Here is a 91,799-nt window from a genome sequence, read left to right on the forward strand (position 1 = left end):
AGAATATCCACACCGCGCAGCATGCGGTCGCGCGCATCCGACGAAAACTTAACTTCTTTGGCAGCCATTTTAAGCTCTCTCTTGTTCTGTGTTGGCCTATCGCGCTTTGCGCTACTTGAGGCCTTTGTGGCCTATCGCGCAGTGGCGTTGCTTGAGGCCTTGTTAGGCGGCGATGATGCCGAGGATGTCGCTTTCCTTCATGATGATGACGTCCTGGCCGTCGATCTTCACTTCGGTGCCGGACCACTTGCCGAACAGCACGCGGTCTCCGGTCTTCACTTCCAGAGCCTGAAGCTGACCCTTCTCATCGCGGGCACCCGGGCCGACGGCGAGAATTTCGCCCTGCTGCGGCTTTTCCTGTGCAGTGTCGGGGATGATGATCCCGCTGGCGGTCTTGGTTTCGCTTTCGACGCGGCGAACCACGACGCGGTCATGCAGGGGACGGAACTTCATTTGAGGATTTCCTCCTTCGAGATGCGAACGGAACGGACGGGACGAAGCCTTGGCTTAGCACTCCATCCCGGTGAGTGCCAATGCATGTAGTCCAAGGCGCGTAAGCTTTCAAGAGGCTTATCAGCACTCGGCGTAATCGGCTGCCAATCTCTTGGAATAATTTAGTTTTCTGATGAAAACGTGACGGTATTACGTCAGCCTGAATTTAAGGGAAAAGTCACCGGTGAGCATCCCGCCTACTCCAAGACTAAGGAGCTTCGGCCATGAGTGACCTTGCCCGCCAGATGAATGACTACCGCCTGACCACGGCGGAGATCCTCTACCACATGCCCGATCATCCCGGCCTGCTGCAGACATTCGTCTGGCAGCATCTGGATCTGGTGCCGAAATTCCCGGAGCTGCGGAAGTTTTTGGATTTCTGGGCCCACAACCTCGATGGCAGGCTCCATTCGGTGCGGGTTGCCCATGTGGGGGTGATTCAGCCGGCGGCCTGGGCCAACCGTGCGGAATTCACTTTGAACTAGCGCTCGTCCCGCGCGCGTTGCGCGCTTAGCTTTTACGATAGGCGGCAATGCCGCCGGGTGGCGATCTGCTGCGTTGTTTCCGGTGCTCGGATCCTCACGTACAAAAGTACGCTCCGGTCCTGCGCGGCTAGGCGCCTAGCAGCTCATCCACCGGCCTTCACGCTCGACAGGGCTGACGACGCGGTTTGGCTACACGAGATCCCGGATCAGGTCCGGGATGACGAATGTTTTTCTAAGTGTAGAAGCGAAGGCGGGAGGGGTCAGATGCTAGGCGCTTGCCAGCACAGGCGCGGAGCGTACGACTGTACGTGAGCACCGAGCATTTCAGATAACGACGCAGATGGCCCCTCCCGCCGAGCATTATCCCAAAGCTTTGACTTCGCCGGAGAAGACTCGGACATCCTGCTCCAGCACGCCGGAGCGGTCGAGCAGGACGGAGATGCTGGTGATCAGATCCTCGGCGACCTGAGCCCCGGCTTGGGCGGAGTTGGAGACGCCTGCCACTTCCGCCTCCACATTGCGGGTGCCGTCGGCGGCCTGCTGGACCGAACGGGCAATCTCGCCTGTCGCTGCCTTCTGCTGATCGATCGAGGCGGCAATCGCGGTGGTGATGGCCGACAGGCGGTTTACGAAATCGACCATGCCGTCGATGGCTTTCACCGTCTGATCGACATTGGCCGTGATGCCTTCGACCTGTTCATGGATGTCGCGGGTCGCCTGTTCCGTCTGGTGGGCCAGGGCCTTCACTTCCGAGGCGACAACAGCAAAACCTTTGCCCGCATCGCCAGCCCGGGCCGCTTCGATGGTGGCGTTGAGAGCCAGCAGATTGGTCTGGGAGGCGAGGGTATTGATGAGCCCCAGGATGTCGCGGATGCGGTTGGTTGATTGATTGAGATTGCCGACGGTGCTGACCATCTGCTGCGTTTCGGATTCTGCCCCTTCGCAGACCGACTTGGCGCGGTCGGCCTGGCTGGAGATCTCGAAGATCGCGCTCGACAGTTCCTCGGCGGTCGAGGCGACGGAGTTCACATAGTCTGCGACCTCCGAACAGTTCTGGGAGGCGCGTTCGGAAATACCGCCCAGGGTCGCGACCAGATGGGAGAGATCGTTCGCCCGGCCGTCGATCTGATTGCCGTTCTGCTGGAAGCTTGCCACCAGGTGCGACATCTGTTCGACGAAGCTGGTGACGAGGTGGTCGCGGGCCAAAATCCGGCTTTCGCGGGCGCTTTGGGCGGCCTGGGTGTCTTCGGTCAGGCGCCGGGTTTCGATCAGATTGGCGCGGAAACCTTCAAGAGCCTGAGCGATCTCGCCCACCTCGTCGCTGCGATCCTGAAAGGCAATTTCCGTCGAGGTGTTCCCCTGAACAATTTCCCGCGTTGTCCTGGCGAGGCCACCCAGATAGCGCTGCACCTGACGGGTCAGGAGTAGCGATGCCAACGTGGCGGCGATCAGGGCGGCGATGCAGATGCCAATGGCAGTATAAAGGCTGGTGCCAAGGCGTGCCTTGGCCTCATTGGCCGTCGAAAGAATGATCTTGGCGAATCGGTCCTCGACGTCTTTCAGGGCATTGATGCGCACGGTGGAGGTCGCGAACCATTCCGGTCCGACCATGCCGGTGAAGTCATTGGCGGGGCTACGCTTATAGACCTCGTTGCGATAGGCCTGGACCTTCTTGGCAATGTCCGCTTCCGGACCCTCAAGGAAGGCTTGCCGGATATCGGTCGGCGCCGTGTCCTTGAAGGTGATGAAGAAGGCATTCTGCTCGGCTGCCAGCTCCAGATACCGCTTCAGGACCTCTGGCTCAGCCTTGCCTGCGGTCATGATGCCGCTGCCCAGCGCGCGTTCCTGGCCAGCGCGCTCCTTGCCTTTCACCAGAGAGAGGTAGGCCACCACCAGATGGGACGTGTCACTGTCGAGCAGCAGGGCGGGCAGCATGTCGGCCGGGGCCAGCTGATTGGCGATACAGCCAGTATAAGTGGCGGCGGATTGCGGAGCTGCCACGGCAAGCCGGTCGACCTGGGTACGGAAATTCGGCAGCGCGCTCAGGCATTCCTGCCCCTTGGTGGCAAGCGTGCTGAAAGGCGCGAAATCGTCGCCCGCCGGAATCTTGGCCAGATGCGAGGCCCATTCCGCGATCCGCCCATCGGTCAATTTGCGCTGGGAGATCAGCTCGGCGCCGTTGTTCTTGCCCTGGCTGCCCAGGAACAGAGCCGATAAGCCGCGCTCCTTCTGCATTTCATGGACGACGGCACTGATCTTCTCCACGGCTTCGGCCAGCACCACGCCCCGCTCGATGGCGGCATAGCTGCGCGCATATTGCAGAATAGAACTCGCCGAAACGGCCACTACGATCAGGGACAAAAAGGCCGCAGCCAGACGTACTTGGTTGCGAAGCGAAATCCGACCCATAAATAGCCCCACTAAAAAATAGTATCGATGCCGAATTACTATGAATTCGACTGTTTGAACTTAAATATGCATATGCGGTGCATCTGGAGTAGTCCGAAAAATTGGTTAAAGCCGCCAAACGGCTATGACCTGTAGATATTCCCAGGCGATTAACCTTCTTTGAATAACAAAACGTTATGGATTGGTGATTAATTGGGCGGTTTTTGACTTTATAATGAGCGTTGATTGGCGCTCATCCTCAAGATGAGGGGCTGCTCAGGTGCTTATAGATATTTAAGCGCCACGAAACCGCTGACGATCAGGACCACGGCGGCCATGGTTACCAGGGTCAGGCGCTTTTCGATGAAATCGCGGATCGGCTGGCCGAAATAATAGAGCAGTCCGGCGACGAGATAAAATCGCAGAGCGCGTGAGATTATTGATGCCCAGATGAAGGTGAAGAGATCGAGATGTGCCACCCCGCTGGCGATGGTGACAATCTTAAAGGGAAAGGGCGTCCAACCTTTCCCAATGATCGCCCAAGGCCCCCATTCCGCAAAATCGGCCTGGAATTTTGCGATGCCAGCTATCCAACTGGTTGGCACATAGTTCATCGCGAGTTCCCACGCGAAATAGCCGATGGCGTAACCGACGAGGCCCCCTGCGACTGAGCTGAGGGTACAGACCGTAGCGTAAAACCACGCTTTGGCGCGCTTTGCGATACACATCGGAATGAGCATTAGATCTGGCGGGATCGGAAAGACTGAACTTTCCAGGAAAGAAATGGTGCTCATGGCTGGAACAGCGCGCGGGCTGGCCGAAAGCGACAGGATCCAATCGTAAAGACGGCGCAGCATCAGCTTCTTCCTAAGGTCGGCGCCGGTTTGACGCGGGAGGGGCATGCCATGACGGCCGGACTGCGTCAAGCAGTCCCACAGGTTCCCCCTTGACCTGCCGGGCAAAAGCGGCAAATCCAGGGCCATGATTAAGAATCCTCCTGCCTCCTCCCCGTCCGCGACTAACCGACCTGTTGCGATCTGGCTCTTTATCTGCTGCGCGATGATTTTCGCGATGGTGGTCATCGGCGGCATCACGCGCCTGACCGAAAGCGGCCTTTCCATCACAGAATGGAAGCCGCTGGGCGGCGCGATCCCGCCGCTCAATGCCGCTGACTGGGAGGAGCAGTTCCGCCTGTATCGGGAAAGCCCGCAGTATATCCACGTCAACGCGGGCATGAGCCTCGAAGAGTTCAAGGGCATCTTCTGGTGGGAATGGATCCATCGTTTCTGGGGCCGCCTGATCGGTTTTGTGTTCCTGATTCCGCTCCTCGCCTTCTGGATCCGGGGCAAGCTGTCGCGCGGTCTGGCCGCGCCTCTGTTCGGCCTGTTTGTCCTGGGCGGCCTGCAGGGCGCGCTGGGCTGGTACATGGTGGTCAGCGGCCTGAACGATGTGCCGTGGGTCAGCCCCTATCGGCTGGCGGCGCATCTCGGGCTGGCGCTGGTGCTCTATGTGGCTTGCTTCTGGCTGGGCGTGCGTCTGTGGGGGACGCAGAGGGTCACGGTCCAGCTGAAACTGAAGATCGGATCACACAGCGTGCTGGCCCTGATCTTCGTAACCATCCTGGCGGGTGCGTTCGTCGCGGGCCTGGATGCGGGCATGATTTACAACGAGTTTCCGAAGATGGGCGATGGGCTGGTGCCGCCGGATTATCGTAATCCGGCGCTCTCCTGGTTCTCCAATATCTTCGAGAATCATGCGGCCGTGCAGTTCCATCACCGGGTGCTGGCGACCCTGACCGTGCTGGGCGTCGTGGCTTTTGCCCTCCGTATCTGGCGGGTTCCGGCCCTGCGTGGCGGGGCCATCTGCCTGCTGGCGGCCGTCGCCCTGCAATATTGCCTGGGCATCATGACGCTGCTGGCCCAGGTGCCGGTGTCCCTGGGCGCGACCCACCAGGGCGGAGCGGTCGTGTTACTGACCGCCGCGCTCTGGGTTGCGACACGGCTGAAGCGTTAGGGTCAGAGTCTTCAGCTGTCATCCCGGGCTCGACCCGGGATCCGGCCGATGGTGGTTGCCACACGGCGCCTTGTCAGCTCGGCCATGATGGCGGCCGGATCCCGGCTCGGGGGCCGGGATGACAATCTTGTTTAACTGACCCGATTCAAAAAACGCTGACCGCGTCGCCGTAGCCGCTTCCGGCCTTGGTGAAGCTCGCGACGACCTCGATATGGCCGGACCAGGTGAACTGGTCCACCGGCTGCACCCAGTTCATGTCATAGCCGCCGTCCACCAGGATGGCGGCATCGCGGGCAAATGTGTCAGGATCGCAGGAGACGGCGACCACATGTTTGACGCCGCTCATGGCGATATCCTCGGCCTGACGCTTGGCTCCGGCGCGGGGCGGATCGAAGACGATGGCGTCGAAATCCTTCAGGAACGCCGCCGGAATAGGGTCCTTGTCGAGGTCGCGCACCTCGGTCGTTACCCGCATCTGCGAATGGCGGGCGGCACGGTCCAAAGCTGCCAGGGGCTCACGCAAACCTTCGACCGCATGGACGGCGGCGCCGCGCTTGGCCAGGGCCCCGGCAAAGGTGCCGCAACCGGCATAGAGATCGGCGATCTTGCGGGCATTGGCCGGGATGGCTTCCAGGATCGCCGCAATCAGGGCGGCCTGCCCATCGACGGTGGCCTGCAGGAAGGCGCCGGGCGGCGGCTCCACGATCAGGCCGCCCAGATCGACGGTGGCGGGGCGACGGCGAGACAGCGGCTCGTCGAAAGCCTGTCCTGCCTCACGCCAGGTGATACGGGCAATGTCGAGACTATCGGCAAAGGCGGCGAGCTGTTCGCGGGCGGCCAGGGTCAAGCGCGGCCCGCCGGTCAGCAGCAGGTCGATGCCGTCGCGGGTCAGGGTCGCAACCGCATCGCAGGTCTCTCCCGTTCCCAGCACGGTCGCCATGGAGGCGCGCAGGGGCGGGATCATCGCGGTCAGTTCTGGCACCAGGACCGGGCATTCCTTGAGGTCGATCAACTGCGAGGACGCGGCTTCGTTGAAGCCGACGACGATCCCCTTGCCAACCCCGCGCAACCCGAAGGAGGCACGGCGGCGCGAACCGGGGGCGCTGCTGATGATCGGGCGGACGGGTGTGTCGTCCAGTTCTACGCGGGCCAAAGCCAGCTTTACGCGCTCGGTCTTCAGACGGGCCTGGGCCGCGAGGTCCAGGTGCTGAAGCGAACAGCCGCCGCAGCGGTCGGCGTGACGGCAGACAGGAGTGACGCGCTCGGCATGTTTGCCGGAAATCAGCTTTTCCGTCCTGCCGAACCAGCCCTCGCCGCGTTTGGCGATCAGGCGAACGGAGACGGTTTCACCGGCCAGGGCGCCGCGGATATAGAGCGGCTTGCCCTGCAGCTTGGCGATGCCTTCGCCCTGGAGGCCCAGGCGATCGATCGTGACCTCGGCCACTTCGACCGGGGGCTTGGCGGCGGGACGATGCCCGGCGCGGCTTGGGGGACGACGGCTTCTCATCGGGCAACCTCCGCCCACAGGATGTCTTCCAGGCGCGCGGCCCCAACGGCCAGCATCACCAGCCGGTCGACGCCCAGCGCAATCCCGGCGCTGGCGGGCAGGCCCAGGTCGAGCGCGGCCAGAAAGCCGGGATCGATGGGGTAACGGTCGCCGTAGAGTTTCTCTTTCAAATCCATATCCGCCTCGAACCGCGCGCGTTGAATCGCGGGGTCGGTCAATTCGCCAAAAGCATTTGCCAGCTCGATACCACAGACATAGAGCTCGAAGCGCTCGGCAAATCTCTCATCTTCCGGTTTTGGACGCGAGAGGGCGGCCATCGCAACCGGATAATCATAGAGGAACGTCGGCCGACCCATACCAAGATGCGGCTCGATCCGCTCCATGGCGATGCGATGGAAGATATCGTCCCACAGGTCGTCCGGCGCGGTACGGATTCCCAGGCGCTGGGCGGCGGCATGCATGCCCGGCGTATTGTCGAGCAACGCCACGAGATCGATCTCGCAATGGCGGGCAAAGGCTTCGGTTACCGATAGGCGTTCGAACGGACCGTCGACCTCGCAGGCGAGATTGTCCCGCACATAGGGGCCGCTGTCGGTGACGGCGCGCAGCAGCGCCTCGCAATCATCCATCAGATCGAAATAGGTGGCGCCTGCCCGGTACCATTCCAGCATGGTGAATTCGGGATGGTGGCGCTCCGACCGCTCGCCGTTGCGCCAGACGCGGGCCAGCTGATAGAGGCGTTCCTCGCCCGCCGTCAGCAGCTTCTTCATCGCAAATTCGGGCGAGGTATGGAGATAGAGCGGGCGCTTCGTGCCGTCCGGTCGCTTCAGTTCGGTGCCGAAAGCCTGGAGATGCGGCTCCAAACCCGGCGAGACTTGAAGGTAGGGGGTTTCGACCTCAACGAAGTCACGGCTATCGAAAAACTCGCGGATACGGCGCAGAATACCGGCCCGGCGCAAGAGGTTGGGGCGCTTCTTGGCATAGATGTCGGGGCGCCACCATGTCTCGGGCATAGCTGATACTCGCTTGAGGTGTTGAGCGCGCGTTGCGTCGCATCGCGCTTTCGGTTAGGGTCCGGCCGCCTTATCAAATTGCAGACCTGTTTCTGCCTTCTGCCTAACGGACCGACCGATGAAGATCAACGCCAACGAACTGCGCAAGGGTAACGTGATCGAGCAGGAGGGTAACCTCTTCGCCATTCTCGATGCCAACCACGTTTCTCCCGGCAAGGGCTCGGCCTTTGTGCAGGTTGTCATGCGCAACCTCAAGACCGGCCTGAAGAAGGACGACAAGTTCCGTTCGGGCGAAAGCGTTGAGCGCGTGCGCATCGACGAAGAAGATCTGCAGTATCTCTTCGGCGACGACACCACGCTGACCTTCATGAACCCGGAAACCTACGACCAGATCATCGTTCCGGCTGAACTGCTGGGCGAAAAGGTCGCCTTCCTGCAGGACGGCATGATCTGCCGCGTCGCCCTCTACGAAGGTACGGGCATCTCGGTTCAGCTGCCGCAGCAGGTTGTTCTTGAACTGGTCGAAGCCGATCCGGTCGTCAAGGGCCAGACCGCGTCGTCGTCCTACAAGCCGGGCAAGCTGGAGAACGGCCTGCGCATCCTGGTTCCGCCCCATGTCGAAGCGGGCGTGAAGCTGGTTGTGGCGACGGAAGATTGCTCCTACGTCGAACGCTTCAAGGGCTAACGCTCTTCGTCTGACGGCGATCTGCGTCGTTGCTGTGCTGCTCGGATGCTCACGTACTAGACGTACGCTCCGCTCCTGTGCTGCTCGCGCCTAGCATATCACCGTCAGCCTTCAGAGCGGGTTGGCTCTGACGAAATTCAAACCGGATCGGCGTCGCGTCGGTCCGGTTCTCTCTTTGATAGCTCGTGAATAAGGAAGTTCCGGTCATGGCCGTTCGCTCAGCAAATATTACCGTCATGATCAAGGCCGCCGAAAAGGCAGCCATGGGTCTCGTCCGCGATTTCGGCGAGGTCGAAAAGCTTCAGGTGTCGAAGAAGGGTCCGGGCGATTTCGTCTCGACCGCCGACCAGAAGGCTGAAAAGACCATCCGTGCGGAACTGGAGAAGGCCCGCCCCGACTATGGTTTCATCATGGAAGAAAGCGGCACCTCCGAAGGCGCCGACCCCGAACACCGCTGGATCATCGATCCGCTCGACGGCACCACGAACTTCCTGCACGGCATTCCCCATTTCGCCATCTCCATCGCCCTGCAGAAGGGCAAGGACATCATCGCCGGTGTGGTGATGGATCCGGTCAAACATGAGATTTTCTGGGCCGAGAAGGGCGCGGGCGCCTACGTCAACGACTTCCGCCTGCGTGTGTCCGGCCGTAAGGACATGACCCAGTGCGTGGTCGCGACCGGCATTCCCCATATCGGTAAGAGTGGCAAGGACCGCTTTGTGCGTCAGCTGGCCGCTGTCATGACCAACACCGCCGGTGTCCGCCGCTTCGGTGCCGCCGCCCTCGACCTCGCCTATGTGGCCGCCGGTCGGTATGACGGTTATTTCGAAGAAGGCCTCAACAGCTGGGATATCGCCGCCGGTCTGCTGATCGTGCGCGAAGCCGGTGGCTTCGTGACCGATCTTGCCGGCAGCCATACCGGCCCGTTGCAGTCGGGTGAACTGGTCGCCGCCAACGACGGCATCCAGGAGCGCCTGCGCATGCTGCTGAAGACCGCAACCGAAAAGGGCGTCAAGGCCGCCGCAGCCAAGTCCGCCATCCGCGGCTGAACGATGCAGATCCGGCGCGCCGCCGTCGCCGACCTGCCCGCCCTCAATGGGTTGGTGCAGGCGGCAAAAGCCTACGAGGGTCGATATCGTTCGATCCTCGACGGTTACGCCATCACGGCGGTTCAGGTGGCGCGCGATCTGATGTTTCTGGCGGAAACGCCCGGGGGACAGTTGCTGGGCTTCTATAGTCTGGTAACGGGCCCGGAGCCGGAATTGGATCTGTTGTTTGTCGCCGATGCCGCCCAGGGAACAGGCCTGGGTCGGGCCTTGTTCGAGCATCTGAAGGCGACCGCGCAGGCCGCCGATATCACGCGGGTGAAGATCGTCTCGCACCCGCCGTCGGAAGGCTTTTACCGCAAGATGGGTGCGATGCCGGTGGGGATTAAAGCCCCGACGGCTAAAGCTACCTGGACCCGTCCGATCCTGGAATTGCCGGTGCCGGGTAAATATTCCCGCGCTTGAAATTGACGCCAGACCCCCTTTTGCGCAATTAAGTGGGCAGAAATTGCCTCAAACCCCCTTCGTCTGCCTGGATTTTACCATGGTGGCTGGTTAAGGTTCGGAGCGATGCGGTGTCGATAGCGACTCCGCAAGGTTTGGTGCGTTGCCTATCGGAGGAAAGCGTCCGCGATGAGAGCGCCTCGGCAGACTTGCCGTTTGATGCTGGGTTTAGTGCTCGGTGCTGCTTTGCCGTCGGTCGAAGCCGCCGCGCAGCTCTATGGCGCAGGCCGTAATTCCGCCGTTACGGTGGACCAAAGCGTCCTGGATAGCCTCGGCTACCCCCCGAATGTCCCGGGTAACCTCGGGTCGTCCCGTCTTCAATCGCCTGCGCGGGCTGTTCCCGCCGTGCCGCGCGAGCCGGTCGTGCTGCAGCTGACGCCGCCGCCCCTGCGCATGCCGACCAGCCGTCTTGAGCAGACGCCCCCCGCCCGTCAGGCCGCCCAGGCCCGCCAGGCTCCGGCCCGGCCTGCTGCCAGCAGCGGCCGGACCAATCAGGTCATGAGCGCTGCCGCCACGGCAGCCCCCAGCCAGTCGCCCGATCCCTATGCCGCGGTGGCCCTGCAGCCCAAGCCCAGCGATCCGCTGGTGGCGGCTCACACCCCGGCTCCCGCTCCAGCGCCCGCCGCTGCGCCTGTCGATCCCAGTGCTTCGGTCGGCGATCAGCTGCGCCAGTCGACGCCTGCCGCTGCGCCCGCAGCCCAGCAGGTGGCCGCCGTTGCACCGCCTGCCGCCCCCGCTGCGCCGGCTGCCGCAACCCCGGCGCCAGCCGTTGCGGTTCCGGCCCCGGCTGAACCGGCCCCCGCTCCGGCTCCTGCAATCGCTGAAAAGGTCGATTTCAGCGTGCTGTTCGAAGCCAATTCCAGCCAGTTGACCGACGCCGGTAAGCAGTCGTTGCAGCAATTCGCTGCGGGCGCGCTGGGCGGCAATGGCCGGATCGAGCTTCGGGCCTATGCCGCTGGCAGCGACGAGCAGGCGACACAGGCGCGCCGTCTGTCGCTGGCCCGTGCCTTGGCGGTCCGCAGTTTCCTGACGCAGCAAGGGTTCGCCACGACGCGTGTCGATGTCCGTGCCTTGGGCAACCAGGGTGGGGCGGCCAATGCCGACCGTGTCGATCTGCAAGTCATCAATTCCTAATGTCGCAATCCGGCCCGTCGCAACCGGGCTGGTAACGAGGCGAGTGTCATGACCCTGACCGGGACCGGCCGATATCTGATCCGCATGGGCCTTTTCCTGGCCGGTGTGGCCGTTGCAGCCGTGCTGATGGGCCGGGTGCTGCTGGATGCCTTCCAGCATAACCCGGCCTTGAACGGCGTCATCTTCGCGACCCTCATCCTTGGCATCGTGTTCGTGGTGCGCCAGACCCTGATGCTGCGCCCGGAAATCGCCTGGCTTGACAGCTATCAGCGGAACCAGAGCGTTCAGTCGCTGGAAGTGAAGCTGCTGGCGCCGATGGCGGCGATGCTGGGCGAGCGTAAGGCCCGTCTCTCGATCTCTCCGGCCGCGGCCCGCACTCTGCTGGACAGCATCGGTGCCCGCCTGGACGAAGGGCGCGATATCGCCCGCTATATGATCGGCCTGCTGATCCTTCTAGGTCTGCTCGGCACCTTCTGGGGTCTGATCAAGACCGTTGGTTCGGTTGGCGATGTGGTGGGCAAACTCTCGTTTGGCGCCGGTGATCCGGTCGCGGCTTTCGAGGATTTGAAGCGGGGCCTGTCGACGCCGCTGGGTGCCATGGGGACGGCCTTCAGCTCGTCCCTCTTCGGTCTGGCAGGGTCGCTGATCCTCGGCTTCATCGACCTGCAGTCGGGCGCGGCGCAGAACCGCTTCTATAATGAACTGGAAGAGTGGCTGGCCGGGATCACCCGCGTCGGTTCGGGTCCGATCGGCGATGGCGATCAGACGGTGCCCGCCTATATCCAGGCGCTGCTGGAACAGACGGCCGATAGCCTTGAAAGTCTGCAGCGCACGATGGCCAAGGGCGAGGAGTCGCGCATTGCCGCCAATCAGGCGCTAACAGCCCTATCCGAAAGGTTGGGCGCCTTCACCGATCAAGGCAAGGCTGAGCAGCATCTGCTGGTGAAGTTGGCCGAAGGCCAGATGGCGCTGAAGCCGGTGCTGGAACGCCTGTCCGAACGCTTGGCTTCGGGGGACCAGGGTGGTCTCGATGCCGCCAGCAAGGCACATCTGCGCAATCTCGACGGCACCATGGCGCGCCTGCTCGAAGATATCCGCAACGGGCGCGGTGAGACGATCCAGGAAATCCGGGCCGAGATCCGCCTGCTGGCCCGCACCATCGCGGCGCTTTCCGAAGAACAGGGGCGCTAGCCAACCATGGCAGGCGGACGTCGCATTCGGCGCGGGAGCCAGACGGTCGATTATTGGCCGGGGTTTGTCGATGCGCTGTCGACCCTGCTGATCGCGATCATCTTCCTGATTCTGCTGTTCACACTGGCGCAATATTTCATGAATCAGGCCCTGTCGGGGCGTGACGATGCGCTGGAAAAGCTTAATCAGCAGGTGGCGCAACTCGCCGATCTGCTGGCGTTGGAAAAAGCCAACAACGCCGATCTTCAGCTGCAGATCGGCCGTCTGACTTCCGACCTTCAGACCGCGACCCAGGCGCGGGACGACGCCGTCAATCGTCTGGCGGGCGTGATGAACGAGCGCGATGGCCTCGCGACCCGCGTGACCGAAATGACCGGGCGACTGGGCGAGCTTCAGACGCTGACCCAGAAGCAGGCCGCCGATCTGGAAGCCGCCAACAAGGTGGTGGCTGCCGACCGCGAGAAGATCGAGGCGCAGCTAAAGGAACTCGCCAGCCTGAAGGCCGATATCGAGGCGCTGCGCCAGGTGCGGGCGGATCTTGAGAAGCAGGTCACGGGTCTGGCGGCGACGGTCAAGGATCGTGAAAACGAACTGACATCGGTGCGTGACCGCTCCAAAGAGCTTGAAGCACGGCTGTCGACCTCCGAGGAACGCACGGCACTGGCCCAGCGCGATATTGCTCAGCGCGATATCCGTCTGGCTGAGCTGTTGGCGCGTGGCGAACAGGCCGCCTCGCAGATCGGGCGCGAAAAAGCCATGACTGCCGACGCGCAGAAGCAGGTGGATCTGCTCAACCAGCAGATCCTGGCCTTGCGCGAACAGCTTGCCCGGATTGAGGCCGCGCTTGAGACCAGCGAGACGAAGGCCAAGGAACAGGAAACCCAGATCGTCGATTTGGGACGCCGACTGAATCTGGCACTGGCCTCGAAGGTCGAGGAACTGGCCCGTTATCGCTCGGAGTTCTTCGGGCGTCTGCGCGAAGCTCTGGGCGACCGTCAGGATGTGCGCATCGTCGGCGACCGCTTCGTCTTCCAGTCCGAGGTGCTATTCGATGCCGGTTCGGCGGAGCTGGGCGAAGCCGGTCGTCAGCAGATCGGCCGTCTGGCCGCTACCCTGAAGGAACTGTCGGCCCGCATTCCCAATGATCTGAATTGGGTGCTGCGCGTCGACGGCCATACGGATCGGGTGCCCATCCGCAATGTGCAGTTCCCGTCGAACTGGGAACTGTCCACGGCCCGCGCTATCGCCGTCGTCAAATTCATGATGGAGCAGGGCATCCCTGCCGAACGGCTTGCGGCCACTGGCTTTGCCGAGTTCCAGCCGCTCGACCCGCGCGAGGATGATCAGGCCAAGCGGCGCAATCGCCGTATCGAGCTGAAGCTGACCGAGCGCTGAGCTTACCCAAAGCCGTTTCCTAAAATCCCGCAGTTTGCCTTGGTGCACAAAGCGCTATAAACCTTAACGGCGCAAGTTTGCGTCGCGGTAAGAGGGGCATTCTATGGAGCGTTTGAAGAAGGGCGAGGTTATCGCGGCGCTCCTGCTGCTGGCTGTGCTGTTGGTCGGCGGCAATACCTATGTTCAGACCGAGATGCGGCAGAAAGCTGTTGAGCGGGAAGTGCTCGACCTTCGCTCGCTCACCGATAGTTTTGCTGATCAGCTGGAACAGCGCCTGCGCAATGTCGAGACGACACTGCGGCTCATCGCGTCGAAATATGCCGATAAAAATCTAAGCGATCGCGAATATGCCCTGGTCATGCAGCAGGCCATCGAGTCGCTGGGCGTGATAAGCAATGTCGGCATCAGCGATATCAATGGCGATCTGGTCCTGACGTCCAGGGGGCCGTCGACGACCAAGCTGAATTTCTCCAATCGCGACTATTTCCAGTATTTCAAGGGCGGCGGTACCAACCAGTCCTATCTGACGACACCCTTGCAGGGGGTCACGTCGGGTAACTGGCTGGTGGTGATGGCGGTTCCGATCCGACCCGAGGGCGGCGACTTCATGGGGATCGTCAGCGCGGCGATCGACCCCAAACTGACGATGGTTGCCTTCGACGACCTCAACCATAGCAGCGATCACGTCTCGATCATCGCCCACGACATGCGGCTGATCGCCAGCCGTCCGTGGGAAAACGAGCAGATTGGCAAGCCGTTCAACACACCCTTTGCGGGGGAAGTGTCGGCGGGCGTCTTCACGGATCAATATGGCGAAGCGCGTCTTGGCGCGACTTCGGCGCTGTTCTATAATTCCATGCGCTTCCTGATGTCCCGTCCCTATGCCGAGGTGATGAGCTTTTGGCGGGCGTTCGAATGGATCGCGATGCTGGCTTCGGCGGGTATCTTCGGCTTCGTGGCGTTGCTGGCCTTTCTGCTGAACCGCCGCATCAATATGGAGCGGGATTATTCCCGCAATCTCGTGCTGCTGAATGAGAGGCTGGTTGCAGAAGGCGAAAAAGTGCAGCGCCTCGCCCAGGCCAAGAGCGCGTTCCTGGCGAATATGAGCCACGAGATCCGCACGCCTATGAATGCGATCATCGGTCTGGCACAGATCCTCAACCGCTCCCCCCTCGACAAACAGCAGAGCGATTATGTGTCGAAGATCCTGACGGCGGGGCGGTCTCTGCTGGGGATTCTCAACGACATCCTCGATTTCTCCAAGGCTGATGCGGGCCGGATGACGCTGTCGAAAACCGACTATGATCTGAACGAGCTGCTGTCGTCGCTCGCCACCATCATGTCGGTGAATGCGTCCTCCAAGGATATCGAACTGCTGATCGAGGTGGATCCGACGGTGCCGCGTCTGCTGAACGGCGACCCGCTGCGTCTGGAGCAGGTGCTGATTAATCTGACCGGCAATGCCATCAAGTTCACCGAACATGGACACGTCCGGCTTGTCATTGCCCATGAGATGCTGGGCGAGCGCGAGTTGCTGCTGAAGGTGTCGGTCGAGGATACCGGCATTGGTATCGCCGTGGACAAGCGCAATCAGCTGTTCGCCCCCTTCGAGCAGGGCGATACCTCTAATACCCGTCAGTATGGCGGTACCGGCCTTGGACTGGCGATCTGCAAGGGGCTGGTCGAGCTGATGGGCGGCGAGATGGGGGTACGGAGCGAGCTCGGACGCGGCTCGGAATTCTGGTTCACCATCCGTACCGAGAAGTCCGATGTCGGCAAGCAGCCTAAGCGCGGATTGATGGATATCCGCGTTCTGGTGGTCGATGACAACGAGATCGCGCGCAGCGTACTGGCCAAGACGGCCCATGGGCTCGGATGGCGCAGCATCGCGGTCGAATCCGGCTCCCAGGCGTTGGATCGGTTGCGGGCGGGCGAGCGGTTCGATGTGGTGCTGATGGATTGGCTGATGCCCGATCTCGACGGGGTCGCCACCACCCGCATCATCCGTGAACTGCAAAGCCAGGGCGAAATGCCGCTGGTCATCATGGTCACGGCCCAGAGCCGCGAGATCGCCCTGACCGCCTCGACCGACGGTCTTTTCGACGCGATCCTGAACAAGCCGGTTACCAGCTCGCAGCTCTATAATGCCGTCCAGACGGCTATGCAGCGTTTCGACGGGCGCGACGAGGTGGTCGTCGTCCCCCAGGCGGAGATGCGGCTAGCCGGCATGCGCTGTCTGGTGGTTGAAGATAATGCCATCAATCAGCTGGTGGCCCAGCAGGTCCTGGCCCTGGAAGGCGCTAGCGTCGAACTGGTCGATAATGGTGCCCAGGCTGTCGAATTCCTACGCGGGATCGAGACCGACAGCATCGATGTGGTGCTGATGGATATCCAGATGCCCGTGATGGATGGTCTGGAAGCGACGACCTACATCCGGCGTGAACTGAAGCTCGACCGCTTGCCGATCATCGCCTTGACGGCGGGGGCCCTGGCCGAGGAGCGCCAGCGCTGTCTGGATGTCGGCATGAACGGCTTCATTCCCAAGCCGCTCGATATCGAGAAGCTGGTCATTCTGATCCGCGAAGTGATGGCAGGGCGGACCGTGCCGGTTGACGAGCCACTGATCCCGGCGCCACCCAAGCCAGTCTCTGCGGCCATGGCCGAAGCCATGACCATTCTCCTCGACACCAATGGGGCGGCTGCACGTCTGGGCGGTGATCGTGCCGCGCTTGGCCGCTTGATGATGGTTTTCCAGAACCAACTCGCCCAGGGTGACGCCCCGTTGCAGGCGGCGATTGCTGAAGGCGACCATGAAACGGCGGCGCGGATGGTCCATACCGTAAAGGGCTCGGCCGCCAATCTGGGCGCGGGGGAACTGGAGACGATTGCCAGCCAGTTCGAGGCGGGGCTGCGCAAGGGCGATGCCGGATCGTTGGCGACATATCGTGCCACCGTGCGGGCGACCTTGAAGGCCATCGGCGAATTCCTGACCGAGCTGACGGTGCCGACATTGGCTCCTGCCAAGGCTGCCGCCGCCCCTGTCTCTGGTGGTTTGGCCCCGGAGACTCTGGCGGCCTTCAAGGCATCGCTGGAGCGGCAGGACTTTAAGGCGCTCGATGAGTTCGACATTCTGCGTCCCCACTTTGAGGCGTCTCTATCGGCTCAGCAGGCGGCTGATCTGGCGTCGGCGCTGGAAGTCCTGGACTATCGCCGCGCCCTGCAGGTTTTGAGTGAAGGAAGCATGATATGACCGAACTGGGCATGGTCCCGGCGACCATTCTGCTGGTCGATGACGATCCCATCAGCATTCGTCTCCTGCGGTCGATCCTGAAGGACGACGGCGAGGTGATCTTTGCCACCAACGGCGAGGAAGCGATCCGTCTGGCACAGACGCAGCAGCCCGATGTCATTCTGCTGGATGCGGAGATGCCGGGGCTCGACGGGTTCGCGGTCTGCGAGCGCCTGAAGCAGGACGAGGTCACTGCGCGGTCGGCGGTCATCTTCGTCACCGCCCATAATGATACGGAACGGGAAACCCGCGCGCTCGATATCGGGGCCGTGGATTTCATCACCAAGCCGGTCAGCCCGCCCATCGTGAAAGCGCGGGTTCGCGCACATATCAAGCTGAAGCAGCAGGGCGATCATCTGCGGCGCCTTGCAGCCGTCGACGGCCTGACGGGCATCGCCAATCGCCGGGTCTTCGATGAGACCTTGGCGCGCGAGCTGAAGCGGGCTGGTCGCAGCCGTCATCCGCTGGGGCTGGTGCTGCTCGATGTCGATTTCTTCAAGCTCTATAATGACCGCTATGGTCACCTGGAGGGCGATGCCTGCCTGCGGGCGGTGGCCCAGGCGCTGCACAAACTGTCGCGCCGCCCTGCCGATACGGTGGCCCGTTATGGCGGCGAGGAATTCGCGTTGATCCTACCGGATATCGACCGGCCGGGTGTCGAGCAGTTTGGCGGGATCATCTGCGACACGATCCGGAACCTCAAGCTGCCCCACGAAGCCAGCAAGGTGCATGAGTTTGTCACGGTCAGTGTCGGACTGGCGCTGCTGCCGGGTGGGGCAGAGGTTACGTCGGAGGCGATGATCCGAAAGGCGGATGAACTGCTCTATCAGGCCAAGCTGGGCGGTCGTGACCGCTTCATCGTCGGCGATATCGCTTAAACAAAAAGAAAGCCCCGCAGGGTTATGCGGGGCTTTCAACCGTCAAGGCATGACGGCGCATTTATCATGACGATGTAGACTATTCACTAGTTCTCGACAGGCCAAAACGCGGCCTGGGCTATGGACTCGGTGGACCCATGATTGTACCCACCCTCCCTGGCTAGTGGAGACAGACATCCGTCTAGCTGCCGCAGACTTATCGCGGCAGACTTTGACAAAGGAGTAATCGTCGCTCTCCTTGTTGTGTGCTGTCCGATTATTGTCTGCCTATTTATCGGGAATGGCAAGCAACATTGCAAACCCATTGCAGAACAATGGATTTTGGATGACGGGTTGCTTTAAGAAAAGCTGTCACTGCGGCAGCTGCCTTCGGCCGACTCTACGGCTACCGATCAAACAAGAACCGTCATCCCGCACTTGATGCGGGATCTTATGTAGCCGAACTCCGTTCGGCTTTTCTACGCGGTCTGTCTACACGAGACCCCGCATCAAGTGCGGGGTGACGAGTTTCTATGGGACAGGCGCCCGGAGGAGATCCCGTGGTCAAGCCACGGGATGACGAGTGCCGATTGTTTCGTCCAAATCAGCTGTGCGGATTGGGGCTGAAGTATTTTTTGAACTTATCCGCTTCGCCCTTGAAGCTGTCGGCATCGGGCGGGGCATCGATCTTGCGGGTCATGTTCGGCCACTGCTCGGAATAGTCACGATTGAGGGCCAGCCATTCTTCGGCGCGCGGATCGGCATCGGGCAGGATCGCTTCGGCCGGGCATTCGGCTTCGCAGACGCCGCAATCGATGCATTCGTCCGGATTGATGACGAGCATATTTTCGCCCGCATAGAAGCAGTCGACCGGGCAGACTTCCACACAGTCGGTATATTTGCAGCGAATGCAGCCGTCGGTGACGACGTAAGTCATCTCAACATAACTCCCCTTCCGAGGTCGCCGCCTTATCTGGAGGCTGATCCACGGTCTTTCCTTCGGCGCCCATCATACTGATGGTGCGCCGCCACACAACCCGACGCGCAGTGGGGTTTCTGCATGGCGTCCAGGCGTCCTGTGCAAATAGCGTGGATCCGGTGTCAAACAAAGACCGCGCATCCGCGGCCAGCGCCGCGAATTCCGGCAGGTTCGACCTGATCCGTCCCTAGGCGTGCAGGGCGTCGAGGTCTTCGTAAAGCCCCTGGGCAACCGGTGCGCCCCGGCGTTCATCGCTCAAAGCGACGACGCGTACCACGCGGATGGTATTGCCTTGGGGGAAGGTCAGGACATCCCCGATACGCACCGTCGCATGGGCCTTATCGATGACCTTGCGGTTGAGGCGTAATCGTCCGTCCTTGCAGAGGGTAGCGGCCAACGTTCGACTTTTGAAGAAGCGCGCTGCCCAAAGGAACTTGTCCAGACGCATGCCGCTGTTCAGGGAAGCGGCCCCCATGTCGAAGAAAGCTTGGCTCATCGGATGACCATCATCTCCTTCAGTTTGGCAAAGGGCGAGTCGGTACGCTCCGTCGGGACCCGGTTGGGCGGGGGCGGCGGAGTCTTTTTACGGCGGCGGGCGCAGAACACGACACCCGCCTCCGAAGCTTTAGCCTTATAGCCGAGCGCGGCGAGTACAGCTGCGATCTCCCCGGGGCGACACCCGGCAAGGCGGACCAGCTCGTCATCGGCGGCGAAAGGCCCGTTCTTGGCGCGTTTGCGGGCTGCCATCGACAGGCGCTCCAGCAGATCGACCCGCATAAAGCGTGGACCCAGCAACACCATCGCCGCTGCCCGATACCAGAGATCCGGCAGGCTGTCATCGCGGGTGCCGAGCGGGCCGCCCGGCGGCTGCGGGATCGGCGACAGTCCCGAGGCAATCGCCTGCAACAGGCACTTCAGCGCCATCGGCTGGGGCTTCAGAAGGGGTTCGAGATAGATGGTCTCAATCCCAAAGCGCACGCCTAAGCGCCCCAGGGCCTTGGCATCGGCAGGCGGCAGGGAGGAGAGCTGCAGGCCAACAGCACTGCGCGGCAGGACGCCAAACGCCTCGTGCAGTTGGAACGCCAACCCGCGCGCCAGCCCGCCCAGGGCCACATCGCGCAAGGCCATCAGCGGCTGGAGTTCCCGCTCGATCAGGGTCTGGAGCCATTTGGCGAGGCGCTGCTGCACGCGCATGCGGCCCTCGCCCTCCAGAATATCCCCGACGAGCAGATCGAGCCCCGGCGCCAGCGGGCGGGGGCCGGGCACCAGCCGGGCCACTTCCGCATCCTTCCAGCGCACCTTGCCGTCCAGCATCAGCGAGAAACTATCGTCCTCGGCTTTGGTGAACTGGGTGACCCGGCGGGCAATCTCCGGCCCCAGCGCCCGGCGAGCGGCGGTCAGCAGGCGCTTGGCCTCAAGCCCGACGGCATCTTCGTCCGGGTGGAAGGTGAAGCCGTCCAGGCGGCCAACCGGATGGCCTTCCACGACCACTTCTCCTTCGGCCGTAATGCCTGCCAGCAACTCGCCTGCCCCGTCCATGCGACGGATCAGATGGGCGCCGCGCCTATCAACAAAGCGCTGGGTCAGCTTTTCGTGCAGCGCATCCGACAGCTTATCCTCGATGGCACGGGCATTGGCCTGCCACTCACCCGCATCGCGCACCCATTCGGGCCGATGCGAGACATAGGTCCAGGTGCGGATATGGGCGAGGCGCTGGGACAGCTGGTCGATATCCCCCTCGACCATATCCAGGCGCGCGATCTGGGCGGCGACCCAATCACTTGGCAGCCGCCCGCCAGGGGCCGACAGGAAGCTGTAGATTTGATGCAGCAGACGGGTATGGGCATCCGTCATCGTCTTGCGGAAATCTGGGATCTGGCAGACGTCCCACAGAATGCGCAGGCGCTGCGGCTTCTTGGCGTCGTCGGCGATCTCGGGAATGCGCGACAGGGCCATCAGGGTCAGATGATCGTCCGCCTCGCGCTTCTTCTTCAGAACGGGCGAGGGCGGGCCACGGTCCAGGCTGGCCAACAGGCCGGGCAGCGAGCGGAAATCGAGGTTGGGATTGCGCCAGGACAGCGCCTCTATCGGGTCGAAGCGATGGGTTTCGATCTGTTCGATCAGATCGGCATCCAACTCGCCCACTTCCGTCGTGGTGCCGAAGGTGCCGTCGTTCTGGTGACGACCGGCACGCCCAGCGATCTGCGCCATCTCCGGCGCGGTCAGGCGGCGTGGGCTGCGGCCGTCGAACTTGGAGAGACGCGCGAAACATACATGGTCGAGGTCCATGTTGAGACCCATGCCGATGGCATCGGTCGCGACCATGTAATCGACCTCGCCAGACTGATAGAGCTCGACCTGGGCATTGCGGGCGCGCGGGCTGAGGGCGCCCAGCACGACGGCGCAGCCGCCACGCGACCGGCGCATGAGTTCGGCGGTCTCATACACATCGGCGGCAGAGAAGGCGACGATGGCGCTGCGGCGCGGCAGGCGCGTCAGCTTCTTCATGCCTGCATAGGACAGGGTCGAGAGGCGCGGGCGGGTGATGATCTCCACCTCCGGCACCAGGCGCTTGATCATCGCCTTCATGGTCTCGGCGCCCAGGAACATCGTCTCGTCATGGCCGCGCGCATGCAGCAGCCGGTCGGTGAAGATATGCCCGCGCTCCTGATCGGCGCAGAGCTGGATCTCGTCAACGGCAAGGAAGGCGACGGGCTTGTCGACCGGCATCGATTCGACGGTGCAGACGAACCAGCGGGCCGTGGAGGGAACAATCCTCTCCTCGCCCGTAATCAGGGCGACGCTGGCCTCGCCTTTCAGGCGAACGATACGATCGTAGTTCTCGCGGGCCAAAAGACGCAGCGGAAATCCGATCATGCCCGACCGATGGCCGAGCATTCGCTCGATAGCGAGGTGGGTCTTGCCGGTATTGGTTGGACCCAACACCGCGACGACCCGAGTGGCGGATCGATGGACCTGCATACTGCTACATAGTGTGGTGTCTATATGTTACAGACGCAAGTCTAGCTTCGCGGTTGCAGCAAAAGGACAGAAAATTATTCTGGGCTTGTTGCCGACAGGACTCAGGTCTGCGGGGCTTAGACCCGCTCAGACAGCCAGATGGCGGTCTTGGTGCTGGCGCGGACGACGGCCGACAGCAGCGGGTAGGCCGGGGCTTCGCGACCCTGGTGATCGACGCCGGTATCGCGATGTTCCAGCTCTTCGGCGCGGAACTGTTCGATCTTGGCTTTGAGTTCGGCTTCTTCCGGGCCGAGCTGGGCAACCTGGGCGGCATAATGGCCGTCGATGGTTTCTTCCACAGCGATGGTGCAGGCCATGGCAGCCTTGTCGCCCAGGAGCGCGGTCGCGGCGCCAAGCGCGAAGGCGCCCACATGCCAGATCGGGGTCAGCAGCGTCGGGCGGGCCCGGCGTTCGGCAATGGCATTGGCGAAATAATCGAGATGCGCCTGTTCCTGCTCGGCCATATGTTCGACCGTGGCCACGTGGGGCGATTTTCGCTTGCGCATGACCGCAAGCTGCCCCTCATAGATCCGCTTTGCCCCATATTCACCGGCGTGGTCGACGCGCACGATCCGGTCGATCAGGTCCTTGCCGGTCAGCTCGCCAGGCAGAGGTGCAGAAGCAGTGGTATCGGTCATCGGCGGCTCCGATCAGCGTCGGCTTGGGTGGCGCCGAAGAGGCAGATAATCGCCAGCCCGACGGCATAGAGCACATTGTATCCGGCAATCGAAATGCCCAGCAATGTCCATTGCGCCTGATCGCAGCGCACGACGGGGGCATTGTTGATGGCAGCGCGCAGATCTTCGATGCTGCCTGCCTGGATCATGTTTCCGCATTCGGCGGTGCCGGTCCACCAGCCATGCTCCACACCCACATGGAACACGCCGATCCCGGCGGTGGTCAGCAGGGCAAGGCCTGCCAGCATCAGGAACAGCCGCGCGATCTTGCCATTGCCGCTGGGGCCGAAGATCCCGGCGATCAAGGCAAAGGCGATGGCGATGACGTAGGGCCACCTCTGATACAGGCAGAGGATACAGGGTTGGAGCCCACCCACGATCTGCGACAGGAAGGCAACGAGCAGCGCGGTCAACGAACCGCCAGCTAGGGTGAAGGCGCGGGCGCGCAAACCAAAGGACGTCATGCTTTCTGGTTAGGTCGAACTTGCGGCAGAAGAAAGGCAAAAGTTAAGGAGCGCGGAAAGTACATATTAACCTTAAGCCCGTGTGCTCGGATTTTTGACGGTTTTGCTTGACCCAGGACGCGACATCGCTAGGATCGCCGCCGTGTGCCCCAGTGGCGGAATGGTAGACGCGGCAGACTCAAAATCTGTTGCCCGCGAGGGCGTGTTGGTTCGAGTCCGACCTGGGGTACCATCCGATTTAAAACCCGTCGCAGTGATGCGGCGGGTTTTCGTTTTTCAATCCGGCAGAATGTCGATTATCTATAATTCATGACCGAGGCAAAGCGCGACACTCTGGCGGTGCAAATCAGCCGCATCCTGGCCGACCGAATCATTGCGGGCCAGATGGCTCCGGGCTCGCGCCTGCGCCAGGACCATATCGCCGAGGAATTCCAGGCAAGCCATGTGCCGGTGCGGGAGGCTTTCCAGCGCCTTGAGGCCCAGGGTCTCGTCGTCAGCGAACCGCGTCGCGGGGTGCGGGTGGCGGGTTTCAGCGAGCGCGATGTTCGCGAAGTTGCCGAGATGCGGGCCTCCCTGGAGGTGCTGGCGCTGCGTCATGCGGCTCCGCACCTCACCCTCGCGATTCTGGATGCCGCAGAGGAAGCGACGCGGGCCGGGGACAAGGCCGCCGATGCCCGGGCGTGGGAGGAGGCCAATCAGCGCTTCCACCGTCTGATCCTCGATCCCTGCGGTATGCCGCGTCTGCTGGCGACCATCGAGGATCTGCATGCCGCCAGCGCCCGCTTCTTCTTCGCCGGTTGGCGGGCAGAATGGGAGGCCCCGACCGATCGCGATCATCGGGCGATCCTGCGGGCGCTGCGGGCGGGGCAGATCGAGGCCGCCGCCACAACTCTCGGGCGTCACGTGCTGGCGGGCGGTCAGGCGGCGTCCAAGATCCGCTAGCGGCTATCGGCTATTCATATCGCGCAAAGGGTCGGTTTTCCGGCCCTTTTTTATTCTCTGTTGCTTAATTATAGATTTTCTGGAATCGATTTATCGATCTTGCGATCAAATTATCTATAATTGGAGATTGAAATGTATAATTCGATAGCGGGCACTCTGTCCCCAATGCTGCTGATGCGACGGGCTGCTCTGGTTATCCTGGGGGTCGCCGTTCTGACTTTGAGCGCCAAGATCAGCATTCCCTTCTGGCCGGTGCCGATGACCTTGCAGACCCTGGCCATCATGGGATTCGCCGTCACCCTGGGCGCGCGCGGAGCGGTTGCCGTCCTGATGGCCTATCTGGCGGCGGGGGCGATGGGATTGCCCGTCTTCACCGGCACGCCGGCACGCGGCATAGGCCTTGCCTATATGGTCGGACCGACCGGCGGTTATCTGCTGGGTTATGTGGTCGCCGCTGCGGTGGTCGGTCGTCTGGCGGCGGGACGCGGGGTATGGGGGCGTTTTGCCGCGATGCTGATCGGCATGGTGCCGGTCTATGCCTTCGGGGCGGCGTGGCTTGCCAACTTCGTCCCGGTCGAGCGGATCTGGGCTGCCGGTGTCGCCCCCTTCCTGCTGGGCGATTTTCTCAAGATCGCCCTGGTGGCCTTGGGCGTCTCGGCGGCAGCGCGCCTGCGGACGTTTGGCCGGTGAGCGGCATTCGCCACGATTGGTCGGTAGAGGAGCTTCTGGCCCTCTACCGCCTCCCCCTGCTCGATCTTGTCGGGCGGGCGAATGCCGTGCATCGCCAGCATCATCCCGATGGCGAGATCCAGAAGGCAAGTCTGCTGAGCATCAAGACCGGCGCCTGCCCGGAGGATTGCGCCTATTGCCCGCAGTCGGCCCATCACCGCGAGGTGGATCTGGAGCGTGACGGGCTGATGGATCCGGAGCGGGTTCTGGCGATGGCCGCCCGCGCCAAACAGGCCGGTGCCGATCGTTTCTGCATGGGGGCAGCCTGGCGGGAGGTGCGGGATGGTAAGGCGTTCGACGCAGTGCTGACCATGGTCTCCGGCGTCAGGGCGCTGGGCATGGAGGCCTGCGTCACTCTTGGTATGCTGAAGCCCCATCAGGCCCGTCGCCTCGCCGAGGCAGGCCTCACCGCCTATAACCATAACCTCGACACCGGCCCGGAGTTCTACGGGCAGATCATCACCACCCGGACCTATCAGGACCGTCTGGAAACGCTGGCCCATGTGCGGGCGTCCGGGATCGAGCTCTGTTGTGGCGGTATCCTCGGCATGGGGGAAAGCGACCGGGATCGGATGGCGATGGTGCAGGTACTGGCGGGGTTCGATCCGCATCCCGAAAGCGTGCCGATCAACGCCCTGGTCCCGGTGCCAGGCACACCGCTTGGCGGGCGCGAGCGGATCGATCCGCTGGAGATCGTGCGAATGGTGGCCGTCACGCGCCTCGTCCTGCCGCAGACCACCGTGCGGCTGTCGGCCGGGCGCTCGCACCTGGGACGGGAGGCGCAGATCCTCTGCCTGCTGGCGGGAGCGAACTCGATCTTCTACGGCGACCGCCTGCTGACCACTCCCAATGCGGAGGCCGATGACGACGATCTGCTGCTGGCCGCCATTGGCCCGCGGGAGGCGGTGGCTCACGCGGGGCGGTAGGTCGTTTCCATCCGGTAGCCCTTCTTCGGCCCCCGCACCTGATGCACCACCGTGAAGCTACCGTCGGGCAGGAAGCGGTAGTCGCTTTCATACAGATCGGCGGAGCATTGGTGCGGGGCGCTGCCTGTGAGGTCCGGAGTGAGGGCGATCTCGTGGAAAAGCCGTGGCGGTGCTTCATCGAAATAGACCGCAAAGCCGTTCGGGCGTTGGGCATAGAGATAGCTGCGGTAGGAGGCGAATGTCTGGCCGTCCGGCAGGCGCAGGGTGCCTTCCTCGCGATAATGCAGCCAGCCGTCCGGGCGCGGAGTGAAGACAGCGGTTCCCTCCATGCGGGCGCCATTGTCGATGCGACGCTCGAAGGTCCAGCTTCCGGGAAGACCTTCGAAGCATGTTGCGGGCTTTTGCCAGAGCATTGGTAAGAAAACCTTTATTCCTGCTCCCTATCTTTACCCTGCATAGTGGGGGTCGGGAGAAGTGAATTTGCTGGAGAGGGTGCCGGTTCTGATGAATGCGCGTTTGCGTCTCGACAGGTTTTCCGAGGCGGATGTCCCGGCATTGGCGGCGATCCTCGGCGATCCCGATGTTACAAAGAACCTGACGGCCGACGGCGCTGGCCCTGATCGCTGTGTCGAAAGCGCCATTGCGCGCATGGACGGCTATAACAAGGCCTGGGACGAGCGGGGCTATGGCGTCTGGGCCGTCCGACTGATCGAAAGCGAGACTCTGCTGGGATGGTGCGGGTTCGCACCGCCCGATATCGGCGAGGATCCGGAGCTGCAATATGGCTATAGCTCGCGCTTCTGGGGCCGGGGCTATGGCTATGAGGCCGCGACGATGGCGCTCGACTGGTATTTTGACAATTTGGCGTACGCGGGAGTGTCGGCGGTCATCTTCGGGCAGTTGAACATGGGGTCGGCGGCGTTGCTCCGGAAGCTCGGTTTCCGGATTCGCGGCGGAATGCCGATGGAGAATTTCCTGCCCGATGTCGCGCTTGCCCGCGATGTGATGAATTACGAGATCTGGCGTCTGGCCAATGCCCAGACGTCGGATGTGGAGGCGCTGCTGTTCCATTGCGCCTTCAAGGGCGGCCAGATCGCCAGTCTAGGTTTCGATGTGCTGGCTGAAGTCGAACAGCGCTTCTGTGACGCCGTGCTGTCCCGTCCCGGCTGCGCGCAAAGGATCGACCTGGAAAGCAAGGTACGTGCGGCTTTCCGCGAAGGGGCTGCGGCCCCGGATCTGGAATGGTCGCATCTCAAACGCGTGGACTGGCGCTCTTAAGAAGGGGGCCAATAGGGCGCCGGGCGGGCCATCGCCTGATCGCAGGTCAGAGTGAAGGTTCCCGCGCCGATCTGTTTGATTTCCCCCCAGCTTAGGAACAGCGGGTCGATATCGAACAGCGGATTGTGTTTGCAGGTGAAGAAATAGCTCATCAGGCCTGGCTGCAGCTTGTCGATGCTGTAGGACGGCTGGGCTTCCTGCCGTACGTCCTGGAACAGATGCCGCGCCATCAGCTGAATCGGATATTCGAAAAGATAATAGTCCGTTTCATCCATCGTCAGACGGCCGCCGTGGAACATGAAATAGGCATTGTCGTCGATCCGGGCGCGGCGCATATCGGCCAGGCTTAGAATATCGAGGCAGGCGGAATAGCAGCGGCCGACCGATGACTGGCTGATGATGACATCATGGTCGCGCAGAATCAGGCCGATCTCCCGCGCGACGCCGATACTGCCGCCCCCCGACATGAATTCCGCCTCCTTCAACTCTCCCTTTGCCGTCAGATCCCGCACGAGGTCGAGCATGGTGGCGCCGATCAGCCCTTTGAAGGTGTGGCGCTCGCCGATTTTCACCACCGACGCCGGGGCATCGGGGACCGAGGGATCGGTTAGCCGGGCGAAGATGAAAAACAGGCTGAAGATCATGTAGAGGATGAAAACGACCGGCAGCAGGATCAGCAGCCGTATGCCGGTGGTTTTCCAGGTCGGTCGCTCTTCGCGGACAATGAATTCGACGCTCATGGTCGGAGCATGACCGGCTGTTCTGCATTCCTCAAGACCCCTTGAGGCCCGCTCAATAGTTGAGCGTAAGTCGGCCCTGCCCTGTGGAGACGCCGATTGGCGCGCACGGCTTAAGGGCTTAAGGTGGCAGGCTGCGAGATAAGAGTAACTGCCCCGCTTATAAGAGGGCAGCGATAAGCCCGAGAGGAAGTTCGAGATGCCCGCCTATCGTTCACGCACGACGACCCATGGCCGTAACATGGCCGGTGCCCGCGGCCTCTGGCGCGCGACCGGCATGAAGGACAGTGATTTCGGCAAGCCGATCATCGCCGTCGTCAATAGCTTCACCCAGTTCGTGCCGGGCCATGTGCACCTTAAGGATCTGGGCCAGCTGGTGGCGGGCGAGATCGAAAAGGTCGGCGGCGTCGCCAAGGAATTCAATACGATTGCTGTCGATGACGGCATCGCCATGGGCCATGACGGCATGCTCTATTCGCTGCCGTCGCGCGAGCTCATCGCCGACTCGGTCGAATATATGGTGAATGCCCATTGCGCCGACGCGATGGTCTGTATCTCCAACTGCGACAAGATCACGCCGGGCATGCTGATGGCGGCGCTGCGCCTCAATATCCCGGTGGTCTTCGTGTCCGGTGGCCCGATGGAAGCGGGCAAGGTCATCATGAATGGCGCCACCAAGAAGCTCGATCTGATCGACGCCATGGTCGCTGCTGCCGATGACAAGATCTCCGACGAAGACGTGAAGGTCATTGAGCGCTCGGCCTGCCCGACCTGCGGGTCCTGCTCCGGCATGTTTACCGCCAACTCGATGAACTGCCTGACCGAAGCCCTGGGCCTGTCGCTGCCGGGTAACGGCTCGACGCTGGCGACCCACGCCGACCGCAAGCGCCTGTTCATCGAAGCAGGCCACTTGGTGGTCGATCTGGCCAAGCGGTACTACGAACAGGACGACGAAAGCGTGCTGCCGCGCTCGATTGCCAGCTTCAAGGCGTTCGAGAATGCGATGACCCTCGACATCGCCATGGGCGGTTCGACCAATACCGTGCTGCATTTGCTGGCCGCTGCCCAGGAAGCCGAGGTGAATTTCACCATGGCCGATATCGACCGGCTGTCGCGCAAGGTGCCGGTGCTCTGCAAGGTCGCGCCCTCGAACAACACCGTCCATATAGAAGACGTGCATCGCGCGGGCGGCATCATGGGCATCCTGGGCGAACTGGATCGCGGCGGGCTGATCCACAGCGACGTCGGTTCGGTCCATGCCGAGAACCTGAAGGCTGCCCTCGACCGCTGGGATATCAAGCGGACCAAGAGCGCCTCGGTCTATGAGTTCTTCAAGGCGGCACCGGGCGGCGTACCGACCCAGGTGGCGTTCAGCCAGTCGGCGCGCTGGGACGATGTGGATGCCGACCGCGAGGGTGGCGTCATCCGCAGCGTCGAACATGCTTTCTCGAAGGACGGTGGCCTGGCCGTGCTGTTCGGCAACCTCGCCATCGACGGCTGCATCGTGAAGACCGCCGGTGTCGATGCCTCGATCCTCAGCTTCACCGGCCCGGCCAAGATCTTCGAAAGCCAGGACGATGCGGTCAGCGGCATTCTGGGCGGCGATGTGAAGGCAGGCGACGTGGTGCTGGTGCGCTACGAAGGGCCGCGCGGTGGGCCGGGCATGCAGGAAATGCTCTATCCGACCAGCTACATCAAATCCAAGGGCCTCGGCAAAGCTTGCGCCCTGGTGACGGACGGTCGTTTCTCCGGCGGTTCCTCGGGCCTCTCCATCGGCCATGTCTCGCCGGAAGCGGCCGAAGGCGGGTTGATCGGTCTGGTGAAGGATGGCGATCTGATCGAGATCGATATCCCGACCCGCAAGATCCATCTGGCGGTGGATGATGCCGAACTGGAGCGTCGCCGCGCCGAACAGGATCGCCTGGGCTGGAAGCCTGCCAAGCCCCGCAAGCGCAAGGTTTCTACAGCCTTGAAGGCCTATGCGGCTTTTGCGACCTCGGCAGCGCTGGGCGCGATCCGCAAGCTGCCGGAATAATAGAAAGAGTCATCCTCGGATCAAAATCCGAGGATGACTCTTCGAACAGAGACAGAAGATACAGCTAAAGGCCGTAATGACTGTTTGGTAGGCGGTCCCTACCGATAGAGCTGCTCGCCCTGGATATCCTTGTAGAGATGGGCGACCTGCTCGCCATAGCCATTGAACAGCAGGGTGGCGCGGGTATCGCCTGCCAGGGTGCGCTCGGTCTTCTGGCTCCAGCGCGGGTGGGCGACCTCGGGGTTCACATTGGCCCAGAAGCCATATTCCTGGGCCTGCATCAGTTCCCAGAAGCTGGTCGGGCGCTTGTCGGTAAAGCTCATCTTCACGATGGATTTGATCGACTTGAAGCCGTATTTCCACGGCAGGACAAGGCGGATCGGCGCGCCCATCTGTTTAGGCAGCGGCTTGCCATAGACGCCGGTGGCCAGGAACGGCAGTTCGTTCATCGCCTCGGCCATGGTGACGCCTTCGACATAGGGCCATGTGTACCAGAACTGCTTCTGGCCGGGCGCCATGTCGGTGTCCATGAAGGTTTCGAAGCGGACGTATTTTGCCTCGTTTTTCGGCGCGGCGAGCTTGACCAGTTCGGCCAGCGGAATGCCGGACCAGGGCACGGACATCGACCAGGCTTCGACGCAGCGATGACGGTAAAGCCGCTCTTCGCCGGGGATCTTGGCCAGGATATCGTCGACCGAGAGCTTCAGTTCCTTTTCGACCATCCCGTCGATGGTCAGCGTCCAGGGGTCGGTTTTCAGCGCCTGGGCCGCGCGGACGACATTTTTGGACGAGCCGAATTCGTAGAAGTTGTTATAGCTGGTCGCGATGCCCTCTTCGCTTAGGGGCCGGTCCAGCGTGTATTTCTCCTGCCGGGGCATCGGATAGGTTCCGGCTGCCTTGGCGATAGACGGAAGCAAGCTGGAGGCGCCCAAGGCTGCGCCCGCCTTCAGGAGCTTGCGGCGGCCGAAGAACAGGGATTCGGGGGTCGCCTCGCGTTCGGGCATCTCCCAACTCCGTTTGATCCTGAGCAGCATCGGTGGGCTCCAATCTTAAGAGAATTCACATTCAGTATACGAGGCGCCCGACGATTCGGACGCAAAGAAAAAGGGGCGCCGAAGCACCCCTTTTCCAATCGCATCAGCGACGCCACCAACCCTTTTTGGGCGGGGCGGGCGGTTCGCTCGAAACCGGCTCGGGTTCAGGAGCCGGGGCAATCGGCTCGGCAACCACGACGACAGGTTCGGGGGCGGGCGCCAGCGGCGCTGCTTCCTCGACGACCAGCACGTCCGGGGCGGTCGCAGCCGGAACCGGAACCTCGGAAGCCACAGGCGTCTCGGCTTCGGCCACGGCCACAGGGGCCTCGTCCTTCTTGGTGCTACGGCGGCGCGACGGCTTCTTGGCGGCAGCCTCGGGCGCGTCGGCGACGGGAGCTTCCTCGGCCTGGGTAGCTTCCACCGGGGCGGCCTCTTCCGACTTACCACGACGACGGGTCGGGCGGCGGCGGGAGGGGGCAACTTCCTCAGAAGCGGCTTCCGGCACAGCCTCCGTCACGATCACGTCAGCGGCTTCTGCGGCTGCAGCCGCGGCTTCGACAACCGGGACTTCGGCAGGACCGGTGACGGTCACGGCATTGAGGTCGGCGATCTCGATGACGATGGGGGCCGAGGAGCCATCGGGGCTCTCAACGGTCGGCTGATCGCCCTCGCGCTTGCCGCGACGACGGCCACCACGCTTGCCGCGGCGGCGGCGGCGGCGGTCGTTCTCGTCTTCGCTGCCATCGGCAGAGGCTTCGGCGCCATTGGCGTCTTCGCCCTCTTCGTCGCCTTCGGCGTCATCGCCGGTCGAGCCATCGGCGCTGGCGCCTTCCTCGTCACGGCGACCACCACGACGACGGCGGCGGCGGCGGCGGCGCGAACCATCGCCATTGTCGCGGCCTTCACCGTTTTCACCGCCTTCGGCTTCACCAGCCTCGGCAGTTTCGATCAGTTCTTCTTCCTCGACGATATCGTCGTCATCTTCCTCGATGATCGGCGTCGGGGCGGGCAGGGAGGCCAGCGGCGAAGGCTCATCGGCACCGCGCATGCGGGTGCGGTCCAGGCGGAAGGCCGGCGGGATCAGCGTATCGTCGGCCTCGATCGTCACCGACAGGCCGTAACGGGCTTCGATATCGATCAGCGTCTTGCGCTTGTGATTGAAGATATAGAGCGCGATGGCCGTCGGCACGAAAAGCGCGATCTCTGCCGCCTTACCGCGGATGCCTTCTTCTTCGAGCGAGCGCAACACATGCAGGGCTGTCGATTCGACCGAGCGGATCAGGCCGGTACCATGGCAATGCGGGCACTTCGCGGTCGAAGCCTCCAGCAGCGACGGGCGCAGGCGCTGACGCGACAGTTCCAGCAGGCCGAAAGCGGAGATGCGGCCGATCTGGATGCGGGCGCGATCCGACTTCATCGCTTCCTTGAGGCGCCGCTCAACAGCCGTGTTGTTGCGGTTCTCCTCCATATCGATGAAGTCGATGACGATCAGACCGGCCAGATCGCGCAGGCGCAGCTGGCGGGCGATCTCGTCCGCCGCTTCCATGTTCGTCTTGTAGGCTGTCTCTTCGATATGGCGTTCTTTGGTCGCCCGGCCCGAGTTGACGTCGATGGAGACGAGCGCTTCGGTCGGGTTGATGACGATATAGCCGCCCGACTTCAGCTGCACGGTCGTCGCATGGATGGCGTCGAGCTGGCTTTCCACCTGATAGCGATGCATCAGGGGGATCGGATCGCGGTAAGGCTGCACCCGGCGCGAATGGCTGGGCATCAGCATCTTCATGAAGGCCTTGGCGGTCTTGTAACCTTCCTCGCCCTCGACCATCACGTCTTCGATATCGCGCGAATAGAGATCGCGGATCGCGCGCTTGATCAGATTGCCTTCTTCATGGATGAGGGCCGGAGCAATCGACGCGTAAGTGGTCTCGCGGATGTCTTCCCAGGCACGCATCAGATAGTCGAAATCGCGCTTGATCTCGGTCTTGGACCGCTCCATGCCCGCGGTGCGGACGATGACGGCCATGCCCTGCGGCACGCCGAATTCGTCTAGCATGCCCTTGAGGCGCTTACGGTCAGGAGCGCTGGTGATCTTGCGCGACACACCGCCGCCGCGCGGGGTGTTGGGCATCAGCACGCAATAGCGCCCGGCGAGTGACAGGAAGGTCGTCAGGGCCGCGCCTTTGTTGCCGCGCTCTTCCTTCACCACCTGGATCAGCATGATCTGGCGGCGCTGGATGACGTCCTGGATCTTATAGTTACGAAGGCTGCGCGAGCGGCGCGGGGCCATTTCCTCGGCGTCTTCGCCGCCCAGGCTTTCGATCTGCTCGCCTTCTTCGCCGTCTTCGCGCGCTTCATCGGCCCGCGCTTCCAGCTGCTCGGCGATCAGGGCTTCACGGTCGGCGGCCGGAATGCGGTAGTAGTCTGGATGAATTTCGGAGAAGGCCAGGAAGCCATGGCGGTTGCCGCCATATTCGACGAACGCGGCCTGGAGAGACGGCTCTACCCGCGTAACCTTGGCGAGGTAGACGTTACCCTTGATCTGCTTCTTCGTACTGGTCTCGAAATCAAATTCTTCGAGGCGATTACCATCCAGGACGACGACGCGGGTTTCTTCCGCGTGCGTCGCGTCGATTAACATACGCTTTGCCATTGATGAAAAACTCCGGCGAAGCCAGCGCGCCGTCGCGCACCGATGTAACCATCGGGCGAGCGAGCAAGGGGCCAGTCCGCAATTGTGAAATCGGGAGCGCCGACATCGCCGACTCAGGCAGGCCAAAGGCGCGCCGATCAGCGGTTTGTGTGCTCAGTTCGTTCGGGACGAGGCAGGCTCGTGGCACCGGACGGCGACTCCCAAAGTAGGGTTCAGTTTCTTGTCCGGACACCGACACCGCCGAGCATCACGCACGATCCCGCCAGCTGAACTCGACCCGTTGCGGCAACCGCCGCCAGCGGGGCGCTGGCTTAAATCGTCCGGGCGCGGCCTTGAGGCCGATGCGTGCAGACAGCCACACCATAGAGAGGCCGCAGCGCGGCGACAATGATAAATGCAGGGTGACTGCACCGCTTGCGTTGCAAAGATGCGCTCGCTCGCTATGCTGCACGTCATGCGAGGGTTATTCCAGAAGCTCAAGGGCTTGTCGGCAAGGCTTGCTATTTTGCTTGCGGTGCTGCCGGTTGTCCTGGTTGCGAGTGTGTCGCAGGCCGAGCCTGCCGCGACCGGCTGGCGTGTAGGCGAACGCGACAAGGGCGCGCGTTTTGTGCTGGATCTGGCTGACCCGGTTCCTTTCAACATCAATCAGCGCGGCCCGCAGCTGATCTCCATTGAAATGCCGGCGCTCGACTGGCGTATCAAGGGCAGAGGGCCGAGCGGTGGCCTCATCCGCGGTGTCGAGCATCGCCTCTCCGAGGGGGGGCGCCATGCCATCGATATCCGCCTGTCGCGGGCGGGGCATGTCTCCAGTCAGCTGCTGCTGCCCCCCTCTGAAGGTCTGCGCTATCGCCTTGTGATCGATATTGCACCCGGCGCGGATGATTCGCCCGGCACTACCCCCTCTGGCCTGTCAGCGCTGATCTTGCCGCCCGTTTCGGGACCGACAGCACAGCCGCTGCCGCCGCCTGCTCCACCGCCGACAAGCGGCCGGACGGCCCAGCGGCCCGGGCCGCAACCCCAGGTGCCGCCCAGCAGCCCCTTCCCGAGTGTTTCCTCGCCCTATGTGCAGCCCGAATCCGGCCCAGGCGCCCCTCTGCCTGAACCGCCCGCGCCGCGCCCGCCGCCCGCCGTGCCGCGCGCCCGGGTCCAGACCGAGGTTTTGGCGCCGCCCGCGCCGCCGCCTGCGCCGATTCCCCTGCCGCCACCGATAACGGAACCTGTTGCCAAAGCCGAAGCGCCGCCGCCTGCGCCCGTCACGGTATATGAGCGAGTGCCCGGTTATCCCTTGCGTGTGCTGATGACTTTGCCTGCCGCCAAGGAAGCGGCTGCTGTGCCGCCCGCGCCGTTCAATGCGCCCGCCGAACCGCCCAAGCAGGACCAGAGCGGGGCGCCGCCAGAGTCCCCGGCCAGCCAATCCTCCGGCTTCGTCGAGCCGCCGCCGGTCGCGCCAGTCGAGCAGGGCGATATTCGCCCGCTGATCGTTCTCGACCCCGGCCATGGCGGCAAGGATCCAGGCGCCACCAGCCTGTCGGGCGCCTTCGAGAAGAACCTGACCCTGGCGGTCGCGGTGGAGATGAAAAAGAAGCTCGAAGCGACGGGACGCTATCGCGTCGCCCTGACCCGCGACGGCGATGTGGCGGTACGCCTGCGCGACCGTGTGCAGCTGGCGCGGTCGGCGGGGGCGGGGCTGTTTGTCTCCCTGCATGCCGATGCGCTGTCGGACCGCAGCGTGCGCGGCATGTCGGTCTATACCCTGTCCGACAAGGCCTCGGATAAGGAAGCCGAAGCGCTGGCGGCCAAGGAAAACAAGGCCGATCTGATCGGCGGCATGGACCTCAGCGAAGCGGATCCCGGCGTGACCAATATCCTGCTGGATCTTGCCCGGCGCGAAACCCGCTCGACCTCTCTGGTCTTCGCGCGTCTGCTGATCCGAGAGCTGAAGCGTGATACGCCGACCGTGAACAACACGCTGCGCTCGGCCGGTTTTGCGGTTCTGACCGCCCCTGATATGCCGGCTGTGCTAATGGAGATGGGCTATCTCTCGAACGCCGAGGATGAAAAGCTCATCATGTCGCCCGATCATCAGTCCAAGGTCGCGGATGGGCTCGTTCGGGCCGCCGATATTCATTTCGCAAAACGTAACTGACGGTCGTTGGCTATGGCCTTTACTTGAGGCCATTTCTGTTTGCCGTCATCCTGGGGCTTACCCGGAGATCTCCTCTGGGGGCTGGCCCATTCGAGCTGAAGAAATCTAGAAGCGCACTTGGAGTCGGGCCAGGACAAGCCTTGGCATGACGGTGGTTTTTTAGGCCGCCCCTCAGCCCTGATACTGCAGGTGAAGCAGCGGATAAGCCCGCCCTTGTCCGTCCAGATCCGACCGGCCGGTGCGCCTGAACCCCAGGCGCTCATAAAAACCGACAGCCTGCGCATTCTGCTCGTTCACATCGGTGGTCATCGCTGGATGGAGCGTCAAAGCATGCTCCACAAGGCAACGCCCGACGCCCGAACCCCGGCAGTCGGGATCGATGAACAGCGCCTCCATATGGCCCTCGCTCAGCAGCATGAAGCCGACTGGTACCCCGTCCTTTATGGCCAGCAGCACAGGAGCCGTGGGCAGGAACCCCACCACATCGCGCTCGATGGCCTCCCTGTCTTCGGAGGTGAGAAAATCATGAGTCGCATCGACGGCGCGGCGCCAGATGTCGAGAACGCGCTGCGCATCGGCAAGCGTTGAAACACGGATGGTAATCATGGCTGTGTTATCTACTCACCCAACAACCAGAAGGCTAGCGAGGGCACGATGAGTTTTCCGCCGACAGTTATCCTGCAACTGCCGCTTTCGACACCTGATCGCTTTGAAGCCCTTCAAGCGTTTGTCAAAAGAAGCCTTGAGGACAAAGTCGAGTTGATCGCAGTTGTGGGAGAAGGCTGCGGCGTAATAGAAGACCGGATCGATTCATATATTGTCATGAGCGGTCCAGATTGTTTCATCACCACAACGTCTCACCCGAAGGAAACGCTTGAAGACGTTCTGGATTTTGCTCGCGTATGGCATAGGGATGGCCGAAGTGAGCCGGAAGTCGTGAAGCTTTAAAAAATATTGTCATCCGAGAATGACAGGCTTTTGTCTGCTACTCGCCCCTGAGTCTCGGGTCCAGCAGATCGCGCAGGGCGTCGCCCACAAGGTTGAAACCCAGGGACGCCATCAGGATCGCCATGCCGGAGAAGAGCGAGGCGAAGGGAGAGAGCAGCAGGAAGCTGCGCCCCTCGGCCAGCATGCGCCCCAGGGAGGGTGATGGCGGCTGGGTGCCGAGGCCCAGGAAGGAGAGCGAGGCTTCCACCAGGATCGCCGTCGAGAGCGAGATGGAGGCCTGCACCAGGATCACGCTGGCAAGATTAGGCAGGATATGGCGGAACAGCACGCGGGAATGGCTGGCGCCGAGCACCCTGGCCCCCGCCACAAAGTCGCTGCTGGCCAGCACCAGGGCCGGGCCGCGCAGGAGGCGGGCGAAGATCGGCATATAGACGATGCCGATGGCTAAGGCCGTCGTGCTGTCGCGCGGCCCCAGCACCGCGATGATGCCGATGGCCAGCAGGATGATCGGGAAGGCGAACAGGATATCCATGCAGCGCATGACCACCCGGTCCATCCAGCCGCCCATGTAGGCGGCCAGCACCCCCAGCGTTCCGCCGGTCACCAGGGCCAGCGCGACCGATCCGGCCGACACCAGCATCGAATGACCATAGCCATGGAGAATGCGGGACAGGAGGTCGCGTCCGAACTGGTCGGTCCCCAGCCAATGCTCAGCCGACGGCCCTTTGAGGCGGGCCATGATATCCTGGGCAACCGGATCATAGGGCGCGATCCAGGGCGCGAGGATCGCGCCGCCGACCTGAAGAATGACCAGCAGCAGACCGAAGGCCAGCAGCGGTTGTCGACGTACCCAGCTCATCTGCCCCATCATTTCAGAGATACCCGGGGATCGATGGCGACATAGAGCAGATCGATCAGGAAATTGATCACCACAAAGGCGCTGGTCACAAACAGGATCGCCGCCTGGATCAGCGGATAGTTCCGCTCGTTGATCGCCCCCAGCATCAGGCGCCCGAGACCCGGCAGCGCGAAGACCTGTTCTACCACGATGGCACCGCCGAAGAGGTAACCGGCCATGATGCCCAGCGTCGTGACGAAGGGGATCAAGGCATTACGCCAGGCATGGCTCATCACGACGGTAAATTCGCCCAGCCCCTTGGCGCGGGCAGTGCGGACATAATCCTGGCCCAGGGCATCCAGCATGGCCGAACGGGTGATACGGGCCAGTGCCGCCAACACCGGCAGCGAGAGCGCGATCACCGGCAGCAGCATGCGCTGGAGATTGCCCCAGGGATCATCGCTGAAGGGCACATAGCCCACCGCCGGATACTTCGGGAACAGCAGAAACATCACATAGATCAGCAGGCTGCCCAGCCAGAAGGAAGGTACCGTCACGCCTGCCACGGTCAGAATTCGCACCAGATAATCGGAGGCTGAATTACGGAGGTACGCCATGCCGACACCGGCCGGCACCGCCACCAACACCGCGAGTCCAAGAGAGAGCAGTGTCAGTTCGATGGTGACGCCGATGCGGGCGCCGATTTCCTCGATCACCGGCTTGCCGGTCCAGAGCGAGGAGCCGAAATTGCCGCTCATGACCCCGCCGAGCCAGGTGAAATACTGCTCCCAGATCGGCCGGTCGATACCAAGCTGCTGGCGCAGCGCATCCAGGCGTTCCGGTGTCACCTCTGCATTGGCGCCGAGCATGATCTGCACGGCATCCCCCGGCACCAGCCGGATCAGCAGGAAGGTAATCACCGAAACCCCGAACAGGGTGACGAGGAGGTCCGCCCCTCGCCGCGCCAGCAGTTTAAGCACTACCGCAAATCCCGAGCAGGCAAATACGCCTGCGACGACGCATTTGCGTTACGCAAATAGAAAAGCATCTTCAGATGCGCCTTTACTTCGCCGTCGTTTCGCGCAGGTAGCGGGTCTGACGGTTGGCGAGGATCTTGTAACCGCTCACGCCATCGCCCAGCGCGGTATAGAGCAGCGGGTTGGCGAGATGGGCAATCGGACCCTTGCAGGCAAGTTCGACCTGGACGTCCTTATAGATCTTCTGACGTTCGGCCTTGTCGTTGGAGGCACGGGCGGCATCCAGCTTCGCATCGATATCGGGGTTCGAATATTTATAGACGTTGGTCGAGCCGCCGGTCTTGAAGGTGCGGGTGAAATAATCGTCCGGATCGACACCGCCGCCGTTCAGCGACACGAAGGCTTCAAAGTTCGAATTGCGCCAATCCTGGATGAAGGCGCCCTGTTCCTGGACGTTGATCTTGGCCTTGAAGCCACCGGCGGCGAGCTGCGCCTGCACGACCTGGGCGGCATCGACAACGGTCTGGACCGAGCCGAGCACGTTCAGGGTCACTTCGACACCATCGGCAAAACCGGCTTCCTTCAGCAGGGCCTTAGCCTTGGCCGGGTCGGTCTTGTAGCAGGCGAACTCGGAGGTCGGGGCCACCCAATCCTTCAGGGCGGGCGACAGCGGGCCTGCGGGCTGGCCGAGACCGAAGTAAGCTGCTTCGATCAGCTTGCCGCGATTGAGGGCATAGTTGAACGCCTCACGCACCTGCGGCTTGTCGAACGGTGCCTTGCTGGTGTTGAACCCGACGAGGCTATAGGCCAGATCGGTCGTCTCCAGCACATTGACCGAGCTGCCCGACTTCAGGGTCAGGGCCAGGGCGCCGTCGATGTTCGGCAGCATCTGATAGGTACCCGACGACAGGCCCACCTGACGGGTGGTCGCTTCCGGGACGATGTTGAACTTCAGGCCGTCGAGCTTGGGCAGGCCTTGCTCGTAATAGCTGTCGTTCTTGGCCAGCAGGATATAGGTATCCGGCACCCACTGCTGGAACTTGAACGGGCCGGTGCCGATGGCACCCTTCTGCAGATCGGCGCCACCGCCAGCGGCCGACGCCGGGATGATCGCGAGATCGGCCAACTGCGAGACCAGCGGCGCGGAGGGGGCCGAGAGGGTCAGCTCGACTTCCGTCGGCGACACTTCCTTGGCTTCCGAAATCACCGTGAAGCGCGAGGCGAGCGGCGAGCCGGTCTTGGTGTCCTTGATCCGGTTGATCGAGGCGACCACGTCCTTGGCCGTGAAGGCCTCGCCATTATGGAATTTCACATTGTCGCGCAGGGCGAACTTATAGGTCTTGCCGTCGGGCGATACGCTCCAGCTTTTGGCGAGCGCGGGGACCACGTTCAGGCTGTCGTCGATGGCGGTCAGGCCTTCATAGACATTCTTCGTGACCAGGATCGAGGCAAACGAGGTGACCACATGCGGGTCAAGGCCGACCGGCGAGGCGTCGGTGGCAATTTCCAAGGGCTTCGCTTGCGCTACACCCGCTGCGATCAAAGCCAGGGCTGCTGCGCCCGCTTTCAGATATCCGGTACCAAGACGCATTTTTTCGCTCCCATCACTCTTGCGGTGTTATGACCATTAAGATACCACTTTAAGACCTCGGTCAATACCGACGGACGGAAGGGGAGAGAAAGAATGACGGCACGGCGTTTCAGGGCCCTCGGCCTCATCAGCGGTACTTCCATGGACGGCATCGACGCCGCCATTATCGACACGGATGGCAGCCGTGTCTTTGGCTTTCACGGTGCTTTGACCCATCCCTATCCCGATGCCGTGCGCACCGAACTTCTGGCCGTCGCCCGCGATCCCGCCAAGGCCGAGCTGCCTTTGGCCGAGCTTGAAGCCGCCGTGACCAAGGCGAATGCCGAGGCTGTAAACGCGCTTCTGGCCGCAAGTGGTATTGCGCTGCACACAATCGATGTCGTTGGCATGCACGGCCAGACGATCCTGCATCGGCCCGAACGTCGCTTCACCCGCCAACTCGGGCAAGGGGATGTGTTGTCCCGGATGTTGGGCCGGGATGTCGTCGCCGGTTTCCGTCTGGCCGATGTGGCGGCAGGCGGTCAGGGCGCGCCCTTCGCGCCGCTGTATCATGCAGCCCTTGCCGCCGACCTGGGTCGCCCGCTCGCCGTGCTGAACCTCGGCGGCGTCGGCAATGTGACCTATCTTGGCACCGACCTTATCACTGCTTTCGATACCGGCCCGGCCAGCGCCATGATCGACGATTGGGTCGGCAAGCATCTAGGACTCGCCTATGACGCTGATGGCGCCACCGCCGCCAAGGGCAACGTGAACGACGCCGCGCTCGCCAAGCTGATGGACAATCCCTATTTCGCCGCCCCTGCGCCCAAATCCCTTGATCGCAACGACTTCCCGATCACCCCGGTCGAAGGCCTGGGTGTCGAGGATGGCGCCGCCACCCTGACGTGCTTCACGGCCAAGAGCGTCGCAGCCTCCCTGCCCCATCTGCCGGGCGCGCCGACCCGCTGGCTCGTCACCGGCGGCGGGCGCCTCAACAGCACCATGATGCGGATGCTGCGCGAAGAACTGGGCGTGCCGGTCGATCCGGTGGAAGCCGTTGGCTGGCGCGGCGATTCGCTGGAGGCCGAATGCTTCGGCTTCCTCGCCGTCCGCTCTCTGCTGGGCCAACCGCTGTCGGTGCCGACTACGACCGGCGTTCCCCAGCCCATGACCGGCGGTGTGCTCTTCCGCGCCAAAGACGCCGCATGAGCTTGCTGGACGTCCAGGGCCTGACCGTCAGCCTGCGGCAGCGGGGCAGCGCCCCCGTGCCATTGGTCGAGGATCTCTCCTTCTCCCTGGATGCGGGCGAGATGCTGGCTGTGGTCGGCGAAAGCGGATCGGGCAAAAGCCTTACCGCCCTTGCCCTCATGGGCCTACTTGCCAAGCCTGCCCTGTCGGTCACGGCGGGCAGCATGATCTTCGAGGGGCGCGACCTCGCCACCCTGCCCGAGAAAGACTGGCGCAAGCTGCGCGGCAACCGCATCGCCATGATCTTTCAGGACCCGATGAGCAGCCTCAATCCGCTGCACCCCATTGGCCGCCAGATCGTTGAGAGTCTCTCCCTGCATCGTGGTCTTAAAGGGGACGCGCTGCGCAAAGCCGTGATCGAACAGCTCGACCTCGTCCGCCTGCCTGCCGCGGCCAGCCGCGTCGATCAATATCCCCACCAGCTTTCAGGTGGCCAGCGCCAGCGCGTGATGATCGCCATGGCGCTCGCCTGCCGCCCCAAGCTGCTGATCGCGGACGAACCGACCACCGCGCTGGATGTCACCATCCAGGCGCAGATCCTCCATCTGATCGACGGGCTGCGCCGGGATCTGGATCTGGCGGTACTGCTGATCTCTCACGATCTCGACCTCGTGGCCGAATATGCCGACCGGGTCGCGGTCATGTATGCGGGCCGGATTGTCGAGCAGGGCGATGTGGAGCCACTGTTCGAGGATCCGCATCATCCTTATACCTCCGGCCTGATCGCCTGTGCGCCCGGCAAGGTGCCGCGTGGCGGTACGCTGCTCTCCATTCCCGGCATGGTCCCGCCGCCCGCCAAGCGTGGGGTCGGCTGCACCTTCTTTGCCCGCTGCGGGCGCCGTCTGGAGAGATGCGCCGCCGAACGTCCGCCGCTGGTCGCGGGCGCCGCCTGCTGGAATCCCGTACCGGGAGAGGAGACACGGGCATGAGCGCGCTGCTGTCCATCGCCGGGCTCGGCAAGACCTATCGCGACCGCCACGGCCAGGCCGTCCACGCCCTGCGGGATGTGGACCTGGAACTCGCACGCGGCGAAACCCTGGGCATCGTCGGGGAAAGCGGCTGCGGGAAATCCACCCTCGGCCGCTGCGTCGTCCGTCTGATCGAAGCCAATGCGGGCGAGATCCGCCTCGACGGCCAGGATGTCACCAAGCTCGACGGCCCCGGCCTGCTGGCCTATCGCCGTGCCGTGCAGATCGTCTTCCAGGACCCGTCCGCCGCCCTCAATCCGCGCCATACCATCGGTGAGATCATCGGCGAACCGCTGGCCATCCACGGCATCGGCGACCGCGCTTCCCGCAAGGCGGAGGTCGCGCGCCTGATCGAGCGTGTGGGCCTTGCCCCCGAGGTCGCCACCCGCTACCCGCATGAAGTTTCAGGCGGTCAGCGCCAGCGCATCTCCATCGCCCGCGCCATCGCACTGAAGCCCCGGATCGTGGTGGCGGACGAGGCGGTGTCGGCCCTCGACGTCTCGATCCAGGCACAGATCCTGACCCTGCTGACCGAGCTTCAGCGTGAAGAAGGCATCGCCTTCTTGTTCATCAGCCATGATATCGGTGTCATCCGCCATGTGTCGGACCGGGTCGCAGTCATGTATCTCGGCCGGATCGTCGAAACGGGCTCGGCCGCCGAGCTGCTGGCAAACCCGGCCCATCCCTATACCAAGGCACTGCTCGCCGCGGTTCCCGACCCTGCCCGGCGCGGCAAGGAGTCCGGCCCGCCCTTGAAGGGCGACTTGCCCGACCCTGCCAATCCACCGCCCGGCTGCGTCTTCCAGACCCGCTGCCCGGTGGTGGAAGATCGCTGCCGGGTCGATATCCCGGCTTTGGTCACCCGCAGAACCGCCCCCTCTCCCCGTTTGGTTGCCTGCCATCTGATCGCGGAGGCTTAGATGTTCGACGGGCTGAAACTCGACCCAAGCGACCCGACCCCGCTTTATCTTCAGCTCCAGGCCGAACTGCGATCCCTGATCGAGGCGGGCAAGCTGCTGCCGGGCGATGCGGTCCCGGGCGAGCGCGATCTCGCGAACCGCCTGAAGATCAGCCGCGTTACCATCCGCCGCGCCATCTCCAACCTTGCCGCCGACGGGCTGCTGGTTCAGCGCCAGGGGGCCGGAACTTTCGTCGCCCGCCGCATGGAAGCATCGCTGTCGGTCCTCTCCAGCTTCAGTGACGATATGCGGGCCCGCGGCATGACGCCGGAATCTCGCTGGATCGAGCGGGTCGTCGCCGTTGCAATGCCCGAGGAAGCCTTGTCCTTGAGCCTCTCCCCCGGCGCCTCGGTCGTCCGACTGACGCGCGTGCGTCTGGCCGACGGCATGCCGCTGGCAGTGGAGCGGGCCAGCGTCCCTTCGGCCTATCTGCCCGACCTGACCCAGCTCGGCTCCTCCCTCTATGCCGCCATGGCGATTGCAGGCGCGCGGCCGGTACGGGCGCTGCAACGGATCCGGGCCGAAAAAGCAGGCGAGCGCGATGCCGATATGCTGGCGATCCCAGTGGGCGCGCCCGTGCTGGCAATCGAGCGGCGCGGCTTCGATGCTCTGAACCGCCCGGTGGAACTGACCCGTTCGCGCATTCGGGCCGACCTTTACGATTTCATCGCTGAACTAAGAGGACTTTAGATGTCGCTGGCGAATGCTTCGGGTGCCTCCAGCCTGCGCGGACCGCTGCTCTATGCGACGGCAGTGCTGTTCGGGGTCATGATCGATGTGATCGTGAAGGAGCTTTCTGCCCGGCACGAGACCGCGACGATCTTCTTCGCCCGCTGCGCCGGTGCCCTGATCGTGCTGCTGATCCTGCACCACCGCGATCTCGCCACCTTCAAGACGACCAAGCTGCGGTTCCATCTGCTGCGCGGCGCGCTCAGCAACATCGGTGTTGTGCTCTTCTTCTATTCCCTGGGCGAACTTCCGCTGGTATTGGCCTATGTCATCGCCATGAGCGCCCCGCTGATGATGACCGCCATGGCCGGGATCATCCTACGGGAAGCAACCGGCCGCAGCGCCTGGATCAAGGTCGGGATCGGCTTCACCGGCATCCTGATTTCGGTCGCGCCCCAGCTCTGGGACAGCAGCAGCGGTTCCTGGGTCGGGCTTGCTGCCTGTATCGCCGGGACGGTGGGATATGCCGCGGCGGCCTTGGCGATCCGCCCCCTCACGGCAACCGAATCGAGCGGCGCCATCGCCCTCTATCCGATCCTGATGGGGGCAGTGCTTGGCGGCCTTTATGTGATCCCTCAGGCAACCAGTCTGCCCACCGGCTTCGACCTCGGCATGATGCTGGCCCTAGGGCTCTGTTCGGCGATGGCCAACCTGCTGATCGCCAAGGCGTTCAGCATGGCCCCCGTCGCCCGCCTCGCGCCGCTGGAATATACGGCATTGGTCTGGGGCGTGGTCATCGGCTTCGCCCTCTTCGCCGAAGTCCCCACCGCCTGGGTATTGGTCGGCGCGGGCATCGTCGTTTGGGCGACCCTGAAGAAGGGCTGAGGGTTTCGGCTCAAGACCAGCCGAAATGGCTCCGTACAGCTGCCAGACTGCGGCCAATCTCCTTGGCGCGGCCTTCGGGACGGGGCAGCAGATCGGGATCGCGGTCCTTGTTGTAAAGACATAGGACCGGGGCACCGAAACGCTCGTAATGCTGATGCTTGGCCTCGGGGCTCAGCAGAACCAGTTTCTCGATGGACCAGCCGACACGCGCGAAATACGACAGATATTCATGCGCCTTGCCGAACGGTCCATGCTGGGGATCGGGATAGGCATCCATCTCCAGCGCCATCAGCACATTGAAATAGCTAAGCACGATGGGCGGCTTCTGGTTCGCCAGCTCATCGGCAGCTTTTTTGACCGTTGCCACGACGTCTACCGGCTGCATGTCGGCTTCCTGCCAGGAGCGGCGCAGGCAATAGACGCTCATATGTCCGCCACCGGGCAGGCTTACCGAATGGAAGCGATCCGCGCCTTCGCCGCCTGCATGGGGGTCGAGGCCGTTGTTCCCGGCGCCATAAAGGCTGGTCAGATGCCCGATGATGGTGGATTTGCCCGAGGAAGGCCGCCCGACGACCGCCCAGACCCTGATGCGTGGCGACGTCCCTGACGAAAGATGACCGGGGGTATCGAACTCAGCGGACGGACTCTGCATGAACGCTCCTCGATCAGTGTTTCCCAGATACGCTATTCAGCAACGCTAGCGATTTCCGCCCGCCGGAGCCAGACCTTGGTGTCATGGAACAGCGCGCCACCATTAGGCCGCCCGGCTTCGTCGCTCACCAGGCTGTTGATGCCGGTGCCGCCCTTGAAATCGCCATTGCCCCAAAGACCCTCCGCCACCAGCACGCCATCGGCCTGCCCCGTCGCGATCTGGGCCGTCAGCAGCACTGTGCCGCGCCCATTGCCGATCTCCACCAGATCGCCAGTCTGGATGCCGTGAGCGTCGGCAGTCACTGCTGTCAGGCGCAGGTAAGGCTTGCCCTCCTTCTGCCGCCAGCGCGCCACATGGGTGAAGCTGGTATTGAGGAAGTTGCGGGCGGGCGGCGCGATCATGCGGAACGGATGATCGGCATCAGGCCTGTCATCCAGACCCGCATAGTCGGGGAGCATCGGCATGCCGTCCGCCCAGCCGGTCGCGAAGTGGAACTTCTTATCCGCGTGACCGAAGGGCGCCGGGTCGTGGGGCGGCGTCAGATCGAGCCAGCGGCGGTCGCGCAGATCCTCATAGCCGTCCAGGCCCGACGCTATCAGCATTTCGTCGATCATCTCCCTGGCCGATTTGCTGAACTTGGGATCGGTCGCGCCGAGGCGGCGGGCGATCTCGTTATTCACCTCGATATTCGCGCGTGCCTCGCCGGGGGCGGGGATTAGTGCCGGGCCTACTTGAAGGCTGGCATGGCTCGCTGCCGCATAAAGATCATCATGTTCGACGAACTGAGTGGCGGGCAGGACGATGTCCGCCATCAGGGCAGTGTCGGTCATGAAATGCTCGTGCACCACGCAGAAGAGGTCTTCGCGCGCAAAGCCCTGGCGCACCAGATTGGTGTTCGGCGCCACCACCATCGGATTGGTGTTCTGCACCAGGATGGCCATCACCGGCGGACCATCCCCCAGCTCGGAGCGATCACCTGTCATGTGGCCCGTCAAGGCGACACCGATGCGGCTCATATCCATCATGCGGGTTTCTGGGGCGGGAGCTCCCTGCACGACCGAGCGCTTCACAAAAGCATAGGGGTTGCCATAGGCCCAGAAAGCACCACCGCCCTTGTGCGCCCAGGCGCCCGAGACTGCAGGTAGGCAGGAGACGGCATGCACGGAGGCCGCCCCGTTCCGTCCCCGCGACACGCCATAGCCCATCTGCAGATAGGCGCGCTTGCTGGTGAGGTAGAGTTTCGCGAAATCCTCGATGGCCTCGACCGAAAGCCCGGTCAGCGCTGACGCCCATTCCGGCCCACGGGCAGCGACATGCGCTTCCAATCCCTCTGGGAGGTCCGTGTGGCGGACGAGATACTCGCGGTCGGCTAAGCCATCACGGAAGGCGACATGCATGACGGCCAGTGCCAGGGCCGCATCCGACCCCGGTAGCAGCGCCAGATGTTGATCGGCCTGTTCGGCGGTCGGACTGCGATAGGGATCGATGACAATGATCTTGGCGCCACGCTTCTTGCGCGCCTCACTTGCCAGCGCGAAGGAATGGATGTTGGTGGCGATGGAGTTCGCCCCCCAGATCACGATCAGATCGCTGTCGAGCATCGCCTGGGGATCGCGCCCGATCTCTGCCCCCGTTCCCGCCTGCCAACCGGCCTTCACCAAGGTGACGCAGAAGGTGCCCTTCTGTTCGGAAAAGCCGAAGGCGCGTCGTAAGCCGTTGATGCTGTCCCGCTGCACCCAGCCCATGGTGCCCGCATAATAGTAGGGCCAGACGGCTTCGGGGCCATGGTCAGCGATGATCTTTGAGAAGCGGGAGATGATCTCTGCCATCGCCTCGTCCCAGGTGATGCGCTCGAACTGCCCGGAGCCTTTTGGGCCGGTGCGGCGCATCGGATGGAGCAGGCGGTTATCGGCATGTACCCGGTCGGCATAACGCGCGACCTTGGTGCAGAGCACGCCGCGCGTATAGGGATGGTCGGCGGCTCCTTTGAAGCGTCCGACCTTACCGCCCGGCAGCACCTCCACCTCCAGCGCGCAGGTGCTGGGACAATCGTGCGGGCAGGCGCTGGATTTGAAGACGGCCTCTTGATCGAGCGGTGGCATGTTTTTTGTCCTTTTGAACCCTTGGCCCGAACACTAGCCGAGTGCTGGGGCTTGGGAAACCACGGCTTCGTCATGCCGACCGCGACCTGAAGACCAGCCGCAAACGCCCGGGTTCGGCGGGACTTTTGACGAGATGCAAGAAAACTGAAAAAGAGGTGTTGACACTCCCCCTCCAGGTCGCCTAAAAACCCGCCACGCGTCGCCCAGGTGGCGGAATTGGTAGACGCGCTAGATTCAGGTTCTAGTGTTGGAAACGACGTGGAAGTTCGAGTCTTCTCCTGGGCACCAAAACAGAACGGCCGTGGTTTCCACGGCCGTTTTGCTTTTCAGGCCTTTTGCTGTAGAGCAGTATTAGGCAACGCAATCGGCAGCAAACAAAGGACCGGCAGCAATGGCGAACCATCTCTATAAGGGCGATCTTCCCGACGGCCTCGATCTTGGCCCCGTGGTGGCGATCGATACCGAGACGATGGGCCTGCATGTCGGTCGTGACCGCCTGTGCCTCGTTCAGTTGTCGTCAGGCGATGGCAATGCCCATCTGGTGCAGATGCCGATGCCCGGCAAGAACGGGCGCATGGAAGCCCCGAACCTCGCCCGCCTGCTGGCCGATCCCAAGGTTCTGAAGCTGTTCCACTTCGCCCGCTTCGATATTGCCGTGCTGCTGCATCACCTGGGCGTCGTCACCGCGCCGGTCTATTGCACCAAGATCGCCTCGCGCCTGATCCGCACATATACCGACCGCCATGGCCTGAAGGATCTGCTGAAGGAAGTGACCGGGGTCGAGATCTCCAAGCAGCAGCAATCCTCCGACTGGGGCGCCAGCGATCTTTCGCCCGAACAGATGGCCTATGCCGCCTCGGACGTGCTGTATCTGCATGCGCTGATGACCAAGCTGGACGTCACGCTGGAGCGCGAAGGCCGCAAGCATCTCGCCAAGGCCATGTTCGACTTCCTGCCGACGCGGTCCGAACTTGATCTGCTCGGCTGGACCGGCGACGTCTTCGAACACTAAGACGCTCGCCCGAAGGGACCATCTGCGTCGTTGCCTGAGGTGCTCGGTGCTCACGTACAGGAAGTACGTTCCGCGCCTGCGCTCTCAGGCGCCTAGCATCTAGCCCCTCCGGCCTTCGCTTCTAAAGCCCAGTAAGAAAGACCTCGTCATCCCGGACCCGATCCGGGATCTCGTGTAGCCAAACTGCGTCGCTCCGCCCTGTCAGCAAGCGTGAAGGCCGGTGGATGAGCTGCTAGGCGCTTGCCAGCGCAGGCGCGGAGCGTGCTGGAGCACGTGAGCACCGAGCACGGGAAGCAACGACGCAGATCGCCGCCGGACGAACGCCTACCCCTTCAATACGCGCTTTGCCACCTTCGCGAATAGCGTCGGCAACTCTACATCGCCTAGCTTCTCGAAGGCTACCCAGCGACCTAGCTTGGGGTAGCCGAGTCCGACCTGGGCGACGCGGATGCTGAGTTCCAGATGGAAGTGGGTGAAGGTGTGGCGGATGCCGGTGGCGAGATCCCGCCAGTCGGCCTTGATCGGCGCTGCAGCGGCAATCGCCTCGACCGTCGGGGCGCTTTCAGTCCAGACCGTGCCGGGGAATTCGAGCATCCCGCCCAGCAGGCCGCTTTCCGGGCGCTTGCGCAGCAGCACCGCGCCATCCTTGCGCATCAGCACATAACAGACACCATGACGCGTCGGCTTGTCGGCTTTAGGCGCTTTCAGGGGATAGCGCTCCATGGTTCCCGCCACCCAGGCCGCGCAATGACCGCGCACGGGGCAGAGACCGCAGGCAGGACGTTTGGGCGTGCAGATCGTCGCGCCCAGATCCATCATCGCCTGGGCATAGTCGCCGGGGCGCTTCAACGGCGTCAGCATCTCGGTCAGGGCTTTGAGGGCCGGTTTGGATTTTGGCAGCGGATCCTCGACTGTGAACAGGCGCGCGATCACGCGCTCCACATTCCCATCCATCACCGCCGCAGATACATCGAAGGCGATGGAGGCGATGGCTGCCGCCGTATAATCGCCGATGCCCGGTAACGCCCGCAGCGCCTCCGGATCGGATGGAAAGACGCCGCCATGGCGCGCAACTACGGCCTGGGCACATTTATGCAGGTTGCGGGCGCGGGCGTAGTAGCCAAGCCCGGCCCAGCGCGCCAGGAGATCGTCCAAGGGAGCAGCGGCAAGATCGCCCACCTTGGGCCAGCGTGTTGTGAAGTCGACGAAGTAGCTGGCAACCGTCTGCACGGTCGTCTGCTGCAGCATGACTTCGGACAGCCAGACCCGATAAGGGTCAGCCTGCTCACCCGGCAGCGCACGCCAGGGCAGGCGGCGGCGGTGGCGGTCGTACCAGTCGAGCAGCAGTTCGGCGTGACGGGCGGCTGGATATGCGGCGGTCCAGGCCCTATTGTCGGCTGACACGAAAAAGAAACCTCAAAGGCGGCCATGGCGGACGAGAAAATCGACCGGCACGATAATGCGGAATTGCCCATCGATGACAGCGGGGAAATTTCGGGGGATGCTTTTGCCCTATCGCCCGAAGGCCGGGAGTTCAGCGAGAAACGAATTGCGTTGATACTGTATCGCTTTGGCCCTGTTGGTACCCTTGATGTCGCCAAGGCGGCCGGATATCGCTTCGCGACGACTTTGAGCCTGTTAAAAGAACTGCGTGCGGGAGGCATGACTTTGCTCACCCGGATGCCGGGAAAGAAATACCCAGGACATAGCCTCACCACAGAAGGGACCACCCATGTTCAGGACCTAATCGAACAGGGTGAGATCGATTTACCCGAAGATGTCACGCTCGAGGATGTTCAGGACATCGCGGCCTGGCGTCTCAAGCGTTGGGACGCAGAGCAACGGCAGCCGACGGTGGCCGGTGCTCGTCGCATTGGTTGGGTTACGGCACCGATGACACGCAAAGCCGCTCTCGACCGAGGTTTCATAAACACCCGCATCCTCGTCGACTGGGACAAGATCGTTCCTGGAGATTTGAGCGATATGGCCCGCCCTCTAGAAATTCGCCGTAATCTGAAATCAGGTGAAGCGACGTTGGTGGTGTTGGTGTCCAGCGCCACCGCTCTCACCATTCAGCATTATGAGCCGCAGATTCTTGAACAGTTGAATACGTACTTTGGTTTTGATGCCGTAACAAAACTACAGCTAAAACAAGGTATATTGCCGCTTCCCAAAGGCCGTAAACGCACAACCGGAGCGATCAGACCGCCCGATGCCGCGCCGAACCTGGAGTCAGTGCAGGATGACGAGTTGAAGGCCGCGCTGGACCGGCTGCATGCAGCAAGGTACGCCAAGCGCTGACGGGATTTTGACAGGCGGAAAAGGCTGATCTACGCGGCTTGGCCACGCAAGATCCCGGCCCGGCGGCGTTGCCGCCCAACATCTATGCTAGCGCGCAAAGCGCGCGGTGTCCGGGATGACAGACTCTATTTGAAGCTTAGAAGCGAAGGTCGGAAGGGCCAGATGCTAGGCGCTTGAGAGCGCAGGACCGGAGCGTACTTCCTGTACGTGAGGATCCGAGCACCTCAAGCAACGACGCAGATGGCCCTTCCGGGCGAGCGCCCTCTAAGAGAGGTCGCCGATGATGTCGAGATAGACCTCCGCCGACACGCCTGACAGATCCTTGATGTGGGCGGCATGACCCGTTCGGGTCGCGGCATCGCAGAAGGCGGTGGTGAAAACCGTATCAAACGCCCGATGCACGGCACCCGGCTGCAAAGCACCTGCAGCAACCAGAACTTGCACAAGCGCTTCAACGGTGCATTCGGCGCGGGCCAGACGGCTGGGAGAAACAGCCATAGCCTCCATTGCCGCCCGTTTCACTTCGGGACTCAGGCTGGGAACAGGCAAGGCGTCATACGGGGTAACTTTGACCACAATCTCACCGTTCACTTGAGGTTCAATGACACAATGGCATGGAATCCTTAAGAAATCGACACCAACTTAAGCTAAACCCTTAAGACAATTTTCTGAAGCCTATCCGTAAGAAAACTACGTTGCGCTGCAATAGCGTTCGCCCCATTGTAGGTGCCTTGAAATTCAGCAGAGGGATACGCGTCATGGCCCGCCCGCAGCGACATAAGGTTTCCGACCTGCCTCCGGCTCCCCCGGTCGCAGGCAAAACCACTCCGCTGCTGCCGGAGGCCAGCCTGTTTCCCGTCGACACCATGGCTGATCCCGCCGTGCTTGAAGCTTCGCTGCGCGAAACGCTACAGGACTATCGCGAACGATCGGAAGTGGATCCCTTCGGCGACCCCATCCTGATGCTGGCGCTGGATCTGACGCGCCGCCTGGATAAAAACGAGATCACACCATCGGCCGTCGAGCAGTTGGTTCAGCGCCTCACCACCACGGCTTTCCTCGACAAGGCCAAGCGCATCGGCACCTACGTCGGCGAAACCGATCCCGACCGGAATGCTGCCGGCATCCGGTCGCTGATCCGCGCCCTGGCGCAACCCGATGCCGAACTGCCGCCGGTACCGTTCGAGCGGTTCCGGGCGTCGATTGAGCGCTGGCACTATGGTGTGGTCTTCACCGCCCATCCGACGTTCTCAACCAACCTCGAGCTGTCACGGGTGCTGGCACAATTGGGTGCAGGCCGCGATCTTACTGGGGCGTCACTGAGCCAGGACGCGCGTGCTAAGTTGGTTGCCGAAGCGGCCACCGGCGAACATCGCCCGCCCTCCGCCCTGACGCTCAACGCCGAACATGATTGGTCCATGGAAGCCCTGTCCAATGCGCAGAGCGCGCTCGAGAAGGTCCATGGGCTGGTTTTGGAGATTGCGCAGGAGATCTATCCCAACGAGTGGCGCGCGCTCAATCCGCAGCTGATCTCGCTGGCCACCTGGGTCGGCTATGACCATGACGGGCGTGCTGATATCACCTGGGCCGATACGCTGCGCCTGCGCCTGAAGGTGAAGCTGACGCAACTGCGGCGCCATCGTCGCACGGTCGCGACCCTCATCAAGGATATCGGCAGCGCTCCGGCAGGGGCCGTGCTGGAGTTGATCGACAGCCTGCTGGCCTTGGCCGCCAAACAGACGGAAGAACAGATCGCGGTCGCCCGGGATGCTGCTGGGAATCTGCCCGAAGCCCAACGCTTCGCCCGCGCCCTGGTCGGCGGACAGGAGAGTGGCCTGACCGATGCCGCACGTCTGGTGCAGCTGGCGACTCGTGCCCTGGATGCGACCGAGGATGGCGTCATCGCCCAACGCCTCGTCGGGCTTCGCGCAAGCCTCGCAGGTCATGGGCTTGGTCTGGGCCATAGCCATTTCCGCCTGAATTCCACCCAGCTGCATAATGCTATCCGCAAGCAAGTGGGGCTGGAGACGGGGGCCGATGACCCAACCTATCGCCGCTCTTACCTGAATGCCATCAATGATCTGATTGCGGGTGCCGAGCCGGTCACGGTGAACCTCGGCTCGCTGATGGCAGAGCAGACGTCGGCCAAGCGCATGTTCATGATGATCGCGGAACTGGCCAAGCATATCGACGCCGAAACGCCGATCCGCTTCCTGATCGCCGAAACGGAAAGCGCCTTCACGCTGTTGGTCGCGCTCTATTATGCACGGCTCTTCGGTCTTGAAGACCGCCTGGAAATTTCGCCCTTGTTCGAGACCATTTCGGCCCTGGAGCGCGGCGACCAGATCATCGAAGAAGCCCTGCGCTCGCCCCATTATCGCGCCTATGTCAAGAAGACCGGCAAACTGTGTGTTCAGTTCGGCTTTTCCGACAGCGGGCGCTATCTGGGTCAGACGGCGGCCACTTTCTGGATCGAACGGTTGCGCATGCGGTTGGCCTCGGTGTTGGCGCGCCATGGCCTCGACCATATCCAGGTGGTGCTGTTCAATACCCACGGCGAATCGATTGGCCGCGGCGGCCATCCGGTTTCCATGGCCGACCGCCTGCGCTACCTCGCCCCGCCGGTCAGCCGGTCGGAATTTGTGCTGCATGATATCCAGGTGAAGGAGGAAAGCTCTTTCCAGGGCGGCGACGGCTACGTCTATTTCCTGCAGCCCGACCTGGCCTTTGCCTGCCTGGCCCGGGTGCTGGAAAGCGTGCTGGCCCCAGAACGCGAAGCCGCCGACGATCCGATCTATGCCAACCCGGACTATACGACCGAGTTTTTTGCGGCGATCAAACAATACTTCAGCGATCTGGTCGAAGATCCGAACTATGCCACGCTGTTGGGCGTTTATGGCACCAACATGCTCTATAAGACCGGCTCGCGGCCGGTGAAGCGTCAGCATGACCTGGGTCGCCCGGCCGATCTGTCCCATCCCTCGCAGCTGCGCGCCATCCCGAACAACGGGGTGCTGCAGCAGATGGGTCTGCTGGCCAATACCGTCGGCGGTCTGGGGCGTGCGACCAGCAAGGAGCCCGAACAGTTCTGCGCCTTGCGGGCCACCTCGCCCCGCTTTGCCCGCGCTATGCAGATGGTGGAATTCGCCGCCTCCGTCTCCGACCTCGATGTGCTGCGCGCCTATATCGACACGCTCGATCCCGGCATGTGGCTCAATCGCGCGGGACGCACCAAGCTGCCCGCCCGGCGTGAGGAATTGAAAGCCGTCGCCGCTCACCTGGAGCGTCTGGATCTGCACGCGCGCCTGTCCAAGGTCTTCCGGCATCTGCAGGCCGACTATCTGGCGCTTCGGGAAAGCCTGCGCCTCTGCGCCGAAAGCTCCGGCAAGCCGCTGGTCGGCGTGGGGGAGGAGCAGCGCGCCGTGCTGATCCTGTTGCATTCTATCCGCGTGGCGCTGATCCATCGGATTCTGCTGCTCGGCACCCATATCCCCGATTTCTCGCCCCAGCATGGCCTGACGTTCGAGGAACTGTTCGCCCGCATTGTCCACTTGGATATCGAACCCGTGGTGGAAGCGCTGGAGGAAATCTTCCCCGACCGCCATGACGGCGATCCGGCGGGCCTCGATTTCGGCGAGCCGGCCACCTACAAGGGCGGCAGCGCCCAGACCTACGAACAGGAGCACGAACAGCTTTTCCGCCCGATGAAAAGCTGGTTCGAAATCCTGCGGCGGATCGGCACCGCCATCACCTACGAAATCGGCGCCGTTGGGTGACGCTCGGCGGGAGGGGCCATCTGCGCCTTCGCGTCTAAAGCGCAAGAAAAAGGCGACGCGGCTCGGCTAGACGAGATCCCGGATCAAGTCCGGGATGACGGGTTCTTTTTGTCAGCTTTAGAAGTGAAGGCTGGTCGATGAGCTGCTAGGCGCTTGAGAGCGCAGGACCCGGCGGCGTTGCCGCCTATCGTAAATGCCAGCGCGCAACGCGCGCGGGAGCGTACCTCTGTACGTGAAGGGCCGAGCATCTCGAGCAACGACGCAGATCGCCGCCAGACGAACGACCTTTCCGCGAATTAAGGTCCCTGGCAGTTTCCCGCCTTGTATTTACTGAAATGTCATGTGCTTAATGATCGTGATGAACTAGCGCAGCCTGGGGGAGGGCGCCGATCTATGTGCAGATGGCTTGCCTATAGCGGACAACCGATCTTCATGAGCCGTCTGCTGTTCGAGCCGCAGAATTCGCTGATCAATCAGTCCCTGCAATGCCGCAAGGGTGTGGTCGCCACCAACGGCGATGGGTTTGGCGTCGGCTGGTATGGTGCAAAGAATACCCCGGGCCTTTATCGCGATATCCGCCCGGCCTGGAACGACGATAATCTGCGCAGCCTGTCCGAACAGATCGAAGCCAATCTGTTCTTCGCCCATGTCCGCGCCTCGACCGGCACCGCCACCAGCCGCGTGAACTGCCATCCGTTCCGCTGGGGCAAATATCTGTTCATGCACAACGGCAAGATCGGCGGTTACGAGACCGTGCGCCGGACGTTGGAGTTCCAGATCCGCGAGGATCTTTATCCCTCCCGCGAAGGTTCCACCGATAGCGAGCTGTTCTTTTACCTGCTGATCGGCCACGGCCTCGAAACCGACCCGGTGGGAGCATTCTCCCGCGCGGTCGGCGACATCGAAGCGGCCATGCGCCGTCATAATGTGACCGATCCGCTGCGCATCACCTGCGCGGTTTCGGACGGCAAGCGCCTCTATGCCCTGCGCCATTCATCCGACCGTCAGTCGCCCAGCCTCTATTATGGTGTCGGCGGCTGCATCACGGTCGAAGAGGGCAACTGCTGCTTCACCAAAGGTGACGGATCGGTGCTGGTTCTATCAGAACCGCTGGATACCGCCGGGACGGAGAACTGGCATGCCGTCGATGAAAGCCAGCTAATCACGGTCGAGGACGGCCATGTCACCGTGACCGCCTTCCAGCCGCAGGTGCCAAAGGTCGCGGAAGCAGCGGAATAGGCCCCTCGACGCGGTTTGGCCACATGAGATCCTCGGGTCAAGCCCGAGGATGACGGTTCTTGTCTGAAGCTTTAGAAGCGAAGGCCAGAAGCATGAGATGCTAGGCGCCAGAAGAACGCAGGCGCGGAGCGTACTCTGAGTACGTGAGCACCGAGTACTTCGGGCAACGACGCAGGTCGTGCTTCTGGGCGAGCGCCGTTAACCGCGCTCGCCGTGGGTGCGAAGGAGAGTCTGAAAAAACTCGAACCCGGCGCGGGTCGAGCGCAGGAAGCGCACGCCGAAGCGGTTGCCGTTTTCCGTTTCCTCGATCCGCATGACGCGGACGGTTGCCGGATGTTTGATGCCGCCTTCGGCTCCAAACTCGATCTGCATTTCATAGCCGACCGGCAGCTTGCCCGGCAGGCCCTGGATCAACAGACCGCCGATCGACCAGTTGAAGGACGTGCAGTTGGTCTCGCCGATCTTGATCGTCAGGGTCGGTTCGGTGAAGCGCTTGTGGCCACGCCGCTCCTGCTTGGCGAAATTCACCATCTTGGGCGTTGCTTCGCCCGGCTTGGCCTTGGTCGGCCCTTCGAACCAGTTGCCACCGGTTTCGCCGATGATGTCGATCTTTTTCTGAACAATCTCCCGCATGCCGTCTTCGGCGCCCATTTCCATCGCTTTTTTCAGCGCTTCGCGGGCAATCGCGATCTGTTTGTTCTTTTCCTTGTCGTTCTTCATCATCGCGGCTTCGCGTGCCGCGTTCAGGGCATTATCGCAAAGCTTGCCGGCTGTCGTCAGCACGATCGACTTGGCAATGCCGGCCTGCTCGCTACAGAAATCTCGGGGGATAGTCTTGTCATTGAACGAGGCGAGGAGGGCCTTATATTGCCGCTCGACATCCGCCAGTTTTACCGCCGCCGACGCAACACGCATCCGGTCAATTTCCTGCCGGGTGCGATCCATCTTCTGCTCAATTTGCCGACGCTGTGCGTCGCGGTCCTGTTCATTGTACATGGTCGACAATTCTATCTCCCTTTCCAACAAGCATACGCCGGAAGTGACATTTTTCCAACATCTTGTGGAACGGTATTGCAAAGCCGGATTCACCGAGGCAAAGCCTTGGTTTCCACAACTATTACCATGACGTTAACGCCTTTGAATATATTTAAAATCAAAACTAAATTGACGGTTTTATTCCTGTGTTCGTTGACGAACCCTCACATCTGGTAGGGATTTACCGCAAGCCCCACTAGGAGTATTAGCATTCGCATATTCTTTGCATACTTCAAGGTGCGCTCCCTCGCCCCAAGAGGGTGATCTCTCGCTCTCTTTCCACCTGAAGAGGCGGACGGAGAGGGTGACGTGCCGTTTGGCGCCTTTCTCGCAATAAATAATTAACCAAAAAATATTTTAACGGATCGCCCGCCGCCGTGATTTTCCTGATTTCTTGCGTGTCGTCGGGGCATCGCCTACAACGAAGCGGTCATGACAGCACGCCCGAGCCTCATCATCGGCACCCGCGGCAGCCCGCTCGCCCGCGCCCAAGCCACGGCCGTCGCCAGCGCCCTGGCCGCCGCTCACGCCGATTTAGCCCTGCCCTCTGCGATCGAGATCCGGATCATCAAGACGACCGGCGATCTGATCCAGGACCGCACCTTGTCCGAAATTGGCGGCAAGGGGCTTTTCACCAAGGAAATCGAGGATCAGCTCGCCAGCGGTGAGATTGATATCGCGGTCCATTCCATGAAGGATGTTCCGACGGCCCTACCCGAAGGGCTTGGGATCGTCGCCATCATGGAACGCGAGGATCCGCGCGACGCACTGATCGGTCCTTATAAGTCGCTGGCGGATATTCCGCCCGGTGCCACCATCGGTACCGCATCGCTGCGCCGGGGCGCCCAGACCCTGCATCTGCGCCCGGATCTGAAGATCGAGCCGTTGCGCGGCAATGTGGAAACCCGCCTGCGCAAGGTGAATGAGGGCGTCGTCGCCGCGACTTTCCTGGCGATGGCGGGCCTTAACCGCCTGGGCCTGACACAAAGTTCCGGCGCCGTCGCCATCGACCCCAGGGAAATGCTGCCCGCGACCGCGCAGGGCGCGGTGGGGATCGAGGCACGGATCAGTGACGCACGCACCCTTGCACTACTGGCCGCCATCGACCATCACCCCAGCCATATCTGCGTGCGGGCCGAACGCGCGATGCTGGCCGTGCTCGATGGGAACTGCCGCACCCCCATCGCCGGACTCGCCTTGTTGGACGGGGATCGCCTGACCCTGGAAGGCGCGGTGGTCACCCCCGATGGCAAGACCCTGTACCGCCTGACGGAGCATGGCTATGCCGATGCGCCCGAAACCTTGGGTATGCGCCTGGGCGAGCGGTTGAAATCAAAGGCCGCGGCGGCATGACGGGCCTGCGCCTCGTCATTCCCCGCCCCCTGCCAGAGGCTGAAACCCTCGCGGCGCGTCTCACTGCCGCCGGACACCGCCCGCTTGTTTCGCCGCTACTGACGATACAGCCGCTCGAGACAGCACTTCCCGACATCGCCGCCTTCCAAGCTCTGCTGGTGACATCGCCCAGCGGTGCGCGCGCCCTTGCGGCAGCCACTCCCGATCGGACCAATAAGCTGCTGGCCGTTGGTGCCGTGACCGCCCAGCATCTGAAGGACGCCGGTTTCAGCGATGTCGTCAGCGCCGATGGCGACGGCAGGGCGCTGGCTGCCCTGATCGGACGGACGCTGAAGCCCGAGGCTGGACCGCTTCTCCATGTGGGTGGCGCCGACCGGGCCGTCGATTTCCAGGCTCTGCTGCCGGATTTCAAGGTTGAAACCGCAGCGCTCTATGAGGCAGTGGCCGCCGACGGCTTGCCCGAAGAGCTGGAGCGCGCCCTGCGCCGGGACGAGCTGGATGGCATTCTTCTGACCAGCCCCCGCATCGCCGCCATTTTTGCCCGGCTGGTGCGTGACCGGAAATTGACGAAATCCACTGTCAGATTATCTGCCTATTGCCTGTCGCCCGCCGTTTCCGACGCGGCAGCGCTGCCGTTCGGCAAAAAGCGCGTGGCGGCAAAGCCGGATATCGAGAGCCTGTTGTCCTTACTGGGAGAGACCACCGTGGCGGAACCGACTGCAGCTGTGCCCAGCCCGACACCTGCTCCAAAACCTGAAGCGGCTAAACCGACCCCTCCCAAGCCCGAGGTAGTAAAACCCGCGCAAGCTCCCGAAGGACAAAAGTCTTCCGGTGGGTTCGTGCCCGGCTTCATCGGTGGTGTGTTGGGAGCCGGGCTGGTGGCAGCCTTGCTCGCCGGAACCGTTTCCACCTGGCAACCCTATATTCTGCCGACGCCAGCCACCCCGCCAACCAGCGCAGCTGTCGCAACTCCGACGCCTTCGACCGACCCCGCTTTACTGGATCGTCTGCGCAAGATCGAACAGGATTTTGCTGCGCGGCCCAGCCTTGCGCGACCGGCCGACGCCGGCAGCGACGATGCCCGAATTGCCGCGCTGGAGCAGGAACTCGCGGCCTTGAAGGCTCGCCCGGCAGAGGCCCCCGCTCCGGCGGTCAATCTGGATCCGTTGCGCGACCGCTTGGATGCTCTGGACCAGCGGATGCGGGGCGCCGCAGACGCTGGCGCCGTCACCGCCCTGCTGGCCCGTCTGGAAGAGGTCAACCGCAAGGCCGAAGCCGCCGAGGCTGCTGCTGGCGGACAGGTCCGCGACCTTGCCCAGCGCGGCAATCTGGCGCTTGCCACTGCCCAGATCGCCGTCGCCGCCCGCGATGGTCGCAGCTTTGCCGAGCCGGTTCAGGCTTTGAAACGTCTGGTCGGAACCGACGCAGACTTCAACGAGCCGCTGGCGACCCTGACCCCTATCGCTGGCAACCTGCCGACGCTCGCCGCCCTCCGCGATGAATTTCCGGCCGTTGCCCGTGCCGCCAAGACCGCCGAACTGGTCGCCCATGACATCGGCTGGTGGGCCGAAGTGGAACGGCTTGCCGGGCGGCTCATAACGATCCGCCGGACGGACAAGCCCCCTAGCGACAGCCTGGACGACAAGCTGACCCGCACCGAAGCGCTGCTCGGGGCGGGGGCGCTGACCGAAATTCCGGCTCTGCTGACCGGCCTTGAACCGACGGTCGAGGCGGCCGTTGCCCCTTGGCGCGACAAGCTGTCCGCCCGGATCGCGGCCGACGGTGCGGTCGCCCGCTTGACGGAACTGGCCCTCACCCGCTCCGGCAAGGAGTGATCCGATGCGACGTCTGGTCCTTTATTGCGTCAAAGTCAGCCTGCTGGTGGCCCTGGCGGTCTATCTGGCCAATGAACCGGGAACTGTGCGGATCGACTGGCACGGCTGGCGGATCGAAACGAACGTCGCGCTGCTGATCGTTCTGATTCTATTGCTGACCCTGCTGGCCTATGGCGCCGCGCTGCTGTGGCGCCTGGTGCGGGCAGGGCCACGCGGCTGGCATCGCCGCCGTCAGGCTGCCAAACGCGACGCGGGGTTTGCTGCCCTGACCCAAGGGTTGATCGCGGTGGCGGCAGGCGATGCCGAAGGCGCGCGCTCGGCTGCCCGCAAGAGTTTCGGTGCCTTGGGCGACCGGCCCCTAGCCCTGCTGCTCACCGCCCAGGCTGCCATGCTCGACGACGACGAAGTTGCCGCCCGGCGTAGCTTCGAAGCAATGTTGGAGCGACCGGAAACGGCGTTTCTGGGCCATCGCGGCCTTGCTGCCGCCGACCTAAAGTCCGGTGATCTGATCGCCGCGCTGGAGCATGTGGAACGGGCCATCCGCCTGAAACCGAAATCCCGCTGGGCTTTGTCCACCGCCGTGGATCTCGCCGCCCGCATCGGCCAATGGCAGGCTTTGGGCGATTATGTGGATGCCGCCAGCGCCGCCAAGGTTCTAAGCCCCGAGGATGCCACCCGCTATCGCCTACTGGTCGCCCTGGGTGCAGCCGAAGGCGCCATGGCAGGCGGCGATGCCGCGACGGCCGAGGTCGCCGCGGATACGGCCTTGAAACATGCACCCGACGCGATCCCCGCCGTCCTGATCAAGGCACGGGCGCTGCTGGCGTCGGGCAAACCCGCCAAAGCCCGCAGCTTCATCGAAAAACATTGGAACGCCGCCGCTCATCCCGACCTGGGTGCCCTCTATATCGAGACCCTGTCGGAAGATAACCCGCTGACCGCCGCCAGCCGCGCCGATGCGCTGCTGAAGACCGCACCCGAGCGCGCCGAAAGCCATCTGGTGATCGCCGAATTGTCCCGGCGGGCCCATTTGTGGGGCGAAGCGCGACGCCACCTGCTGGCCGCCGAAAGCGACCCCGCCACCCGCCACCGGGTCTATAGCGCTCTGGCTGAACTGGAGATGGCGGAACATAACGATCTGGCCAAAGCCGATGCCTGGCGCGTGAAGGCAATGGCCGAACAGCCGCAGCCCGCCTGGCACTGCGTTTCCTGTGGGAGTGGCGCCAGCAGTTGGTCGACTCGCTGCACGGCCTGCGGCACTCCTGGCGGTTTGACGGCGCAATCGCGTGGCCTTATCGCTGGCGGCCCGCTTTTGCCAGCAACCGCGCTATGAGTGATGTCCCTTTCGGGGCACGGGCAACGACAAGCCTGATCATCGGCGGTGCGCGCTCCGGCAAGAGCCGCCTTGCCGAGGAACGATTGACCGCAATGGGCGGCGGTACCTTTATCGCTACCGCCCAAATCTGGGACGAAGAGATGGCAGAGCGTATTTCTCTGCATCGTGCCAGCCGCCCTGCCGATTGGACCTTGATCGAAGAGCCGCACGATCTGATCGGTGCTCTCGACCGGGCAGAAGGATATGGGCGCCCTATTCTGGTGGATTGCCTGACCCTCTGGCTGTCCAACCGCCTGCTGGCGGGCGCTGATCTGATGGCGGAAAGCCGCGCGCTGGCGGACCGCCTGACCTCTCCCGCACAGCCTGTCTTGCTGGTGACGAACGAGGTCGGGCTGGCCATCGTGCCGGAAACGCCGCTGGGCCGACGCTTCCGCGATGCGGCAGGGTCGCTCAATCAGCGGCTGGCGGCGATTGCAGGGGATGTCACCCTGGTCGTTGCCGGTCTTTCCCTTAAACTAAAGTAACAATACCCGCCCCATACCTGCCGCAATGTTAAAGCAATATTGCCATGGCCAAGGTAAAGGCCCGTTAAGATTGAGGAGCGCTTAGATGTTTCGACTGACGACTTGGATTGCCGCACTGTTGCTTGGCGCCATGGCCCTGACGCGACCGGCATTGGCCAATGATCAGCAGGAGCTGGTCGATCGCGCCAAGATCACCGTCGACAGCCTGCGCAACGACGATAACCTGAAAAGCCCGATCAACTCGCTGCTCGCCCGTGCCAAGGGCGTGCTGGTCTTCCCCAATCTCTTCAAGGCCGGATTCATTCTGGGCGGTGAAGGCGGCAGCGGTGTCCTGCTGCTGAAAGGCAACGATGGCTCCTGGTCCTCGCCGGCCTTCTTCGGCATGGGCTCGGGCTCCATCGGCCTGCAGATCGGTGCACAATCGTCGGAAGTCATGTTCATCATCATGACCGACGGCGGCCTGCGGAAGATCCTGAATAATTCGATGAAGCTGGGCGTCGATGCCGGTGTCGCTGTCGGCCCCGTCGGCGCGGGTGTCGAAGCCTCGACCACCGTCAACCTGCGCCAGGACATCTATGCCTACTCCAAGGCCTCCGGCCTCTATGGCGGCGGCGCCTTCGAAGGAAGTGTGCTGACCCCGCGCGAGGAGTGGAACCGCGCCTATTACGGCGGCAACCCGACCACGCGCTCGATCACTGTCGACCGTCAGTTCGACAATGCCAGCGCCAATGCCCTGAAGGCCGCCTTGGCCTCGGCGCAATAGGCCGACATAAAGGCCTGCTTGCCAGTAAAGCCACTTCGGTTTAGGAGGGACGGATGAGCGATCATCCGTCCCTTTCCGTTTCCGGGCTGCCACGCCTGGGTATGCCCGCCCCGGTTTTTGAAGCCGACAGCACCCATGGTCGCATCGCCTTGGGCGATTTCAGCGGCTCCTGGCTGGTGCTTTTCTCCCATCCTGCCGACTTCACACCTGTTTGCACGACTGAGTTTCTGGCTTTTGCCCGTGCGCAGGAGGAATTCGAGAAACGCGGTGCGGTGTTGCTGGGTCTGTCCATCGACAGCATCTACGCTCATCTGGCCTGGCTGCAACGCCTGGAAGAGAAGTTCGGCGTGCGGGTGAACTTCCCGGTGATCGCCGACCACAACCGTGCGGTTGCCACCGCCTATGGCATGGTGATGCCGGGGGAAAGCAAGACCGAGGCGAGCCGCTGCCTGTTCGTCATCGATCCGAACGGCGTCGTTCGGGCAATGATCTATTATCCGATGAGCGCGGGGCGCAGCATCCCGGAGGTTCTGCGTCTGCTGGATTCCCTGCAGCTCACCACGTCCCAGGGCCTTGCGACCCCGGCCAACTGGCAGCCCGGTGATAAGGCCATCGAACCAGCCCCCCGCACGATCGAAGAGGCCCGCGTGCGCGCAGCCGATCCGACGGCCGACGATTGGTTCTATCGATTGAGGCAGCCAAAAGGCTGATGGCTTGCCTCAATCCCGACGGCACTTTGACCCGCATTGCCCGTGCTGTACTGACGGCTGTGGAGGCGGGGGCGGAGGACGAGGCGACCCTTGCACAGACCGCGAGCCTGCCGCTGTGGCGACTGCGCGCGTCCTTGCGTGAAATTGGCGCAGCAGGCTTGATCCGGGCTGAGGGTAAGGGCCATATCCTCACCGCAAAAGGTCGGGAGGTACTGGAGCTGTCCCGCGAACTCGATGGGGACCCTTCATGACGCCGCAACGTTTTAAAGCCATCATCATTTCCTGCCTTGCCATAGCGGCCCTGGGCATCGGTGCAATCGTCGCGATCCTGTTTGCCAAAGAAGATGGCCCTTTGAGCGCAAGCGACAAAGGCTCTTTTGGCGCGCCCGCCATCGGCGGGGCGTTCGAACTGGTCAATCAGGATGGCAAGACGGTCACGGACAAGGATTATCGCGGCCGCTTCATGCTGATCTACTTCGGCTATAGCTTCTGCCCGGACGTCTGCCCGACCGCCCTCTCGGTCATGGCCGATGCCCTGGACCAGCTCCCCGAACCCCAGCGCGCCAAGGTCGCCCCGCTTTTCATCACCATCGATCCTGAACGCGACACCGTGGCCTTGATGAAGGAATATGTGCCGCAGTTCTATCCCACCCTGGAAGGCCTGACCGGCACGCCCGTTCAGACGGCTGCCGCCGCCAAGGCCTATCGCTCCTATTTCAAGAAGAATGAAGCGACAAAAACCCAGGAAAACTATCTGATGGACCATAGCTCCATCGTCTATCTCATGGGCCCGGATGGTCGCTTCATCACCAACTTCACCCATGAGACGACGCCCGAACGTATGGCGGCGAAGCTCAAGGAAGTGACTGGCTAAAAGATACCGACCGCGGGAAGACAAAAAGGCCCCGCAGTGCGGGGCCTTGAAGTACTTACCAGCGGGTACTGAAATCAGAAGGCAATCATCCGGAAAGCCGGACCGGAGTTGCCGATGATCGAGGACATGGTGGCCCCGATCATGGCAAGCGCGGAGGCGGCGACGCCAAGCCCGACCAGCGCCAGCATCTTGCGGCCAAACTGCTGGGCGCCAGCGGTCCGCGAGACATATTCAGTCTCCAGCGGCTTGGCGACCAGAGTATAGATCCTGCGAACCCCCTGGGGCAGATGGGCGACGACGCGCACCGGCTGGGTCTTATCGAGGCCGAACAGGGCACGGGCGCGCAGCATCGCGGCGTGGAGCGTCGTCGTTTCCGACAGCTCGACCCATCGACCGTTATCCAGCACTTCGATGTTGTAGCGACCGTTTTCCGAAACTTCAGTCATGGCTGCCTATCCTTGGAAACCTGCCGCAAACTGGGTTTGCGCGACGGGTATGGGACGATGATTCCGCGAAGTCTCGTTTCTGCCAAGAAGTTTCGTTTCGGATTTTTCCTGGATTCATTGAGTATTTTAGAGAACTTAAATGAATCCTGCTTTTGCTCTTCGTTAACGCTCTTGAAGCCTTGGCATCAACTCCACCAGATTGCAGGGCTTGTGGCGCGCGTCGAGCTGCCATTGCAGGATCTCGTCCCAGCCATCCTTGCAGGCACTGGTCGATCCCGGCAGCGCGAAGAGATACGTTCCGTTCGCCAGCCCCCCAGTCGCCCGACTTTGAATGGTCGAGGTCCCGATCTTCTGAAAGCTGATCCAGCGGAAAAGTTCCCCAAAGCCAGGGATCGATTTCTCATACCGGCTTTCAAAGGCTTCGACGGTGACGTCCCGGCCCGTCAGCCCTGTACCGCCGGTGGTGATCACCACATCGACGTTGGGGTCCGCGATCCATCCGTCGAGCAGCGCCCCGATGGCGGCGACATCATCCTTCAGCAGCCGCCGGTCGACGACCTTATGGCCGGCGTCCGTGGCGCGCTGCTGGAGGAGATCACCCGACGTATCGTTTTCGAGCGTCCGCGTGTCGGAAACGGTCAGAAGGGCGATGTTGACGGGTTTGAAAGGCCGGGTTTCGTCGATACGGTTCATCGGATTGACGCTAGCTCCTGGGGCGCATACTGCCCTGGAACATAGGTCGGCGATTTACCGGCTGCAAGCTGCGTCAGCCCATCGGTCTGCTGGCCAAGACGCATCTGATAGAGGAAGTAATTGTGCAGCGAGCGGGCCGTGAAGTTCCGCGTCTCGGCCGAAGGAATAGCCTCGATCAGCAGTAGGGGGTCACGACCGGCCTTGGCCTGCTGCACCCACTTCTCCATGTTCCCGATACCGCCGTTATAGGCGATGGTCAGCTTGATCAGGTCGCCCTTGACCGACTTATGGGTCAGCAGCGTGTGCAACAGACGCTGCCCCAGGGTCAGCGACAGGGCCGGATCATAGAGATCGTCGGGACCATCGAACCGCACCGGGCGGCCCATCTTGGTCATGGCCTTTGCCGTTCCCGGCATCAACTGCATCAGACCGGTCGCACCCGAGGCGTTGGAGACGGTCGGATCGAAATGGCTTTCAACCTTGGCGATCGCATAGACCAGCGCCGGATTGACGGCAAAGCCCGGCGTCGGCGCCCAGGGCGGAATCGGATAGAGACCCGCGTCGAAGCGCTGCGACTTTTCCCGCAGCAGACCGCCGGCGACACTCATGGCAAGGCCGGGCATACCGCCACGTTCCGCCAGGGTGAGCATCGACAGCGCCAGGTCTTCGGGCAGCTTGGGCAGGGCCGCGCGCAGCTCCGCTTCCGCGATCTCGCGGCGACCGACCTGCACCAGAGCCAGCGCCCGGGCAACCGACGGATAATCTTTCAGCTGACCGACTTCACGGGCCTTCAGGGACGGCAATTCCCAATCGAGACCCATGTCCCAGCCAAGCGAGCGGCGGGCCAGCAGACCGTGCAGGCTGTGCGGGCTTTCAGCAGCCCGCGCGAACATCTGGTCGGACTTGTCCTTCTTGCCGACCGCCTTATAGGCACGACCCGCCCAGAAGGCACCTGCCGCATTGGTCCAGGAAGATCCGTTGGTGGACGCCGCGACGGCTTCGAACAGCTGGGCCGCTTCGGCCCGGCGCCCCTGACGCCAGGCAGCCAGACCGCCGAACCAGGCAGCGTCCGGAACCTTATCGGCGGATTTCGCCGCCGCCTGCCCCAGCGAAACCGCCAGTGCATCCTTACCCGCCTGGAAAGCGCGCAAGGCAGCACGGCCCCGCTGCTGGTCCAGCAGAATGGGATCCTCGACACCCGAGGCGGCCAGAATGCTGGCAACATCCTCGACCTTGCCAGCGCGCAAAGCCTTGGTGACCTTGGCTTCGAGAGCTGCGGCCCCCGAAGCAGAGGAACGATAGGGCTTGTCGCGCCAGCTCATATCCTCGTCGCCGGAGCGCGAGAAACCGGCAGAGGCCGCAACACCCTTGGGAAGGGCCGGGTCGCCTGCCTTCTTTTTCCCCGAAGCAAGCCGGACCATGCGGGCGGTTTCGGCCTGACCACGATAGGCGGTCAGCCAGGCATGCGCCTCGCGATAGGTGGTCTTATAGCCTTTGGAGAGATAACGCTCGGCCAACACATGGCCCATCAGGCGACGGTCGCCCAGCGCATCGATCAGCTTATCGGCCGTCGCAAAATCCCCGTCGGTCTGGGCCGACAGGATACGACGGTAGAGGACCACGTCACCGTCACTCAGCACCTCGGGCAAACGACTAAGAGCGTCATCCGCCGGCAAGGCCGGGCCAGTTGTGTAGGTCGCGATGTCGGTCGGTCCAAGCCCTTTAGTTAAACCCTGGGCGTGGGCGACACTCACCGGTTTCATCGGGGCAGCTAGTGCCATCGTGACGGAGACGCAAAAAAGCCATCTCCTCCACGGGCGGGGCTGACCCCCCATGTCCAAGCTAGGCATCGTCATGATGGATAAACTTGTAGCTATCTCTTCCGCGAATGACAACCCCGGTCACGCTTAAGTCACCGAGTGCGCGCTATAACATTCGTTAATGTTCGCGTTAATTCTCGCGACCGGGAATAAGAATTCCCAGTGATTCCAATCGCTCTTGAAACATCATTAAATCTTTCCATGCATCACGTTTCTGTGCGGGTGATCGCAGGAGATATGAAGGATGATATGTGGCTAAAGTTGGAATGATTGGACGATCAGATTCTGTGCTTTGTTCGAACCATTGACCACGCAGCCGACTGATGCCGTCCGTGCGATCCAAAAGCGCTTGCGCGGCGGTCGCGCCAGCCAGCAGAACAAGCTTGGGCTGGGACAATTCTATGAAGCGCCGCACGAAGGGAACGCAGAGCGCGACCTCCTGCGGGGTCGGCTTCCGGTTGGCGGGCGGGCGCCAGAAAATGATGTTGGTGATGAGCACGTTTTCGGAGCGCGAGAGGCCGATGGCCCCTAGCATCCGATCCAGCATCTGACCCGCCGGACCGACAAACGGCTTGCCGGTGCGATCCTCTTCCTGACCCGGCGCTTCCCCGACCACCAGAACAGGCGCACCCAAGACGCCATCGCGGATAACGGTCCGGTTCGCCGTCGCCTTCAACGGGCAGGCATCGAAGGCTTCGATAGCCGCCTCCAAGGCCTCCAGGGTCCCCGCTTCGGCGGCAATCGTGCGCGCCGCCTTCAAGGCCCCCTCGTGACGGACCTCGCTTTCCGGGGCATCCGTGGGAGACTGGGCGGCCGGGCGCGCCAACACCTGCCGGGCGGGCAGATGGCGCACCTGCTGCGGCCCGGACGCTGCGGCAGGGGCAGGCCTGCTGGCTTCGGCCATCGACGGCGGCGGCAATGGATCGGGAACGCGAAAACGGTCGACGGCCACATCGCCGATGGCTTCGTCCACCCCGACCGCGAGGTACCAATCGAGCAGCGCCGCAAGCGCGTTATCGGGCGTCACCGGAATCATCGCCCTTGGGTATCACCCTTTGGCGCCCGCATCAAAGTTTCCGATAGCGCCCGGCTGCCAGCACCAGCAGCACCGCGATCAGGGTCAGGCTGGACAGCAGCATCAGACTGCTCTTCGCCCCGATCAGATCCGACAGGGCCGCCAGCATCACGGGCGATAGGGCGGCCATCACCAAAACCGGGCGCGTGATGAGGCTCGCAACCTCCCCATAGCGTTGAGGTCCGGCGATGCCCAGGGGCACCGCACCACGGGCAATCGTCAACAATCCGTTGGCAGCGCCATAGAGCATGGAGAAGGCGAAGACTCCCACCGTCCCCAACCCAAGCCAGGGCAGTAGAAAGGCGACAGGGGTCAGGGCCGTCGCAATGAAGGTGATCAGCCAGGGCGATCCACCGCCACCGGCGATCAGTTCCAGAAAGCGGGACGCTACCTGCCCTACGCCGCGCAGACTGCCTGCCGTCACAGCCATTGCATGATCCAGGCCCAGAACCTCCAGCAGGTCAAACATATGGGCGGAGAAGGCGGCATTGACGAAGCTCAGCAACACAAACGCCCCGCCATAGAGGAATAGCTGCTTCTTCTGGATCGCCGTCAACGGCGCCTCTGTCGTTATCTGCTGTGGGCGCGCCGAAGCCCCGGCCGGTCCCTTGAGGCACCAGGCATGCAGGGGCACGCAGATAATCAGATTGCAGGCAGCGAAGCTTAGGCACAGGCCACGCCAACCCACAAGCTCGAGCAGGAGGGAGCCGATGGGCCAGAAGATCGTCGAGGCCAACCCGCCATAGAGCGTCAGCGCCGTGATCGCCGGACGAGCCGCCGCCCCGCCAATCGCAGTCAGGCTGGCAAAGGCAGGCTCGTAAAGAGTCATGGCCATCGCCGCCCCCAGCAGCGCCCAGCCGATGCCGAAGACCGCCACGGAGGGCGCCAGCCCCAGCACGACCAACCCCAGAGTCGCCAGCAGCGACCCCGCCGTCATCACTGCCCGGCCCCCATAGCGGTCGATCCGCTTACCCACCAGCCGCACACAGAGCGCATTGACGATCAGTGCCGCCGAGAACAGTGCAAAGGTCGTCGTGCGCGACCAGCCCTCCTGTTCCGCCAGGATCGGCCCCACCAGCGGCGGCAGATAATAGATCGTGCCCCAGCCGACAATCTGGGTCGCACCCAGGCTATGCACAGGTTTACGCAGGTTAGGCGGCAGGGAGAAGCGGGACATGATGGCAGCAGCTTAGCCGGGCGATCATCAGATGACGATGGTGAGAATGTTGGCCCCGCCCGTACCTTCGGCTAGCATGCGCCGCATCTTGGCCCGAAACGGGCTGCACAGCGTTAAGACAAAAGAACGGGCCGACAAGCTGCCCGGCTTTTTGAAGGGGGAGAGTTCGCATGTCGCGCGAGGTCATGGAATACGACGTCGTCATCGTCGGGGGCGGGCCATCGGGCCTATCGGCGGCGATCCGCCTGAAGCAGCTGGCCGGAGACACACTCTCCGTCTGCGTCGTCGAAAAAGGCTCCGAGATCGGCGCGCATATCCTGTCGGGCGCCGTGTTCGAGCCGCGCGCGCTGAACGAACTGATCCCGGACTGGAAAGAGCGCGGAGCCCCGCTGAATGTTCCGGCAACCGAGGATCGTTTCCTGCTGTTGACCGAGAAATCCTCGATCCGTCTGCCGACCCCGCCGCCCATGCATAACCACGGCAATTACGTCATCAGCCTTGGTAATCTCTGCCGCTGGCTGGCGACCCAGGCCGAGGAACTGGGGGTTGAGATCTATCCCGGCTTTGCTGCCGCCGAAGTGCTTTATGGCGAGGCTGGCGAAGTAGTCGGGATCGCGACCGGCGACATGGGTATCGGCCGCGATGGCGAAAAGACTGCTGCCTATGAGCCGGGCGTCGAACTGCGCGCCCGCCAGACCCTGTTCGCCGAAGGCTGCCGGGGCTCGCTGTCGAAAAGCCTGATGGAGCAGTTCAATCTGCGCGAGGGTGTCGAACCCCAGACCTACGGCATCGGCATCAAGGAACTCTGGGAGATCGATCCCAGCAAACATAAGCCGGGCCTGATCATCCATACCGCCGGTTGGCCGATGGATATGAAGACCTATGGCGGGACGTTCCTCTATCACCTCGACAACAACCAGATCGTCGTCGGCTTCGTGATCGGCCTCGACTACGACAATCCGCACCTCTCCCCCTTCGATGAGCTGCAGCGCTTCAAGCACCATCCGGCGGTGAAGGACTTCTTCGAAGGCGGGCGGCGCATCGCCTATGGCGCGCGCGCGCTCAATGAAGGCGGCTGGCAGGCGATCCCGAAACTGACCTTCCCCGGTGGCACGGTCATCGGCTGCGCGGCAGGCTTCCTGAATGTGCCCAAGATCAAGGGCAGCCACACGGCGATGAAATCCGGCATGCTGTGCGCCGAGGCGGTCTACGAACTGCTGACCGGCGACAGCGGCAGCAATGAAGCCATCAGCTACCGCGAGAAGTTCGATGCCTCCTGGGTCGCGGACGAACTGAAGGCCGTGCGCAATATCCGCCCGGCCTTCTATAAGGGCCTGCTAGCAGGTATCGCCTATGGCGCCTTCCAGTGCTTCATCTCGCGCGGCAAGGAGCCCTGGACCTTCAAGCTGCACGCCGACCACACCAGCCTGAAAAAAGCCGCCGACGCGCCGGTCATCAGTTATCCCAAGCCCGACGGGAAGATCAGCTTCGACAAGCTCTCGTCCGTCTTCCTCTCCAGCACCAATCACGAGGAAGACCAGCCGATCCATCTGCAGCTCAAGAATCCGGAGCTGGCGATCTCGGTGAATTGGGAAGAATACCGCTCGCCCGAGACACGCTATTGCCCGGCCGGGGTCTATGAAATAGTCGGCGAGACAGATAAACGATTGCAGATCAACGCGCAAAATTGCGTGCACTGCAAAACTTGCGATATCAAGGATCCGCGTCAGAATATCAATTGGGTCGTGCCGCAGGGTGGCGGTGGCCCAAATTATCCCAATATGTAGCGCTTAAGTTTCGCATCGACCGGCTGCACCCCCTGCGACCGGCAAGCGGCAAAAGGACGGTTAGATGGCTTTGACAGAGCGGACGGTCAGGATCGGGGCGCTGCTGGCGCTGACACTGCTGGCAAGTGGCTGTGCCCCGGCCACAGCTGGTAGCCAGCCGATCACCGGGACTTCCGACCCGACCGGAACTGCCGCCGTTACCTCGCCGCTGGGAGCCTATCTCGCAGGCAGCGTTGCGGCGCGTACAGGCGATTTCACCGCCGCTGCCGATCTACTGAAAAAGGCTCTGGCAGCCGATCCCAACAACATTGAACTGCTGCGCCGCGCCTTCATCGCGACCACCGGTGAAGGGCACACGGACGACAGCATCGCCCTTGCCAAGCGCCTGCTGGCGGTGGAGCCGGACAATCCCGTCGCCAACCTGGTGCTGGCCTTCGAAGATGCCCGGGTCGCCAAATATACCGAAGCGGACAGCCGCCTCGTCACCCTGCCGCGCACCGGCATCAACAATTTGCTGATCCCCTTGATGCGCGCCTGGCTGGCGGCTGGAAACAATGATTTGACCAAGGCTGGCGAACTGCTGAAGCCGATTGAGGAAATCAGCCAGGCCCGCGACACCTTCAACTTCCACTGGGGCGCCATGGCCGCGCTGACCGGCAACCGCGAGATTGCCGACAAGGTCTTTGGCGAAATGATCGCGAATGATTCCGCCCCGCCCCTGCGGGTGGTGGAGGTCATCGGCCGCTATTACGAAGCGACTGGCCAGCTCGATAAGGCACGTGCGCTCTATGACGGTTTCATCTCCCGCGATGCCGACAGCGATTTTCTGATTGTCGCCAAACAGCGTATCGCCGATGGCAAGCCTGCCAGCCGCGCGATGGATGCCGCGACTGACGGTCTCGCCCAGGGCATGTTCGACATGGCGACCCTCTGGCAGCGAGAGCGGCCGGGCGGTGACTTGGCCCTGGTTTTCACGCGCCTGACCCTGCAGCTGGATCCCAATTTCGAACTTGCCAATCTGCTGCTGGCCGAGGTGCTGGAGTCGCAGCATCGGGCGCCCCAGGCATTGGCGGTCTATGCCGCCGTGCCACGCACCTCGCCCTTCTCCTGGACCGCACGAATGCGCATGGCGATCCTGAAGGACAGTAAGGGTGATACAAACGGCGCGATTGCCGACCTCAAGGCCATGGCCGATGAACGCCCCCGCAGCGAAGAAGCCCTGGCGCGCGCTGGCGATATCCTGCGCCTGCACGAGCGGTTCGATGAATCGATCCCTCTCTATGACGCTGCCGTCAGCCGCGTATCGAAGGTCGAGCGTCAACATTGGTCGCTGCTCTTCAACCGCGCCATCTCGCTGGAGCGATCGGGCCAATACGAGCGGTCGATCGCCGACCTGAAGCAGACCCTGACCCTGGAGCCGGATCAGCCCTACGTGCTGAATTACCTCGGCTACACCTGGGTCGACCGGGGAGAGAATGTCGAGGAAGGCAAGAAGCTGCTGGAACGTGCAGCCGCGCTGCGGCCCCGTGACGGCGCCATCATCGACAGCCTGGGCTGGGCCTACTACCGATTGAAAGATTATCCGCGCGCCCTGGGGTATCTCGAGAAAGCCGTCGAGCTGAAACCGGGCGATGCCACGGTCAATGATCACCTTGGCGATGTCTATTGGCAGGTCGGGCGCCGTCTGGAAGCCAAGTACCAGTGGGAGCGCGCCTTGAAGCTGGGACCGGAAGCCAGTGCCCTTGCTCCGCTTAAACGCAAGATCGAACAGGGCCTCGATCCCGCCGCCGCAAAATAACGTCAACGGCCTCAAGTAGCGCAAAGCGCGTTAGGCCACCTTACAAAACGGCCTCAAGTAGCGCAAAGCGCGTTAGGCCACCGAGCAAGGGACTACATCGGAAAATGGCACTTACCGTCGCGTTGCAGATGGACCCCATCGAGAGCATTGATCTCACCGGGGATAGTTCCTTCATGCTGGCGCTGGAAGCCCAGCGCCGTGGCCACAAGCTCTATCACTATCTCCCCTCGCGCCTTTCCATGCTGAATGGCCGGGTGCGTGCCTTCGCCCATCCGCTCGAGGTGCGCTACGAGAAGGGCAATCATTTTACCAAGGGCGAACCTGTCCTGCTGGATCTGGCGGACGATGTGGATGTGGTGCTGCTGCGCCAGGATCCGCCCTTTGACATCTCCTACCTCACCACCACCTGGCTGCTGGAGAAGGTCCACCCCAAGACCCTGGTGGTGAATGATCCGCGCTATGTGCGCGACATGCCCGAAAAGCTGTTCGTGACCGATTTCCCGGACCTGATGCCGCCGACCCTAATCTCCATCGATCCCAGCGAGATCGCGGCCTTCCGGTCCGAGCATCAGGACATCATCGTGAAGCCGCTGTTCGGCAATGGTGGTGCCGGGGTCTTCCACCTCACGCCGGGTGATGAGAACCTGTCCTCACTGCTGGAGGTTTTCGCCCGTACCTTCCCGCGCGAACCTGTGATGGTGCAGCGCTATGTGCCTGCCGTTCGTGAAGGCGACAAGCGCATCATCCTCGTCGATGGCAAGGCTGTCGGCGCGGTGCTGCGGGTCCCCGCCCAGGGCGAGGCGCGCGCCAATATGCATGTGGGCGGTCGGGCAGTGAAAACCGAACTGACCAAGCGCGATCTCGAAATCTGCGAAGCCATCGGCCCGACCCTGAAGGAACGCGGCCAGATCTTCGTCGGCATCGATGTCATCGGCGATGTCATCACCGAAATCAACGTGACCAGCCCGACAGGCATTCAGCAGATCAACCGGCTGGATGGCGTGCAGCTCGAACGGCTGCTCTGGGACGCGATTGAGGCACGACGCTAGCCCCGGCGGCGATCTGCGTCGTTATCTGAAATGCTCGGATCCTCACGTACAGGAAGTACGCTCCGGTCCTGCGCTTTCAGATGCCTAGCATCTCATCCGCCGGGCCGTCGCTTCTAAACTGCAAGATGAGGCCGTCATCCCGGACTTGATCCGGGATCTCGTGTAGATCGGTCAAATCCTAGCGCGCGCCGGTGACAAGACCGCGACTACTCCCTCGCGACCGCACTCTGGCCCAACTTTACCCGTGACCTGGAATGAAACTTTCCCACGTCGGCAGCGTTATCTACGCAGCCGATCTGATTTCGAAAGGACAGTGCCATGGCCACCACGACCCGCAATCTCGAAAGTGAATTCGATACCCTGAAGCAGGATCTTGCCACGCTGCGCGCCGATCTCGGCTCGCTGGTCGGGGTTCTGAAGGACGAGGGTGTCGCCAAGCTCAATGGTGCCGCCGCCCAGGCCAGTGTTGCCGCCGGCAAAGCCGTTGATCTTGGCAAGCAAGGTGTTTCCGAGCTTGAAACCACCATTGCTCAGCGCCCGCTCTCCAGCGTGCTGATCGCTTTTGGCGTCGGTGCCGTCATCGGCCGCCTTACCCTGCGTTAGGCAGCGGAGCAGCCCCATGCTGGACCGTTTGGTGCGCCTGTCTTCCAAACCGCTTGGCGAGGCCGTCGAGCATGCGCTCCAGCGGGGGCTGAAACGCCTGTTGCTCTGGAGTCTCACCGCCACCTCGCTCGGCGCGCTGGCGGTGCTGGGACTCGTCTACCTCTTCAACGGGGTGCGCCTGATGCTGGAGCGGCACATGCTGCCCGGTGAGGCGGCCCTGGTGATGGCGGCCATCGCCTTCACGCTGGTCGCCCTCGGCTGCCTGTGTTTTGCCGCAGGCGGCCGATCATCGCCCCGTGCGTTACCGATACCTCTGACGGCGCCTCCGGCACCCCGCCCGCAGCTGACGGAGATGCTGGCTGCCGAAGTTCAGCGTCACCCAGTGCAGTCGACCCTGGCGGCAGGCGTTCTGGGGGTGGCCCTGGGCGCAAACCCCGAACTCTCGAAACAACTCAAAGATCTGCTCAAAAGCCTTTAGGCTGGACGGCAGATCATGGGGCCGAGCGGCGCGCCGCCCAGGATGTGCATGTGAAAATGCGGCACTTCCTGGTTGGCGTTTTCGCCTGCATTGGAGATCAGGCGATAGCCCCCTGCCGCAATGCCGATGTCTGCCGAAATCTTGGCTATGGCCTGGAAGAATTCCTGCGTCTCAGCCGCGCTGGCCTTTTCGCCGAAATCTTGGGCCGATACATAGGCGCCTTTGGGGATCACCAGAATATGGTGTGGAGCCTTTGGGCCGATATCGTGAAAGGCGAGCACATGCTCGCTTTCGAACACCTTCTTACAAGGAATTTCCCCGCGCAGGATACGGGCGAAGATATTCGACGGATCGTAGCTCACCGAGGCTCTCCCCAAGGATGGTCACAGGCCGAGATGATGGGGCAAGCGACAGGGGGGATGCAAGCTTAGGAGGGGGGCAGGAGAGGCCGAGCGATTAATCCGGCTCTTTGGAGACGTGGACGTAGCCCGGAATCCCTTCGCGCGCGGCGAGTTCGGCCCAGATCTCCGACGGCTTCACTTCCTGGTCGGCCCAGAGGATCAGCAGGTGATAGAGGAGATCTGCGCTTTCAGAGACGAGGCGCTTCTTCTTGCCGCGCACCGCTTCGATCAGCGCTTCGACTGCTTCCTCGCCGACTTTCTGGGCGATCTTATGGGTGCCGCGGTCGAACATCTTGGCGGTATAGGAGGTTTCCGGATCGGCGCCCCGACGGCTTTCGATCACGGTATAAAGGCGCTCAAGAATTGCGGCGTCCATGGGAGCAGCTTTCGGCATTAGGCAACAGAATCCAGGGCTGGGGACTGTACGCCGCGAACGGCCCAGTCGTATGACGATTTTGTTGCAGTTTGATGAAAAAAAATCTCACGTCCAGTCGTATTTCCGACAGGGCGCGCACCAAACGAAACAAATCGCATCTCAGCCGAAAGAATGCGCGGCTTTCGGAGGGCGGTGCCGTTGCTCTACGCGGATTGGCCACACGAGATCCCGCATCAAGTGCGGGATGACGAGATCTTGTTTGTTCTCTTTTGGCTGTAGAAGCGAAGGCGGGAGGAGTCAGATGCTAGGCGCTTGCCGGCACAGGCGCGGAGCGGACTTTGGTCCGTGAGCACCGAGCACGGCAAGCAACGACGCAGATGACCCCTCCCGCCGAGCGACGCTATTCGGGTTTGGGGAGGGCCTTGGCGGCTTCCGGCCCCCGCAGGGCGGCCAGACGCGAAGTCAGGTCCGTCACCTGGGTCTTGCCCGAAGCAGCTTTGAGGGCAGCTTCGATGTTCGGGTCCGACTGTTCGGGCTTGGAGACCGACAACAGCTTGGCCTTGGCGAGCTGGGCTTCGGCTTCGATCCGGTCGCGGTCAGCCGCTTCCTTCATCGCCTTGACGGCGACGCCAAGACCATCGGTTGCGGTCGAAAGACCGGCGGCGCGACGGGCGGCCTCGGACTGGCGTTCAGCGGCCGAGCGCTGTTGTTCAGCACGTTGCATATCACGCTGAGCGCGTTCCATGTCGGCACGGGCGGAGCGCAGCTTCTTGCCTGCCTCGTCATAAGTTTCCTGAAGCTGGGCCAGGAAAGCGGCGGCATCGACGGCATCCTGCTTCTCGCGTTCGATATCCGGCGCCATCTCTTCCAGCATCGTCAACAGGGTGGCGAGGCTGTGTCCCAGGTCGTTCTTGCGGGCGGCATCGTCGGTGGCGTGGATCTGCTTATCCAGCTGCTCGGCAGCGGCCAGACGCTGACCATAGAGCGCCTCGATAGCGGCAGCTTCCTTCTGCTCCTTATCCAGCGCCAGACGGGCCTGGGCGACCTGACGGCCCAGTTCGTCCAGATGCTGTTCCATGGTGCGCAGTTCGGCCTCGGTCGCGGCCTTGGGGTCCCAACGGACCAGCGCCTCGATACCCGATTTCACGGCCTGATTGGCTTTGACGCCCATGAGGTTTTTGAAGAAGGCGAACATGTGAGCCTCTTAAAGTCGATGGAGTGGAATTAGCCGAGCAGCGCGGCAGCATTGAGGAGGGCAGCGGCGATCTGCCAGCCGCCCAGGGTGATGGCGGCAGCATTCTCGCCCGCTTCGATGCGGGCTTTCAGGTTCGGCAGCGCCAGGGAGGCGGCGACGAACACCAGAAGCTGCACGATCAGGCCGACCGCGCCCCAGATCAGAATATCGACCAGGGAGAGCGAAGTTGCGAGCGTCGCCGCAATGGGCATGGCCAGGGCGACGGCGGTGGTCGCCATGACGGTAGCGGCGGCGCTATTCCCTTCGGCCACCAGTTCGCGTTCGCGGAACGGCGTCAACCACAGATGGATGATGGCGCCGACAACCAGCAGGATGGAGGCTGCAGCCAGATGCAGCAGAAGCAGCGGCAGGCCGGAGGTCAAAGCTTCGATGGCGGACATGTCGTAACCCTACGCAAGGCCAAGGGAGGCCGGATTGATATCGATGCCGACATGCAGTTCGACCCAGGCCTCGGAGTCGGTTTCAGCGGCGGAGATCAGAAGATATTCGGCAGTCGGCGCGGGCGCCGGAAGGCCGGTTTCACGACCATATAGCATGGCTTGCAGGTCGCGCTGGCCAGCACCGTCCAGGCGTTCACGGGTTTCGGTGAACTTGATCGGATCCACCCGGTCGCCGCCCTGGGCCCACATGCGACCGTAAAGCTGCCCGTCCTTCGACTGGAACTCGTGCCAGCCGATCATGCCTTCGTCCTCATTGAGCCAGAAATCCCATTCGCCGTCATCGGCCGGGTGCACTTCATCCAGCGGCGCAAAATAGCGCGCGCCTGCGGGTTGGCCGTCCTTATCGAGCGAAACCTCGACAAAGGCGCCATTCCCGCCCGACAGATAGAGGCGATAAAGCGTTGCCGAGGTACCAACGACCGTGGAAACAGCTTCCACATCGGCGCGGGCGGGCGGCGTCCGCAGGGTCGTCTGCGGTCCCAGCAGCAGGAAGGGCGAGGGATCGATTTGCAACGGCATGCCGACGCGGAACCAGTCCGGGCGATAGGGGCCGTCGTTGCCGAACTTGCGCTTCAGAATGTCGGCGGCAGGCTTCAGGGGTCCGATGAGCATGGCGCTTCCAGCATTTTGATTGGCGGCGGCCCGGCGGCCGATCCGCTTATAGAGGATCCAACCGGCAAAACCGGCGAGACCAAGAAGGATGATCCAGCCGAAATCGCCATCCTCTTCCGCCGGAGCCGGGACGGCGATGTCAGGCGGCAGATAGTTCTCGTCACGCGGCTGCCCGCTTTGGGCGGCGACCTGACCGTCGAGCTGCGCGAGCTTGGCTTTCAGATCGGCATTGTCGGCCGCCAGCTTGTCGGCCTCGGCGCGCCATTGCTGCACGCCGGGATCATTGGCGTGATTGTGGAAAAAGGCACCGCGCGACGGGTTGCTGAGACTATCCAGCATGAACCACAGCATCGCGGCATCCCAGATGCCGAAGCGGCTGGGGGAACCATAAGTATAGCGCGGCGGCGCATAGCTATAGGCAGGCGCATTGTCCCGGCGCGGGATGGAATAGCTGTTGCCGCTCTGGATCGGGGCGGCAGGAGTCGTGGCCTGCGGGGTGCGGCTGGCGCGGTAACTTTCCAACGAGGAGCGCGAGGAGGAACGCGCGATATCCCGGTCGCTGGCCGACAGCGACGGCGTGCGGGCCGTACTGGTCGAGCCGCTGCCCGGCCGCGCATAACCACCCGATGAGGAGGACGAGGAGCTACGGCTGCTGCTCGCCGAGGGGGTGCGGCTCGATGACGAGCTGGGCCGTGAATAACCACCGCTGGAACGCGACGAGGAACGCCGGGCCTCCGCTTCCTCTGTGGTGATGAAACTGACCGCCGTGACGAGCGGCAGGACAGGATGGGCCAGCGTCAGAACGGCGGATAGCAGCACCGCTGCCAGTTTCCGTCGGCCGGGTGTTTCTTTGGGGGCACCCTTTTGTTGCACCAGTTTCCTCACACCTTCTTGAAGCGTCGGCACTATATCGTCGCACTCGGCCCGCGTCTGCCGTCTTGACGCAAGGACCTGACACATGGGTTGCTCAAGCTCATAACAAAAGGGGATTTCACGGCGATGAAAGCGAAAATCGGCACCTGGACCACTCTTGCCGCGCTCTGGCTAGCCGCCCCCCTGATGGCAGCGCCTTTGCCGACCCTGGACGGCACGCCGCCACTGGTTATCGGTCATCGTGGCGCCTCGGCCGAGCGGCCCGAACATACGCTGGCGTCATATCTGCGCGCGATCGAGGTAGGGGCGGATTTTGTCGAACCCGATCTGGTGATGACCAAGGACAATCATCTCGTTACTCGGCATGAGCCCGAGATCGGCCTGACCACCGATGCGCCCGCGAAATTCCCCGACCGCAAGCGCACCGCCATGATCGACGGCAAGCCGGTCGAGGGCTGGTTTGCCGAAGACTTCACCCTGGCCGAACTCAAGACCCTGCGCGCGATCCAGCCGCACCCCGACCGCTCCAAGGAGTATGACGGCCAGTTCGAGATCCCGACCCTGCAGGAGGTGATCGATCTGGTGCGCGCCGAGGAGAAGAAACGCGGCCGCACCATCGGCATCTATCCCGAAACCAAGCACCCGACCTATTTCGCGCAGATGGGTAAGGATATGAACACCGTGCTGCTAGATATCCTCAGAAGAAACTATTTCCACCACTCCAGCGACGCAGTTTTTATTCAATCCTTTGAGATTTCAAATCTCAAAGATCTATCCAAAAGAAGCAAACACAAATTAATTCAGCTACTTGGAAACGAAAGCTCAACACCGTACGATCAAATAATTAATGGCAGTAAAAAAACATATCGAGACATGATGAATCCCGACGGCTTAGCCGAAATTGCGAAATATGCTTATGGCATTGGCCCATCTAAGACATCGATTATACCGATCGATAAAGATGGAAGAACTATGCCGCGCTCGAGTTTGGTGGGATGGGCTCACAAGGCAGGACTTAGAGTTTACCCTTATACGTTCCGTAGTGAACCAAGACATTTACCTGCTGAATATCGAAATGATCTGACTGAAGAAATGAAGCGTTTTTTTGCCCTCGGAGTTGACGGAATATTCACCGACGAACCCGCCACCGGCGTCAAGGCGCGGGCGGAGATGGGAAAGTGAGAAGCTTCCATCGCTGGTCTTGAAGAGAAGGGTAAGCTTTTGGAAGGGCTGGAGCCTTTTGGTCTCAATCTCATCCCCAGCTACGCGGTGAAAATGGCAGTTTCATTACCCTTCCGCTTCCGGTTTCGCTGTTAACCTTTGCACAAAAGCGTTTAGTGTTTTTGGGACGCTTACCCAGAAACAGGAAACGCCGTGACGTCCTTTTCCGCGCCCGATGCCAAAATCGAAGCTTTTCTGTCGCTCGCCCGTGCCATCGCGGCGGGTGGCGGAAGCGATGCCGCCTTCAAGGCCGCGGAGGACAGCTTCCGCGCCGCCATCGGCTTCACGCTTTTTACCGTCATGCTCTATGACGAAGGCCACAAGAACAGCGTGCGCTTCTATTCCAGCGATACCGGCAACTATCCGGTCGGCGGCGCCAAGCCCATGGATCGCAACGCCTATTATCAGCATGTCGTCGTGGAAGGCCGTGCCTTCGTCGCCAATACGCCCGACGAATGGAAGCCCTTCTATGTCGATTACGAGAAGGTGTTCGCGCTGGGTCTGCGGTCGGCCGTGAATGTGCCGATCCGCCTGAACGGCCGCACCGTCGGATCGGTCAATATCTTGCATAGCGACCGGCCCTATACCCAGGAAGATGCGATCTTCGGCCAAGGTCTGGCGACGCTTCTGGGCACTGCTTTGAATGACCTCATCACCGGTTAAGGGGAGATATCCGCGATGAAGAAACTGCTCTGGGCGACCGCCCTGTCGCTATCGATGATGGGGGGCACGGCAGCCCTGGCGGCGACCCCGTCGGGTGTGCTGGTCGTTGCCAAAAATATCGACGATATCGTGACCATCGATCCGGCCACGGCCTATGAATTCTCGTCCGGCGAGATCGTCGCCAATACCTACGACCGTCTGGTCCAGTACGAGCCCGAAGATCCCGAAAAGCTGGTCGGCGGCCTTGCCGAGAGCTGGAAGGTGTCGGATGACGGCAAGACCATCACCTTCACCCTGCGCAGCGCGAAGTTCCAGAGCGGCAATCCGGTGCGCCCGGAAGACGTGATCGAAAGCTTCCGCCGTGTGCTGACGCTTAATAAATCGCCAGCCTTCATCCTGACCCAGCTTGGCTGGACCAAGGACAACCTCGACACCCTGGTCAAGAAGGTGTCGGACAAGGAAGTGGCGCTCACCCACACCGGCGCCTTCGGCCCGGCCTTCTTCCTGAACGTGCTTGCAGCCCGTCCGGCATCGGTCGTCGATTCGGTCGAGGTTGCCAAACATGTCGTCAACAACGACATGGGCCATGCTTGGCTGAATGGCCAGTCGGCGGGCAGCGGCCCGTTCAAAATGACCAAATATGCCGCCAGCGAAAGCGTCACCCTGCAGGCGAACAAGGACTACTTCCGCGGCGCGCCCAAGCTTAATGTCAGCATTCAGCACATGAAGGAAGTGGGCACCCAGCGCGTCATGCTGGAAAAGCAGGACATCGATATCGCGCGCGGCATGGGCTCGGACCAGATCAAGGCCCTGCGCGGCAAGGCCGATATCACCATCGGCGAATATCCGCAGGCGGCCGTGCATTTCGTGTCGCTGAACCAGAAGACCCCCGGCCTGCAGAACCCGGCCTTGTGGGAAGCGATGCGCTATCTGGTCGATTACGACGGGATCGCGAACAAGCTGCTGGCAGGCCAGATGGCCGTGCATCAGGCCTTCTGGCCCAAGGGCTTCCCTGGCGCGCTGAACGACACGCCGTTCAAGTCCGATCCGGCCAAGGCCAAGGAGATCCTTGACAAGGCGGGCCTCAAGGATCTGTCCTTCGATATGGACGTGATCTCCTCGGCCCCGTTCCTGGAGATCGCACAGTCGATCCAGGCGACCATGGGCGCAGCAGGCATCAAGCTGAACCTCGTCCCCGGCACCGGCGCGCAGGTCATCACCAAGTACCGCAACCGTACCCACCAGATGATGCTGCTCTATTGGGGCCCGGACTTCATCGATCCGCATTCGAACGCCAAGGCCTTTGCCTATAACGTCGATAATGCCGACGACAAATATCAGAGCACCACGACCTGGCGGAACGCCTGGCTGGTGCCCGAACTGTCGGAACGCACCATGGCGGCGCTGAAGGAAAGCGATCCGGCCAAGCGCCTGAAGATGTACTACGACCTGCAGAAGGACGTGCAGGCCCAGGGTCCGATCATCGTCATGTTCCAGGCCCAGGATCAGGTCGCCATGCGGTCGAACGTCAAGGGCTACGTCCATGGCGCGACCTCGGATCTGATCTTCTACCGGAATGTGACGAAATAGAAGAAAGCTTCCCGAGAAACCTCGTCATCCCATGGCTTGGCCATGGGATCTCCTGTTGGCAAGCCGCGTCGAAAATCGAACGGAGTTCGGCCACACGAGATCCCCGGATCAAGTCCGGGGATGACGGTTCTTGTTTGAAAAACCGTTACTCAGCCGTGGGCTCCAGCATCTCCGTCAGGCGCCAACCGACCGTGAACTTGCTACCCTTGGGCTCGCCGCCTTCCATTTCATCGATCTTCCAGGTCCCGCCTTCCTGAATGAAGGTGAAGCGCACGCCCATCGGCCCCATATTGTCGAAACTCGCCACGACGACAGCCTTGCCGCCCGACCGACTTTTTTCGGCAATGGCGAATTTCTTCAGCGACCAATCCTGCGCATTGATCAGAATGTCGAAATCGACATTGCAGACACCCTCTTCCCGCGTCTGACAGTCGAATTCGGATTGGATCGCCTTAGCCAGCGATTTGCTCGCCTGGGCCAGAACCGCATCCATGGAACCGGGCGTGTCCGTCCGCTCAGCCCGAGGATCGTCGAGGTAGGGCTTATAGAGTCTCTGGACGATATCTTTGGGTGATGCGGGCGACTGCGCCCAGACCGGATGCGCTGCCAGAACCAGCACCGCACACAGGAAAAGTCTTTTCATCGCCCAACCCCCCATTGTCCTGCGGCAATCTATCACGAAGCAGCGCTCCCCCCTTGACCTCAATGAGGTTCCGGTGATTTCTGCCCCTGACGTTTTGACCCAAGGAGACTCTCGATGGAAGATTTCGCCCCCCGTTTCGAGAGGATCGGCCCGCCGCTGGAAGAATATGCGGAGGAGCATAATCTGACGATCGAGCGCTATTATCACGACGCCCCGGTCTGGGGCCTGTGTTTTGGCCACCCCGAGGGCGGCAGCGCGAAGATCGACATCACCCATACCGAGGGCGCCAGCTTCAAGATCCAGAGCACCTGGTGGGTCGATGACTACGACAGCTTCACCCGCAGCCTGAAGCGGGTAGAGGACGTATCCTTCGACGAGACGACCGGCGACATCATCCCCCTGGTCGACCGGCTGATCCGCGAAATTCTGTCCTTTGCTCCGGGCTACTGGACCGAGGTCAAAACCGGCTATAAAGGCGTCTGGGACAAGGTCTGGACCAAGGAACAGTTCGCCCAGGTGATGATCATGTGGGATCTGCCTGAGTACGACTGATCCTCGCGTTCTGCCCTTAATCTGTTTCCCGCCGGAGTTTCCCGATGCCCTATGCCAGCCTGCGCGATTTCATGGACCGCCTCGAGCGTGAAGGCCGCCTTGTCCGTGTGACCGAACCGGTGTCGCCGGTGCTGGAGATGACGGAGATCCAGACGCGCCTGCTGGCCGAAGGTGGCCCGGCGGTGCTGTTCGAGAATGTCGTCGACGAGGCGTCGGGCAAGCGCTGGGACATGCCGGTGCTGGTCAATCTGTTCGGCACCGTGGAGCGCGTCGCCTGGGGCATGGACCGCGAGCCGGATCAGCTGCGCGGCGTCGGCGAAACCCTGGCTTTCCTGCGCCAGCCCGAACCGCCGGGTGGCTGGCGCGAAGCGCTGGAGATGCTGCCGCTGCTCAAAACCGTCATGGCGATGAAGCCCAAGACGGTCTCCAAGGCGCCTTGCCAGGAAGTCGTGCTGACGGGTGACGAGATCGATCTGTCGAAACTGCCGGTGCAAACCTGCTGGCCGGGGGAACCGGCGCCGCTGATCACCTGGCCGCTGGTCGTGACCAAGGGGCCCGGCAATACCAAGGAAGATGGCTTCAACCTCGGCATCTACCGCATGCAGGTGACGGGCAAAAATACGACGCTGATGCGCTGGCTGAAACATCGCGGCGGCGCCCAGCATTACCGCCGCTGGGGCGCCGAGAAGCGCGAGCCTCTGCCCGCCGCCGTGGTCATTGGCGCCGATCCCGGCACGATCCTGGCCGCCGTGACGCCGGTGCCGGATACCCTGTCGGAATATCAGTTCGCAGGCCTGCTGCGCGGCAAGAAGGTCGAGTTGGTCGACTGCAAGACCGTGCCGCTGAAAGTCCCGGCCGAAGCTGAGATCATCCTGGAAGGCTATGTATCGCTGGATGAGTTCGGCGACGAAGGCCCTTACGGCGACCACACTGGCTATTACAACGCGGTGGAGCCCTTCCCAGTCTTCACGGTGACCGCCGTCACCATGCGCAAGAAGCCCATCTACCTATCGACCTTTACTGGCCGTCCGCCCGATGAGCCGTCCGTGCTGGGCGAGGCGCTGAACGAGGTGTTTGTGCCGCTGATCCAGCAGCAGTTCCCGGAGATCGTCGACTTCTGGCTACCGCCCGAGGGTTGTTCGTATCGGATTGCCGTCGTCTCGATCAAGAAGGCCTACCCCGGCCATGCCAAGCGCGTGATGATGGGCGTCTGGTCGTACCTGCGGCAGTTCATGTACACGAAGTGGGTCATCATCGTGGATGACGACATCAACTGCCGGGACTGGAAAGACGTCATGTGGGCGATCTCCACCCGCATGGACCCGGTGCGCGACATCACCACGATGGAAGGCACACCCATCGACTATCTCGACTTCGCCTCGCCCGAGGATGGGCTGGGCGGCAAGGTCGGGCTCGACGCCACCAACAAATGGCCGCCTGAAACCAAACGCGAATGGGGCACCAAGATCGCGATGGATAAGGATGTGGTGAAAAAAGTCGACGAGATCTGGGGCAAGCTCGGCCTGCCGGGGAGCGGGAAGGCTATCTGGAAGTAAGCGGCATCTTCCGAATCGCCGACAGTTCTGTTGACTCGCGCGGCACTTCGCGTAGTTTGGCCCCCAGGTCAGACGATCCCCATGGAAGAGACCGTTCGTCCCGTCAGGGATAGGACGGCGCCGAAGGCGCAACCGCCCCGGAAACGCTCAGGCAAAAGGACCGTGGGGGGATGGCCGCTCTGGAAAGTGACGGGCAGGATCCGTCCACCGACGAGGTAAACCGGCTTCCCTGGGGCCGGTAATCTTTCAGGTCCAGGAGACAGAGGGGGCGCCAACGCTGGATTCCATCCGGCGATAAGAGCGCTTGACCCCTAAGGTTTCCGAAGGACCGCCGCATGACCGACGAGATCATTCACAAAACCGCCCTGCACGCCCTCCATGTCGAGCTTGGCGCCCGCATGGTGCCGTTCGCCGGTTACGACATGCCCGTGCAATATCCCACCGGCATCATGACCGAGCATAATTGGACGCGCGAGAACGCGGGCCTGTTCGATGTCTCGCACATGGGTCAGGTCACCCTGCGCGGTGAAGATCCGGCCAAGGCCCTGGAAGCCCTGGTCCCCGGCGACATCCAGGCCCTGAAGGAAGGCCGCACCCGCTATACAATGTTCACCAATGCCGAGGGCGGTATCCTCGACGATCTGATGGTGACCAAGATCGACCAGAACACGCTGTTCGTGGTCGTGAACGCCGCCTGCAAGGCGCAGGACATCGCGCTGATGGTCGCAGGGCTGCAGGGCGTCGATATCGAAGTGCATGAGACCCGCGCCCTGCTGGCGCTCCAGGGGCCCAAGGCCAAGGACGTGATGGCACGTCTGGCCCCGGGCAGCCAGGAGATGGTGTTCCTGTCGTCGAAGTCGCTGTCGGTTGGCGGCCTCAAGGCGTTTGTCACCCGCTCGGGCTATACCGGCGAGGATGGCTGGGAAATCTCGGTCGCCGCCGAAGACGCCGTACCGCTGGCCCGCGCCCTGCTGGCCGATCTGTCCGTGAAGCCCATTGGTCTTGGGGCCCGCGACAGCCTGCGCCTGGAAGCCGGTCTCTGCCTCTATGGCCATGACATCGACACCACGACCAGCCCGATTGAAGCCGATCTGAAGTGGACGATCTCCAAGCGTCGCCGGGAAGATGGTGGCTTCCCCGGTGCTGCCATCGTGCAGAAACATCTGGCTGAAGGCGTGTCGCGCCTGCGCGTCGGTATCAAGCCGGAGGGCCGCGCGCCTGCCCGTGAACACACGGCGGTTTTCGCTGACGAAGCCCTGACCCAGAAGATCGGCGAAGTGACCAGCGGCGGCTTTGGCCCGACCGTCAATGGCCCGGTCGCCATGGGCTATGTCGCAACGGCGCAGTCCGCTGTCGGCACCAAGATTTTCCTGGAAGTGCGAGGCAAGGCGCTGCCCGCCAGCGTCGCCGCCCTTCCGTTCACCCCCCATAATTATCAACGCTAAGAAACTCAAGGCTCGGAGAACCCTCATGCTGAAATTCACCACCGATCACGAATGGGTCCGCGTCGAAGGCGATGTCGCCACCTGCGGCATCACCGATTTTGCGCAAGGCCAGCTGGGCGATGTCGTCTATGTCGAACTGCCCGCCGTTGGCGCCAAGCTTGCCAAGGGCAAGGAAGCCGCCGTTGTCGAGAGCGTCAAGGCAGCCTCCGACGTCTATGCCCCGGTTTCGGGCGAGATCGTGGAAGTGAACGACGCCCTGACCGGCGAACCCGCCCTGGTCAATTCGGGTGCCGAAGGCGACGGCTGGTTCTTCAAGATCCGCCTGTCGAACACGGGCGAGCTCGATGGTCTGATGGACCTCGCCGCCTATAAAGCCCACACCGGGGAGTAGTCTTTTAAATGCGTTATCTCCCCCTGACCGAGGTTGACCGCCGCGACATGCTGGCGGTCATCGGCGCGCCCAGCGTCGAAGCCCTCTTCAAGGACGTGCCCGCCGCGGCCCGCCGCACCGGCCCCGTCGATCTGCCGATGCATGCCGGTGAGCTTGAGGTTCACCGGCAGTTGGCCGCCATGGCCGACAAGAATATCGCTGGCGGTACGGTGCCCTTCTTCGTCGGTGCCGGTGCCTATCGCCACCATGTGCCCTCCTCGGTCGATTACCTGATCCAGCGTGGCGAGTTCCTGACCGCCTATACGCCCTATCAGCCGGAAATCGCCCAGGGCACCCTGCAGGTGCTGTTCGAATTCCAGACCCAGGTCGCGCTGCTGACCGGCATGGATGTGGCCAACGCCTCGATGTACGACGGCTCCACCGCCTGCGTCGAAGCCGTGCAGATGGCCAACCGCGTCACCCGACGCACCAAGGCGCTGCTGTCGGGCGGTCTGCATCCGCATTATGCCGAGATCGTCGAGACCCACGCCAAATACGGCGGCTTCACCGTCGTGAAGGGCGCGCCGGACTTTGCCGGGACCGAAGATCTCATCGCCCAGATCGATGGCGAGACGTCTTGCGTCGTGGTGCAGAACCCGAACTTCTTTGGCCGTCTGCGCGATCTGACCAAGCTGGCCGAGGCTGCCCATGCCAAGGGCGCGCTGCTGATCGTGGCCGTCACCGAAGTCGTGTCGCTGGGCGCTATCACCCCGCCGGGTGAAATGGGTGCCGATATCGTGGTTGCCGAAGGCCAGTCCATCGGCTCGGGCCTCAACTTCGGCGGCCCCTATGTCGGCCTCTTCGCGACCAAGGACAAATACGTCCGTCAGATGCCGGGGCGCCTGTGCGGTGAAACCGTCGATGCCGACGGCAAGCGCGGTTTCGTGCTGACCCTGTCGACCCGCGAGCAGCATATCCGCCGCGAGAAGGCGACCAGCAACATCTGCACGAACGCCGGTCTCTGCGCCCTCGCCTTCACCATCCATCTGTCGCTCCTGGGCGAGGATGGGCTGACGCAGCTGGCAAGCCTCAACCATGCCGCAGCCTCTCGTCTGGCTGATAAGCTGGCCGGTGTGAAGGGTGTCGAGGTGCTGGCCGATGCCTTCTTCAACGAATTCACGGTGAAGCTCTCCAAGCCCGCCGCTGAGGTCGTCGAAGCGCTGGCTGCCAAGAAGATCCTGGCCGGTGTCCCGGCTTCGCGTCTCATCCCGAACGACAAGAGCGTCGAGAACCTGCTGGTGATCGCCGCGACCGAATGCACGACCGACGCCGATATGGATGCGTTGGTCGCCGGTCTGAAAGAGGTGCTCGCATGACCATCGACCGCAGCCAGGGCCGCGTGGCCCGCGACGGCGTGGAAGCCGCCGCCGATGTGGTGACCTTTACCGGCAACCGGGGTCTGCAGCTTGAAGAAAAGCTGATCTTCGAACAGGGCGAGGCCGGGCGCTGCGGCGTCGATCTGCCCGCAGCCCCCAAGCACACGGCCAAGCTCGGCGGCCTTGCCCGCAAGGGCGGGGTCGGCCTGCCGGGTCTGGCGGAACCGCAGGTGGTGCGTCACTACACCCGCCTGTCGCAGAAGAACTACGGCATCGATAGCGGTTTCTTCCCGCTCGGTTCCTGCACGATGAAGCATAATCCGCGCTTGAACGAGCGGATGGCCCGCCTGCCGGGCTTTGGCGATATCCATCCGCTGCAGCCGGTTTCGACCGTGCAGGGCGCGCTGGAGCTGATCGATACCCTGGCCCATTGGCTGAAAACCCTGACCGGCATGCCTGCCGTCGCCATGTCTCCGGCTGCCGGTGCCCATGGCGAACTGTGCGGCATGGTCGCGATCAAGGCCGCGCTCGAAGCCCGTGGCGAAGGCCATCGTACCCGCGTGCTGGTGCCCGAAAGCGCCCATGGCACCAATCCGGCGACCGCCGCCGTGATCGGCTTCACCGTCGATCCGATCCCCGCGACCGAGGCTGGTCGCGTCGATCTCGCCGCCTTCAAGGCCAAGCTGGGTCCGGACGTGGCGGCGATCATGCTGACCAACCCGAATACCTGCGGGTTGTTCGAAGGCGACATCCGCGAGATCGCCGACGCGATCCACGAAGCGGGCGGCTATTTCTACTGCGACGGCGCCAACTTCAACGCCATCGTCGGCCGCGTGCGTCCGGGCGACCTGGGCGTCGACTGCATGCACATCAACCTGCACAAGACCTTCTCCACCCCCCATGGCGGTGGCGGTCCGGGTTCGGGTCCCGTGGTGCTGTCGGAGCGTCTGGCTGCCTATGCCCCACTACCCTGGACGATCCTCAAGGACGGCAAGTTCCAGGTGCTGGAACAGGCCGAGGGCGAGGCCAAGGCTGCCTTTGGCCGCCTGAAGGCCTTCCATGGCCAGATGGGCATGTTCGTACGTGCGCTCGCCTATATGCTGAGCCATGGGGCCGATGGCCTGTGGCAGGTGTCGGGCGATGCGGTGCTGAACGCCAACTACATCCTGGCCAGCCTGAAGGACGTGATGACCGCGCCCTTCGAAGGGCCGTGCATGCATGAGGCGCTGTTCGACGATCGCTTCCTGGAAGGCACCGGAGTTTCGACCCTGGACTTCGCCAAGGCGCTGATCGACGAGGGCTATCATCCGATGACCATGTATTTCCCGCTGGTCGTCCATGGTGCCTTGCTGGTGGAGCCGACCGAGACCGAGGACAAGCAGACCCTCGACCTCTTCATCGGCACGCTGCGCAGCCTCGCGGAACGGGCTAAGGCCGGTGCAGCGGAAGAGTTTCATGCGGCTCCCCGTCTCACCCCGCGTCGCCGTCTCGACGAGACCTTGGCCGCGCGCAAGCCGGTTCTGCGCTGGAAACGTGCAGGTGATAACGCGATGGCCGCTGAATAACGCGGCAATCGTTGCTATATGAAGGGGAGGCGGGAAACTGCCTCCCCCTTTTCTTTGGACAAGAGTGCCAGCCATGACCGATCTCGCACTGACCGACCGCCTGTTTTATGACGCGACCGGCCTCGACCGGAAACGCGTCGAAGGTATCGCCAGCGATGCGCTGAAGGGCATGGAGGATGGCGAGCTTTATTTCGAGCATAGCCAGTCGGAAAGCTTCGCCCTCGATGACGGCAAGATCAAATCGGCCAGCTTCGATACCACCCAGGGTTTCGGCCTGCGTGCAGTGCTGGGTGAGATGACCGGCTATGCCCAGGCGTCGGTTCTGGACGAGGATGCGCTGAAGCGGGCGGCTGCGACGGTGCAGGCGGTGAAGTCGGGTCATAGCGGCACGGTGGAACTCTCGGGCGCTCCGGCAGCGACCAACCGCAGCCTCTATACGGATTCCAATCCGCTGTCGGCCGTTCCTTTCGAAAAGAAGATCAAGCTGCTGCAGCAGATCGACGCCTATGCACGCGGCAAGGACCCGCGCGTCCGGCAGGTTATGGCCTCGCTCTATGGTGAATGGTCGGCGGTGCAGATCGTGCGTGCCGACGGTACCCGCGCGGGCGACATCCGGCCACTGGTGCGCGTCAATGTCGCCATCGTGGTCGGTGACGGCGACCGGCAGGAAACGGGATCGAGCGGTGCCGGTGGCCGCACCCTCTATGACCTCTATCTCGAACCGGAAAACTGGCAGGCCCAGGTCGATGAAGCCCTGCGTCAGGCATTGGTCAATCTCGGCTCCATCTCGGCCCCGGCGGGCGAAATGACCGTCGTTCTTGGGCCGGGTTGGCCGGGCGTGCTGCTGCATGAAGCCGTGGGCCATGGGCTGGAGGGTGACTTCAACCGCAAGAAGACCAGTGCTTTCTCCGGCCTGCTGGGCCAGCGCGTCGCTTCACCCGGTGTGACCGTGGTCGATGATGGCACGCTCGAAGGGCGTCGCGGCTCGCTGACCATTGATGACGAAGGCACGCCCACGGGATGCACGGTCCTGATCGAGGACGGCATTCTGAAAGGCTATCTTCAGGATCGCATGAATGCGCGCCTGATGGGGGTGAAGCCCACCGGTAACGGTCGCCGCCAGAGCTTTGCCCACGCGCCGATGCCGCGGATGACCAATACTTTCATGGAACCCGGCAAGCATGACCCGGCGGAGATCCTCGCGTCGGTCAAGAACGGGCTTTATGCCGTGAACTTCGGTGGCGGGCAGGTGGATATCACCTCCGGCAAATATGTCTTCTCGGCCTCCGAAGCCTATCTGATCCAGGACGGCAAGATCGGCCCCGCCGTGAAGGGCGCGACCATCATCGGCAATGGCGCCGATAGCCTGACCCGCATCTCGATGATCGGGAACGATCTGAAGCTCGACAATGGCGTCGGCACCTGCGGCAAGGACGGCCAGTCGGTTCCGGTCGGTGTCGGTCAGCCGACCCTGCGCATTGATGCCATGACCGTGGGTGGGACGGCGGCTTAGGTATGCTATGGCCAGCTCGTCACCCCGGGACTTGATCCCGGGGGCTCCTCCGAGAGCATTTCTTTAAGAAGACTTGTCATCCTCGGGCTTGACCCGAGGATCCAGGGTGGTCGCCGAACTCCAGCTCTACGCGGTTTGCGGAAAGATGGATCCTCGGGTCAAGCCCGAGCAACTGTGTTGAGTTTGGTCAAGCGGGTATCATCAGGAAGGCCTTTTTGTCTCTGATTGCGG

At 62.5% G+C, this 91,799-nt stretch carries 83 protein-coding genes, 2 tRNA genes and 2 riboswitches; of the genes, 51 read left to right on the forward strand and 34 right to left on the reverse strand.

Annotation, left to right across the window (positions count from 1 at the left end):
* Positions 1 to 162: 162 nt before the first annotated feature.
* Complete coding sequence (gene groES, locus ACFSM5_RS10295) at positions 163 to 453, reverse strand: co-chaperone GroES (RefSeq protein WP_379876268.1); 291 nt, start codon at positions 451 to 453, stop codon at positions 163 to 165.
* Positions 454 to 716: 263 nt separating this feature from the next.
* Here groES and ACFSM5_RS10300 point away from each other — a divergent pair, with 263 nt between their 5' ends.
* On the forward strand, positions 717 to 977 hold the full coding sequence (locus tag ACFSM5_RS10300; RefSeq protein ID WP_379876269.1) for an usg protein: 261 nt from the start codon (positions 717 to 719) through the stop codon (positions 975 to 977).
* Positions 978 to 1,337: 360 nt separating this feature from the next.
* Here ACFSM5_RS10300 and ACFSM5_RS10305 read toward each other — a convergent pair whose 3' ends face one another.
* Both ACFSM5_RS10305 and ACFSM5_RS10310 read right to left on the reverse strand, forming a co-directional pair.
* Positions 1,338 to 3,386: a methyl-accepting chemotaxis protein gene (locus tag ACFSM5_RS10305; protein ID WP_379876270.1), complete on the reverse strand. Its 2,049-nt coding sequence runs from the start codon at positions 3,384 to 3,386 to the stop codon at positions 1,338 to 1,340.
* A 263-nt stretch (positions 3,387 to 3,649) separates the two neighbouring features.
* Positions 3,650 to 4,447: a YqaA family protein gene (locus ACFSM5_RS10310; protein ID WP_379876272.1), complete on the reverse strand. Its 798-nt coding sequence runs from the start codon at positions 4,445 to 4,447 to the stop codon at positions 3,650 to 3,652.
* On the opposite strand from ACFSM5_RS10310, the gene ACFSM5_RS10315 reads away from it, so the two are divergent.
* On the forward strand, positions 4,437 to 5,378 hold the full coding sequence (locus ACFSM5_RS10315) for a COX15/CtaA family protein (protein WP_379876274.1): 942 nt from the start codon (positions 4,437 to 4,439) through the stop codon (positions 5,376 to 5,378). The genes ACFSM5_RS10310 and ACFSM5_RS10315 overlap by 11 nt on opposite strands.
* 145 nt (positions 5,379 to 5,523) lie before the next feature.
* On the opposite strand, the gene ACFSM5_RS10320 is transcribed toward ACFSM5_RS10315, so the two are convergent.
* Together ACFSM5_RS10320 and epmA are read right to left on the reverse strand one after the other, a co-directional pair.
* Complete coding sequence (locus tag ACFSM5_RS10320) at positions 5,524 to 6,885, reverse strand: class I SAM-dependent RNA methyltransferase (protein WP_379876275.1); 1,362 nt, start codon at positions 6,883 to 6,885, stop codon at positions 5,524 to 5,526.
* Positions 6,882 to 7,898, reverse strand: coding sequence for an EF-P lysine aminoacylase EpmA (gene epmA, locus ACFSM5_RS10325; protein ID WP_379876276.1), 1,017 nt, complete (start codon positions 7,896 to 7,898; stop codon positions 6,882 to 6,884). The genes ACFSM5_RS10320 and epmA overlap by 4 nt, the downstream gene beginning before the upstream one ends.
* Positions 7,899 to 8,016: 118 nt before the next feature.
* On the opposite strand from epmA, the gene efp reads away from it, so the two are divergent.
* The 8 genes from efp (at position 8,017) to ACFSM5_RS10365 (ending at position 18,020) form a co-directional block, all read left to right on the forward strand.
* Complete coding sequence (gene efp / locus ACFSM5_RS10330; RefSeq protein ID WP_379876277.1) at positions 8,017 to 8,583, forward strand: elongation factor P; 567 nt, start codon at positions 8,017 to 8,019, stop codon at positions 8,581 to 8,583.
* Between the two features lie 206 nt (positions 8,584 to 8,789).
* Positions 8,790 to 9,632, forward strand: a complete 843-nt coding sequence (locus ACFSM5_RS10335) for an inositol monophosphatase family protein (RefSeq protein WP_379876278.1) — start codon at positions 8,790 to 8,792, stop codon at positions 9,630 to 9,632.
* A 3-nt stretch (positions 9,633 to 9,635) separates the two neighbouring features.
* The gene (locus ACFSM5_RS10340) at positions 9,636 to 10,094 is read left to right on the forward strand and encodes a GNAT family N-acetyltransferase (protein WP_379876279.1); all 459 of its coding nucleotides are present in this window, start codon (positions 9,636 to 9,638) and stop codon (positions 10,092 to 10,094) included.
* Between the two features lie 198 nt (positions 10,095 to 10,292).
* Positions 10,293 to 11,267 carry an OmpA family protein gene (locus ACFSM5_RS10345; RefSeq protein WP_379876280.1) on the forward strand — a complete coding sequence of 325 codons (975 nt, stop codon included), beginning with the start codon at positions 10,293 to 10,295 and terminating at the stop codon, positions 11,265 to 11,267.
* A gap of 48 nt (positions 11,268 to 11,315) precedes the next feature.
* Positions 11,316 to 12,458, forward strand: a complete 1,143-nt coding sequence (locus ACFSM5_RS10350; protein ID WP_379876281.1) for a flagellar motor protein MotA — start codon at positions 11,316 to 11,318, stop codon at positions 12,456 to 12,458.
* A gap of 6 nt (positions 12,459 to 12,464) precedes the next feature.
* Entirely contained in the window at positions 12,465 to 13,853 is a 1,389-nt protein-coding gene (locus ACFSM5_RS10355) for a peptidoglycan -binding protein (RefSeq protein ID WP_379876282.1), read from the forward strand.
* Between the two features lie 103 nt (positions 13,854 to 13,956).
* Positions 13,957 to 17,103, forward strand: coding sequence for a response regulator (locus tag ACFSM5_RS10360; protein WP_379876283.1), 3,147 nt, complete (start codon positions 13,957 to 13,959; stop codon positions 17,101 to 17,103).
* Positions 17,100 to 18,020 carry a diguanylate cyclase domain-containing protein gene (locus tag ACFSM5_RS10365; RefSeq protein ID WP_379876284.1) on the forward strand — a complete coding sequence of 307 codons (921 nt, stop codon included), beginning with the start codon at positions 17,100 to 17,102 and terminating at the stop codon, positions 18,018 to 18,020. Before ACFSM5_RS10360 ends, ACFSM5_RS10365 begins: the two co-directional genes overlap by 4 nt.
* Before the next feature lie 583 nt (positions 18,021 to 18,603).
* Here the strand turns inward: ACFSM5_RS10365 and fdxA are convergent.
* The 5 genes from fdxA to ACFSM5_RS10390 all read right to left on the reverse strand — a co-directional run bounded on the left by fdxA (position 18,604) and on the right by ACFSM5_RS10390 (position 23,140).
* Complete coding sequence (gene fdxA / locus ACFSM5_RS10370; RefSeq protein ID WP_379876285.1) at positions 18,604 to 18,936, reverse strand: ferredoxin FdxA; 333 nt, start codon at positions 18,934 to 18,936, stop codon at positions 18,604 to 18,606.
* Between the two features lie 229 nt (positions 18,937 to 19,165).
* A complete protein-coding gene (locus tag ACFSM5_RS10375) occupies positions 19,166 to 19,474 on the reverse strand; it encodes an RNA-binding S4 domain-containing protein (protein WP_379876286.1) in 309 nt (102 codons plus the stop codon).
* Positions 19,471 to 21,960 (reverse strand): helicase-related protein, encoded by a 2,490-nt coding sequence (locus tag ACFSM5_RS10380; protein WP_379876287.1) that lies wholly within the window; start codon positions 21,958 to 21,960, stop codon positions 19,471 to 19,473. Before ACFSM5_RS10380 ends, ACFSM5_RS10375 begins: the two co-directional genes overlap by 4 nt.
* Positions 21,961 to 22,076: 116 nt before the next feature.
* Positions 22,077 to 22,637, reverse strand: a complete 561-nt coding sequence (locus tag ACFSM5_RS10385; RefSeq protein ID WP_379876288.1) for a demethoxyubiquinone hydroxylase family protein — start codon at positions 22,635 to 22,637, stop codon at positions 22,077 to 22,079.
* Positions 22,634 to 23,140, reverse strand: a complete 507-nt coding sequence (locus ACFSM5_RS10390) for a disulfide bond formation protein B (protein ID WP_379876289.1) — start codon at positions 23,138 to 23,140, stop codon at positions 22,634 to 22,636. Before ACFSM5_RS10390 ends, ACFSM5_RS10385 begins: the two co-directional genes overlap by 4 nt.
* A 146-nt stretch (positions 23,141 to 23,286) precedes the next feature.
* Between ACFSM5_RS10390 and ACFSM5_RS10395 the strand changes: the two genes are divergently transcribed.
* From ACFSM5_RS10395 to bioB, 4 genes are all read left to right on the forward strand, one after another.
* Positions 23,287 to 23,372: transfer RNA gene (locus ACFSM5_RS10395), tRNA-Leu, on the forward strand.
* Between the two features lie 77 nt (positions 23,373 to 23,449).
* On the forward strand, positions 23,450 to 24,082 hold the full coding sequence (locus tag ACFSM5_RS10400) for a GntR family transcriptional regulator (protein WP_379876290.1): 633 nt from the start codon (positions 23,450 to 23,452) through the stop codon (positions 24,080 to 24,082).
* Between the two features lie 132 nt (positions 24,083 to 24,214).
* Positions 24,215 to 24,772, forward strand: a complete 558-nt coding sequence (locus tag ACFSM5_RS10405; protein ID WP_379876291.1) for a biotin transporter BioY — start codon at positions 24,215 to 24,217, stop codon at positions 24,770 to 24,772.
* Positions 24,769 to 25,737 (forward strand): biotin synthase BioB, encoded by a 969-nt coding sequence (gene bioB, locus ACFSM5_RS10410; protein ID WP_379876292.1) that lies wholly within the window; start codon positions 24,769 to 24,771, stop codon positions 25,735 to 25,737. Before ACFSM5_RS10405 ends, bioB begins: the two co-directional genes overlap by 4 nt.
* On the opposite strand, the gene ACFSM5_RS10415 is transcribed toward bioB, so the two are convergent.
* Complete coding sequence (locus tag ACFSM5_RS10415; protein ID WP_379876293.1) at positions 25,722 to 26,150, reverse strand: DUF6314 family protein; 429 nt, start codon at positions 26,148 to 26,150, stop codon at positions 25,722 to 25,724. The genes bioB and ACFSM5_RS10415 overlap by 16 nt on opposite strands.
* Positions 26,151 to 26,241: 91 nt before the next feature.
* On the opposite strand from ACFSM5_RS10415, the gene ACFSM5_RS10420 reads away from it, so the two are divergent.
* On the forward strand, positions 26,242 to 27,015 hold the full coding sequence (locus tag ACFSM5_RS10420; protein ID WP_379876294.1) for a GNAT family N-acetyltransferase: 774 nt from the start codon (positions 26,242 to 26,244) through the stop codon (positions 27,013 to 27,015).
* On the opposite strand, the gene ACFSM5_RS10425 is transcribed toward ACFSM5_RS10420, so the two are convergent.
* Positions 27,012 to 27,755 (reverse strand): hypothetical protein, encoded by a 744-nt coding sequence (locus ACFSM5_RS10425; RefSeq protein ID WP_379876295.1) that lies wholly within the window; start codon positions 27,753 to 27,755, stop codon positions 27,012 to 27,014. The genes ACFSM5_RS10420 and ACFSM5_RS10425 overlap by 4 nt on opposite strands.
* 196 nt (positions 27,756 to 27,951) lie before the next feature.
* Between ACFSM5_RS10425 and ilvD the strand changes: the two genes are divergently transcribed.
* A complete protein-coding gene (gene ilvD / locus ACFSM5_RS10430) occupies positions 27,952 to 29,787 on the forward strand; it encodes a dihydroxy-acid dehydratase (RefSeq protein WP_379876296.1) in 1,836 nt (611 codons plus the stop codon).
* A gap of 98 nt (positions 29,788 to 29,885) precedes the next feature.
* Here ilvD and msrP read toward each other — a convergent pair whose 3' ends face one another.
* On the reverse strand, positions 29,886 to 30,821 hold the full coding sequence (msrP, locus tag ACFSM5_RS10435) for a protein-methionine-sulfoxide reductase catalytic subunit MsrP (RefSeq protein ID WP_379876297.1): 936 nt from the start codon (positions 30,819 to 30,821) through the stop codon (positions 29,886 to 29,888).
* A 103-nt stretch (positions 30,822 to 30,924) separates the two neighbouring features.
* Entirely contained in the window at positions 30,925 to 33,471 is a 2,547-nt protein-coding gene (locus ACFSM5_RS10440; protein WP_379876298.1) for an Rne/Rng family ribonuclease, read from the reverse strand.
* A 427-nt stretch (positions 33,472 to 33,898) separates the two neighbouring features.
* On the opposite strand from ACFSM5_RS10440, the gene ACFSM5_RS10445 reads away from it, so the two are divergent.
* On the forward strand, positions 33,899 to 35,617 hold the full coding sequence (locus ACFSM5_RS10445) for an N-acetylmuramoyl-L-alanine amidase family protein (RefSeq protein WP_379876299.1): 1,719 nt from the start codon (positions 33,899 to 33,901) through the stop codon (positions 35,615 to 35,617).
* Positions 35,618 to 35,788: 171 nt separating this feature from the next.
* Here the strand turns inward: ACFSM5_RS10445 and ACFSM5_RS10450 are convergent, their stop codons facing one another.
* The gene (locus ACFSM5_RS10450) at positions 35,789 to 36,223 is read right to left on the reverse strand and encodes an acetyltransferase (protein ID WP_379876300.1); all 435 of its coding nucleotides are present in this window, start codon (positions 36,221 to 36,223) and stop codon (positions 35,789 to 35,791) included.
* Between the two features lie 48 nt (positions 36,224 to 36,271).
* On the opposite strand from ACFSM5_RS10450, the gene ACFSM5_RS10455 reads away from it, so the two are divergent.
* Entirely contained in the window at positions 36,272 to 36,565 is a 294-nt protein-coding gene (locus ACFSM5_RS10455) for a hypothetical protein (RefSeq protein WP_379876302.1), read from the forward strand.
* 37 nt (positions 36,566 to 36,602) lie between these two features.
* Here the strand turns inward: ACFSM5_RS10455 and ACFSM5_RS10460 are convergent, their stop codons facing one another.
* The 3 genes from ACFSM5_RS10460 to ACFSM5_RS10470 all read right to left on the reverse strand — a co-directional run bounded on the left by ACFSM5_RS10460 (position 36,603) and on the right by ACFSM5_RS10470 (position 39,971).
* A complete protein-coding gene (locus ACFSM5_RS10460; RefSeq protein ID WP_379876303.1) occupies positions 36,603 to 37,424 on the reverse strand; it encodes an ABC transporter permease in 822 nt (273 codons plus the stop codon).
* 8 nt (positions 37,425 to 37,432) lie between these two features.
* Positions 37,433 to 38,383 carry an ABC transporter permease gene (locus ACFSM5_RS10465; protein ID WP_379876304.1) on the reverse strand — a complete coding sequence of 317 codons (951 nt, stop codon included), beginning with the start codon at positions 38,381 to 38,383 and terminating at the stop codon, positions 37,433 to 37,435.
* Positions 38,384 to 38,465: 82 nt separating this feature from the next.
* Positions 38,466 to 39,971 (reverse strand): ABC transporter substrate-binding protein, encoded by a 1,506-nt coding sequence (locus tag ACFSM5_RS10470; protein ID WP_379876305.1) that lies wholly within the window; start codon positions 39,969 to 39,971, stop codon positions 38,466 to 38,468.
* Positions 39,972 to 40,064: 93 nt separating this feature from the next.
* Between ACFSM5_RS10470 and ACFSM5_RS10475 the strand changes: the two genes are divergently transcribed.
* From ACFSM5_RS10475 to ACFSM5_RS10495, 5 genes are read left to right on the forward strand one after another with little or no spacing between them, the layout of a single operon-like run.
* Complete coding sequence (locus ACFSM5_RS10475; RefSeq protein ID WP_379876306.1) at positions 40,065 to 41,159, forward strand: anhydro-N-acetylmuramic acid kinase; 1,095 nt, start codon at positions 40,065 to 40,067, stop codon at positions 41,157 to 41,159.
* A complete protein-coding gene (locus tag ACFSM5_RS10480) occupies positions 41,156 to 42,127 on the forward strand; it encodes an ABC transporter ATP-binding protein (RefSeq protein WP_379876308.1) in 972 nt (323 codons plus the stop codon). Before ACFSM5_RS10475 ends, ACFSM5_RS10480 begins: the two co-directional genes overlap by 4 nt.
* Positions 42,124 to 43,086 (forward strand): ABC transporter ATP-binding protein, encoded by a 963-nt coding sequence (locus ACFSM5_RS10485; RefSeq protein ID WP_379876309.1) that lies wholly within the window; start codon positions 42,124 to 42,126, stop codon positions 43,084 to 43,086. Before ACFSM5_RS10480 ends, ACFSM5_RS10485 begins: the two co-directional genes overlap by 4 nt.
* Positions 43,087 to 43,815, forward strand: coding sequence for a GntR family transcriptional regulator (locus ACFSM5_RS10490; RefSeq protein ID WP_379876310.1), 729 nt, complete (start codon positions 43,087 to 43,089; stop codon positions 43,813 to 43,815). It begins immediately after the preceding gene.
* Entirely contained in the window at positions 43,816 to 44,679 is an 864-nt protein-coding gene (locus ACFSM5_RS10495) for a DMT family transporter (RefSeq protein ID WP_379876311.1), read from the forward strand. It abuts the gene before it with no gap.
* A gap of 10 nt (positions 44,680 to 44,689) precedes the next feature.
* Here the strand turns inward: ACFSM5_RS10495 and ACFSM5_RS10500 are convergent, their stop codons facing one another.
* Entirely contained in the window at positions 44,690 to 45,331 is a 642-nt protein-coding gene (locus ACFSM5_RS10500) for a hypothetical protein (protein ID WP_379876312.1), read from the reverse strand.
* A 32-nt stretch (positions 45,332 to 45,363) separates the two neighbouring features.
* Positions 45,364 to 47,433 carry a molybdopterin-dependent oxidoreductase gene (locus ACFSM5_RS10505; protein ID WP_379876313.1) on the reverse strand — a complete coding sequence of 690 codons (2,070 nt, stop codon included), beginning with the start codon at positions 47,431 to 47,433 and terminating at the stop codon, positions 45,364 to 45,366.
* A gap of 201 nt (positions 47,434 to 47,634) precedes the next feature.
* Between ACFSM5_RS10505 and ACFSM5_RS10510 the strand changes: the two genes are divergently transcribed.
* Positions 47,635 to 47,721, forward strand: a tRNA-Leu gene (locus ACFSM5_RS10510).
* A 103-nt stretch (positions 47,722 to 47,824) separates the two neighbouring features.
* Positions 47,825 to 48,445 carry a ribonuclease D gene (locus ACFSM5_RS10515; protein ID WP_379876316.1) on the forward strand — a complete coding sequence of 207 codons (621 nt, stop codon included), beginning with the start codon at positions 47,825 to 47,827 and terminating at the stop codon, positions 48,443 to 48,445.
* 324 nt (positions 48,446 to 48,769) lie between these two features.
* On the opposite strand, the gene mutY is transcribed toward ACFSM5_RS10515, so the two are convergent.
* On the reverse strand, positions 48,770 to 49,849 hold the full coding sequence (gene mutY / locus ACFSM5_RS10520) for an A/G-specific adenine glycosylase (RefSeq protein WP_379876318.1): 1,080 nt from the start codon (positions 49,847 to 49,849) through the stop codon (positions 48,770 to 48,772).
* Between the two features lie 24 nt (positions 49,850 to 49,873).
* Here mutY and ACFSM5_RS10525 point away from each other — a divergent pair, with 24 nt between their 5' ends.
* Positions 49,874 to 50,746, forward strand: coding sequence for a DUF721 domain-containing protein (locus ACFSM5_RS10525; RefSeq protein WP_379876319.1), 873 nt, complete (start codon positions 49,874 to 49,876; stop codon positions 50,744 to 50,746).
* A 264-nt stretch (positions 50,747 to 51,010) separates the two neighbouring features.
* Here ACFSM5_RS10525 and ACFSM5_RS10530 read toward each other — a convergent pair whose 3' ends face one another.
* On the reverse strand, positions 51,011 to 51,337 hold the full coding sequence (locus ACFSM5_RS10530) for a hypothetical protein (RefSeq protein ID WP_379876321.1): 327 nt from the start codon (positions 51,335 to 51,337) through the stop codon (positions 51,011 to 51,013).
* A 167-nt stretch (positions 51,338 to 51,504) separates the two neighbouring features.
* On the opposite strand from ACFSM5_RS10530, the gene ACFSM5_RS10535 reads away from it, so the two are divergent.
* Positions 51,505 to 54,522, forward strand: coding sequence for a phosphoenolpyruvate carboxylase (locus ACFSM5_RS10535; protein WP_379876322.1), 3,018 nt, complete (start codon positions 51,505 to 51,507; stop codon positions 54,520 to 54,522).
* A 393-nt stretch (positions 54,523 to 54,915) separates the two neighbouring features.
* Positions 54,916 to 55,761, forward strand: coding sequence for a class II glutamine amidotransferase (locus ACFSM5_RS10540; RefSeq protein ID WP_379876323.1), 846 nt, complete (start codon positions 54,916 to 54,918; stop codon positions 55,759 to 55,761).
* Positions 55,762 to 55,959: 198 nt separating this feature from the next.
* Here ACFSM5_RS10540 and ACFSM5_RS10545 read toward each other — a convergent pair whose 3' ends face one another.
* Positions 55,960 to 56,757, reverse strand: coding sequence for a PilZ domain-containing protein (locus ACFSM5_RS10545; protein ID WP_379876324.1), 798 nt, complete (start codon positions 56,755 to 56,757; stop codon positions 55,960 to 55,962).
* A 471-nt stretch (positions 56,758 to 57,228) separates the two neighbouring features.
* On the opposite strand from ACFSM5_RS10545, the gene hemC reads away from it, so the two are divergent.
* From hemC to ACFSM5_RS10585, 8 genes are all read left to right on the forward strand, one after another.
* Positions 57,229 to 58,149 carry a hydroxymethylbilane synthase gene (gene hemC, locus ACFSM5_RS10550; RefSeq protein WP_379876325.1) on the forward strand — a complete coding sequence of 307 codons (921 nt, stop codon included), beginning with the start codon at positions 57,229 to 57,231 and terminating at the stop codon, positions 58,147 to 58,149.
* Complete coding sequence (locus ACFSM5_RS10555; protein WP_379876326.1) at positions 58,146 to 59,984, forward strand: uroporphyrinogen-III synthase; 1,839 nt, start codon at positions 58,146 to 58,148, stop codon at positions 59,982 to 59,984. Before hemC ends, ACFSM5_RS10555 begins: the two co-directional genes overlap by 4 nt.
* Before the next feature lie 4 nt (positions 59,985 to 59,988).
* On the forward strand, positions 59,989 to 61,317 hold the full coding sequence (locus ACFSM5_RS10560; protein WP_379876327.1) for a heme biosynthesis HemY N-terminal domain-containing protein: 1,329 nt from the start codon (positions 59,989 to 59,991) through the stop codon (positions 61,315 to 61,317).
* The gene (cobU, locus tag ACFSM5_RS10565; RefSeq protein ID WP_379876328.1) at positions 61,314 to 61,844 is read left to right on the forward strand and encodes a bifunctional adenosylcobinamide kinase/adenosylcobinamide-phosphate guanylyltransferase; all 531 of its coding nucleotides are present in this window, start codon (positions 61,314 to 61,316) and stop codon (positions 61,842 to 61,844) included. The genes ACFSM5_RS10560 and cobU overlap by 4 nt, the downstream gene beginning before the upstream one ends.
* An 85-nt stretch (positions 61,845 to 61,929) precedes the next feature.
* The gene (locus ACFSM5_RS10570) at positions 61,930 to 62,607 is read left to right on the forward strand and encodes a lipid-binding SYLF domain-containing protein (protein ID WP_379876329.1); all 678 of its coding nucleotides are present in this window, start codon (positions 61,930 to 61,932) and stop codon (positions 62,605 to 62,607) included.
* Between the two features lie 53 nt (positions 62,608 to 62,660).
* On the forward strand, positions 62,661 to 63,317 hold the full coding sequence (locus ACFSM5_RS10575; RefSeq protein WP_379876330.1) for a peroxiredoxin: 657 nt from the start codon (positions 62,661 to 62,663) through the stop codon (positions 63,315 to 63,317).
* A complete protein-coding gene (locus ACFSM5_RS10580) occupies positions 63,317 to 63,568 on the forward strand; it encodes a hypothetical protein (RefSeq protein ID WP_379876331.1) in 252 nt (83 codons plus the stop codon). Before ACFSM5_RS10575 ends, ACFSM5_RS10580 begins: the two co-directional genes overlap by 1 nt.
* Complete coding sequence (locus tag ACFSM5_RS10585; RefSeq protein ID WP_379876332.1) at positions 63,565 to 64,191, forward strand: SCO family protein; 627 nt, start codon at positions 63,565 to 63,567, stop codon at positions 64,189 to 64,191. The genes ACFSM5_RS10580 and ACFSM5_RS10585 overlap by 4 nt, the downstream gene beginning before the upstream one ends.
* A 74-nt stretch (positions 64,192 to 64,265) precedes the next feature.
* Here ACFSM5_RS10585 and ACFSM5_RS10590 read toward each other — a convergent pair whose 3' ends face one another.
* The 5 genes from ACFSM5_RS10590 to ACFSM5_RS10610 all read right to left on the reverse strand — a co-directional run bounded on the left by ACFSM5_RS10590 (position 64,266) and on the right by ACFSM5_RS10610 (position 69,402).
* The gene (locus ACFSM5_RS10590; RefSeq protein WP_379876333.1) at positions 64,266 to 64,637 is read right to left on the reverse strand and encodes a hypothetical protein; all 372 of its coding nucleotides are present in this window, start codon (positions 64,635 to 64,637) and stop codon (positions 64,266 to 64,268) included.
* Between the two features lie 162 nt (positions 64,638 to 64,799).
* Positions 64,800 to 65,330 carry a molybdenum cofactor biosynthesis protein B gene (gene moaB, locus ACFSM5_RS10595; protein WP_379876334.1) on the reverse strand — a complete coding sequence of 177 codons (531 nt, stop codon included), beginning with the start codon at positions 65,328 to 65,330 and terminating at the stop codon, positions 64,800 to 64,802.
* Positions 65,327 to 67,084 (reverse strand): lytic transglycosylase domain-containing protein, encoded by a 1,758-nt coding sequence (locus ACFSM5_RS10600; protein ID WP_379876336.1) that lies wholly within the window; start codon positions 67,082 to 67,084, stop codon positions 65,327 to 65,329. The genes moaB and ACFSM5_RS10600 overlap by 4 nt, the downstream gene beginning before the upstream one ends.
* A 196-nt stretch (positions 67,085 to 67,280) precedes the next feature.
* Positions 67,281 to 68,177: a uracil-DNA glycosylase gene (locus ACFSM5_RS10605; RefSeq protein ID WP_379876337.1), complete on the reverse strand. Its 897-nt coding sequence runs from the start codon at positions 68,175 to 68,177 to the stop codon at positions 67,281 to 67,283.
* Positions 68,178 to 68,217: 40 nt separating this feature from the next.
* Positions 68,218 to 69,402: an MFS transporter gene (locus ACFSM5_RS10610; protein ID WP_379876338.1), complete on the reverse strand. Its 1,185-nt coding sequence runs from the start codon at positions 69,400 to 69,402 to the stop codon at positions 68,218 to 68,220.
* 170 nt (positions 69,403 to 69,572) lie between these two features.
* Here ACFSM5_RS10610 and ACFSM5_RS10615 point away from each other — a divergent pair, with 170 nt between their 5' ends.
* The 5 genes from ACFSM5_RS10615 to ACFSM5_RS10635 all read left to right on the forward strand — a co-directional run bounded on the left by ACFSM5_RS10615 (position 69,573) and on the right by ACFSM5_RS10635 (position 75,117).
* Positions 69,573 to 71,189 (forward strand): electron transfer flavoprotein-ubiquinone oxidoreductase, encoded by a 1,617-nt coding sequence (locus ACFSM5_RS10615; RefSeq protein WP_379876339.1) that lies wholly within the window; start codon positions 69,573 to 69,575, stop codon positions 71,187 to 71,189.
* A 64-nt stretch (positions 71,190 to 71,253) separates the two neighbouring features.
* Positions 71,254 to 72,987, forward strand: coding sequence for a tetratricopeptide repeat protein (locus ACFSM5_RS10620; RefSeq protein WP_379876340.1), 1,734 nt, complete (start codon positions 71,254 to 71,256; stop codon positions 72,985 to 72,987).
* Between the two features lie 104 nt (positions 72,988 to 73,091).
* Positions 73,092 to 74,036 carry a glutathione synthase gene (gene gshB / locus ACFSM5_RS10625; RefSeq protein ID WP_379876341.1) on the forward strand — a complete coding sequence of 315 codons (945 nt, stop codon included), beginning with the start codon at positions 73,092 to 73,094 and terminating at the stop codon, positions 74,034 to 74,036.
* A gap of 318 nt (positions 74,037 to 74,354) precedes the next feature.
* Positions 74,355 to 74,639 (forward strand): hypothetical protein, encoded by a 285-nt coding sequence (locus ACFSM5_RS10630; protein WP_379876342.1) that lies wholly within the window; start codon positions 74,355 to 74,357, stop codon positions 74,637 to 74,639.
* A 16-nt stretch (positions 74,640 to 74,655) separates the two neighbouring features.
* Positions 74,656 to 75,117 carry a hypothetical protein gene (locus ACFSM5_RS10635; protein WP_379876343.1) on the forward strand — a complete coding sequence of 154 codons (462 nt, stop codon included), beginning with the start codon at positions 74,656 to 74,658 and terminating at the stop codon, positions 75,115 to 75,117.
* On the opposite strand, the gene ACFSM5_RS10640 is transcribed toward ACFSM5_RS10635, so the two are convergent.
* The 5 genes from ACFSM5_RS10640 to ACFSM5_RS10660 form a co-directional block, all read right to left on the reverse strand.
* Positions 75,114 to 75,479, reverse strand: coding sequence for a histidine triad nucleotide-binding protein (locus tag ACFSM5_RS10640; protein ID WP_379876344.1), 366 nt, complete (start codon positions 75,477 to 75,479; stop codon positions 75,114 to 75,116). The genes ACFSM5_RS10635 and ACFSM5_RS10640 overlap by 4 nt on opposite strands.
* 94 nt (positions 75,480 to 75,573) lie before the next feature.
* On the reverse strand, positions 75,574 to 75,894 hold the full coding sequence (locus ACFSM5_RS10645) for a phosphoribosyl-ATP diphosphatase (protein ID WP_379876346.1): 321 nt from the start codon (positions 75,892 to 75,894) through the stop codon (positions 75,574 to 75,576).
* Between the two features lie 400 nt (positions 75,895 to 76,294).
* The gene (locus ACFSM5_RS10650) at positions 76,295 to 77,089 is read right to left on the reverse strand and encodes a coiled-coil domain-containing protein (RefSeq protein ID WP_379876347.1); all 795 of its coding nucleotides are present in this window, start codon (positions 77,087 to 77,089) and stop codon (positions 76,295 to 76,297) included.
* Between the two features lie 29 nt (positions 77,090 to 77,118).
* Entirely contained in the window at positions 77,119 to 77,529 is a 411-nt protein-coding gene (locus tag ACFSM5_RS10655) for a DUF350 domain-containing protein (protein ID WP_379876348.1), read from the reverse strand.
* A gap of 9 nt (positions 77,530 to 77,538) precedes the next feature.
* Positions 77,539 to 79,074, reverse strand: a complete 1,536-nt coding sequence (locus tag ACFSM5_RS10660; protein ID WP_379876349.1) for a DUF2491 family protein — start codon at positions 79,072 to 79,074, stop codon at positions 77,539 to 77,541.
* Positions 79,075 to 79,200: 126 nt separating this feature from the next.
* Between ACFSM5_RS10660 and ACFSM5_RS10665 the strand changes: the two genes are divergently transcribed.
* The 3 genes from ACFSM5_RS10665 to ACFSM5_RS10675 all read left to right on the forward strand — a co-directional run bounded on the left by ACFSM5_RS10665 (position 79,201) and on the right by ACFSM5_RS10675 (position 82,548).
* A complete protein-coding gene (locus ACFSM5_RS10665) occupies positions 79,201 to 80,256 on the forward strand; it encodes a glycerophosphodiester phosphodiesterase (RefSeq protein WP_379876350.1) in 1,056 nt (351 codons plus the stop codon).
* A 192-nt stretch (positions 80,257 to 80,448) separates the two neighbouring features.
* On the forward strand, positions 80,449 to 80,958 hold the full coding sequence (locus tag ACFSM5_RS10670) for a GAF domain-containing protein (protein WP_379876351.1): 510 nt from the start codon (positions 80,449 to 80,451) through the stop codon (positions 80,956 to 80,958).
* Between the two features lie 15 nt (positions 80,959 to 80,973).
* Entirely contained in the window at positions 80,974 to 82,548 is a 1,575-nt protein-coding gene (locus tag ACFSM5_RS10675; RefSeq protein ID WP_379876352.1) for an ABC transporter substrate-binding protein, read from the forward strand.
* 145 nt (positions 82,549 to 82,693) lie between these two features.
* Here ACFSM5_RS10675 and ACFSM5_RS10680 read toward each other — a convergent pair whose 3' ends face one another.
* Positions 82,694 to 83,191, reverse strand: coding sequence for a DUF3828 domain-containing protein (locus ACFSM5_RS10680; RefSeq protein WP_379876353.1), 498 nt, complete (start codon positions 83,189 to 83,191; stop codon positions 82,694 to 82,696).
* A gap of 114 nt (positions 83,192 to 83,305) precedes the next feature.
* Here ACFSM5_RS10680 and ACFSM5_RS10685 point away from each other — a divergent pair, with 114 nt between their 5' ends.
* The 7 genes from ACFSM5_RS10685 (at position 83,306) to tldD (ending at position 91,568) form a co-directional block, all read left to right on the forward strand.
* Complete coding sequence (locus ACFSM5_RS10685; protein WP_379876354.1) at positions 83,306 to 83,743, forward strand: hypothetical protein; 438 nt, start codon at positions 83,306 to 83,308, stop codon at positions 83,741 to 83,743.
* A gap of 44 nt (positions 83,744 to 83,787) precedes the next feature.
* Positions 83,788 to 85,299: a UbiD family decarboxylase gene (locus tag ACFSM5_RS10690; protein WP_379876355.1), complete on the forward strand. Its 1,512-nt coding sequence runs from the start codon at positions 83,788 to 83,790 to the stop codon at positions 85,297 to 85,299.
* 72 nt (positions 85,300 to 85,371) lie between these two features.
* Positions 85,372 to 85,472: riboswitch (glycine riboswitch) on the forward strand.
* A 1-nt stretch (position 85,473) separates the two neighbouring features.
* Positions 85,474 to 85,568: riboswitch (glycine riboswitch) on the forward strand.
* Between the two features lie 66 nt (positions 85,569 to 85,634).
* Positions 85,635 to 86,744: a glycine cleavage system aminomethyltransferase GcvT gene (gene gcvT, locus ACFSM5_RS10695; protein ID WP_379876356.1), complete on the forward strand. Its 1,110-nt coding sequence runs from the start codon at positions 85,635 to 85,637 to the stop codon at positions 86,742 to 86,744.
* 25 nt (positions 86,745 to 86,769) lie between these two features.
* Complete coding sequence (gcvH, locus tag ACFSM5_RS10700) at positions 86,770 to 87,135, forward strand: glycine cleavage system protein GcvH (protein ID WP_379876357.1); 366 nt, start codon at positions 86,770 to 86,772, stop codon at positions 87,133 to 87,135.
* An 8-nt stretch (positions 87,136 to 87,143) separates the two neighbouring features.
* The gene (gene gcvPA, locus ACFSM5_RS10705) at positions 87,144 to 88,490 is read left to right on the forward strand and encodes an aminomethyl-transferring glycine dehydrogenase subunit GcvPA (RefSeq protein WP_379876358.1); all 1,347 of its coding nucleotides are present in this window, start codon (positions 87,144 to 87,146) and stop codon (positions 88,488 to 88,490) included.
* Complete coding sequence (gcvPB, locus tag ACFSM5_RS10710; protein ID WP_379876359.1) at positions 88,487 to 90,055, forward strand: aminomethyl-transferring glycine dehydrogenase subunit GcvPB; 1,569 nt, start codon at positions 88,487 to 88,489, stop codon at positions 90,053 to 90,055. The genes gcvPA and gcvPB overlap by 4 nt, the downstream gene beginning before the upstream one ends.
* Positions 90,056 to 90,128: 73 nt before the next feature.
* Complete coding sequence (gene tldD, locus ACFSM5_RS10715; RefSeq protein ID WP_379876360.1) at positions 90,129 to 91,568, forward strand: metalloprotease TldD; 1,440 nt, start codon at positions 90,129 to 90,131, stop codon at positions 91,566 to 91,568.
* Positions 91,569 to 91,799: the final 231 nt, after the last annotated feature.

The organism is Lacibacterium aquatile, assembly GCF_042683105.1.
GTDB classification, from domain to species: Bacteria; Pseudomonadota; Alphaproteobacteria; order Elsterales; family Elsteraceae; genus Lacibacterium; species Lacibacterium aquatile.

What these genes read in the sequence shown, in the direction of transcription:
- groES (WP_379876268.1), bottom strand. Translation starts at nt 453, where the DNA reads ATGAAGTTCCGTCCCCTGCATGACCGCGTCGTGGTTCGCCGCGTCGAA.
- ACFSM5_RS10300 (WP_379876269.1), top strand. Translation starts at nt 717, where the DNA reads ATGAGTGACCTTGCCCGCCAGATGAATGACTACCGCCTGACCACGGCG.
- ACFSM5_RS10305 (WP_379876270.1), bottom strand. Translation starts at nt 3,386, where the DNA reads ATGGGTCGGATTTCGCTTCGCAACCAAGTACGTCTGGCTGCGGCCTTT.
- ACFSM5_RS10315 (WP_379876274.1), top strand. Translation starts at nt 4,437, where the DNA reads ATGGTGGTCATCGGCGGCATCACGCGCCTGACCGAAAGCGGCCTTTCC.
- ACFSM5_RS10310 (WP_379876272.1), bottom strand. Translation starts at nt 4,447, where the DNA reads ATGACCACCATCGCGAAAATCATCGCGCAGCAGATAAAGAGCCAGATC.
- ACFSM5_RS10320 (WP_379876275.1), bottom strand. Translation starts at nt 6,885, where the DNA reads ATGAGAAGCCGTCGTCCCCCAAGCCGCGCCGGGCATCGTCCCGCCGCC.
- epmA (WP_379876276.1), bottom strand. Translation starts at nt 7,898, where the DNA reads ATGCCCGAGACATGGTGGCGCCCCGACATCTATGCCAAGAAGCGCCCC.
- efp (WP_379876277.1), top strand. Translation starts at nt 8,017, where the DNA reads ATGAAGATCAACGCCAACGAACTGCGCAAGGGTAACGTGATCGAGCAG.
- ACFSM5_RS10335 (WP_379876278.1), top strand. Translation starts at nt 8,790, where the DNA reads ATGGCCGTTCGCTCAGCAAATATTACCGTCATGATCAAGGCCGCCGAA.
- ACFSM5_RS10340 (WP_379876279.1), top strand. Translation starts at nt 9,636, where the DNA reads ATGCAGATCCGGCGCGCCGCCGTCGCCGACCTGCCCGCCCTCAATGGG.
- ACFSM5_RS10345 (WP_379876280.1), top strand. Translation starts at nt 10,293, where the DNA reads ATGCTGGGTTTAGTGCTCGGTGCTGCTTTGCCGTCGGTCGAAGCCGCC.
- ACFSM5_RS10350 (WP_379876281.1), top strand. Translation starts at nt 11,316, where the DNA reads ATGACCCTGACCGGGACCGGCCGATATCTGATCCGCATGGGCCTTTTC.
- ACFSM5_RS10355 (WP_379876282.1), top strand. Translation starts at nt 12,465, where the DNA reads ATGGCAGGCGGACGTCGCATTCGGCGCGGGAGCCAGACGGTCGATTAT.
- ACFSM5_RS10360 (WP_379876283.1), top strand. Translation starts at nt 13,957, where the DNA reads ATGGAGCGTTTGAAGAAGGGCGAGGTTATCGCGGCGCTCCTGCTGCTG.
- ACFSM5_RS10365 (WP_379876284.1), top strand. Translation starts at nt 17,100, where the DNA reads ATGACCGAACTGGGCATGGTCCCGGCGACCATTCTGCTGGTCGATGAC.
- fdxA (WP_379876285.1), bottom strand. Translation starts at nt 18,936, where the DNA reads ATGACTTACGTCGTCACCGACGGCTGCATTCGCTGCAAATATACCGAC.
- ACFSM5_RS10375 (WP_379876286.1), bottom strand. Translation starts at nt 19,474, where the DNA reads ATGAGCCAAGCTTTCTTCGACATGGGGGCCGCTTCCCTGAACAGCGGC.
- ACFSM5_RS10380 (WP_379876287.1), bottom strand. Translation starts at nt 21,960, where the DNA reads ATGCAGGTCCATCGATCCGCCACTCGGGTCGTCGCGGTGTTGGGTCCA.
- ACFSM5_RS10385 (WP_379876288.1), bottom strand. Translation starts at nt 22,637, where the DNA reads ATGACCGATACCACTGCTTCTGCACCTCTGCCTGGCGAGCTGACCGGC.
- ACFSM5_RS10390 (WP_379876289.1), bottom strand. Translation starts at nt 23,140, where the DNA reads ATGACGTCCTTTGGTTTGCGCGCCCGCGCCTTCACCCTAGCTGGCGGT.
- ACFSM5_RS10400 (WP_379876290.1), top strand. Translation starts at nt 23,450, where the DNA reads ATGACCGAGGCAAAGCGCGACACTCTGGCGGTGCAAATCAGCCGCATC.
- ACFSM5_RS10405 (WP_379876291.1), top strand. Translation starts at nt 24,215, where the DNA reads ATGTATAATTCGATAGCGGGCACTCTGTCCCCAATGCTGCTGATGCGA.
- ACFSM5_RS10415 (WP_379876293.1), bottom strand. Translation starts at nt 26,150, where the DNA reads ATGCTCTGGCAAAAGCCCGCAACATGCTTCGAAGGTCTTCCCGGAAGC.
- ACFSM5_RS10420 (WP_379876294.1), top strand. Translation starts at nt 26,242, where the DNA reads ATGAATGCGCGTTTGCGTCTCGACAGGTTTTCCGAGGCGGATGTCCCG.
- ACFSM5_RS10425 (WP_379876295.1), bottom strand. Translation starts at nt 27,755, where the DNA reads ATGAGCGTCGAATTCATTGTCCGCGAAGAGCGACCGACCTGGAAAACC.
- ilvD (WP_379876296.1), top strand. Translation starts at nt 27,952, where the DNA reads ATGCCCGCCTATCGTTCACGCACGACGACCCATGGCCGTAACATGGCC.
- msrP (WP_379876297.1), bottom strand. Translation starts at nt 30,821, where the DNA reads ATGCTGCTCAGGATCAAACGGAGTTGGGAGATGCCCGAACGCGAGGCG.
- ACFSM5_RS10440 (WP_379876298.1), bottom strand. Translation starts at nt 33,471, where the DNA reads ATGGCAAAGCGTATGTTAATCGACGCGACGCACGCGGAAGAAACCCGC.
- ACFSM5_RS10445 (WP_379876299.1), top strand. Translation starts at nt 33,899, where the DNA reads ATGCGCTCGCTCGCTATGCTGCACGTCATGCGAGGGTTATTCCAGAAG.
- ACFSM5_RS10450 (WP_379876300.1), bottom strand. Translation starts at nt 36,223, where the DNA reads ATGATTACCATCCGTGTTTCAACGCTTGCCGATGCGCAGCGCGTTCTC.
- ACFSM5_RS10455 (WP_379876302.1), top strand. Translation starts at nt 36,272, where the DNA reads ATGAGTTTTCCGCCGACAGTTATCCTGCAACTGCCGCTTTCGACACCT.
- ACFSM5_RS10460 (WP_379876303.1), bottom strand. Translation starts at nt 37,424, where the DNA reads ATGAGCTGGGTACGTCGACAACCGCTGCTGGCCTTCGGTCTGCTGCTG.
- ACFSM5_RS10470 (WP_379876305.1), bottom strand. Translation starts at nt 39,971, where the DNA reads ATGCGTCTTGGTACCGGATATCTGAAAGCGGGCGCAGCAGCCCTGGCT.
- ACFSM5_RS10475 (WP_379876306.1), top strand. Translation starts at nt 40,065, where the DNA reads ATGACGGCACGGCGTTTCAGGGCCCTCGGCCTCATCAGCGGTACTTCC.
- ACFSM5_RS10480 (WP_379876308.1), top strand. Translation starts at nt 41,156, where the DNA reads ATGAGCTTGCTGGACGTCCAGGGCCTGACCGTCAGCCTGCGGCAGCGG.
- ACFSM5_RS10485 (WP_379876309.1), top strand. Translation starts at nt 42,124, where the DNA reads ATGAGCGCGCTGCTGTCCATCGCCGGGCTCGGCAAGACCTATCGCGAC.
- ACFSM5_RS10490 (WP_379876310.1), top strand. Translation starts at nt 43,087, where the DNA reads ATGTTCGACGGGCTGAAACTCGACCCAAGCGACCCGACCCCGCTTTAT.
- ACFSM5_RS10495 (WP_379876311.1), top strand. Translation starts at nt 43,816, where the DNA reads ATGTCGCTGGCGAATGCTTCGGGTGCCTCCAGCCTGCGCGGACCGCTG.
- ACFSM5_RS10500 (WP_379876312.1), bottom strand. Translation starts at nt 45,331, where the DNA reads ATGCAGAGTCCGTCCGCTGAGTTCGATACCCCCGGTCATCTTTCGTCA.
- ACFSM5_RS10505 (WP_379876313.1), bottom strand. Translation starts at nt 47,433, where the DNA reads ATGCCACCGCTCGATCAAGAGGCCGTCTTCAAATCCAGCGCCTGCCCG.
- ACFSM5_RS10515 (WP_379876316.1), top strand. Translation starts at nt 47,825, where the DNA reads ATGGCGAACCATCTCTATAAGGGCGATCTTCCCGACGGCCTCGATCTT.
- ACFSM5_RS10525 (WP_379876319.1), top strand. Translation starts at nt 49,874, where the DNA reads ATGGCGGACGAGAAAATCGACCGGCACGATAATGCGGAATTGCCCATC.
- ACFSM5_RS10535 (WP_379876322.1), top strand. Translation starts at nt 51,505, where the DNA reads ATGGCCCGCCCGCAGCGACATAAGGTTTCCGACCTGCCTCCGGCTCCC.
- ACFSM5_RS10540 (WP_379876323.1), top strand. Translation starts at nt 54,916, where the DNA reads ATGTGCAGATGGCTTGCCTATAGCGGACAACCGATCTTCATGAGCCGT.
- ACFSM5_RS10545 (WP_379876324.1), bottom strand. Translation starts at nt 56,757, where the DNA reads ATGTACAATGAACAGGACCGCGACGCACAGCGTCGGCAAATTGAGCAG.
- hemC (WP_379876325.1), top strand. Translation starts at nt 57,229, where the DNA reads ATGACAGCACGCCCGAGCCTCATCATCGGCACCCGCGGCAGCCCGCTC.
- ACFSM5_RS10555 (WP_379876326.1), top strand. Translation starts at nt 58,146, where the DNA reads ATGACGGGCCTGCGCCTCGTCATTCCCCGCCCCCTGCCAGAGGCTGAA.
- ACFSM5_RS10560 (WP_379876327.1), top strand. Translation starts at nt 59,989, where the DNA reads ATGCGACGTCTGGTCCTTTATTGCGTCAAAGTCAGCCTGCTGGTGGCC.
- cobU (WP_379876328.1), top strand. Translation starts at nt 61,314, where the DNA reads ATGAGTGATGTCCCTTTCGGGGCACGGGCAACGACAAGCCTGATCATC.
- ACFSM5_RS10570 (WP_379876329.1), top strand. Translation starts at nt 61,930, where the DNA reads ATGTTTCGACTGACGACTTGGATTGCCGCACTGTTGCTTGGCGCCATG.
- ACFSM5_RS10575 (WP_379876330.1), top strand. Translation starts at nt 62,661, where the DNA reads ATGAGCGATCATCCGTCCCTTTCCGTTTCCGGGCTGCCACGCCTGGGT.
- ACFSM5_RS10580 (WP_379876331.1), top strand. Translation starts at nt 63,317, where the DNA reads ATGGCTTGCCTCAATCCCGACGGCACTTTGACCCGCATTGCCCGTGCT.
- ACFSM5_RS10585 (WP_379876332.1), top strand. Translation starts at nt 63,565, where the DNA reads ATGACGCCGCAACGTTTTAAAGCCATCATCATTTCCTGCCTTGCCATA.
- ACFSM5_RS10590 (WP_379876333.1), bottom strand. Translation starts at nt 64,637, where the DNA reads ATGACTGAAGTTTCGGAAAACGGTCGCTACAACATCGAAGTGCTGGAT.
- moaB (WP_379876334.1), bottom strand. Translation starts at nt 65,330, where the DNA reads ATGAACCGTATCGACGAAACCCGGCCTTTCAAACCCGTCAACATCGCC.
- ACFSM5_RS10610 (WP_379876338.1), bottom strand. Translation starts at nt 69,402, where the DNA reads ATGTCCCGCTTCTCCCTGCCGCCTAACCTGCGTAAACCTGTGCATAGC.
- ACFSM5_RS10615 (WP_379876339.1), top strand. Translation starts at nt 69,573, where the DNA reads ATGTCGCGCGAGGTCATGGAATACGACGTCGTCATCGTCGGGGGCGGG.
- ACFSM5_RS10620 (WP_379876340.1), top strand. Translation starts at nt 71,254, where the DNA reads ATGGCTTTGACAGAGCGGACGGTCAGGATCGGGGCGCTGCTGGCGCTG.
- gshB (WP_379876341.1), top strand. Translation starts at nt 73,092, where the DNA reads ATGGCACTTACCGTCGCGTTGCAGATGGACCCCATCGAGAGCATTGAT.
- ACFSM5_RS10630 (WP_379876342.1), top strand. Translation starts at nt 74,355, where the DNA reads ATGGCCACCACGACCCGCAATCTCGAAAGTGAATTCGATACCCTGAAG.
- ACFSM5_RS10635 (WP_379876343.1), top strand. Translation starts at nt 74,656, where the DNA reads ATGCTGGACCGTTTGGTGCGCCTGTCTTCCAAACCGCTTGGCGAGGCC.
- ACFSM5_RS10645 (WP_379876346.1), bottom strand. Translation starts at nt 75,894, where the DNA reads ATGGACGCCGCAATTCTTGAGCGCCTTTATACCGTGATCGAAAGCCGT.
- ACFSM5_RS10650 (WP_379876347.1), bottom strand. Translation starts at nt 77,089, where the DNA reads ATGTTCGCCTTCTTCAAAAACCTCATGGGCGTCAAAGCCAATCAGGCC.
- ACFSM5_RS10655 (WP_379876348.1), bottom strand. Translation starts at nt 77,529, where the DNA reads ATGTCCGCCATCGAAGCTTTGACCTCCGGCCTGCCGCTGCTTCTGCTG.
- ACFSM5_RS10665 (WP_379876350.1), top strand. Translation starts at nt 79,201, where the DNA reads ATGAAAGCGAAAATCGGCACCTGGACCACTCTTGCCGCGCTCTGGCTA.
- ACFSM5_RS10675 (WP_379876352.1), top strand. Translation starts at nt 80,974, where the DNA reads ATGAAGAAACTGCTCTGGGCGACCGCCCTGTCGCTATCGATGATGGGG.
- ACFSM5_RS10680 (WP_379876353.1), bottom strand. Translation starts at nt 83,191, where the DNA reads ATGAAAAGACTTTTCCTGTGTGCGGTGCTGGTTCTGGCAGCGCATCCG.
- ACFSM5_RS10685 (WP_379876354.1), top strand. Translation starts at nt 83,306, where the DNA reads ATGGAAGATTTCGCCCCCCGTTTCGAGAGGATCGGCCCGCCGCTGGAA.
- ACFSM5_RS10690 (WP_379876355.1), top strand. Translation starts at nt 83,788, where the DNA reads ATGCCCTATGCCAGCCTGCGCGATTTCATGGACCGCCTCGAGCGTGAA.
- gcvT (WP_379876356.1), top strand. Translation starts at nt 85,635, where the DNA reads ATGACCGACGAGATCATTCACAAAACCGCCCTGCACGCCCTCCATGTC.
- gcvH (WP_379876357.1), top strand. Translation starts at nt 86,770, where the DNA reads ATGCTGAAATTCACCACCGATCACGAATGGGTCCGCGTCGAAGGCGAT.
- gcvPA (WP_379876358.1), top strand. Translation starts at nt 87,144, where the DNA reads ATGCGTTATCTCCCCCTGACCGAGGTTGACCGCCGCGACATGCTGGCG.
- gcvPB (WP_379876359.1), top strand. Translation starts at nt 88,487, where the DNA reads ATGACCATCGACCGCAGCCAGGGCCGCGTGGCCCGCGACGGCGTGGAA.
- tldD (WP_379876360.1), top strand. Translation starts at nt 90,129, where the DNA reads ATGACCGATCTCGCACTGACCGACCGCCTGTTTTATGACGCGACCGGC.